Source organism: Saccharibacillus sp. WB 17, assembly GCF_008634075.2.
Classification (GTDB): Bacteria; Bacillota; Bacilli; order Paenibacillales; family Paenibacillaceae; genus Saccharibacillus; species Saccharibacillus brassicae.
Genome location: NZ_VPFK02000047.1, coordinates 115,344 through 230,686, shown reverse-complemented (window position 1 = coordinate 230,686; position 115,343 = coordinate 115,344). Strand labels below are relative to the sequence as shown.

The 115,343-nt window shown below is 59.0% G+C and carries 91 protein-coding genes and 1 other annotated feature (2 of these 92 cut by a window edge); of the genes, 74 read left to right on the top strand and 17 right to left on the bottom strand.

Annotated features, from left to right (window positions below):
* Positions 1-773, top strand: partial view of an aldo/keto reductase gene (locus tag FTE24_RS22865; protein ID WP_150228521.1) — the 3' portion only. Its footprint begins 130 nt before the window's first position; the window shows 773 of its 903 coding nt (coding positions 131-903); its start codon lies beyond the left edge, outside the window; its stop codon occupies positions 771-773.
* A gap of 191 nt (positions 774-964) precedes the next feature.
* Entirely contained in the window at positions 965-1,231 is a 267-nt protein-coding gene (locus FTE24_RS22860) for a hypothetical protein (RefSeq protein ID WP_202111974.1), read from the top strand.
* Positions 1,232-1,502: 271 nt separating this feature from the next.
* On the opposite strand, the gene FTE24_RS22855 is transcribed toward FTE24_RS22860, so the two are convergent.
* Positions 1,503-2,849 carry a hemolysin family protein gene (locus tag FTE24_RS22855; protein WP_150228522.1) on the bottom strand — a complete coding sequence of 449 codons (1,347 nt, stop codon included), beginning with the start codon at positions 2,847-2,849 and terminating at the stop codon, positions 1,503-1,505.
* A 27-nt stretch (positions 2,850-2,876) separates the two neighbouring features.
* A complete protein-coding gene (locus tag FTE24_RS22850) occupies positions 2,877-3,191 on the bottom strand; it encodes a hypothetical protein (RefSeq protein ID WP_150228524.1) in 315 nt (104 codons plus the stop codon).
* A 312-nt stretch (positions 3,192-3,503) separates the two neighbouring features.
* On the opposite strand from FTE24_RS22850, the gene FTE24_RS22845 reads away from it, so the two are divergent.
* The 11 genes from FTE24_RS22845 to pepF all read left to right on the top strand — a co-directional run bounded on the left by FTE24_RS22845 (position 3,504) and on the right by pepF (position 17,715).
* A complete protein-coding gene (locus FTE24_RS22845) occupies positions 3,504-4,418 on the top strand; it encodes an NAD(P)/FAD-dependent oxidoreductase (RefSeq protein WP_150228526.1) in 915 nt (304 codons plus the stop codon).
* Positions 4,419-4,536: 118 nt separating this feature from the next.
* Positions 4,537-4,887 (top strand): DUF3243 domain-containing protein, encoded by a 351-nt coding sequence (locus FTE24_RS22840; RefSeq protein ID WP_202111973.1) that lies wholly within the window; start codon positions 4,537-4,539, stop codon positions 4,885-4,887.
* Positions 4,888-5,119: 232 nt separating this feature from the next.
* A complete protein-coding gene (locus tag FTE24_RS22835) occupies positions 5,120-6,820 on the top strand; it encodes a molecular chaperone HscC (protein ID WP_150228528.1) in 1,701 nt (566 codons plus the stop codon).
* A 1-nt stretch (position 6,821) separates the two neighbouring features.
* Complete coding sequence (locus FTE24_RS22830) at positions 6,822-9,302, top strand: J domain-containing protein (protein ID WP_150228529.1); 2,481 nt, start codon at positions 6,822-6,824, stop codon at positions 9,300-9,302.
* Positions 9,303-9,321: 19 nt separating this feature from the next.
* A complete protein-coding gene (locus tag FTE24_RS22825) occupies positions 9,322-10,032 on the top strand; it encodes a DUF1266 domain-containing protein (RefSeq protein ID WP_150228531.1) in 711 nt (236 codons plus the stop codon).
* A gap of 86 nt (positions 10,033-10,118) precedes the next feature.
* Positions 10,119-10,721, top strand: a complete 603-nt coding sequence (locus FTE24_RS22820) for a nitroreductase family protein (RefSeq protein WP_141449522.1) — start codon at positions 10,119-10,121, stop codon at positions 10,719-10,721.
* 309 nt (positions 10,722-11,030) lie between these two features.
* Positions 11,031-11,597: a hypothetical protein gene (locus tag FTE24_RS22815; RefSeq protein ID WP_150228533.1), complete on the top strand. Its 567-nt coding sequence runs from the start codon at positions 11,031-11,033 to the stop codon at positions 11,595-11,597.
* A 174-nt stretch (positions 11,598-11,771) separates the two neighbouring features.
* On the top strand, positions 11,772-11,930 hold the full coding sequence (locus tag FTE24_RS22810; protein WP_160441871.1) for a hypothetical protein: 159 nt from the start codon (positions 11,772-11,774) through the stop codon (positions 11,928-11,930).
* 471 nt (positions 11,931-12,401) lie between these two features.
* Positions 12,402-13,628, top strand: a complete 1,227-nt coding sequence (locus tag FTE24_RS22805; protein WP_150228534.1) for an MFS transporter — start codon at positions 12,402-12,404, stop codon at positions 13,626-13,628.
* A 182-nt stretch (positions 13,629-13,810) separates the two neighbouring features.
* Positions 13,811-15,724 carry a cellulase family glycosylhydrolase gene (locus tag FTE24_RS23530; protein ID WP_150228536.1) on the top strand — a complete coding sequence of 638 codons (1,914 nt, stop codon included), beginning with the start codon at positions 13,811-13,813 and terminating at the stop codon, positions 15,722-15,724.
* Between the two features lie 173 nt (positions 15,725-15,897).
* Entirely contained in the window at positions 15,898-17,715 is a 1,818-nt protein-coding gene (gene pepF / locus FTE24_RS22795; RefSeq protein WP_150228538.1) for an oligoendopeptidase F, read from the top strand.
* Between the two features lie 169 nt (positions 17,716-17,884).
* On the opposite strand, the gene FTE24_RS22790 is transcribed toward pepF, so the two are convergent.
* From FTE24_RS22790 to FTE24_RS22780, 3 genes are all read right to left on the bottom strand, one after another.
* Positions 17,885-18,511, bottom strand: coding sequence for a nitroreductase family protein (locus FTE24_RS22790; RefSeq protein ID WP_150228540.1), 627 nt, complete (start codon positions 18,509-18,511; stop codon positions 17,885-17,887).
* Between the two features lie 619 nt (positions 18,512-19,130).
* Positions 19,131-19,721: a YjgB family protein gene (locus tag FTE24_RS22785; protein ID WP_150228542.1), complete on the bottom strand. Its 591-nt coding sequence runs from the start codon at positions 19,719-19,721 to the stop codon at positions 19,131-19,133.
* A gap of 145 nt (positions 19,722-19,866) precedes the next feature.
* Positions 19,867-22,173 (bottom strand): helix-turn-helix domain-containing protein, encoded by a 2,307-nt coding sequence (locus tag FTE24_RS22780; RefSeq protein ID WP_150228544.1) that lies wholly within the window; start codon positions 22,171-22,173, stop codon positions 19,867-19,869.
* Positions 22,174-22,720: 547 nt separating this feature from the next.
* Between FTE24_RS22780 and FTE24_RS22775 the strand changes: the two genes are divergently transcribed.
* The 16 genes from FTE24_RS22775 (at position 22,721) to FTE24_RS22700 (ending at position 47,554) form a co-directional block, all read left to right on the top strand.
* Positions 22,721-23,674, top strand: coding sequence for an ABC transporter permease (locus tag FTE24_RS22775; protein WP_150230597.1), 954 nt, complete (start codon positions 22,721-22,723; stop codon positions 23,672-23,674).
* Between the two features lie 29 nt (positions 23,675-23,703).
* On the top strand, positions 23,704-24,609 hold the full coding sequence (locus FTE24_RS22770) for a carbohydrate ABC transporter permease (RefSeq protein WP_150228546.1): 906 nt from the start codon (positions 23,704-23,706) through the stop codon (positions 24,607-24,609).
* A 63-nt stretch (positions 24,610-24,672) separates the two neighbouring features.
* Entirely contained in the window at positions 24,673-26,277 is a 1,605-nt protein-coding gene (locus FTE24_RS22765; protein ID WP_150228548.1) for an extracellular solute-binding protein, read from the top strand.
* Between the two features lie 174 nt (positions 26,278-26,451).
* The gene (locus FTE24_RS22760) at positions 26,452-27,858 is read left to right on the top strand and encodes an alpha-L-fucosidase (RefSeq protein WP_150228550.1); all 1,407 of its coding nucleotides are present in this window, start codon (positions 26,452-26,454) and stop codon (positions 27,856-27,858) included.
* 113 nt (positions 27,859-27,971) lie between these two features.
* Positions 27,972-29,024: a carbohydrate-binding family 9-like protein gene (locus FTE24_RS22755; protein ID WP_150228552.1), complete on the top strand. Its 1,053-nt coding sequence runs from the start codon at positions 27,972-27,974 to the stop codon at positions 29,022-29,024.
* A 6-nt stretch (positions 29,025-29,030) separates the two neighbouring features.
* Entirely contained in the window at positions 29,031-32,075 is a 3,045-nt protein-coding gene (locus FTE24_RS22750; RefSeq protein ID WP_237401897.1) for a transglutaminase-like domain-containing protein, read from the top strand.
* A gap of 89 nt (positions 32,076-32,164) precedes the next feature.
* Positions 32,165-33,301 (top strand): glycoside hydrolase family 18 protein, encoded by a 1,137-nt coding sequence (locus tag FTE24_RS22745; RefSeq protein ID WP_150228554.1) that lies wholly within the window; start codon positions 32,165-32,167, stop codon positions 33,299-33,301.
* 205 nt (positions 33,302-33,506) lie between these two features.
* The gene (locus FTE24_RS22740; RefSeq protein ID WP_237401896.1) at positions 33,507-34,286 is read left to right on the top strand and encodes a class I SAM-dependent methyltransferase; all 780 of its coding nucleotides are present in this window, start codon (positions 33,507-33,509) and stop codon (positions 34,284-34,286) included.
* A gap of 222 nt (positions 34,287-34,508) precedes the next feature.
* Positions 34,509-36,152, top strand: coding sequence for a M3 family oligoendopeptidase (locus FTE24_RS22735; RefSeq protein WP_415663168.1), 1,644 nt, complete (start codon positions 34,509-34,511; stop codon positions 36,150-36,152).
* A 216-nt stretch (positions 36,153-36,368) separates the two neighbouring features.
* A complete protein-coding gene (locus FTE24_RS22730) occupies positions 36,369-38,657 on the top strand; it encodes a hypothetical protein (RefSeq protein ID WP_202111972.1) in 2,289 nt (762 codons plus the stop codon).
* A gap of 161 nt (positions 38,658-38,818) precedes the next feature.
* A complete protein-coding gene (locus FTE24_RS23590; RefSeq protein ID WP_150228558.1) occupies positions 38,819-40,540 on the top strand; it encodes a histidine kinase in 1,722 nt (573 codons plus the stop codon).
* Positions 40,537-42,177: a response regulator transcription factor gene (locus FTE24_RS22720; RefSeq protein ID WP_150228560.1), complete on the top strand. Its 1,641-nt coding sequence runs from the start codon at positions 40,537-40,539 to the stop codon at positions 42,175-42,177. Before FTE24_RS23590 ends, FTE24_RS22720 begins: the two co-directional genes overlap by 4 nt.
* Before the next feature lie 116 nt (positions 42,178-42,293).
* The gene (locus FTE24_RS22715; protein ID WP_150228562.1) at positions 42,294-43,598 is read left to right on the top strand and encodes an ABC transporter substrate-binding protein; all 1,305 of its coding nucleotides are present in this window, start codon (positions 42,294-42,296) and stop codon (positions 43,596-43,598) included.
* A 78-nt stretch (positions 43,599-43,676) separates the two neighbouring features.
* Entirely contained in the window at positions 43,677-44,564 is an 888-nt protein-coding gene (locus FTE24_RS22710) for a carbohydrate ABC transporter permease (protein ID WP_237401895.1), read from the top strand.
* A 25-nt stretch (positions 44,565-44,589) separates the two neighbouring features.
* Positions 44,590-45,435: a carbohydrate ABC transporter permease gene (locus FTE24_RS22705; RefSeq protein ID WP_150228564.1), complete on the top strand. Its 846-nt coding sequence runs from the start codon at positions 44,590-44,592 to the stop codon at positions 45,433-45,435.
* 16 nt (positions 45,436-45,451) lie between these two features.
* Complete coding sequence (locus FTE24_RS22700; RefSeq protein WP_150228566.1) at positions 45,452-47,554, top strand: glycoside hydrolase family 36 protein; 2,103 nt, start codon at positions 45,452-45,454, stop codon at positions 47,552-47,554.
* 61 nt (positions 47,555-47,615) lie between these two features.
* On the opposite strand, the gene FTE24_RS22695 is transcribed toward FTE24_RS22700, so the two are convergent.
* On the bottom strand, positions 47,616-48,506 hold the full coding sequence (locus FTE24_RS22695) for an AraC family transcriptional regulator (RefSeq protein WP_150228568.1): 891 nt from the start codon (positions 48,504-48,506) through the stop codon (positions 47,616-47,618).
* Between the two features lie 135 nt (positions 48,507-48,641).
* Between FTE24_RS22695 and FTE24_RS22690 the strand changes: the two genes are divergently transcribed.
* Positions 48,642-49,052 (top strand): response regulator transcription factor, encoded by a 411-nt coding sequence (locus FTE24_RS22690; protein WP_150228569.1) that lies wholly within the window; start codon positions 48,642-48,644, stop codon positions 49,050-49,052.
* Positions 49,053-49,083: 31 nt separating this feature from the next.
* Here the strand turns inward: FTE24_RS22690 and FTE24_RS22685 are convergent, their stop codons facing one another.
* Positions 49,084-50,451: a voltage-gated chloride channel family protein gene (locus FTE24_RS22685; protein ID WP_150228571.1), complete on the bottom strand. Its 1,368-nt coding sequence runs from the start codon at positions 50,449-50,451 to the stop codon at positions 49,084-49,086.
* Positions 50,452-50,614: 163 nt separating this feature from the next.
* Here FTE24_RS22685 and FTE24_RS22680 point away from each other — a divergent pair, with 163 nt between their 5' ends.
* From FTE24_RS22680 to FTE24_RS22665, 4 genes are all read left to right on the top strand, one after another.
* Entirely contained in the window at positions 50,615-50,938 is a 324-nt protein-coding gene (locus FTE24_RS22680; RefSeq protein ID WP_150228573.1) for an ArsR/SmtB family transcription factor, read from the top strand.
* A gap of 147 nt (positions 50,939-51,085) precedes the next feature.
* The gene (locus tag FTE24_RS22675) at positions 51,086-52,381 is read left to right on the top strand and encodes an arsenic transporter (RefSeq protein WP_415663166.1); all 1,296 of its coding nucleotides are present in this window, start codon (positions 51,086-51,088) and stop codon (positions 52,379-52,381) included.
* A 73-nt stretch (positions 52,382-52,454) separates the two neighbouring features.
* Positions 52,455-52,874, top strand: coding sequence for an arsenate reductase (thioredoxin) (gene arsC / locus FTE24_RS22670; protein ID WP_150228575.1), 420 nt, complete (start codon positions 52,455-52,457; stop codon positions 52,872-52,874).
* Positions 52,875-52,894: 20 nt separating this feature from the next.
* Positions 52,895-53,422, top strand: coding sequence for an arsinothricin resistance N-acetyltransferase ArsN1 family A (locus FTE24_RS22665; RefSeq protein ID WP_150228577.1), 528 nt, complete (start codon positions 52,895-52,897; stop codon positions 53,420-53,422).
* Between the two features lie 313 nt (positions 53,423-53,735).
* On the opposite strand, the gene FTE24_RS22660 is transcribed toward FTE24_RS22665, so the two are convergent.
* Entirely contained in the window at positions 53,736-55,196 is a 1,461-nt protein-coding gene (locus FTE24_RS22660) for a SulP family inorganic anion transporter (RefSeq protein WP_150228579.1), read from the bottom strand.
* Between the two features lie 125 nt (positions 55,197-55,321).
* Between FTE24_RS22660 and FTE24_RS22655 the strand changes: the two genes are divergently transcribed.
* From FTE24_RS22655 to FTE24_RS22635, 5 genes are all read left to right on the top strand, one after another.
* Entirely contained in the window at positions 55,322-55,870 is a 549-nt protein-coding gene (locus FTE24_RS22655; protein WP_237401894.1) for a recombinase family protein, read from the top strand.
* 88 nt (positions 55,871-55,958) lie between these two features.
* On the top strand, positions 55,959-57,446 hold the full coding sequence (locus tag FTE24_RS22650) for an aminotransferase-like domain-containing protein (RefSeq protein ID WP_150228582.1): 1,488 nt from the start codon (positions 55,959-55,961) through the stop codon (positions 57,444-57,446).
* Position 57,447: 1 nt separating this feature from the next.
* Complete coding sequence (locus FTE24_RS22645; RefSeq protein WP_150228584.1) at positions 57,448-58,443, top strand: hypothetical protein; 996 nt, start codon at positions 57,448-57,450, stop codon at positions 58,441-58,443.
* A gap of 258 nt (positions 58,444-58,701) precedes the next feature.
* Complete coding sequence (locus FTE24_RS22640) at positions 58,702-58,977, top strand: HPr family phosphocarrier protein (protein WP_150228586.1); 276 nt, start codon at positions 58,702-58,704, stop codon at positions 58,975-58,977.
* A gap of 245 nt (positions 58,978-59,222) precedes the next feature.
* Positions 59,223-60,980: a sensor domain-containing diguanylate cyclase gene (locus tag FTE24_RS22635; RefSeq protein ID WP_150228588.1), complete on the top strand. Its 1,758-nt coding sequence runs from the start codon at positions 59,223-59,225 to the stop codon at positions 60,978-60,980.
* 148 nt (positions 60,981-61,128) lie between these two features.
* On the opposite strand, the gene FTE24_RS22630 is transcribed toward FTE24_RS22635, so the two are convergent.
* From FTE24_RS22630 to FTE24_RS22620, 3 genes are all read right to left on the bottom strand, one after another.
* The gene (locus FTE24_RS22630) at positions 61,129-61,716 is read right to left on the bottom strand and encodes a GNAT family N-acetyltransferase (RefSeq protein ID WP_150228590.1); all 588 of its coding nucleotides are present in this window, start codon (positions 61,714-61,716) and stop codon (positions 61,129-61,131) included.
* A 24-nt stretch (positions 61,717-61,740) separates the two neighbouring features.
* Positions 61,741-63,864, bottom strand: coding sequence for a methyl-accepting chemotaxis protein (locus FTE24_RS22625; protein WP_160441870.1), 2,124 nt, complete (start codon positions 63,862-63,864; stop codon positions 61,741-61,743).
* A 241-nt stretch (positions 63,865-64,105) separates the two neighbouring features.
* Positions 64,106-64,297, bottom strand: a complete 192-nt coding sequence (locus FTE24_RS22620; protein ID WP_150228594.1) for a hypothetical protein — start codon at positions 64,295-64,297, stop codon at positions 64,106-64,108.
* Positions 64,298-64,919: 622 nt separating this feature from the next.
* Here FTE24_RS22620 and FTE24_RS22615 point away from each other — a divergent pair.
* The 4 genes from FTE24_RS22615 to FTE24_RS22600 all read left to right on the top strand — a co-directional run bounded on the left by FTE24_RS22615 (position 64,920) and on the right by FTE24_RS22600 (position 68,924).
* A complete protein-coding gene (locus FTE24_RS22615) occupies positions 64,920-65,975 on the top strand; it encodes a FecCD family ABC transporter permease (protein ID WP_141449555.1) in 1,056 nt (351 codons plus the stop codon).
* Positions 65,975-67,006, top strand: a complete 1,032-nt coding sequence (locus FTE24_RS22610) for a FecCD family ABC transporter permease (protein WP_150228596.1) — start codon at positions 65,975-65,977, stop codon at positions 67,004-67,006. The genes FTE24_RS22615 and FTE24_RS22610 overlap by 1 nt, the downstream gene beginning before the upstream one ends.
* 204 nt (positions 67,007-67,210) lie before the next feature.
* Complete coding sequence (locus FTE24_RS22605; RefSeq protein ID WP_150228598.1) at positions 67,211-68,098, top strand: aldo/keto reductase; 888 nt, start codon at positions 67,211-67,213, stop codon at positions 68,096-68,098.
* 202 nt (positions 68,099-68,300) lie between these two features.
* Positions 68,301-68,924: a flavin reductase family protein gene (locus tag FTE24_RS22600; protein ID WP_150228600.1), complete on the top strand. Its 624-nt coding sequence runs from the start codon at positions 68,301-68,303 to the stop codon at positions 68,922-68,924.
* Between the two features lie 162 nt (positions 68,925-69,086).
* Here the strand turns inward: FTE24_RS22600 and cls are convergent, their stop codons facing one another.
* The gene (cls, locus tag FTE24_RS22595) at positions 69,087-70,529 is read right to left on the bottom strand and encodes a cardiolipin synthase (protein ID WP_141450562.1); all 1,443 of its coding nucleotides are present in this window, start codon (positions 70,527-70,529) and stop codon (positions 69,087-69,089) included.
* A gap of 261 nt (positions 70,530-70,790) precedes the next feature.
* On the opposite strand from cls, the gene FTE24_RS22590 reads away from it, so the two are divergent.
* The 11 genes from FTE24_RS22590 (at position 70,791) to FTE24_RS22540 (ending at position 84,538) form a co-directional block, all read left to right on the top strand.
* On the top strand, positions 70,791-71,759 hold the full coding sequence (locus tag FTE24_RS22590; RefSeq protein WP_150228602.1) for a sensor histidine kinase: 969 nt from the start codon (positions 70,791-70,793) through the stop codon (positions 71,757-71,759).
* Positions 71,756-72,421 (top strand): response regulator, encoded by a 666-nt coding sequence (locus tag FTE24_RS22585; protein ID WP_150228604.1) that lies wholly within the window; start codon positions 71,756-71,758, stop codon positions 72,419-72,421. The genes FTE24_RS22590 and FTE24_RS22585 overlap by 4 nt, the downstream gene beginning before the upstream one ends.
* Before the next feature lie 19 nt (positions 72,422-72,440).
* On the top strand, positions 72,441-74,120 hold the full coding sequence (locus tag FTE24_RS22580) for a copper resistance CopC/CopD family protein (protein WP_160441869.1): 1,680 nt from the start codon (positions 72,441-72,443) through the stop codon (positions 74,118-74,120).
* A gap of 53 nt (positions 74,121-74,173) precedes the next feature.
* Entirely contained in the window at positions 74,174-74,968 is a 795-nt protein-coding gene (locus tag FTE24_RS23635) for a YcnI family copper-binding membrane protein (RefSeq protein WP_415663165.1), read from the top strand.
* Between the two features lie 320 nt (positions 74,969-75,288).
* Positions 75,289-75,801, top strand: coding sequence for a hypothetical protein (locus FTE24_RS22570; protein WP_150228608.1), 513 nt, complete (start codon positions 75,289-75,291; stop codon positions 75,799-75,801).
* Positions 75,802-76,159: 358 nt separating this feature from the next.
* Positions 76,160-77,329: a GntR family transcriptional regulator gene (locus FTE24_RS22565; protein ID WP_150228610.1), complete on the top strand. Its 1,170-nt coding sequence runs from the start codon at positions 76,160-76,162 to the stop codon at positions 77,327-77,329.
* 268 nt (positions 77,330-77,597) lie between these two features.
* Positions 77,598-78,881, top strand: coding sequence for a glycoside hydrolase family 125 protein (locus tag FTE24_RS22560; RefSeq protein ID WP_150228612.1), 1,284 nt, complete (start codon positions 77,598-77,600; stop codon positions 78,879-78,881).
* 85 nt (positions 78,882-78,966) lie between these two features.
* Positions 78,967-80,223: an ABC transporter substrate-binding protein gene (locus FTE24_RS22555; protein ID WP_150230611.1), complete on the top strand. Its 1,257-nt coding sequence runs from the start codon at positions 78,967-78,969 to the stop codon at positions 80,221-80,223.
* 138 nt (positions 80,224-80,361) lie between these two features.
* Positions 80,362-81,279 (top strand): carbohydrate ABC transporter permease, encoded by a 918-nt coding sequence (locus tag FTE24_RS22550; RefSeq protein WP_150228614.1) that lies wholly within the window; start codon positions 80,362-80,364, stop codon positions 81,277-81,279.
* Positions 81,280-81,327: 48 nt separating this feature from the next.
* Positions 81,328-82,257 carry a carbohydrate ABC transporter permease gene (locus FTE24_RS22545; RefSeq protein WP_237401892.1) on the top strand — a complete coding sequence of 310 codons (930 nt, stop codon included), beginning with the start codon at positions 81,328-81,330 and terminating at the stop codon, positions 82,255-82,257.
* Between the two features lie 94 nt (positions 82,258-82,351).
* The gene (locus FTE24_RS22540; RefSeq protein ID WP_150228616.1) at positions 82,352-84,538 is read left to right on the top strand and encodes a glycoside hydrolase family 76 protein; all 2,187 of its coding nucleotides are present in this window, start codon (positions 82,352-82,354) and stop codon (positions 84,536-84,538) included.
* Positions 84,539-84,612: 74 nt separating this feature from the next.
* Here FTE24_RS22540 and FTE24_RS22535 read toward each other — a convergent pair whose 3' ends face one another.
* A complete protein-coding gene (locus tag FTE24_RS22535) occupies positions 84,613-85,485 on the bottom strand; it encodes an alpha/beta hydrolase family protein (RefSeq protein ID WP_150228618.1) in 873 nt (290 codons plus the stop codon).
* Positions 85,486-85,717: 232 nt separating this feature from the next.
* Here FTE24_RS22535 and FTE24_RS22530 point away from each other — a divergent pair, with 232 nt between their 5' ends.
* The 7 genes from FTE24_RS22530 (at position 85,718) to FTE24_RS22500 (ending at position 92,462) form a co-directional block, all read left to right on the top strand.
* Positions 85,718-86,245 carry a sigma-70 family RNA polymerase sigma factor gene (locus FTE24_RS22530; RefSeq protein ID WP_150228620.1) on the top strand — a complete coding sequence of 176 codons (528 nt, stop codon included), beginning with the start codon at positions 85,718-85,720 and terminating at the stop codon, positions 86,243-86,245.
* 78 nt (positions 86,246-86,323) lie between these two features.
* Positions 86,324-87,514, top strand: a complete 1,191-nt coding sequence (locus FTE24_RS22525) for a hypothetical protein (protein WP_150228622.1) — start codon at positions 86,324-86,326, stop codon at positions 87,512-87,514.
* On the top strand, positions 87,511-88,485 hold the full coding sequence (locus tag FTE24_RS22520; RefSeq protein WP_150230615.1) for an ABC transporter ATP-binding protein: 975 nt from the start codon (positions 87,511-87,513) through the stop codon (positions 88,483-88,485). Before FTE24_RS22525 ends, FTE24_RS22520 begins: the two co-directional genes overlap by 4 nt.
* The gene (locus tag FTE24_RS22515; RefSeq protein WP_150228624.1) at positions 88,482-89,318 is read left to right on the top strand and encodes an ABC transporter permease; all 837 of its coding nucleotides are present in this window, start codon (positions 88,482-88,484) and stop codon (positions 89,316-89,318) included. Before FTE24_RS22520 ends, FTE24_RS22515 begins: the two co-directional genes overlap by 4 nt.
* 77 nt (positions 89,319-89,395) lie before the next feature.
* Positions 89,396-89,998, top strand: coding sequence for a hypothetical protein (locus FTE24_RS22510; protein ID WP_150228626.1), 603 nt, complete (start codon positions 89,396-89,398; stop codon positions 89,996-89,998).
* 212 nt (positions 89,999-90,210) lie between these two features.
* Entirely contained in the window at positions 90,211-92,166 is a 1,956-nt protein-coding gene (locus tag FTE24_RS22505; protein WP_141449572.1) for an ATP-dependent DNA helicase, read from the top strand.
* Complete coding sequence (locus FTE24_RS22500; protein ID WP_141449573.1) at positions 92,166-92,462, top strand: DUF6509 family protein; 297 nt, start codon at positions 92,166-92,168, stop codon at positions 92,460-92,462. Before FTE24_RS22505 ends, FTE24_RS22500 begins: the two co-directional genes overlap by 1 nt.
* A gap of 130 nt (positions 92,463-92,592) precedes the next feature.
* Here FTE24_RS22500 and FTE24_RS22495 read toward each other — a convergent pair whose 3' ends face one another.
* Positions 92,593-93,282, bottom strand: coding sequence for a Na-translocating system protein MpsC family protein (locus tag FTE24_RS22495; RefSeq protein ID WP_150228628.1), 690 nt, complete (start codon positions 93,280-93,282; stop codon positions 92,593-92,595).
* A 198-nt stretch (positions 93,283-93,480) separates the two neighbouring features.
* Between FTE24_RS22495 and FTE24_RS22490 the strand changes: the two genes are divergently transcribed.
* The 8 genes from FTE24_RS22490 (at position 93,481) to FTE24_RS22455 (ending at position 103,225) form a co-directional block, all read left to right on the top strand.
* A complete protein-coding gene (locus tag FTE24_RS22490) occupies positions 93,481-94,542 on the top strand; it encodes a GGDEF domain-containing protein (protein WP_160441868.1) in 1,062 nt (353 codons plus the stop codon).
* A gap of 170 nt (positions 94,543-94,712) precedes the next feature.
* The gene (locus FTE24_RS22485; RefSeq protein WP_150228632.1) at positions 94,713-97,118 is read left to right on the top strand and encodes an ABC transporter ATP-binding protein/permease; all 2,406 of its coding nucleotides are present in this window, start codon (positions 94,713-94,715) and stop codon (positions 97,116-97,118) included.
* A 441-nt stretch (positions 97,119-97,559) separates the two neighbouring features.
* Positions 97,560-98,057, top strand: coding sequence for a MarR family winged helix-turn-helix transcriptional regulator (locus tag FTE24_RS22480; protein ID WP_150228634.1), 498 nt, complete (start codon positions 97,560-97,562; stop codon positions 98,055-98,057).
* Between the two features lie 125 nt (positions 98,058-98,182).
* Entirely contained in the window at positions 98,183-99,142 is a 960-nt protein-coding gene (locus FTE24_RS22475; protein WP_150228636.1) for a ring-cleaving dioxygenase, read from the top strand.
* Positions 99,143-99,206: 64 nt separating this feature from the next.
* Positions 99,207-99,818: an alpha/beta hydrolase gene (locus FTE24_RS22470; protein WP_141449579.1), complete on the top strand. Its 612-nt coding sequence runs from the start codon at positions 99,207-99,209 to the stop codon at positions 99,816-99,818.
* Between the two features lie 200 nt (positions 99,819-100,018).
* Positions 100,019-100,810 carry a sulfite exporter TauE/SafE family protein gene (locus FTE24_RS22465; protein ID WP_150228638.1) on the top strand — a complete coding sequence of 264 codons (792 nt, stop codon included), beginning with the start codon at positions 100,019-100,021 and terminating at the stop codon, positions 100,808-100,810.
* Positions 100,811-100,964: 154 nt separating this feature from the next.
* Entirely contained in the window at positions 100,965-102,170 is a 1,206-nt protein-coding gene (locus FTE24_RS22460) for a winged helix-turn-helix domain-containing protein (RefSeq protein ID WP_150228640.1), read from the top strand.
* A 98-nt stretch (positions 102,171-102,268) separates the two neighbouring features.
* The gene (locus tag FTE24_RS22455; RefSeq protein WP_150228642.1) at positions 102,269-103,225 is read left to right on the top strand and encodes an iron-hydroxamate ABC transporter substrate-binding protein; all 957 of its coding nucleotides are present in this window, start codon (positions 102,269-102,271) and stop codon (positions 103,223-103,225) included.
* A 157-nt stretch (positions 103,226-103,382) separates the two neighbouring features.
* On the opposite strand, the gene FTE24_RS22450 is transcribed toward FTE24_RS22455, so the two are convergent.
* Positions 103,383-104,105 (bottom strand): YoaK family protein, encoded by a 723-nt coding sequence (locus FTE24_RS22450; protein WP_150228644.1) that lies wholly within the window; start codon positions 104,103-104,105, stop codon positions 103,383-103,385.
* 420 nt (positions 104,106-104,525) lie between these two features.
* Between FTE24_RS22450 and FTE24_RS22445 the strand changes: the two genes are divergently transcribed.
* The 3 genes from FTE24_RS22445 (at position 104,526) to FTE24_RS22435 (ending at position 107,258) form a co-directional block, all read left to right on the top strand.
* Positions 104,526-105,104, top strand: a complete 579-nt coding sequence (locus tag FTE24_RS22445) for a class I SAM-dependent methyltransferase (RefSeq protein ID WP_150228645.1) — start codon at positions 104,526-104,528, stop codon at positions 105,102-105,104.
* Positions 105,105-105,211: 107 nt separating this feature from the next.
* Positions 105,212-106,192, top strand: a complete 981-nt coding sequence (locus FTE24_RS22440) for an aldo/keto reductase (RefSeq protein WP_150228647.1) — start codon at positions 105,212-105,214, stop codon at positions 106,190-106,192.
* A 724-nt stretch (positions 106,193-106,916) separates the two neighbouring features.
* On the top strand, positions 106,917-107,258 hold the full coding sequence (locus FTE24_RS22435) for an IS66 family transposase (RefSeq protein ID WP_150228649.1): 342 nt from the start codon (positions 106,917-106,919) through the stop codon (positions 107,256-107,258).
* Positions 107,259-107,566: 308 nt separating this feature from the next.
* On the opposite strand, the gene FTE24_RS22430 is transcribed toward FTE24_RS22435, so the two are convergent.
* Together FTE24_RS22430 and FTE24_RS22425 are read right to left on the bottom strand one after the other, a co-directional pair.
* Positions 107,567-108,265 (bottom strand): hypothetical protein, encoded by a 699-nt coding sequence (locus FTE24_RS22430; RefSeq protein ID WP_150228651.1) that lies wholly within the window; start codon positions 108,263-108,265, stop codon positions 107,567-107,569.
* A 334-nt stretch (positions 108,266-108,599) separates the two neighbouring features.
* Entirely contained in the window at positions 108,600-110,879 is a 2,280-nt protein-coding gene (locus FTE24_RS22425; protein ID WP_237401891.1) for a 5'-nucleotidase C-terminal domain-containing protein, read from the bottom strand.
* Positions 110,880-111,069: 190 nt separating this feature from the next.
* Positions 111,070-111,320 (top strand) — a binding site (T-box leader).
* 57 nt (positions 111,321-111,377) lie between these two features.
* Here FTE24_RS22425 and tyrS point away from each other — a divergent pair.
* On the top strand, positions 111,378-112,676 hold the full coding sequence (gene tyrS / locus FTE24_RS22420; RefSeq protein ID WP_150228653.1) for a tyrosine--tRNA ligase: 1,299 nt from the start codon (positions 111,378-111,380) through the stop codon (positions 112,674-112,676).
* Positions 112,677-113,090: 414 nt separating this feature from the next.
* Positions 113,091-115,343, top strand: partial view of a glycoside hydrolase family 2 TIM barrel-domain containing protein gene (locus FTE24_RS22415; protein WP_150228655.1) — the 5' portion only. Its footprint extends 867 nt past the window's final position; 2,253 of the gene's 3,120 nt are visible here — the first part of the coding sequence; the start codon lies at positions 113,091-113,093; its stop codon lies beyond the right edge, outside the window.

Genomic DNA, 115,343 nt, shown 5'->3' with positions numbered 1-115,343 from the left:
TGCTCGACACGGCGGATCTCTATGACTCCGGCCGTAACGAAGAACTCGTCGGCAAAGCGATCAAAGGCCGCCGCAGCGAAGTCGTGCTGGCGACCAAAGTCGGCAATCGCCGGGTACCCGGTCAGGAAAGTCTGGCCTGGGACGCTTCCAAAGCGTATATCCTGTCCGCCGTCAAAGACAGCCTGCGGCGGCTCGGTACCGATTATATCGACTTGTACCAGCTGCACGGCGGGACGCTCGACGATCCGATCGACGACACGATCGAAGCGTTCGAGCAGTTGAAGCGCGAAGGCGTCATCCGGTATTACGGCATTTCGTCGATCCGTCCGAACGTTATTCGCGAATACGTCTCGCGTTCGAACATCGTCAGCGTTATGAGCCAGTACAGCATCCTCGACCGGCGTCCGGAAGAAGACGTGCTGCCGCTGCTGCGCTCCAAAGGCATCAGCGTGCTGGCGCGCGGCCCGGTCGCAAGCGGCATGCTGGCCGACAGCGGCGACGGCAAGCTGTCCAAAGGCTATCTCGGCTACGGCGAAGAAGAACTGCGCCGTTTCCGCGCAGGGCTGCGCTCGGCGGTCGACCGGCCGCTGGCCGAGGCGGCGCTGCGCTATCCGCTGGCGGACGCGGCGGTCGGCTGCGTCCTCGCCGGAGCGAGCACGCCGGAGCAGCTGCGCGCGAACGTCGCGGCGATCGCGCAGGCGCCGCTGAGCGCGCAGGAGCTGGCGGGCATTCGTTCGGCCGTGCCGGCGAACGTCTACGCGCAGCACCGCTAAGAGGCGGGCCGGGCTGGGACGCTTGGCGTCCGCCGGCTGCGCCGTCAAGTCCGAAAGAAAGCTCCGGTTCGCAGCGCGAACCGGGGCTTTTTCTGTCTTTTTACGGAACAGATTCGCCTTTTTTCGTTTTGAGAGCTTTCACTTGCGGGTAAAGGGGAGAAGAAGCCGATAACAGGAGGTGTCACGTAATCATGGACAAGAAGCAGCATGAGATCAAAGACAACGAAGAAGTGGAATCGCAGCAGCAGAGTCAGCAGGATGACAACCGTCAAGGCAGCCACGATCATGCCGAGCAGTATCCGACGGGCAACGAAAGCCTGTTTGACATGCACGAGAGCGAGATGAACGTCGACTCGCTTCCGATGGAAGATATCGCCATGGAACAGCAGGAAGAGAAAAACAAAGACGCGACCAAGACCCGTTCTTCGAGCGACGATAAATATAAAAGCGGTTTCTAAACAACAGGAACGAGCGCGGCACGGCGAGCGGGTGCGTCGTATCCGATCCTTGATTCTGAGCGGCGCATTTGAAGCCTGATCCTGTGCAAAAAGGTATGCGAAAAAGCCTTTCCGGCAGGCCGGAAAGGCTTTTTGTCGCGTTTGTTTTCAAGCTTTTGTTTTCAAGCGTTTTTTTGAAACTTTTGTTTTGGGACGTTTCTTGCGGTGCGTCTCTTATTGGAAAACGTCTTGCAGCGCATTCCTTTTAAAAAACGTCTCGCCCCGCGAAGGGTTACACCTGTTCGTCCAGCGCGCTGCGTTCGATATTTTCGTCCGGCACGACGGGATGGCGCACGATATCCAGCTTGCGGTAGCGGCGCGGGCCGCGGCGCAGCACGGTGAATTCCAGATTCTCGTGCTGCCATTTCTGGCCGACCGTCAGATCCGGGCGCTGGCCGTACAGCCAGCCGCCGATCGTGTTCAGCTCCTCGTCGTCGAGGTCGGTCATCAGAATCTCGTTGATACGGTGAATGAACACTTTGCCGTCCACGATCAGGTGATCGTCCGAAGCCTGGACCAGTTCCGCTTCTTCGGCCGCGTCGAATTCGTCGCGAATATCGCCGACGATCTCTTCCAGAATATCTTCGATCGTGACCATGCCGGACGTCCCGCCGTATTCGTCGACGAGAATGGCCAGATGCGTGTTTTCTTTTTGCATCTTTTTGAGCAGGTCTTTGACCGCCATGCTTTCGGACACGGACATGACCGGCTGGACGAGCGACGACACGTCGATATCCGGATTTTCTTCAAGCGCGAGAAAATACTTTTTGGTGTTGATCATGCCGACGATATGGTCTTTGCTTGCATCGGCGACCGGAAAGCGCGTGTATTGTTCCTGCAAAATGATCCGGCGGTTCTCTTCGCGCGACTTGTCCAGATACAGGCAGGCCATATCGGTACGCGGCACCATAATCTCGGTCGCGAGCATTTCGTCGAAAGCGAAAATGCGGCTCACATACCCGTATTCGCTTTGGTTGATTTTGCCGCCTTCGTAGCTCTCGTTCAGAATCAGGCGCAGTTCTTCTTCAGAAAAAGCTTCGCCGTGCTCGCTGGCGGGCTGCATGCCGATCCAGCGGCCGATCTGGTTGGCGGAGCCGTTAAGCAGCCAGATGAACGGGTACATGATCTTGTAGAACATCAACAGCGAACCCGAGACGGCGAGCGTGACCGCTTCCGATTTTTGAATCGCGACCGTCTTCGGGAACAGTTCGCCGACGACGACATGCAAATACGTAATGATCGCAAAAGCGAGCACGTACGACGACAGCGAAGCGACCGCTTCCGGTATGGCCGGCACGGCTTCGAATACCGGATGCAGCAGCAGTTCCATCGTCGGTTCGCCGAGCGAGCCGAGTCCGAGGGCGGTAATCGTAATGCCGAGCTGGCAGGCGGACAGCGAGCCGTCGAGATTCGTAATGACCTTTTTGGCGTTGACCGCCCGTTTGTTGCCTTCCATGATCAGCTGGTCGATGCGGCTGCTTCTGACCCGGATAATGGCAAATTCGGTAATGACAAAGTAAGCGGTGGCGGCGATCAGCAGCGCGACCATCAGCAAATTAACGGCTATCGTAACTCCCATGGTGAATTGGGTCTCTCCCTTCGTAATTCAAGCGCTTTTTCGGAAAATGGGATAAAAAAGCGCTTGGCCCACGTAATTCGAGAGAAACTTCAGCGGCCTCAGCAGCAGGCGCTTCAGTCGGAGCAGCACGCTCCAACCGACCAGCAGCGAGGCCGCGTGCAGCGGGAAGAAAGGGTCGTACGGCGGCGACGGATCGTATTCCACCGGCGTTCCGCCCGGCACCCAGAGCATGGAAGGCAGACCGGAAGGCAGCGGTCCCACGCCGGTATCGGCACTATTGAGATTGTCCAGCGCTTCGTCGAGATCGATCGGATTTTCGTCTTTCAAAACGGAAGGGGACAAGCAGAACACAACGGTCAACAGTACAATAAAAAGAAATTTGCCCCCGCTGTTCACCCGGACGTGCGGGCGACGGGGCCATCGTATTCGGTTAGGGAAGGGAATCGGCCCCTTTCTGCGGTAAAATGTCCGGAATTGCCGAGACCGGTTTCGGCTTGCGCGAAAACCGGCATAACTAAACAAATTGTAGAGATCCCGATCGTCTCTGTCAAATGCGCGTTTAAAAAAAGCCGTTTGGTTTATATATTTTTGAAACCGACTGTACAAAAGCAAGCGAGGTCCGAAAAAGGGCCGACAACAGAGAGGAGCCTGTTCATGCTGTACGATTGCATCATCATCGGAGGAGGAATAGCGGGCACCCAGGCCGCGATCCAGCTGGGCCGCTACAGTACGCACCGCATTCTCGTCATCGACGCCGGCCACGGCCGTTCGTCGATCTGCCATACGTATCACAACATCATCGGTTGGCCCGAAGGGGTGACCGGCGAACATCTGCGCAAAGTCGGCCAGGAGCAGGCCGAATCGCTCGGCGCGGAATATATTCAGGACACGGTCATGGAAGCGGCGCGGGACGGCGAACGTTTCGTCGTGACGACCGGCACCGGCAAACGGTTTTCCGCCCATACGATTCTGCTGGCGACAGGCATGCTGGACCGGTACCCGGACATCCCCGGCCTGCAGCACGCGCTCGGCTACAGTGTCTACATTTGTCCGGACTGCGACGGTTACGAGATCATCGACCGCAAAACGGTGCTGATCGGTTCGGGCGAGCATGCTTCCGGCATGGCCGTACTGCTGGCCGAACGCACACCCCATTTGACGTACGTCAATCACGATCGGGAGCCGATCGAGGAGCGGCTGCTGCAGCATCTGCAAAAGATCGGCGTCGACTACGAAGAACAGCGCGTGACCGAAGTGCGGGCGGACGAGCATCGCGAGCTGGAAGCGATCGTGCTCGAAGACGGCCGCGTGCTCGAAGCGGAACGGGGATTTATCGCGTTCAGCGGCAAGCATGTGCGCACGGAACTCGCCGAGCAGCTTGGCGTCACGCTTGAGAGCAACCGGCACGTCAAGACCGATCCGCGCACCAAAATGACGGATGTGGAAGGCGTCTGGGCCGCCGGCGATATCGGTCTGCATTCCGAACTTTCGACCATCGCGATGGGAGAAGGGACGCAGGCGGCTATCTGGATTCACAAGAAATTGCGCAAAATTCATAAAAGCGAATAAAGACGGGTTCATATTTCTTGAATGGGTTAATAATAATGCAGCAGGTGCAATAGGCTTTGAAGAAATTCATGATTCGCTTCAAGTATTCCAGACCCCACAACTGAGAGGAGCCAGAAAAATGAGTGAAATCGAAGATCAGAAGCACGCGGTAACGAAAGACGGAGAGGTACACACCGATAAGATCGAGCAAACGATCGATCGTATCGGAGATGACAAAAAAGACAAAATTTTACAAGATTTTGACGAATTCAAACAGTATCTGCACAAACGTATCAAGATCGGCGAAAGCATCGGTCTTGGCGAAGAACAGCTTGCCAAAGTCGCCGAGAAGGTAGCCGATTATCTGGCCGCCAACGAAGCGCCGCGCAACAGCGAAGAAAAGCTGCTTCAGGAACTGTGGAAAGTCGGCGACAAAGAAGAACGCCACAAGTTGGCCCACCTTCTCGTGCGTCTGGCCCAATCGTCCTGATCGCGTCTTAAATAGAAGCAACGCACAACCGCAACGGCGTTAACGCGACGTCTGCCGGTCGGTCAGAACAAAAATCGGATTTGTACCCGCACGCAGCTTAATTCTCGCACCAGAGCCGTCTACCGATTTTGGGGGAACCTTCCGGAAAGCTAAGGAGGTTCCCTTTTTGCGTCTAACATAGAAAAATGGGATACAATGGAGAAAATAAAAGCCGGAGAGCGAGGTGAACGTTTTGCCGATTATCGGAATTGATTTGGGAACGACGAACAGCTTGGCCTCTTTTCGAACGGAGGAAGGCAGCACGCTTATTCCGAACGCGCTGGGTAATGTGCTGACACCGTCCGTCGTCGGCGTGGACGACAACGGGCAGATTCTGGTCGGGGAAATCGCGAGGGAACGTCTCGTTACCCATCCGGAGCGAACCGCCGCGATTTTCAAGCGATACATAGGAACAGATCGGCGGTACAAGCTGGGCGAGCACGAATTTTCGCCGGAAGACCTGTCGGCTTTTATTCTGCGTTCGCTGAAGCAGGACGCGGAAGCCTTTTTGGGCGAGCCGATCGAAGAAGCGGTCATCAGCGTACCCGCCTATTTTAACGATATTCAGCGCCGGGCGACGAAGCGGGCGGGAGAACTTGCCGGCCTGCGCGTCGAGCGGCTGATCAACGAGCCGACGGCGGCTGCCGTCGCCTACGGGCTGCATCTGGAGCAGGAAGAAAGCCAGTTTCTCGTCTTCGACCTCGGCGGAGGCACGTTCGACGTGTCGATCCTCGACATGTTCGAAGGCGTCATGGAAGTGAAATCGGTCGCCGGGGACGCTTTTCTCGGGGGCGAAGATTTTACGGACATGCTGATCGACCGTTTTCTCGAACATGTCCAACTGGACAAAGACCGTCTCGACAAACGCACGATGGCGGCGCTGCGCAAGCAGGCCGAGCAGGGCAAGCGCCTGCTGACGATGCAGCAGGACGCGAAGCTTGCCTGCACCGTCGACGGCGAAGCCTACGAATGGACGATCGACCGCAATTTGTTCGACCATCTGTCGAAGCCGCTGCTGAACCGCCTGCGCCACCCGGTGGAACGGGCGCTCAAAGACGCTTCGCTCAGCCCGCGCGAACTGAACGAGATCGTGCTGGTCGGCGGAGCGACGCGCATGCCCTTGATTTATTCGTTCGCCGCGCGCCTGTTCGGGCGCCTGCCGGCGGCCCGTATCCATCCCGACGAGACCGTCGCGATCGGGGCGGGCATCGTGGCCGCGATGAAAGAGCGCCGCGAAGAATTAAAAGAAGTCGTCTTGACCGACGTCTGCCCGTATACGCTCGGCACGATGGTCACGGTCAAAAACGGCGACGGCGGCTACGACAGCGGACATTTTTTCCCGATTATCGAACGCCATACGGTCATCCCGGCGAGCCGGGTCGAACGTTTCTATACGGTCACGGACGAACAGAAAACGATCCGGATCGAAATTTTCCAGGGCGAGAACCGCCTGACGCGCAACAACATCAAGCTCGGTCAGCTGGAAATTCCCGTACCGGGCGGCCGGGCGGGCGAACAGGCCGTCGATATCCGCTTCACCTATGATATCAACGGCATTCTGGAAGTGGAAGTGACGACGCTGTCCACGAGCGAGACGCATCGGCTGCTTATTCGCGAAGACGCGAGCGGCATGTCGATGGAAGAAGTCGAGACGCGGTTCCTGCAGCTGGAAGCGATCAAGATCCATCCGCGCGACAAATCCGAGAACCGGCTGCTGCTGGCCCGGGGAGACCGGATCTACGAAGAAGCGCTCGGCAGCGTGCGTACCCGGATCGCCGGCGCGCTCCGACGGTTCGAGACGGTGCTGACGCGGCAGGACGAACGGGAAATTCGCAAGGAAGCGGGCATGCTCAAAGAACTGCTGGAACTGGCGGAGAAGCAGCCGGAGGAATGATATGAACATTTGGGCGACGCTTGGAATCGAACCGACGACCGAAATCAAACGGATCAAACGGGCGTATGCCCGCAAATTGAAAGAATGCCATCCCGAAGAAAATCCGGACGGGTTCCAGCAGCTGCGCCAGTCTTACGAGGCCGCTCTGGACGAAGCGAAGCTGCTGGCCGAACCCGATGCCAAGCCCGATCTGAGCGAACGCGAACGGGAACGGCTGCGCAGCCCCGAACAGTCGGCGGCGCAGCCCGGACCGGAATCGCCGGTCACGCTGTTCATGCTGCGCTGCCAGAGCACGTACGCGGACATCGCCAAGCGGATCGAACCGGACATCTGGCAGGAACTGCTCGACGACGAGCTGTTCTGGCCGATCGAGACGCGCGAACGGATCGGGCAGGAACTGTTCGGCTTTTTGCTGGGTCATCCGTTCCTGCCCAAACAAGTGCTGCATCTGCTCGACGGGCATTTCGAATGGACGCTGAGCGAACGCCGGCTGCAGGATCAGTACGGCCAGACCGAAGTCTCGCTGCTGCTGGAGCGATTCAACACGTTCTGGGAACTGCGCTACGATCGTCTGGAGACGGACGAACCGTACGATTACGACGCTTTTCTGCGCTTTCGCGAACAGGCGCATTACGCGCTGGTGCTGAACGATCTGGAATTGGCGGAGAAAGCGCTCAAAGGCGCGGCGCAGCTGAACAACCGGGAGCCGGACTGCCTGCGCCTGATCGCGCTGTTCTACCTGCGGCAGGACCAGGCGGAATCGGCGCTGCAGGTGCTCGATCAATGGTTGAAGGAAGAACCGGACGAACCCGAAGTCCGGCTCATGCGCGGCGATGCGAGGCTGCGCCGGCAGGAATGGGCCGAAGCGCTGGCCGAATACGAAGCGCTGCTGGCACTGCTGCCCGGCAGCATCCATGCGCTGAGCGGAATCGCGGCCTGCCGCGAAGCGCTCGGACAGTCGTGGGCAGCCAAAAAAGCGTACGAAGAACTGTGTGCGCGCTATCCGGAAGACCTGGACGCCCAGATCCGGCTGCTGATGCTCAACGACAAGCTGGCCGGGGAAATGAAGACGGAAGACGGGGCCGAACTGCGCGGCCTGCATACGCTTGCCGAACTGTATCTCGATACCGGCAGGGAGCGGGAATGCGCCGAGCTGCTGCTTGAGACGGAACGCACCCAAGACCTCGGGGCGGACCTGAATTTCCTGCTCGGCAAAGCGCTCGGCAAGCTGGAGCGCTACCCCGAAAGCGAAGAACGATTGAACCGCGCCGTACACTCCACGGAAGACCAGCCGCTCAAGCAGGCGGACATCCTCAAGCTGCGCGGGCTGATCCGTATTGCGCTCGAACGGTTCGACGATGCCCGCTCGGATCTCAAGCGGGTACTCACGCTCAAGCCGTCCGATCCCGAAGCGCTGTACCGCTTCGGCGAGTCGCTGCGCATGCAGGGCCAGTACGAGGAAGCGCTGCAGCTGCTCAACCACGCGCTTGAACTGTCCGCCCAGTGGTATTACCATTCCGCCCGCGGCGACTGCTTCTATTCGCTGAAACGATACCCGGAAGCGCTGCTCGACTATTTGCGGGTCATCCAGTACGACCGGACGCTGACCGAAGCCTGGTTCCGCGCCGGTTACTGTTTCCTGCGGATCGGCGATTACGCCCATGCGCTCGAATACCTCGGCGAAGCCAAAGGCCGCGGATTCCCCGAAGCGATCGACCTGCTGATCGCCGAAGTGCATTTCCGGGCAGGCGATTTCGTTCGTGCTGCCTCGATCGTCGAACGGTATAACGACGAACGGCCGAACGATTATTACGGCCGGGTAATCGAAGGCGACCTGTATCGGGCCGAAGGCAAAAGCGAAGAAGCGTTGGAGCGGTATCTCGGGGCGGCCCGGATCGCACCGAGCGAATATTTGCCGATCCGGCTCGTGTCGGAGATGCTGCTGCGCCTGGACAGACCGGGCGATACGGAGAAAAGCCTGAAGCTGCTCGCGGAGCATTATCCGAAGCGCGGCTGGGCTTACCTTCAGTTGATTCGCCTGCTGGCCTTGCAGGAACGGTGGGAAGAAGCGGAGTCGGCGATCGTCCGCTATACCGACCGCGTCGACGCAAACGAGCAAGAACCGCTCGTTTTGCTGTACGGCGGATATATTCTGTTCCGGCTTGCGCAATACGAACAGGCGGCGGAATTTTTCGAAGCGGCCTGCAAAGTCGGGCTGCGGCGGGAAGCGGAAGAGTACCTGATTCGCTGCTGCGCGGCGCTCGGCCGTTACGAACAGGCGGAAGCGCTGATCGCCGAAGCGCTGGCCGCCGATCCCGACCGTCCGGAGCTGGCCGAGATCGGCCGGGTGCTGGAACGCCGCTCGGCGCGCAAATGGAAGCTGCTGCGCCGCTCAAGAGACCTCGAGCTGCCGGCTCCGACGAAGCCTCCCGTGCTGCCCGAGACATCGGGCGAACCGCTGCCGGACATTCACGGTTTTTGAAGAAAGGAAGTGGACAAGCATGGGAACGCTGCGCATACGGGAAAACGACGAACAGACCATGCGTGCGTTTGCGATGGGAGCCGTTCTGTTCCAGATGAACGGCCTGCTCGAACAGACCGGCTTCGCCTGGCCGGCAGCGCGCAAGGACGAACTGCGCAAACTGCTGGCGCATACGTGGTCCGTCAACGACGAAGAAACGCTGGAACGGCATTTGAACTGGCTGTGGGAAGAAGGCGGGCAGGCGTCCTACTCCAAAACGGAATCTTTTCTGGGCGCTCTGTCGTTTCGCGATCGGGAGAACTATTTCGAGCGCCTGAACGGCAACGCCGCTCTGTATAACCACGCCCGCCTGGTGCAGATGTACGCCGGCAGGCTTCCCCGCGCGGGTATCGCCGCCTGGGATCTGGGCCAATACGTCTTTATCTGCCGGACCGCCCATTCGGCCGGATGGCTTGAAGCGGAACGCGCGCTGGAACTGGCCGCTGCGGCCTCGCGCCGCGCGCAGGCTCTGTACGGCGATTGGACGCAATACGCGATCGCGTATTTGGCCGGCCGCCAGATCTGGACCAACCAGCCTTCGGCCGAAGCGGCCAAGCCTTATATCGACTGCGTGTCGAAGCTGCTGACGAATTCGCGCAGCCTGTGGCGGCGGCTGCCGTGGGACCTGCCGCTCGGCGAGCAAGCCGACGTGATGCGCAATCCGCTTGACGCCGCCGGAGCCTTGGAGTAAAACTTGACGCTTTCCTCGAACTATTATATATTATATTACGAAAAGTTATTAAAATATTTCGTGATTCGACGAGGAGGAGCTTTAACTTGGCAAAAGAATTTTTCGAGGCTTTGGAATCCAGACGCTCCATCTACGCGATCGGCAAAGACGTAACCGTCAGCGACCAGAAGATTCAGGAAATTGTAGAGGAAGCGGTCAAATATACGCCGACTTCGTTCAATTCCCAGACTTCCCGCGCGGTCGTCCTGTTCGGCGAACAGCATGACCGACTATGGGACATCACGCTCGGCGAATTGAAAAAGGTAGCCGTATCCGACGAAGCTTTCGCGGGCACGACCGACAAAATCAATTCGTTCAAAAACGGCTACGGCACGATCTTGTTCTTCGAAGACCAGGACATTGTGAAGAACCTGCAAAACCAGTTCGCGCTGTACGCGGACAACTTCCCGATCTGGTCCGACCAGTCGTCGGGCATGCTGCAGCTCGTCATCTGGACAGCGCTGAGCAACGAAGGCATCGGCGCGACGCTTCAGCATTACAACCCGCTGATCGACGCCGGCGTTCAGGAAGCCTGGAACCTGCCTGCGAGCTGGCTGCTGCGGGCGCAAATGCCTTTCGGCAATCCGCTGGCTCCGGCCGGCGAGAAGACGTTCCAGCCTGTCGAAGAGCGCGTGAAAGTGTTCAAATAAACCGACAGACATGCACAGGGCGATCGCCCTGTGCATGCCCGAAGCGAAACGGCTCTGCCGTTTCGCTTTTTTTGTGTCCGAAATTCGTTGGACAACTGCAAAAAGGAACGTTTTTCGCTGCATCCCCTTTCAAAGAAGTCGATTTTGTAAGAACTTCTTTATCGAATCGACACTCTTTGTTTATCACCAGGTCCTATAATGAACATATAAAGTAAATTTCCGAAAAAAGTTTGTGCAAGCTAGCTTTAGGGTAATAAGACTTACCGACAAGTTGCACAACAAGGGACCTCTGAAAGGGGAGAACAACTAATGAAAAAAACAACACTCGGCATGATCGGTACAGGTATCTTGGCCTTTATGATCGGATTCGGATACTTCCCGACTTCCAATGTCATTACTCCCGCTTCCGCCGCTCCGGCGCAGCAAACGACTGACACCAGCAGCGAAACCTCGAAGGAACAAACATATACGATTTTTATCAACTCGGTTGAGAAAGACGCAAACGGCGTCACCCAACTCGAGACCGACCGCATCGGCTGGTACACCGGCGAAGCGGCGGACAAGCTTTTCCTGCAGGAAAACCCGGATGCCGCTGAAGAAATCGGAGGCGCACCGGACGGTTACTACATCGCCAACAACGATCTGACCGAAGAGAAACTGCCGGTTGCCGCGGACGCCGAAGTGCTGATGCAGATCTACGATCACACCGGCAACTACGAAGACGTGGAGATCAACTGGAACGAATCGATCGGTCTGGACAAGTTCGATTCCCAGTACAACAACCCGCTCGGACTGCTTGACCTCAGCGGGTTCCCTTACCACGTCACCGTCAAAGACGGCGTTATCGTGAAGATCGTACAGCAGTACATTCCTTAAATCGAAGACAGCATATACTCCCGACTCCGGACAGGCTCGCGCCTGCCGGAGTTTTTTGCTGTTTTCCGAAGAAAACGTTCCCAAAAAGAAAAAATTTGATTTACTTCTTATGAAAATGCTTATATATTCAAAACAATAAGTATTTAGACCTTTACCAGGCTGGAGGATGGGACGATGTCACCAAAAATGAAAATCGCGGGCTGTGCGGCATTGATCGTATTGTTCGAAGCGGCAGGAGTACGTTCGTTTTTGTACCCGGATTATGTTCAGGGATTTTTGTATGCCGGAGCGGGGATCATGCTCGCGTCTTCGGTCGTACGCCGCAAAGTGTAGCCGTACAGCGCTTCGACCCGTTCGGAGCCGAAGGCAGGGCATGTTATGAGGGAAGAAGCGCTGTTACGAACCCGGCGGGGGCGGAGAGCGCTTTTTTTGCGTGTTTTGCGGCTTCCGAAGCAGGGGGAACATCGGCTTTGGCACGGGAAAAAAGAGCAGGTTCACGACGCTTGAGAGCTTACGGCAGGTTTGGCGTAATTTTTCTTTACATGCAGCTTCGGACAGGATAGACTATGAGGCAGACTCGAAAGAGATCCCGGCGCGCGCGGCGGGGAGAACGGGAGGACCGTTTTGCTGTTTTTTGAGCCGATTTTCACAAACTTCTGCGGTAGGGAAGTCGGAAAAGCGGCTTGACGGTGCAGCAGACGGTGCCCGCGATTCTCTTCGTCGCTAGTCCTGCGGCCGGCGCGTTCCTTCGGAACGACGCTGCTGCTGGGCCGCGCCCAACAAGAGGAAATGGGGAGAAAAAGAATGGGAAATGTTAAAACACTCAGCAAGCCGAAACGGAGAAGTCTGCTCGTAAGCGTGGGGATGAGCTGGTTGTTCGATGCGATGGACGTGGCGTTGATCTCGTTCGTCGCCGCCGCGCTTGCGCTCGAATGGTCGCTCGGCCCGCAGCAGTTGGGCGTGCTGACCGCGATCAACTCGGTCGGGATGGCGATAGGCGCCGCCTGTGCCGGCATTCTCGCGGACCGTTTCGGAAGAAAGTCGGTCCTGCTCTGGACGCTGTTGATTTTCTCGCTGGCGAGCGGATTGTCCGCCGTCGCGACCGGCTTCGTCATGCTGTGTATTCTGCGGTTTATTTCCGGGTTCGGCCTGGGCGGGGAACTGCCGGTCGCCTCGACGCTCGTATCGGAATCGGTTCCGGCGAACGAACGCGGACGGACCGTCGTCCTGCTGGAAAGTTTCTGGGCAGGAGGCTGGATTCTCGCCGCGCTGATCGCCTACTTCATCATTCCGAATTTTGAATCCGGATGGCGTATCGCTTTCGCGCTTGGCGCGCTGCCGGCTCTGTATGCGCTCTACCTGCGCCGCAAAATCGAAGATTCGCCAAGATTTCTCGCGCAAAAAAACAAGGTCGAGAAAATCAGCCTCAAACGTCGCTTCGCCCAGGTATGGGCGCCGGGATATCGCAAAACGTCGCTTATGCTCTGGATTTTGTGGTTCACGGTCGTCTTTTCCTACTACGGCATGTTTTTGTGGCTTCCGCAGGTCATGGTGTACAAAGACTACAGCCTGACCAAAAGTTTCGAGTACGTGCTGATCATGACGCTCGCGCAGCTGCCGGGCTACTTCACCGCCGCTTACTTTATCGAGAAGTTCGGCCGCAAATTCGTGCTGGTCGTCTACCTTGTACTGACGGCGGCGAGCGCGATCTGGTTCGGCATGGCCGATACGACCGCGACGCTGCTGGCGGCAGGCATCTGCCTTTCCTTTTTCAATCTCGGCGCGTGGGGCGGCCTGTACGCGTACACGCCCGAACATTATCCGACGAGCATTCGCACGACGGGAGCGGGACTTGCCGCTTCGTTCGGCCGGATCGGCGGCATTATCGCTCCGTTCCTCGTCGGCTGGCTGATCTCGCAGGGCGTCGAGATTTCCGTGATCTTCGGCATGTTCTGCGGAATGATCCTGATCGGCGCGGCCGCCGTAGCTTTTCTGGGCAAAGAAACCAAAGGCACGGAATTGGCGGAATAAGGCACACTTACAGGCTCGGCTTCCTTACGGAAACCGGGCCTTTTTGCTGTCTTTTTTTCATTTTGCGTTCTTTTGCCTCAAGTATCTTTTCCATTTATAAGGTAATTTAAAAGAGAAGGCCAACCAGCCCTACAAAATTTCAGCAAATCACTACATCCAAGAACAGCAATGGAGGGAAAAAGATGCCAAATCGCTCGTTTCGAAAAGGTTTGTGCCTGATGCTCGCCTGTCTGCTGGTCGCGGTAATCGCTGCCTGCGCCGGTGCGGGAGCTCCGGTCTCCGCCAAGGAATCGCAAAATCGGCCGCAAAAGCCCAAAGCGGAAACTTCCAACTCTCGCAAGCCCGCGCCCGTCGGCAAAACCGTGTCGGCTGCGGCGGCTTCTTTTGTCGGTACCCATGGCCAACTCGCGGTGCGCAGCGGCAAATTGACCGACGCCGCCGGCAGGTCCGTGCAGTTGAAAGGGATGAGTTCGCACGGCATTCAATGGTACGGCGATTACGTGAACGAATCCAGCATGAAATGGCTGCGCGACGACTGGGGATTGAACGTGTTCCGCGTCGCCATGTATACGGACTCGGGCGGGTACATCTCGAATCCGGCGCTGAAAAACAAAGTGAAAGAAGCGGTCGATGCCGCGGTCAAACTCGGTGTGTACGTGATCATCGATTGGCATATTTTGGCCGACGGCGATCCGAACCAATACAAGACGCAGTCCAAAGCTTTTTTCAAAGAAATGGCGCAGGCGTACGGCAACACGCCGAACGTGATCTACGAGATCGCGAACGAACCGAACGGGAACGTCAACTGGAAGACCCATATCAAGCCTTACGCCGAAGAAGTGGTCCGGGTCATCCGGGCGGAAGACCCGGACAATCCGATCATCGTCGGGACCGGCACGTGGAGCCAGGATATTCAGGACGCGGCGGCTTCGCCGCTTGCCGACGCGAATGTGCTGTACGCGGTGCATTTCTACGCAGGCACGCACGGAGCGTGGCTGCGCGACCGGATCGACGCGGCCATGAATAAGGGTCTGGCCGTGTTCGTCAGCGAATGGGGTACGAGCGACGCTTCGGGCAGCGGCGGACCTTATCTGACGGCGGCCAAGGAATGGACCGACTTCATGGCGGATCGGGGCATCGGCTGGGCCAACTGGTCGCTGGCGGACAAGCAGGAAGCTTCGGCCGCCCTCGCTCCGGGCGCGAGCGTTACCGGAGGCTGGACGCAGGCGCAGCTCAGCGCATCGGGCAAATTCGTCCGCGAAGAGATGCGCCGGGGAGCGTCTGTCGGGACGGGCGGAACGGCTCCGGCCGTTCAAGTGCCGGGGCCGGTCACCGGACTGCGGGCTTCGGCCGGCAGCAACCGGGTATCGTTGACGTGGACAGCCGTATCGGGCGCGGACACGTACCTCGTCAAGCGCGCCGAAGGCGGCGGCAGTTACGCGATCTTGCAAAAAGGGATCGCCGGCACGTCGTACGCCGATCCGGCCGCCGTCAACGGCAAAACGTACCGTTACAAAGTCGGCGCCGTCAACGCCAAAGGCGCGGGAGCCGATTCGGCGGAAGTATCCGCCAAGCCGGCCGCATCGGGCGGCAGTCCGTCCGTGCCGCCGCCGGTTACGCCGACGCCGCCTGCGGGCGGCGGAACGAAATCTCTGGTGCTGCTGCAGCGCAGCCTGGACGATAACCCGTCGGACAACGCGCTGCGTCCCGTATTCAATATCCGCAACGCCGGCTCGGCGGCCGTGCCGCTGAAAAATGTCAAAGTTCGTTACTATTATACGAACGAAGGCACAGGCGCGCAGCAGTATTTCTGCGACTGGGCACAGTTCGGCGCTTCGAACGTCAAAGCCGTCTTCGGCAAAACGCCGGGTGCTCCGGCGGGCGCTACCGATTACGTGGAACTCGGCTTTGTGTCCGGCACCCTTGCGGCCAAAGGCGAGACCGGGGAAATTCAGTCGCGTATTCATCGAAGCGACTGGGGCGCCTATAACGAACAGAACGATTATTCGTACAAAGCGGGATCTGCCGGGTTCGGCGAGTGGGACCGGACCGTCGTGTACGTGAACGGCAAAGCGGTCTACGGCATCGAGCCGTAAAGCGCACTCGGTCCAAAACTGACCGAACGTGGCATTTTGCAACGATCGGGCGTCCGCGTTAAAATAAACAGGCGGACTCCCGAACGGGAGCGATACCGGATTGGCGCGAGCGTCGGCGGAGCATGGTTATCCGCCGACGCTCGCGCCTTATTTTAGGCAGAGGAGTGAGCGTCATGAGTCATCAAGTATGGATGCGTTCGGAGGTTCCGGAGGAATCGACGTGGAATTTGGAGCATTTGTTTCTGAGCGAGGACGATTGGAACGAGGAACTTGAGCGGACCGCGCGCAGCGCGGAAGACGTCACCCGGTTCCGCGGACGACTCGGCGAAGGCGCCGCGGTGCTGCTGGAGTGCCTGACGGCGCACGAGACCGTTATGGAAAGAGCCCACAAAGTCGGGGCTTACGCGCATCTGCGCCAGACCGAAGACGGCACCGACGCGGACAATCAGGCCCGCTCGGCCAAGTCCGGCGATACGCTGACGAAGCTGTCGTCCGAATTCACGTTTATCGATTCCGAGCTGCTGGCACTCGAAGACGGCACGATCGAGCGCTATTTGGCGGAAGAACCCGGACTTGCCGATTTCGAACGCCGGCTGAAGCTGCTGCTGGCGCAAAAGCCGCACCGTCTGTCGCCCGAGACGGAGAAAGTGCTGGCTTCGCTGTCCGAAGTGCACGGCGCGCCGTACCGGACTTATCTGCGCGGCAAGCTTGCCGATATGACGTTTGCGGGCGTCGAGGTGGACGGCACGCGGTATCCGGTCTCTTTTGCCTCGTACGAAACCGATTACGAAATGCACCTGAATACCGAGCTGCGCCGCAGTTCGTTCGCTTCGTTCAGCCGCGGGCTGCACGCGTACCGCAATACGTTCGCGGAAGCGTACGCCGCCGAAGTGAAGCGTCAGGTGATCATGTCCCGTCTGCGGAACTACGACTCGGTCACGCAGATGCTGCTTGAACCGCAGCAGGTCACGGAAGAGATGTACGAAGCGATTCTCGATACGATCCAGACGGAGCTTGCGCCGCATATGCGCAAATACGCCGAGCTCAAGAAAAAGGTGCTCGGGCTGGATACGATGTATTATTGCGACCTTAAAGCGCCGCTCGACCCGGACTACAGTCCGTCGATCACGTACGAAGAAGCGTGCAAAACGGTACAGGACGCGCTGGGCGTACTCGGCGGCGAATACGGCGAGATCGTCGAAGCGGCGTTCACGCAGCGCTGGGTCGATCATGCGTCGAATGTCGGCAAATCGACCGGAGCGTTCTGCGCGTCGATCTACGGCTCGCATTCCTACATTCTGATGTCGTGGGCCGACAATATGCGCGGCGCGTTCACGCTGGCGCATGAAGTCGGCCACGCCGGCCATCTCATGCTGGGCGCCCGCTACCAGCGGATGGTCAACTCGCGTCCGTCGCTCTATTTCATCGAAGCGCCGTCGACGATGAACGAGCTGCTGCTCGCGGAGCATCTGCGCGCGCAGTCGGAAGACAAGCGGCTGCGCCGCTGGGTCATCATGCAGCTGCTCAATACGTATTACCATAACTTCGTCACCCACCTGCTGGAAGGCGAACTCCAGCGCCGGGTGTATGCCCGTGCCATGAACGACCAGGCGATCACGGCCAAAGTGCTGAGCGAACTCAAAGGCGACGTGCTGTCTTCGTTCTGGGGAGACACGCTGGAAATGACCGAAGACGCGAAGCTGACGTGGATGAGACAGCCCCATTACTATATGGGCCTGTATCCGTATACGTATTCGGCGGGGCTGACACTGTCCACCGCGATGATGCAGATCATCCGCGAAGAAGGACAGCCGGCGGTCGACCGCTGGCTGGACACGCTCAAAGCCGGCGGTTCGAAAACGCCGCTTGAGCTGGCCCGGATGGCGGGCGTCGACATGTCCGATAGCCGCACGATTCGCAGCGCGGTCGACTACGTCGGCTCGCTCGTGAGCGAATTGTGCGAACTGTTCGACGAAAAATCGGACCTGTAAGCCTGCGCGGCGAGTAAGCCGGGCAGCGGCGCTGAAATAGCGGCGCCCGAATAGCAGCGCAAAAAAAGACCGTTCCGCGGGAATCTTCGATTCCTGGCGGGACGGTCTTTTGGCTCTTGCGGATTCGGCGGCGACCGGATCAGAAGCGGTCAGAAGCGGTCAGAACCGGTCAGAACCGGTCGAAAGTCACGAACTCCGATACCGGCTTGCGGTAGCCGCGCGGGCGGCGTTTCGACGTGTCTTCCTGGCCGATCGCGATCAGCATGACAGGCGTCAGATTGTCCGGAGCGCCGACCGCTTCGCGTACGGCATCGGGATCGAAGCCGATCATCGGGCATGTGTCCCAGCCTTTGTCTTTGGCGATCAGCATGAACATCATGGCGGACAAGCTGGCGTTGCGGATCGCTTCGTCGCGTTGGAAAGTCTCGCCGCGCCGTTCGTAGAAGTCGGTCACGTCGCGGACGGTCGTGTCGAACTCGGCACGATCGATGATGCCGAGCGCCAGAAAGCCTTCGTACATGTCGGCGACATGGGTATGGGCCTGCGTGTCGCCGAATACGGCGATCACGGCCGAAGCGAGCTTGATTTTGTATTGGCCGCCGGAAGCCTGATATATGTTTTCTACGGTCTCTTCATCGGTCACGGCGGCATACCGGGCATGCTGAAGGTTAAAAGCCGAAGGCGCGAGCTTGACTCCTTCGAAGATCTCGGAAAGTTCCTGACGGGAAATCGGCGTATCGGGCATAAATTTGATGGCGGAATGGCGATTTCGGATAAGGGTGGTCAGATCCTGCATGATAGGCACCTGCGTTTCTATAAATTTGGATAACGACGGCAAAGTTGGAAAAGAGGTCGGCTGCTTGTGTATTTATAATAATAGCTATGTAAAAGTAAGTCAGCTCTCTTTTATCGGCTGCCGCCGCTTCAACGTATGCCGCTTCGAACGGGCATGGGACAGACAAGTCTAACGAATCCGCATCACGCTATTTGTCGGCCAAGTCCGCTTTTTGCTTTGTTAACGAATCGTCATCACGCTATAAGCTCCGAATCGGCCCAAATACGCCGAATTGCGGCCGATAAGGATAGGACGATTCGTTGGATGTGCAAAAAGGCGGAATACCGGCAAATAGCGGGATAAGGATTCGTTACCGGGCGGGCATGACAGGAAGGGCAGGAAGGGCAGGAAGGGCAGGAAGGGCAGGAAGGGCGGGCGCCATAAGCAAAGCGAGCGCAGCAGGTACGCCTGCTACGGCCGGCGAACCAAAAGACGCACCTTCCAAGCTGCGCCCGGACTTCCGGATCCGCCGCACTCAACACAAAAAGGCCGCCCTCAAAAGGGCGGCCTTTTCACGCGTCTATCGGTACCGTTACCGGCTCCGAGCCGGACGTTCCCGATTCGCCGGAATTCCCATCGATCATCCTTTGAGCAGGTTGATATGCGACAGCTCCAGCGAATTGTTGAAAATGAATTCGATCTTGTATTCGCCGCGTTTGTAAGTCAGCTTGGTCTGGATCGAAGTGCCGTTTTTGATCGTGGCGGTCGAAGTCGGCGCGTACCAGGATTTTTTGACCATGGCCATCGTCATGCCGCCGATATTCGTTTGGCGTTCGACGTTGGTGCCGAAATACCGGATTTCTTTGAGCACGCCGGACGCCGTGTAAGACATGGCGTAGCCGGGATTGCCCATAGTGGCGGTGTAGCTGTCGAAGCCGGCGACGGAAGTGCGGGTCACGTCGGGCGAACCGAAAGCGTCGATGACTTCGCTGCGCGTCGTTTTGCCGACAGCGAAGCCGGATGCGTTGCCCGGGAATTCGCCCCGGAGCGCCGGCTTGTAGAATGAAGCCAGCTTCTGCAGCGCCATGGCGCTGTCCGAAGCGGTCGGCGCCTGCTCCGCCGAAGCGGCAGGCAGCGGGAGCTGCGCGGCAGCTCCCGCGGAGCCGATCGCCACAACGCTTGCGGCGGATAACGCGATCAGCGTCTTGCGTGCTCGGGTCGTGATGTTCATGGAAATCTCCTCCTTGCGGAACCTTGAAACGTTCCAGCGCTTCGAGCCGCGTTGGAGCGGCCAGGATGATGGTCTTCTTCCCCCATCTTACCCGATTCGAAGGGGAGGAAACAAGCGAAGCCCCGAAGAGGCGGCTTCTTCCAGCCTACGCTTTTTCTTTTAGGCTGCCGTCCGCGTCGGAGAACAGCTTGCGGTATTGACCTGGCGTATGGCCGGTTTCTTTTTTGAATTTGCGAATAAAATTGGGCGCGTCCTGGTAGCCGATCCGCTGAATGATTTCCTTGAGCGGCTCGTCGGTCGTCGTCAGTTCGACGATCGCGGCGGCCATGCGCTTTTGCCAAATGTACTGGACGAAGTTGGTGCCGACTTTGTCCTTGAACGAACGGCTGAAGTACGACATGGAGATCGAATAATTGTGCGAGATCGTCTCCAGGCTCAGCGAATGGTCGGCGTAATGCTCGTCGATATAGGCGACGATCGTATCCATCAGCGTATGGGTCTCGCATTCTTCTTTTTCCTCGACCTGTTCGCACAGCTTGTCCACGAGCTTCAGGAAGCCTTGTTCCAGCTCGTCCGGCGAAGAGAACGCTTCGATCGACGGAATGCTGCCGGACAAATTGTCCACGCCGGCTTCGTCGGCGGTCTTGAGAATGGTATTGAGGATATCGAAGCCGATGCAGCGCATGTATTTGGCGGACAATCCCGGCGCGCGCAGCGTCTGGGCCGCTTCGGCGACCGAACGGGCGGCGACGTCGGCGCTGCCCTGCTTGAGGCTCTGCGCCAGTTTGAGCAGAACCGTTTTCGGTACCCAGGACGCTTCGCCGCTCTCCGCGGTCAGATCGCTGAAGTAAGCCAAGCTGCCTTCGGCGGTGCGGGTGCGCGATTCGAACGCGGAACACGCTTCGATAAACGATTGGCTGAGCCGTTCCGGGCCGTCCGCGCAGGTACCGATGCCGATCGACGGATTGAGGCGGCCGATCCCTTGCAGATGATCGTAGACGGCGCTCGCGATCCGGCCGATCTGCGAAGTCTCGTCCGCGTCTTCGATAAGGTCGAAGCCGACGATCAGCGCAATCTGATCCGGCTTCGGCAGCTCGACGCCGTAGAGGCGCGCTCCGAGTTCCGGGTATTCGGCTTCCGACAGCAGGGTGAGCATCAGCTGCCAGTCGCGCGCTTCTTCGGCTGTGCCGCCGGTATGTTCGCGGCCGATCAGCATGGCGAAATAGCGCGAGCGGTCGAATTGGAGGCCGAACGATTCCGGCAGCCCGAGCGAAGGACCCGAATCGTCCCCGTGGCGCAGCAGCATGAGCAGGAAATGGTTGCGCGCATACGGCTCCTGCAGGTCAGCGCGCGCGCTGTAAGCCTGGAGCGCCGAGCGGATACGTTCCAGCTCGCCCATCGGCGTATGAGGCGCCGGATCGGCCCCGGGACCCCGCGAGACGGGCTTTGATTCGGCGAATTCGGACAGTTGGAAAATAGGGCTGTACTGCCGGCGCGCGAGCAGCAGCGCGCCAATGCCCCCGAATACGACGACGATCGAGAACAGGGCCACGATAAACGCCCGGATATGCAGCACGCTGCTGAAGAACTGCGCGCTCGGCATCAGCGTGACGTATTCCCAGCCGTTCAATTCGGATTTGACGGAGACGACCGAATGCGGAACGCCGCCGATCTTCACGCTGTGCGTGCCGGTGGACAGCGAGACGAGCGATTGCAGCGACTGATCGCCGAGCGCTTCATCCTGATTGCTTTTGACCGCGAGAACCCGGCCTTCGGCATCGAAAATGTAAGACGAGCCTTCGTAACCGCCGAGAATCGAATCGATCAGGCCGGTGAGGCTGGATTCCTTGACGAAATACATCAACGTCCCGTGCGGATTCGGGCTGTTCGGCACCATCGGCACGAGGTAGACGAGCGTGGACTGCGCATAACCGGAAGCGCGCTCGACGCGGTCCGCCGGACGCATCGTCGTATACCGGACTTCGTTGAGATCGCGCTCGACCGCGTCGGCTGTCCAGTTCTTGAACCGGTATTTGTCCGCAAACACGTCCAGATCGTACATGCCGACGCTGGAATAGATGCGCGGATCGCCGCGGAAATACAAAAACATCTCGTCCACGATCGGGCTGGCCGCTTTGTAATTGCCGAGCGCGTCGATCGCTTCAAGGCTGTAATAGGCGTCATGGACGCGGTAGCGGCTGAGACTCGGATCGTACGCCGCGCGCGAAGCGATATCGTTCAACTGCTGCAGATGCGTGTCGACGATCGTCTCGGCCTGCGTCAGTTGATTGAGATGGGACTGCTCGATCTGCGCGCGAAGATTGGACGCCGTATTATGGTACAGAACGAAGGTCAGGCAGACGAGCGGAATCAGCAGAACGAACAAATAGGAAGAAATGTATTTCAGAAAAAGTCTGGATTTGAAATAGCTCGGTTTGACTGAGACTTTCATTCCGGTAGGCTCCTTTCGCTATCGCTCGATAAACGTGCAGGGGGTACCCAAAGTGTACGGGGCGGCCGATTGTCAGGCAATATGTGGATTTTGACCACTTTGCAAACGCTTTAATAGTGTATCCACGGCTTGTCGAATGTGTCGTTTTTTACTTTTCGCATTCGGCAAGAGGCCGCAGCAGCCGCATTGTGATGAAAATCGGAAGTGCTTTTCATGAAAAAACCTCAGGATCTGTAATGTATTCTAACACATTTTCCCGAACTTGCGATTGTCAAATTTACAGTCAGGACCAAAACCACATATTTACGCTTCGCTCCCCGTTCTGTAAACTCGCTGTAAACCCGAAACGACGAAAGCCGGAGTCAAGCCAATGGAAATGCTTACAAAAAAGTAGGCGCCTGCGTTTTCCGATCCGGAAGGTCGGTTGCGAAGGCGTTTCGGCGCACGGGAGGGAAGTGAGAGCAATCCGAAAGCCTGTCAGGTAACATGACTCACTAGTAACTTATACCTGATGCGCGAACATACTACCGAGGGAGTGAAGACGATGATGCAAGAAAGCGCAAAAGCGGTGCTCAACCCGCCTGCCCAACGAAAAAGCAAAAAGCTTCTAAAGAAAATCGTGCGCAACTGGCAGCTGTACATCTTCATGGCGCCCGCGCTGCTGACAGTCATTATTTTCAACTACGTGCCGATGTACGGAATCCAGATCGCGTTCAAAAACTATATTCCGGCTCTGGGCATGTCGGCCAGCAAATGGGTAGGCTTCGATCATTTTACCCGCTTCTTCGAATCCTACTATTTCTGGGACCTCATGTGGAACACGTTCAGCATCAGTCTGTACGGGCTGTTGATCGGATTCCCGCTGCCGATTCTGCTGGCGCTGGCCTTCAACGAACTGAAGAACGGCCCGTTCAAAAAAACCGTTCAAACCGTTACATACGCGCCGCATTTCATTTCGATGGTCGTTATGGCCGGCATGATCATCACGTTCCTGACGCCGTCGAGCGGCATGATCGTCAATCTGCTCGAAGCGATCGGGGTTACGCCGCCGAGCTTCCTGACTGATCCGCGCTGGTTCAAGACGATCTACGTCCTGTCCGACGTCTGGCAGGCGACCGGCTGGGGCACGATCATCTACCTCGCCGCGCTGACCGCTGTCGATCCCGGGCTACATGAAGCGGCGATTCTCGACGGAGCGTCGAGGCTGCAGCGTATCCGGCATATCAATTTCCCGGTGATCATCCCGACGATCACGATCCTGCTCATTTTGAACATGGGCGGCCTGCTCGGGGTCGGTTACGAGAAAATCCTGCTGCTGCAAAATCCGCTTAATATGGAAGCTTCCGACGTGATCGCTACTTCCGTATACCGGACCGGCCTGTTGGAAGCCCAGTACAGTTATTCGACCGCGGTCGGTTTGTTCAACTCGATCGTCAACGCGATTCTGCTGATCGTCGTCAACCAGGTCGTGCGGCGGACGAGCGAGAACAGCTTGTGGTAACAGCCAGGAACGAACAGGAGGGATGAAGCATGATCAGCTCGATCAAGGAAACGAAACAGGACAAAATTTTTCTCGCCTTCGTGTATTTGCTGCTGACGGCAGCGCTTATCGTCGTCGCTTACCCGCTGATCTACATTCTTAGCGCTTCGATCAGCAATCCGACCATCGTGGCCGCCGGAGAAATGTGGCTGCTGCCGAAAGACATCACGTTCGAAGGGTACCGGCGGGTATTCCAGGACCCCAGCATCTGGAACGGCTACCTGAACACGATCATCTACACCGTCGTCGGGACGCTGGTCAATCTGCTCGTGACGCTGCCGGCCGCCTATGCGCTCAGCCGCAGGGATTTCGTGGGCCGCAATCTGTTCATGATTCTGTTTATCGTCACGATGTTTTTCGGCGGCGGCCTCGTTCCGACTTATCTGGTCGTGCGCAATCTCGGCCTCGTCGACAGCATGTGGGCGTTGATTCTGCCGGGTGCGACTTCCGTCTGGAATCTGATCGTCTGCCGCACGTTTTTCCAGTCCTCGATCCCGAGGGAACTGCAGGAAGCGGCGGAAATCGACGGATGCAGCAATTTCCGCCTCTATTTCCGGATCGTTCTGCCGCTGTCGACCGCGCTCATCGCCGTCATGGCTCTCTTTTTCGGCGTCGGGCACTGGAACAATTACTTCTCCGCGATGATCTACCTCAACCAGCAGGAAAAATATCCGCTGCAGCTGGTGCTGCGCCAGATTCTCGTCCTGCAGCAGATGTCGGCGCAGGCCGGCACGATCGACGCCACGATGGCCACTTCGCTCAACAACAAAGCCGAAGTCGCCGCGCTCGTCAAATACGCTGTCATCATCGTCGCGACGCTGCCGATCATTGCCGTCTATCCGTTCCTGCAGCGCTATTTTGTGCAAGGTGTCATGATCGGTTCCGTCAAGGGCTGATCTTGCCATAGAGTACGGGACACCGTACAGTAGGGCCATTCAGAGAAAAGGGGAGGATTTTGTATGAAAACGGGTCGTAGAAAAGGGGCAGCCGCGCTGTCCGGGGTATTGTTGTTCTCGATGCTGGCATCCGCCTGCCAATCCGGCGGAACGACGGAAACGGCGTCGGAGAAGGGCGGAAGCGTAAGCAAGGACGGGTTCCCGATCGTGGAAGAACCGATTACGCTGAGCGTGTTCTCGCCGAGCGCCGATATGGCGCCGTGGGACACGATGCCGGTCATCCAGGAGATGGAGAAACTGTCCAACATCAAAGTCGAGTTCCAGACGGCGCCGATCGACAGCTTCCCGACGAAGAAAAATCTCGTGTTCGCAAGCGGCGATCTGCCCGACATGCTGTACGCCGCCGACATCACGCCGGCTGAGCAGGTCAGCTACGGCACGCAGGGGCAGCTTGTGCCGCTGGAAGATTTGATCGACAATTACGCGCCCAACCTCAAAAAAATCCTCGACGAAAACCCGAACGTGCGCAAATCGATCACGACGACGGACGGCCATATCTACGCGCTGCCGTTTATCGATACGACAGCGGTCTGGTACCGCGGCCCGATGTGGTACAACGGCGAATTCCTGGAAAAGCTGGGCGTCGAAGAACCGAAAACGACCGACGAACTGTACGCTTACCTGAAAAAAGTCAAAACGGAAGATCCGAACGGAAACGGCAAAGCCGATGAAATTCCGCTGACTTCGGTCAAGCTGGACGATCTGCGCATGTACTTCCTCGGCTTCTGGGGCATGTACAACGAAGTGTATTACGCGGACAAAGACGGCAAAGTGCATTACACGCCGCAGGAAGAAGGCTATAAAGGCTATCTGACGTTCCTGAACAAGCTGTGGAACGAAGATCTGCTGGACCACGAGACGTTCTCGCAAACGGACGAACAGAAAAAAGCCAAAGGCGCGAAAAACCAGCTGGCGCTGTTCAGCGATTACTACCCGTACTTCACGCTCGGCGGAACCGAAGAAACGATGCAGGACCCGATGATGACGCCGGTAGCGAGCGAAATCGCCGGTACGCCGGTCTACGGCAAACATCCGGGCATGTCGTCCAACGGCAACTTCGCCATTACGGTCACCAATCCGAATCCGGAAGCGAGCATGCGCTGGATCGATTACCAATACGGCTATGACGGCGCGACGCTGTGGACGCAAGGACCACGCGGCAAAATGTGGGACTACGTCGACGAAGCGACGCACGAGAAAAAATTCCTCGACGTGCCGGGCGGCGGCGACCGCGAAGAATACCGCGCGACGCTGACGCCGAACTACGGCATCGTAACGCCGGGCGTCAATATTCCCGAACTGACGAACGGCCTGCGCAGCGAAGTGGAAGACTGGGTCGTGAAGCAAAACGAACAGAAGTTGGTGCCGATCGCCAAAATTCCGTTCCCGAACGTGTATCTGACGAACGACGCGCAGACGGAAGTGTCCGCGCTGCTGTCCGACATGAATACGTATGTGGAGCAGATGGAAGCGAAATTCGTAACCGGACAGGAACCGATGAGCAACTGGGACAGCTATGTGGCGCAGCTCAAAAAGATGGGCAGCGACCGCATCGTGGAAATTTACCAGGAAGCGTACGACCAATGGAACAGCGAGAACGCGCAGTAAGCGGATAGACGGCGTCTCGTCCGGATCCTAAACGGCGGGGCGGAGAACGAAGCGGCTCGGGCCCTTCGTTCCCCGCCCCTTATTGGGGAACAAGCGGCAATAACCCGATCGACAACGACAGATCGAACGCCTGCCGCGAAGGCCGCGGACAGGAGATTCGAGAAGGAGGAGCAGATGACGGAAGCGAAAATGGCGGAAGAAGCACGGGAACCGGAACCGGTCGTGCATGAAGGCGTGCACAATTACAGCAGCGAAGACGAATGGGTGAAGCCGGAAGATCCGCTGCTGCTCGAACGCCTCGAATGGTTCAAAGACCAGAAGCTCGGCTTGATGATGCACTGGGGACCGTATTCGCAGCTCGGCGTGGTGGAATCCTGGGCGCTGAGCGACGGAGACGCGGACTGGGCGAGAGACTGTATCGACTGGGGCGTCGAAGGCGAAGAATTGAAGCGGGAATATTTCGACCTGAACCGAACGTTCAATCCGATCCGGTTCCAGCCGGAGCTGTGGGCCGATCTGGCCGCGGAAGGCGGATTCAAATATTTGACCTTCACGACCAAACATCACGACGGCTTCTGCATGTGGGACACGCATACGACGGATTACCGCATTACCGGACCGGATACGCCGTTCCATCGGCACAAGTACGCGGACATCTGCAAGAACCTGTTCGACGCTTTCCGCTCGCGGGGACTTGCGATCTCGGCCTATTTCTCCAAAGCCGACTGGCATACGCCGGATTACTGGGCGCCGGGCATGGAGCGGGGCGAGAAAATGTGGCGCGGCCCGTCGTACGATCCTGCGGCGTATCCGTGGCTGTGGGAAAAGTTCGTCAAGTTCACGCACGAGCAGATTACCGAACTGATGACCCGGTACGGCCGGATCGACATGCTGTGGCTCGACGCCGGTTGGGTGAACGCGGGCAGCGGACAGGATATCCGGCTCGGCGAACTGGTCGACGAGATTCGCCGGGAACACCAGCCCTGGCTGCTAAGCGCCGACCGGACCGTGGGCGGGCCGTACGAGAACCTGATCACGCCGGAGCAGACGCTGCCGGAACGGCCGCTAAACGTGCCGTGGGAGAGCTGTATCACGATGGGCACTTCTTTTTCCTTCAATTATGAAGACCGGTACAAAAGCGTGCGGGAGCTCGTGCACCTGCTTGTCGAGATCGTGGCCAAAGGCGGCAATCTGGCGCTCAACGTCGGCCCGCAGCCGGACGGCCGACTGCCGGCCGCGGCGATCCAAGGCATGAAAGGGCTCGGCGCCTGGCTTGCGGTCAACGGCGACGGCATCTACGGCACGCGGGTGTGCGAACCGTACGCGTCGGCGGACAAGAAGATCCGGTTTACGCGCAAAGGAAGCGACGTCTACGCGATCCGGCTCTATGCCGAAGGGGACACGGTGGAAAGCGAACTGGAAATTCCGGCGGTCGGCGAGTTCCGGGGGGCCGAACTGCTGGGAAGCGAAGAGGAACTTACGCTGCGCCAGACGGATGCGGGGATTGTTGTGGAGCTGCCGGAATCGGTCCGCGGAGGCGAGACGCCGATTGCGCTCGTTATCCGGTTAAGCGAGGCGTGAGCGAGAGGACGGACAGGCTTTGACAATCGCACAGCGGCGGGCGGCACCGGAAGCGGGAGCACCGCCGCTTTTTACGCAGGCAACAACGGAACGGAATCGGAGGAGGAAAAAAGATGAATCTTGGCGGAATGCCGGAACCGGCGATCCCGTTTGCGCCGCGTTCCTACGTGTGCGGGCGGGCCCCGGGCAAGCTTGAATTGGACGGGCGGCTCGACAAGCCGTTCTGGGCGAATGCGCCGTGGACGGACAGCTTCGTCGATATCGAAGGCGACGCCAAGCCCCGGCCGGGCAAATTGACGCGGGCGAAGATGCTGTGGGACGACGAATATTTCTATATCGGGGCGCAGCTTGAAGAAGACGAGATCTGGGCGACGCTCACCGAGCGCGAATCGGTCATCTTTTACGATAACGATTTTGAAATTTTTATCGATCCCGACGGAGACAGCCACCAGTATTACGAATTCGAGATCAACGCGCTGAACACGGTCTGGGATCTTATGCTGATCACCCCTTACCGGGATGGCGGGCCTCCGGTCAACGGTTGGGATATCCGCGGCCTGCGGACAGCGGTACATATCGACGGTACGCTGAACGATCCGGCCGCGGACAACCGGAGCTGGAGCGTGGAAGTCGCCATGCCGTGGAGCATTTTGCGCGAATGTGCCGAAGGGCAGAAGCCGCCGGAAGCCGGACAGTACTGGCGCGTCAATTTTTCCCGCGTGCAGTGGCAGGTGGACAAAGACAGCGGCGCATACCGCAAGCGGATCAACCCGGATAACGATCGTCCTTATCCGGAAGACAACTGGGTCTGGTCGCCGCAGGGCGTCGTCAATATGCACTACCCGGAAATGTGGGGCTTCGTACACTTTGCCGGAGAAGGCGAGGCGGAACCTGAACCGTTCGGGCTGCCGGCGGACGAGACGGTCAAATGGAAGCTGAGACGGTTGTATTACCGCCAGCGCAATCTGTACGAGCGGTCGGGAAGTTTCGCGTCCGAGCTGACTCCGCTGCTGGAAGACGGCGATGCAGACGGGGAACTGTCGGCTCTGGGCGGAGCGGGACTGTCGATCGAGACGACGACGCATTCGTTCCGTATGCGTCTGCCGTCGGCGGACGGCAGCGGGGCGTACTGGATACGCGAAGACGGCAAACTGTGGAAGGAGTGAGCGGACATGAGAACGGACGAGAGCAAGGCTGAACGGGAACCCGGACAAAAACAGGAACAAGAACAGGAACAACAGGCGAACGGTTTGATGATGGAATCGGCAAATCCGTCCTATCCGTTCTCGTTGGACGCGCCGCGCATGCAGGCAATCTCGGCCGCGTTCGAACAGCAGAGAAAGCTTGCGGCCGCGCGGGAAAAAGAATGCTTTGGCGTATTCGCCGGGCCGCTAAGCGAAGAAGAACGGTTGGCGCTCGAATTCCTGTATGCGCATATGCCGATCAACGATCTGGCGGATTACGACGGCGAGCTGTTTCTGACGCATGTGCGGCAGGCACTGCGCATGCGAACGGACATGCCGTGGGGATCTTCGGTGCCGGATGAGCTGTTTCTGCATTACGTGCTGCCGCCCCGGATCAACAATGAACGTATCGAAGATTATCGCGATGCGATCGCCGGGGAACTACGAGGCCGGGTACGCGGGTTGTCGATGTCCGACGCCGTGCTGGAGACCAATTACTGGTGTTATGAAAAAGCGACCTATACCGGCAGCGACGCCCGGACGATCTCGCCGCTTGGCATGATCCGCAGCGCCAAGGGACGCTGCGGCGAAGAATCGACGCTGGCGACAGCCGCGCTGCGCAGCATCGGCATTCCGGCGCGCCAATGCTATACGCCGCGCTGGGCGCATGTGGACGACAACCATGCCTGGGTCGAAGCGTGGGCGGACGGAGCGTGGCATTTTATCGGCGCCTGCGAGCCGGAACCTGCGCTTGACCGGGGCTGGTTCGACGGCCCGGCGCGCCGGGCCATGCTGGTGCATACGCGGGTGCCGGCGGGCTACGCCGGGCCGGAACCGGTGACGCACGGCGACGGCGTGCATACGGAGATCAATCTGTTGGCGAATTATGCGCCGGTACGGACGCTCGAAGTCCGCGTAACGGACGCGGACGGCCGCCCGGCGGCGGGCGCGGACGTGCAGTTCCAGCTCTACAATTATGCGGAGCTGCATCCGTTGTCTTCGATGGTGACCGGCATGGACGGTCGGCTGCGGTTCGTGACCGGCTACGGCGATCTGGTCGTGCGCGCCTCGCAGGGCGGCCTGTGGAGCGAGTGTATCGTATACGGAAGCCGGGCGGTTGCGCCGAATCACGGCGCCGGGCGGTCGGAAGATTCGTCTGCCGCGGAGACGGTGGAACTCGTGCTTGCGCATAGCGGCCAGCCTTCGGGCAGCGTCGATTTTGAACTGACGCCGCCGCCGGAACTTGCCGGCGCGGCCGAAGAGCCGCTGCCGGAAGAGCGGCTCGCCCGGCACCGGAGCCGCATCGCCGAAGGCGAGCGGATTCGCGCCGCTTTTGAAGCGGGCTTTGCCGGCGAGGCAGAATCGGCGGCTCTGGCCGATTCGCTTGGATTGGACGCGGCTCGCGTCTTCAAGGTACTGGGAGATGCCCGGGGCAATGCCGGGGAGATCGCGGCGTTTCTGCAACAGCACACGCCGCAGCGCGGCGAGTGGCCGCTGCGGCTGCTGGAGAGCCTGACGTCCAAAGACCTGATCGATACCGATCGGGTGACGCTGGACGACCATCTGCGCGGCGGGCTTGAAGCCGGGCGGGAAATCGGCATGCCTATCGGATGGGAAGCCGGAGCGGAATCCGAAGGGAAGACCGGCAAGGATGAAGGCTCCGGAACCGACCCTGCCGATGAGCGCTTCATCGCCTACGTGCTCTGCCCCCGCGTACGCTGGGAGAAGCTGTCGCCGTACCGCGCGCAGCTGCGCGGCGCGTTCACGGCCGAAGACGCCGAAGCTTACCGCGCCGATCCGCAGCGGCTGGCAAGAAAAGTCGCCGCGGACTGGAGCGTCCTGCCGCGCCGGACACCCGTGCCGGGCAAAGCGTCCCCGGCCGGGACGTTCGCGCTGCGGGCCGGCGACCGCGAATCGGTCGAGATCATGCTCGTCGCTCTCTGCCGCAGCTTCGGCATTGCGGCGCGCCTGCATCCGGCGGCGCAGCACCCGCAGGCGTGGGTCGACGCCGGCGAAGGCTCGGGCTGGATCGATCTGGAACGCCCGATCGAAGCCGGAGCCGGAATCGAGATCGGAACCAAAATCGGCAGCGGCGCCGACGCCGGAACCGGGGCCGAGCGCGGAACCGGAATCCGCGCCGCGGAAACCGCGGAAGCCGCCGAAGCGGCGCAAGGCCGCGCGGCCTACGGCACGCTGCGTCTGCGGCGCCCCGAACCGGCCGCCGAGCCGCGGGAAATTTCCGCGCCGGCCGTCGAAGCGTCCTACCGCGAGAACTTCACGCTTGCGCGGCTGGAACGCGGCTTCTATACGACGCTGAATTATCCGTTTCGACGTCAGGACGTCTACGACGTTCCGTTCGAACTGGAAGCCGGCGATTACCGCATGACGACCGGCATCCGGCTGCAAAACGGCCGCGTGCTCGGCCGCCTGTTCCATTTCGTGATCGAACCGGGCCGCGAAACGGAGCTTGAACCCGTTTTCCGCGAACCGGAACAATCGGTTCCGGTATTGGCCGCCGCGGAAGGTCATTCCCGCCTGACGCTGCCAAGCGGCGAAGCGCGGACGCTCGCCGAACTGTCCGGCGGCAAGGGCGCGCTCGTCGCCTGGATCGATTACCGGCTGGAACCGACGCGCCATCTGCTGCGCGAAGCCGGCGAGCTCAAAGAGACGCTCGAAGCCGCCGAAGTGCCGCTGCTCTTTATCGTCCACGCCGGCCTCGCCGCAAGCGAAGCCGGCGCTGCGGTACCGCCCGAAGCCGGCGGCGCTGCGGCCGACCGGCCTGCCGGAGCCGCCGAAGTGCCCGCCGCCGTGCGGCCGTTCGTGCCGAAGACGCTGCCGCCTGGCGCGGTCTTCGCTTACGACCGTTCCGGCGAAGCGTTCGCGGCGATGAACGCGAACTGCCCGCCGCCCGGCGCGGAATATCCGCATCTGTTCGTGCTCGACGCCGACCTGAACGTCCGCTACGCGGAGTCCGGCTACAAGCCGGGCAGCTGCGCCGAAGCGCTGCAGATTCTGCGCACCGTGCGCGGCTGATCCGGACGGATACACCTGACCTGACCTGACCTGAATTGACCTGAACTCCGCGTCAGCCGTCCCTATTTTACGAGAAAAGAGGAACCGACATGAACCGCGATTCTCACGACCAATCCGAACTTTTTGCTGCCGATTCGACGCCTGCCGCCGACTTCGCTCCGCGCGTAGTCGGCTATGTCGGCCATGCCGACCTGCCGGACCTCAAAACGGAAGACCTGCTCAAGCTGACGCATATCAATATCGCGTTCGGCCATGTGCAGGGCGATATGATCGTCACGGAACATTTGCGCAACATGCACGAACTGAATCGAATCAAAAAAGAACATCCCGGCGTCTCGATCCTGCTGTCGGTCGGAGGCTGGAGCGCGGGCGGATTTTCCGAAGCGGCGTCGACGGAGCGCGGCCGAAGTTCGATGGCGCAGTCGTCGCTTGACGTCATCGCCGAATACGGACTGGACGGCATCGACCTGGACTGGGAATATCCGTGCTACGCCGAAGCCGGCATTGCCGCAAGCCCGGACGACCGGGGCAACTTCACCCTACTGCTCCGCACGATTCGCGAAGCGCTGGATGAACGCGGCTCCGCGGACGGAAGGCATTATCTGCTCACGATTGCCGCCGGAGCGGATCAATATTATGTCGACGGAACGCAGATGGACGAAGCCCAGCGCTACCTCGATTATGTGCAGCTGATGACGTACGACATGCGCGGCGGGTTTCAGATCCTGACCGGCCACCATACGAATCTGCATACACCGACCGGCGACCTGTTCCGCATCAGCACCGAGTCGTCGGTCAATCTGTTTCTGAAGGCCGGCGTGCCCCGACACAAGATCGTGATCGGAGCCGCGTTCTATTCCCGAATGTGGACAGGCGTGCCGAACGTCAACAACGGCTTGCACCAGATGGCGGCGACGAGCGGAGGCTACGGACCGGAATTTACCGACCTGCATCGGGAGTATATCGACCGAGGCGGCTTCGTGCGCTATTGGGACGACGAAGCCAAAGCGCCTTATCTGTACGACGGCGGCCTCCATGACGGCGGCACGTTCATTACGTACGACGACGAACAATCGATCGCCTGCAAATGCCGGTATACGCTGGAGCAGCAGCTCGGCGGCGTCATGTTCTGGGAATACCGCTGCGACCGGACGGGATTGCTGCTCGAAGCGATTCGGGCCGGACTGGAGAAGGCGAAGCCGACCGCGAATCGTTCCCCGCATTGAAAGCGATCTGGCTTGCGCAGATAAGCTTGCAGCCGATACAATCGGTGTAACGGCGTACGCTTTGGGAAGCCCTCTTTTTCGAAAAAGAAGCTGGAAGAAGTCTCGCGTGTTTCGGCACGTGGGATTTTCCCGTTTCCGCAGCGCTTCCCGGGAAGCGAAAGCGTTACATCCGCCGACAGCTGACAATGAGGAGCACGAATATCCCATGATTCCAAATGATCCTGATATGCAAACTCGATTCGATAATGACGAAGAATATGCAGATCCGCAGCGTTATGACAGGGAAAATGAAGATTGGAAACCGGATCTGCCGCTGCTGTTGAAGCTTGCGGGGGAGGCGTTCGGCCATTCCGTGCTGGAGATCGGCTGCGGCACCGGACGAACGGCCATTCCACTTGCCGAAGCCGGTTACCCGGTCGTCGGGGTCGATCTGCACGAAGGTATGCTGGACCTGGCCCGAAGCAAAGCGGAGGTGTGCGGAGTCGCGGTCGATTGGCGGGCCGGAGACATCGCGAACTTGACACTGGCCGATCCGGCGGGCTTCGTTTACATGACGGGCAACGGTTTTCAGCACTTTTTGACGAACGAACATCAAAATAGCCTGCTGCAAGCCGTGAAGCGAAATTTGATCGTCGGCGGGACTTTCGTGTTCGACACACGTTTTCCCGGTCCGGAAGAATTGATGCAGCCCGAGACGGAGCAATTTTGGCGTTCGACGACGGAACCGGACGGCCTTCGAACCGACTTATACACGATCGCTCGTTACGATGCGCTGACGCAAATCCAGCATTACACGACGATCCGCAGGCAAGAAGCCGGGAGCGAACAACGCTCGCGCATCGCTCTGCGCTACACGTATCCGCAAGAGCTGCTTCGTCTGGTGGAGCAAGCGGGTTTCGCGGTCGAAGGGCTGTACAGCGATTGGAATTTGTCTCCGCTTGCGCCGGATGCTTATTCAATGATCTGCGTGTGCCGCAAAAAATAAACGAAGCCTGCCATCGTGTGCTTAACGTAAACCGTTCACCCGTATTCGGTTTCCGTTATGTCAACTAACCTGCCGCGAAAAGCGAAAAAATTTACGTTTTCTGTGGCGATCAAGCGGCGAATTCCGTATACTGGGGAAAGAGTCTGCCACATCAGAGGAGGAAAAGCATTGACGACTTTTCAGCAGTTCGAATACGTACGACCAAATATTGACCAGTTGAAGATTAATTTCAAGGAATGTATCACCCGTTTCGAAGCCGCCGCGACGATCGGCGAGCAGGAGTCCGTCATGCACGAGATCAACGCGCTGCGCAACAGCTTCGACACGCAGCACCAGCTCGTCAGCATCCGCCATTCGATCGATACGACCGACGAATTCTACAAAGCCGAGCAGGAATTTATGGACGAAGTGGGCCCGGTCGTGCAGGAGTACATCTCCGACTACTACCGCGCGCTGACCACGTCGAAATTCCGCGGCGAACTGGAAGCCAAATGGGGCAAGCAGCTGTTTGCTCTGGCCGAGAGCGCGATCCGCACGTTCAGCCCGGACATCATCGAAGATCTCCAACTGGAGAACAAGCTGTCCACCGAATACGACCAACTGATCGCGTCCGCGAAAATCCCGTTCGAAGGCGAAGAGCGCACGCTGCCGCAGCTGCTGCCGTTCGAGCTGTCGACCGACCGCGATATGCGCAAGAAAGCGTCGGAAGCCAGATTCGGTTTTCTGAACGAACAAGAACCGGAACTTGACCGCCTGTACGACGAGCTGGTCAAGGTGCGTACCAAAATGGCGCACAAACTCGGCTACCCGAGCTTCGTCGAGATGGGTTACGACCGGATGATGCGCACCGACTACAACGCCGACATGGTCGCGAATTTCCGCAAGCAGGTGCTGGAAGAAATCGTGCCGGCCGCCACGCGTCTGCGCAAGCGCCAGGAAGCGCGGATCGACGTCGATACGCTGCGTTATTACGATAACGGCTTCAGCTTCAAGAGCGGCAACCCGACGCCCAAAGGCGATCCGGAATGGATCGTGAAGAACGGCGAAGACATGTACCAAGAGCTGTCGCCGGAGACGAACGAATTTTTCGCATTCATGCAGGAGAACGAATTGATGGACCTCGTCAGCAAAAAAGGCAAAGCGGGCGGCGGTTACTGCACGTATCTGCCGGACTACAAAGCGCCGTTCATCTTCTCGAACTTCAACGGAACGTCCGGCGATATCGACGTGCTGACGCACGAAGCCGGCCACGCGTTCCAGGTGTATTCCAGCCGCGGACACGAAGTGCCGGAATATCTCTGGCCGACGTACGAATCCGCCGAGATCCATTCCATGAGCATGGAGTTCTTCACCTGGCCGTGGATGGAGAAGTTCTTCGAAGGCGATACGGAAAAATACCGCTTCGATCATCTCGCTTCCGGCCTGCTGTTTATCCCGTACGGCGTGTCGGTCGACGAATTCCAGCATTTCGTCTACGCCAATCCGGACGCGACGCCGGATGAGCGCAAAGCCGCCTGGAGAGACATCGAGAAAAAATATTTGCCGCACCTGAACTACGAAGGCAACGATTATCTGGAACGCGGCGGCTTCTGGCAGAAGCAGGGCCATATTTTCGGCGCGCCGTTCTATTACATCGACTACACGCTGGCGCAAATCTGCGCGTTCCAGTTCTGGAAACGCTCCAGAGAAGATTTCGCCGCTGCGTGGAAAGATTACGTGCATCTGTGCGGTCTCGGCGGCACGCAGTCGTTCACCGGTCTCGTGCGCGAAGCCGGTCTGATCTCGCCGTTTGAAGACGGCTGCGTCTCGTCCGTCATCGGCACGATCGAAGACTGGCTGAACGGCGTGGACGACAAAGCGCTGTAACGCTCCAAAGCTTCTCCATACGACGCGCATGCAAAAAGCGATTCGGTCAGTCCTTCAATGGACGCGGATCGCTTTTTTGCGTAGGGCGGGCAACATCTGAATATTGTCCCACTCCGTTCTGATTATTGTCTGACACAGGTTGGCCGTTAGAACTGGTAAGTTAATAACGTTCCAAATGTAATCGCTTTCTTATTTGACGAAAAGGGGAGTTGCAGAATGGGGAAAATGAAAAAAGGATGGTTGTCGGGCATGGTTGCGGTCTCGGTTCTGGCCGTATCGGCGTTTCCGGGCTCTTCGATCCACGCGCAAACGGTTCCGGCAAATCCGCTGGTCGTCGATTTGTCCGAAAATACGGGCGATCTTCATTACGGCGCGTCGGGCTTTTTGTACGGCCTCGGCAGCGAAGGTCTTCCGACGTCCAACGTGCTGGCCCCGCTGAGACCGCAGGCGATCGCGCAAAAAGCGCCTGACGGCCTGCAGCATCCGAACGGCGATGCGCTCAAAGTCGCTCCAGAATTTATAGCGGCGGGAGGGCGCGAAGTTCAAATCTACATGCAGGACGTGTACGTGAACTGGCCGTACGAAAATTTGGGCATCGCCGATTATTTGCAAAAGATCGACGTTATGATGGCCAAAGTGATGCAGCATCCCAATCGTTCCGCGTTCGTGTACGTGCCGTTCAACGAGCCGGACGGCAACTGGTACGGAGGCATGGTCGTGCACAACGATCCTGCGAAGTACGACGAAGCCGGCCGGGCCAAGACGCGGCAGCGCTTTTTCGAAGATTGGAAAACGGTATATCAACATATGAAAAAGATCGACCCGAACGCCAGGATTGCGGGGCCCAACCTGTCTTTTTATAGCGAGCGGCTGCACGAAGACTTTTTCAAATACGCCCAAGCGAACAACGTGCTGCCCGACGTGATGACGTGGCATGAACTGGGCAACGATTTCTTCACGGACTGGTACAAGCATTATGATCATTATCGCAAAGTCGAACGCGACCTTCGTATCACGGAACGCCCGATCTCTATCAATGAATACGGCAGACCCGAATGGGCCGGCGCCGATCTGGGCAATCCGGGCCAACTGATCCAATGGATGACCCGTCTGGAAAACAGCAAAGTGGACGGTATGCTCGCTTACTGGACCGCGGCGGGAACTTTAAACGATCTTATTACGACTAATAATCAGGCGACCGGCGGCTGGTGGCTGTACAAATGGTACGGCGAATTGACCGGGCATACCGTCAAAGTGACTCCGCCGTCGCTGACCGGGCCTTTGCAAGGACTGGCCGCGCTGGACGAGGACAAACAGCAGGCACGCATTTTGTTCGGAGGCTCCTGGCCGGCCACAACGTACGCGACGAGCGTCGAGGTGAAGGGCTTCGACGAAGCCGACTATTTCGGGGACCGCGTGCACGTCTCGGTCTGGGGCACGGACGATAGCGGTACCAACCGTGCAAGCGGAGCGCCGTACGTCGTTCACGAAGGCGACTACGACGTGACGAACGGACAGATTCAAGTGCCGCTGAACAATCTGATCGATTTGTCCGCGTACCAAATGGTCATCACGCCGGACACGGATGCGTCGTCGCTTGCGGCGGGCAATCGCTACGAAGCCGAATACGCCAAGATCGACGGCAATGTCTCGGTCGAATACGGCGACGGACAAGCCGGATATACGGGTACCGGCTACGCAATCGGGTACGACGGTCCGGATTCCGGGCTGACCGAGTTCGTCGTGGATGTCCCGGCAGACGGATATTACAAGCTGAATCTTCGGTACGCCCTTGCGGGCGGCGCAGCCGAATCTTCATCGCTGGCGCTGCAGGTGGACGGTCTGTACGTGAAGGACGTGCCGCTGCCCGCGGCGGCAGAATGGAGTACCGTTTCCACGACCGTGTTCCTTATGAACGGCATCAACCGTGTTCAATTCGCGAATCCGCAGCAGGCGGAACTTGCGGAAGCCGTTCTGCTCGATTCGCTGGAAATCGCGGAAAGCGATCGGCAGATGGATACGTATGAGGCCGAAAGTCCGCTTAACCGGCTGAGCGGAGCCGCCAAAGTCGAAAACGGCCCGGCGGCATCCGGCGGCCAATACGTGGGCTGGATCGGGAACGGCTCCAGCAATACGTTGACGTTCAACGAAGTGACCGTGCCGCAGGCCGGCCGTTACCGAATGGTCGTATCTTTTGGCAACGGCGAACGCCGATCCGACCGCCAGCATGTGTACAATGCGGGATTCGTAGACCGGCGGGCGGATATCGAAGTGAACGGAAACGCGGCGCAGACGCGCTACTTCTACAATACGATCGACTGGAGCCAATTCCGCACGATCGTATTCGAGGTCGAGCTTCGTGAAGGATCGAATTCGATCACCTTCTCCAATCCGACCCTGCAGGACCCGGCGAAACGGACTTACGGGTTCGCCCCGAATATCGATCGGATTCAGATCGCGGCTCCGGCAATCGATACGCCGGAACCGCAAGCGCCGCCGCAGTAAGGCGTTCATTCGGCGATCCGCCGGTGATTCGCGCCAGGTCGCCCGGCAGCTCTAATCGGGCGGTTCATTCGAACCGAAGAAATGGATGCGTCCTGAAATAGGCGCATCCATTTGCTGTTCGGTTTTTGCTCGCCATACGTGCACGGGTTGGGGGGATCGAAGTGAAATTCAAAAAAATACGTACCAAGATCGTAACCGCGATGCTGCTCACGACGCTGTTCCCGTTGGTTTTGACGTCTTCGATTATTTTGTATCAAGTCTCCCAGAGCACCCGCCAGGATTACACGATCGCGCAGACGCGTATCGAACAGGATCTCAAGTTTCAAATCCGGCAGTACCTGGATGATCTCGGCGAGTCGGCGTATCCGATCTATTACGATTACGAGCTGCTGAGAAATTTATTTCGCAACGTGAACGAACGCAGCGGCAAAATCGCGGATTACCAAACGCGCCAGCGCATGAAGCAGTTCTTTTTGAACACGTACGGCCGTTTTGAATCCAGCGACGTCAAAGGCATGTACGTTATCGATTTGGAAGGCAATCCGTATTCGGTCTTTTTCCCGAACTATTATTTGAACCTGAACCGGACGTATACGAAGTCGGTACTCCGGGCCCTCACATTTCCTTACGAAAATCCCGCTTTTGCCATAGACGACCGCAGCTTGTACGACGAGCCTGTGGTGCGCTACCTGTATCCGCTCAAAATGCTCGGCACGCCTTTTGCGGTGCTCGTCATCGACTTGCGGCAGCAGTCGTTCGAGTCTTTGCTGGAGCGGTACAACACGTTCGAGCAGGGCAGAATCGTCATAGTGAACCGCGATAACCGGATCATCTACCATTCCGACCATGCGCTGATCGGCCGCATGTACGAAAAAGACCGCGATCGCCGCACCCAGATCGTGCAGACACGGCTGGACGGCGGCGGGGAAACGTTGATCTACGAATTCCGCGTTTCTTCGCAGCTGATTTTCTATCGCGATTTCGCCGTGGGCATCATCATCTTTTCCCTGCTGATCAGCGCCCTGCTTTCGTTCGGGCTCAGCTACAATCTCACGCTTCCGGTGCTCAAGCTGCATGCCAAAATGCGGGCGCTCCGCGACGGCAATTACGAAGCCCGGGTCGAGATCACGACGTCCGACGAAATCGCGTTTTTGGGCATGCGGTTCAACGAAATGGCCCACCGCATTCAATGGCATATCGATCACGAGCTGAATTTGCGCCTGCAAACGCAGGAAGCGCAGATCAAAGCGCTGCAATCGCAAATCTCGCCGCATTTTCTGTTCAATACCCTTCAGTTGATCTCGAATATTGCTTCCGTGAACCGGGTGCCGGAGATGCGTTCGATTTGTTTGGCCTTGAGCCATATGTATCGGTACAACATGGAGATCCGCAAAGAATGGGTCCAAGTCAAAGACGAAATTTCCCATGTACGCAATTATTTGCTCATCATTAACAAACGTCTACCGGAAGGCATCCATATTCGCATATCCGCAAGTCCCGAAGTACGCGAGCTCAAGATGCCCAAGCTGATGCTGCAGCCGATCGTCGAGAACGCGGTGGAGCACGGCTTGATTCCTTTGATGCAGGGTCAGAAAAAAATGCGGATCAGCGTGTGCGTCGATGTTCCGGGCGAGCGGCTGATTGTGCGGCTGGCGGACAACGGAGTCGGCATTCCGGCATCCGAACTGGAACGGCTGCGCACGGTGCTGGACGACCCGGACGTGTTCCCGGGTTCGCCGTCCGCCTCGATCGGGATGCCCAATATCCAGACGCGGATCAAGCTGATCTGCGGCGAAGACTACGGAATCAAGATGTTGAGCAGGCCGGGGCAGGGGACGCTGATCGTGTTGCATTTACCATTGAAGGAGGTTCATTCGGCATGAAAATTCTAATCGTCGACGACGAAATCATGGTACATCGCCAATTGGAGCAGGTCATCCAATGGGAACGCTACGGCTGGGAAATCGTCGGACATGCGTACAGCGGAAGCGAAGCTTGCCGGCTGATCGAGGAGCAGCGTCCCGACGTGGTTGTCACCGATATCCGCATGCCCGGGATGGACGGGCTCGAACTGCTGAAATGGATGCAGGACTCTTCGTTCAAGGCGAAAATGATCGTCCTGAGCGGGTACGGCGATTACGGGTATTCCCGCAGCGCTTTTCTGCTGCAGGCGGTCGATTATTTGCTCAAACCGGTCAACGAAGCGGAACTGCTGAGCCTGCTGGGCCGGGTCGAGAACGACATCATCCAGGAATCCCGGGATCAGAGCGAGGTCCGGCGCCAGCGGGCGACGCTGCACCAAGGACTTCAGTTGATGCAGGACGAATGGGTCAGCTTTTTGCTGGAATCGCAGGACCGCGACGAGAACGAAATCATCGTCGAATCGGAGCAGCTGCAAATTTCGCTGCCCGAGCAGCCTTTTCGTATCGTCGTTGTCAAGCTGATCGACCTTGGCTCCAGCATGACGAACCGTTACGAAGGCGACACATCGGCGGTCCATTTCGCTTCGCGCAACGTGATCCAAGAAAATCTTGCCGTTTACTGCGGCGGGATCGACGTGTTTCGCAACCTGAACGGCGTGAACGAATTCGTCCTGTTTTTCCCCGAAGATCGCGCTCAGGGATACTCGCTGGAATATATCGGCAGCCATATCCAGAAAACGTTGGCTTTATGTATGCGAATGGAGATCAAGATCGGCATCAGCAGCTGCAAGACCCGGATCGGCGCCGCGAGATCGGCCCATATGGAAGCGCTGCGGGCGATCGAGGAACTGAAGCTGTCCGAAACGGACAACGTCGCGTTCTATCTGGCCAAAAAGCCCGACTCGGCCGGCAACGAACGGGACGAGTGGGGCGAAGTGCACGTGCTGCTGCGCTTTTTTCTCGATACCGGGGCGCAGCAGAGCGGCATGCATTTTATGGCCAAGCTGGAACGCGAATTGAGCCGGGAACGATTGAACCGGACCAGCTCCCGTAAAATCCATGCCGAACTGGAACAAATGCTGTACAAGTTCGAAGCTTCGGTCCGGGAAGAGCAGGCTTCGATGCGGTTGGCGGAAATCAAGCGGGGCGTCCAGAAGATGGATATTGAACAGATCAAATCCGGATTCAGGCAGATCACGGACGATTACGCGGCAGGCATGTCGGCGCAAAACCGGTCCAAATCGGGCAAGCACCTGATCGAAGCGATCAAAGTGTACGCGGTCGAACATCACGACACGGTCACGCTCGATCAGATCTCCCGGCAGTTTTTTCTGAACAAAAACTACTTCTGCACTCTGTTCAAAGAATCGACGGGCGAAAACTTTACGGAGTTTCTCAAAAGCGTTCGTATCGAACAAGCCAAAAAGCTGCTGAGCGGCACGAACCTCAAAACGTACGAAGTCGCGCTCAAAGTCGGGTATGCCGATGCGCGTTATTTTAGCCAACTGTTCAAAAAAGCGACCGGTATTCAACCGAGCCATTACAAGGAAGCAACCCGAATCGAAGCGACCGGCCAAGCCGACGAAAAAGTCGAGTAATTTCAACATTCGCCTGAATTTCGCCGCATAGGCAGTTGTCCCCGGCGCCTTTACAATAAAAGCAGGCACCAAACAAGCTGCTCGCAACATCAGACCGAATAAAGGGGGATCACGGGATGACAAGATCAAAAACATGGGGCGCGCTGCTGGCGGCGACCTTGGCGATCACGCTGCTGTCAGGCTGCGGAGGCGGCGGGTCCGCCGCTCCGGCGACGAACGGGGACGCACCGAAAGCAAGCGAAACGGTGACGCTCGACTTCTGGTCGGCGCTGGATCCCAGCACGGCCCAAGGCAAAGAAATTCAGGCGCAGGTCAAAACGTTCAACGAACAAAACAAAGACGTTCAGGTCAAGATGCAGGTTATCTCGTACGACGCCATGCACCAGAAGCTGATTGCCGCCGTGGCGGCGGGCGATGCGCCGGATCTCACCTGGGGCTTGAGCGAATGGTTTGGCGAACTCGATCAAATGGATGCGCTTCCGGATTTGACGTCGTACGTTGACCAATGGGCAGACAAGGACAAGCTCTATCCGAACGTGCTGAAAGGGCTTGAAATCGACGGAAAAATTAAGGCGCTTCCTAACTATATCGGTATTCGGGCCCTGCTGTACCACGAGAAGATGCTCAAGGAAGCAGGCTATGACGCTCCTCCGAAAACGTGGGACGAGCTGATCGAGATGGGACCGGCCATCAAAGCGAAATCGGGCAAAGACGCGTTCGGCATCGCCGGATCGGGCGTTCGCGCTCCGCAGGAACTGATGATGTATCTGGCGCAAAACGGCGTTACCCTGGCAGAAGACCAGGGAGGCGGCAAATACAAAAACACGTGGGAACAAAATCCCGAGCAGTTGAAAAAAGCGGCCGAAGTGTTCCAATTTTACAAAGACCTGAACGAGCAGGGCGTTATCAATGCCAATGCCAAAACATGGGGATGGGAAGAAGAAGACCAGGGCTTCGTGCTTTCCCAGTATGCGATGGTCGTCAACGGATCATGGATCGAAGGACGTACGTCCGAAAATCCGGAAGGCATGCAGGACGTCAAGATTGCCGCTCCTCCCTATAAGGAGACGCCGGCGACGTTTATGGAAATCGCGCCGCTGTACCTGTTCAATTCCGAGCACCTCGACAGCACCTGGAAATTCGCTTCGTTCCTGATGAGCAAAGACTACCAGTCCAAAGTCAATCCGTCTTCCGCTCCGCGCAGCGACGCGATCAGCGGCGCATGGGGCGAACAGTTCATGGCGCTGACTTCGCAGGGCGTCAATTTCCCTCCGGTATCGCTCGGCGGAATCACGCGGGCCATGGAAGATTCGTTGGCGCGTCTCATGCTCAAAGGCGACTCCACCGAAGCGACCGCCGTCTGGTTATCGCAATCCATCAACGAAGCTTTGAAAGCAAGCGGACAGCTTAGCGAGTCGTAACACGGCAAAACGGGCGAACGACGATCCAAATCGCCCGTTTTGTTTGTTCTTAATCCAATCGTAAAAGTGGTGAACACATTGACATTACGTGAGAAAAGATTGCGCCGGATCGCTTTATATTTTATCATTCCCGCCTCTTTGTTCTTCGTGGCGATGAACGCTTATCCGCTGCTCACCGTCATTCGGGACAGCTTTTATTTTAACAATATGCTCAATGCAAGCATGCAGGGATTCGCGGGCTTGCAAAACTATGCCTCCGTGCTCCAAAACGAAAACTTTCAAGCCGCGCTTCGCAACACCGTCGTGTGGACGCTGCTGTCGGTAGCCGGCGAGTACGTGCTCGGCCTGATCTCGGCGTTGGCCTTGAATCAAAATATTCGTTTCAGAGCCGTGTTCCGCGGCATCGTTATCATCCCCTGGGTCGTGCCGATCGTGGTTGCCGGCATGACATGGAGCTGGATGCTGGACCCGGACTTCGGCATCATCAACTATCTGCTCGTCAAAGTCGGCCTGCTGGAGCAATCGTATTACTGGCTCGGCGAGATGGATACGGCGCTGCTGACCGTCATCTTCGTCAATATTTGGCGCAGCTTCCCTTTCTTTACGATTAGCTTGCTTGCCGGCTTGCAGTCGGTATCGCGCGATACGCTGGAAGCGGCGGCAATCGACGGAGCGGGCGTGCGCAGACGCTTTTTCAGCATCGTGCTGCCGCAGCTCAAGACCGTATCGGTCACCATCGTGTTTATTCACCTGATCTGGACAGCGATCAACTTCGATTTCATCTGGGTCATGACCGAAGGCGGCCCGCTGTACGCGACGGAGACGCTTCCGATCCAGATTTACCGCTATGCCATGCAGGACTACAATTTCGGCCAGGCGTCCGCTTTGGCTTCCATGATGCTTGGATTTATGATGATCGTGTTCCTGATTAACTTCATGAATACTTCCCGCAAAACGAAACGCTGAACCGCAGGAAAGGAGAGGCCGCGCCATGTTGATGGGTAAGAGCAAAAAAATTTTTTTTCAAATCGTGACTTATGTCGTTCTGCTCGGGTTTGCTTTTTACAGCTTGTTTCCGTTTCTGTGGATGGTCTCCACTTCGTTCAAACCGGCGGCGGAGATCCGTTCGGTCACTCCAAGCTTTGTCGTCTCGCATCCGACGCTGGACCATTTCGTCAACGTGCTGACGCAGTCGAGCTTTTTGACTTTTTTCAAAAATAGCGTGTACGTGGCGGTCGCGGTGACGCTGCTGTCGCTATTGATTTCGGTGTTCGCCGGATACGCTCTGAGCCGGTTCACGCGGTTTCGTCTCGTCAAATCGTTCGGCGTGGCGATGCTGCTGTCGCAGATGATTCCGGGGGTGCTGCTGCTCATTCCGCTGTACCTGATCATGCAGCGCGTCGATTTGATCAACACGTATTCTTCGTTGATTCTGGCGTACACGACGTTTACGGTGCCGCTGTGCACGTTCATGCTGAAAGGGTTTTTCGATTCCGTACCGCTGGAAATGGAAGAATCGGCCGAACTGGACGGCTGCTCGCGGGTCGGCCTCATCTTCCGGATCTTGCTGCCGGTCTCGCTGCCGAGTCTGGTAGCGGCCGCGATGTTCGCTTTTCTCAATGCGTGGAACGAATTCATGTTCGGCTTCGTGTTCATCAACGACGAAGCGCATCGGACGCTGACGCCCGGAATCAACTTGTTCAAAGGGCTGTACCAGACCGATTGGGGCAGCCTGATGGCGTCGTCGGTGCTGAGCGTCATTCCGGTCGTGCTCATGTTCTTGTTTATGCAGCGGTTCCTCGTGGAAGGAATGACGGCCGGTTCGGTCAAAGGCTGATCTCAAGGAGGCACACATGACAACGCAATCTTCATGGATCGAAATCGAAGAAAACGGACTGCACGTGCTGTTGGAAGTGACGGAGAGCGGGGACGTGCGCCTGCTGCATATGGGGCTCGACCGTGCCGAAGCAGCCCAATCGTGGCCCGAGAAGAAACGGTCCAAGTTCAGGCTGACGGAAATTCAGGCGAGCGGAGAAAATCACGACGATCATCACGGGTCGAAGCATACCGGCACGCTGCCCGCCAAACGGCTGACGTTCGGCCGGTTGGCCGATCGGCGGCATGCGCAGGGACGGCGGTTGACCGTGGAGCTGTCCGATCCGCTCACGCGGCTCGAAGTCCGCTGCCATCTTCAATTTTTCGACGGCCTGCCCGCGGTTCGCTGCTGGACCGAAGTGTTCAACGCAAGCGATACGGAGATCGGGCTGGAATATGTGTCTTCGTTTGCCTGCACGGGAGTGTTGGACGACGATTCGGGCCGGCGCGACGAGAAGTTCCGGCTGTCGATTCCGCACAATACGTGGTACGGCGAAGCCCAGTGGAAGCACGATACGCTCGGGGAACTCGGGCTGCATCATGTCAACGAATTTTCGATGAAAAGAATCGCCATACAGTCCACAGGCACATGGTCGACTTCGCAGTATTTGCCGATGGCTTATTTGGAAAATACGGTAACGGGGCGCGGTATGGTCTGGCAGATCGAACATCAAGGGTCGTGGCAGTGGGAGCTGAGCGATATCGCCGACGTGCTCTACGTGCAAGCGGGCGGTCCGACCGAGCAGGAGCATCAATGGTGGAAAAACCTCAAGCCCGGCGAACATTTCGTCACCGTGCCGGTCAGCGTCGCTTTCGTGAGCGGCGGACTGGAATCGGCGCTCGGCGTCATGACAGACTACCGGCGCCGGATTCGACGACCGAACGAAGACAACGAACAGCTGCCGGTCATTTTCAACGATTACATGAACTGCCTGTTCGGCGAACCGACGACCGAAGCGCTGATTCCGCTGATCGACGCGGCGGCCAAAGCGGGCTGCGAATATTACTGCATCGACTGCGGCTGGTATTCGGACGGGTATTGGTGGGACGGGGTCGGCGAATGGCTGCCTTCTCCGGCCCGGTTCCCCGGCGGCATCGAAGAAGTGTTGAACCATATTCGTTCCCGCGGCATGGTGCCCGGGTTATGGCTCGAACTCGAAGTGATGGGCACGGCATGTATGCTCGCGGATCAAGTACCGCAGGAATGGTTCTTCGTTCGCCACGGCAAACGGGTCATCGACCATTCGCGTTACCAGCTCGATTTCCGCCATCCCGGCGTCATCGAGCATGCCGATCGGGTCGTCCAACGGCTGGTCGAAGATTACGGCGTCGGCTATATCAAAATGGACTACAATATCAACGCCGGAGTCGGCACCGAATGGCAGGCGGACAGTTTCGGCGACGGGCTGCTCCAGCATAACGCCGCTTACCTCAAATGGCTGGACCGCGTCTTCGTCACGTACCCGGACCTCGTGATCGAGAACTGCGGCAGCGGCGGGCTGCGTATGGATTACGCGCTGCTCAGCCGACACAGTATTCAATCGACCAGCGACCAGACCGATTATTTGAAAAACGCGGTCATCGCCGCCGCGTCCGCTTCGGCCGTCACGCCCGAGCAGGCCGCGGTATGGTCGTATCCGCTTCGAACCGGCAGCCGCGAAGAAGTGGTCATGAATATGGTGAATACGCTGCTGCTTCGTATTCATCAAAGCGGCCATCTGGCGGAAATTTCGGACGACCGCTTCGAACTGATCCGCGAAGCGATCGCGTATTACAAAACGATCCGGCAAGATCTCAAACGGTGCCGTCCGTTCTGGCCGCTGGGTCTGCCGACGTTCGGCGACGGCTGGATGGCTTTCGGCATGCAGGGCGCCGAACGTACATATCTGGCCGTGTGGCGAATGGGCGGAGCCGAGAGCATCGGCATTCCGCTGGAACACTTCGGCGACAACGAGGTGAAGTTCCGGCAGGCGTATCCGAACGAGGCGGACAGCGCGGTAGAGTGGGACGCGGCCCTTCGGGAGCTGCGTGTCACGCTGACTCATCCGGTCTCGGCCCGGTTATACGAACTGGATCTCTAAATAGGCAGCCCAAAAAGAAGCCTCATCCCTATGCAGGCTTCTTTTTGGGCTGCCACGCTCGTCAGGCCGGCAACGCCGGCGCCTGCTTGCGGTAATCCTGCGGCGTCTGCCCGATCTGTTTGCGGAACACGTGCGAGAAATAGCTGGAAGTCTGGAAGCCGCACGCCAGCGAGATTTCGGAGACGGGCCGGCTTGTCTCCTTGAGCATCTCGCAGCTTTTCCGGATGCGGTACCGGGTCAAGTAATGGTTCGGCGTCAGATGGACATGCCGTTTGAACAGCTCGCAGCAGCGGCTGCGGCATACGGAACCGGCGGCCGCGATCTCGTCGATCGTAAGCTTGGATTCGTAGCGCTGGTGGATATAATCGGTCATGCGATGAATGATCGCCAACTGGTCGGCTTCGACCGGTTCGACAGAGTTTTCCCGAATCCGATCGGCTGTGCAGGCGCACAGGGAGACGGCCTGCGCCAGCAGATGCAGCAGATTGTCCGGAGCGCCAAGCATCGACTCGTGCATGCCGCCGAGCAGGTTCAGCACGTTCTGCTGCCAAGGCACGCCCGAAGAGAGGAACAGGAAATCTTCCGCCGTATGGCCGAATTTTTGGTCGAGATAGACTTTGCCCGCGAACGTGTTCTCGCCGAGCAGCATCGGATGGACGGTCACGACGATGTACACGCAGTGTTCGCTGCCGGTCGAAGATCCGCGGTGCAGGCGTTTGCTGTTGACGAAGATGCCGTCTCCGCGGCCCAGATGGATCTTCTGCCCATTCACGACATAGTCCATCGATCCTTCGAGAATCCACACGAATTCCAGATCCGCATGCCAATGGTAAGCGAAAGCGTTCGTATCGAAAAAGCGCAGCGAGCCCCGATAGACGCAGATCGGAAAATCGGGCACATTGTATTTCAGCCGTTCGGACAAATCGGAAAACAGCTCAAGGGCTCCATACATAAGGTCACTCTCCAAACTTTATACGATATTGATAGTATCATACCCGATTTTCGGAGCAAAAGAGAGCGTAATCTTATACAATTTTGATACCTTACATTTTAGAACTGCCCATATCCCCTTAGGAGTGTGACCGAGATGAACGTTCTGATCATCGCCGACGATCCTTATGTCAACGGGGCCATCGAAAAAGGAGTCCATCAATTCGATGCGGCGTGTACCATTTTTGAAGTGTCTTCGCCGCAGGAAGCGTTGAATCTGATGCGTGCGGTGCCGATACATATCGTCTTTTCGGAAATCGACATGCGCGAAATGAACGGTTTGACGTTTATCGAGCGGCACGGCAATTTTTCTTCGAAAGCGAGCTGGGTCGTCATATCGGCCTGCAAAAATTTTCGCGATATTCAAAAAGCGATTCGACTCGGCGCGGAAGACTATCTGCTCAAGCCGCTCGACGAGTCGGGCATTTACGATTTGCTCAAACACCGGTTGATCCACAAAGCAAATGCGTATGCGCACAGCGTCCATCCTTGCGCGTCTTGTACGTAGGCGCAAGGAATGGCCGGCGCCGTGGTCCGTTCTAGCGCTTCGCCGGCCGGGACGGTGTTTCTTCTTCTTCTTTGGCCGCCTCCTGGCGGTCTTTTTGCCGACTGCTCCGCGCGGATTCCAACGTCGTGCCCGGCGGAAAAGACAGGCCGCGGAACTTGGACACGCCGATACGCTGCGAAGGATAGATGCCGCCGTGTCCGGAAAAGGCGTAGCTGACGATGCAGGCGACAAACAGATAGATCGCCGCGTCTGCGCCGAACAGTTCGATGCCCATCAAGAAGCAGGCGATCGGCGTGTTCGTCGCTCCGCAGAAGACGGCGATAAAGCCGAGCGCCGCGAGAAACGGCGCATAGAGCTGAAGCAGTCCCGCCAGCGTATGCCCGAGCGTCGCGCCGATCGCGAACAAGGGCGTCACTTCGCCTCCCTGGAAGCCGGCGCCGAGACTGAGTGCCGTGAACACGAATTTGCCGAGAAAAGCAAGCGGGGACACGTCGCCGTGATCGGCAAGCGAAGCCTGGATCAGCGGCAGGCCCAGTCCCAGATACTCGCGCGTGCCGAGCGCGTAGACGAGCCCGATCACGACCGTCCCGCCGACGGCGCTGCGCAGAACGGGGTTCTTCAGCAGGCGGGCAAAGCCTCGCTTGAGCGCATGCGTGACTTCGCCGAACGCCCGGCCAATCAGGCCGAATACGATAGACGCCGCGACGACTTTTAGCAGTACGGAAGCGGACAGGGCGGGCACGGCGCCAAGCGAATAATGCGCATGCGTGACGCCCCACAGCGAGACGGTGACCAGATGGCCGGCGAAGCTGGCGACAAAAGCCGGCACGAGCGCTTCGTGGCGGATCAGTCCGATCGCAAGCACCTCCAGCCCAAACAGCGTCCCGGCCAGCGGCGTGCCGAAGATCGAACCGAAGCCGCCGCTGATTCCGCAGATCAGCAGGAGGGTGCGGTCGGCGGGGCCGACCCGGAACAGCCGGCCGACCGCTTCGGCCAGGCTGCCGCCCATCTGCACCGCCGTTCCTTCCCGGCCGACGGACGCGCCGAGAAGATGCGAGAGCAGCGTGCCGAACAAGACGAGCGGCGCCATGCGCAGCGGAATCGGATCGGGTCCGTTATCGTGGATACGATCCAGAATCAGGTTGTTGCCTCTGCCGCTGTCGCGGCCGTATTTCAGGTAGAGCCAGCTGACCAGCGCGCCGCCCGCAGGCAGCAGGAACAGCAGCCACGGATGGCCGAGCCGCAGTTCGGTCACCCAATCGAGGCTGGCGAGGAAAAAGGCGGACGCGCTGCCCGTCAACAGCCCGACCGCGCTGCCCAGCACGATCCATTTCAATAAATCGGCCAGGCTGACGCCGAATCCGGTTCGGTTCGTACATTTTTTTTGCCGGGAATTCATATGTGCTGCGTCCTTTCGTCTCGATCTTGTACCGCGTTAGTGTACGGCGGAGGGGGGAGGCTGTCAATGACGCCAAGCCTGGAACTCGCCAAAGCCGGCCGGTTCGGGTAAAATGGCGGTAGAGAAACGCAAACGGCAAGCGACGGCGAAAGGAAGGATCGACATGTGGGTAGAAGAGATGGCGGAGAAATTGAAAGTGATGGGAGACAAGACCCGGCTGACTATTCTGATCCTGCTCCAGGAGCGGGAATGGTGCGTCTGCGACCTGGTCGACGTGCTGGAGATGAGCCAGCCCGCTGTCAGCCAGCATATGCGCAAGCTCAAGCTGCACGGCCTGGTGAGCGAAGCGCGGCGCGGGCAGTGGGTGCATTATTCGTTGAATGTGGCCGACAAGCCGTACGTGCAGAGCGTGCTGGATCAGGTGCCGGATACGGCCGAACTGCTGGCTGCTTTGCAAAAAGATCCATTGAAGTCGTGCTGCGACTAACAGGGGCATCCTCGATAAGGGAATGCCTGCTCGGTCATTCTTTGTTGCGTATATAAGCATATGCTTATATACTAATGTCGCACCACTTGAATAGACTGAAGCAAACAGGACTGCGCCTTTTTGGGCGGATAACGGAGGGGAACCGATTTGTTTTTGACGATTGCGGCGAGTCTGATTTTTCTGGTGACGTTAACGCTGGTGATCTGGCAGCCAAAAGGGCTGTCGATCGGGTGGCCGGCCTGCGGCGGAGCGCTTGCAGCCTTGCTGCTCGGCGTTGTTGATTTTCAGGATGTCCGGGACGTTACCCAGATCGTCTGGAACGCGACGCTAGCCTTTGTGGCGATTATTCTGATCTCCCTGATTCTCGACCGCATCGGATTTTTCGAATGGGCTGCGCTTCATATGGCGCGCGCCGCAGGCGGTAACGGGCTCCGAATGTTTATCTATATCAGCGTACTCGGTGCGCTGGTCGCCGCATTCTTCGCCAACGACGGTGCCGCGTTGATCTTGACCCCAATCGTACTCGCGATGGTAAGAGCGTTAAATCTGAACGAGAAGCAGATCTTCCCGTTTATTATCGCCAGCGGATTTATCGCCGATACGACGTCGCTTCCGCTCGTGGTCAGCAACCTGGTGAATATCGTTTCGGCCGACTACTTTGGGATTACATTTCTGGAGTACGCGCAGCATATGGTCGTGCCGAACTTCTTCGCTTTGGCGGCCAGTATCCTTGTGTTGTATCTGTTTTTCCGTAAAAGCATTCCAAGAACGTTCGATGCGAAGCAGCTCAAACGTCCGAGTGAAGCGGTTCTCGATCCGAGAATGTTCAAGTGGTCGTGGCTGGTACTTGCTCTTCTGCTGATCGGCTACTTCGTCTGCGAGTTTTTCGAAATTCCGGTCTCGGTCGTGGCAGGCATCATTGCGTTTTTTTTCCTGCTGCTGGCTATGAAAAGTCCGGTCGTGCCGGTTCCGCAGGTGGTCAAAGGCGCGCCGTGGTCAATCGTCTTTTTCTCCATCGGGATGTACGTGGTCGTCTACGGACTGCGTAACGCCGGACTTACGGATACGCTCGCCGGAGTCATTCAGGTGCTGGCCGACGAAGGGCTGTTTATCGCCACGATCGGGATGGGCTTCCTGGCCGCCGTATTGTCTTCCGTCATGAACAATATGCCGACGGTGCTGATCGATGCGCTGGCGATCGACGCCACGACGACTTCGGATCGTATCCGGGAAGCGCTGATCTACGCCAACGTCATCGGAGCCGATCTGGGTCCTAAGATTACGCCGATCGGGTCGCTCGCGACGCTGCTGTGGCTGCATGTACTGAGTACCAAAGGGATCAAAATTCCGTGGGGCGTGTACTTTAAGACCGGTATCATCCTTACGGTACCGACGCTGTTTATTACGCTGGTCGGTCTGTATTTGTGGCTGTTGGTCGTATAATCGCAGGTAGCTAATCGGCGTGGCATTCTAACAATCAGATCCGGCATGGACCGGAAAAAGGAGAGACTTACTCATGACTCAAAAAACACTTTATTTTCTCTGTACCGGCAATTCTTGCAGAAGTCAGATGGCAGAAGCTTGGGGCAAAAAATACCTGGGCGAAGAATGGAACGTACTCAGCGCGGGTATTGAAGCCCACGGCCTGAACCCGAACGCGGTCAAAGCGATGAGCGAAGTGGGTCTTGATATTTCCGATCAGAAGTCCGACGTGATCGATCCGCAAATTTTGAACAACGCCGATTTTATCGTCACGCTGTGCGGAGATGCTGCCGACAAATGTCCGATTACGCCGCCTCATATCCGCCGCGAACATTGGGGGTTCGATGATCCGGCCAAAGCGCAAGGTACCGACGAAGAGAAATGGGCCGTTTTCCAACACGTCCGCGACCAGATCGGCGAGCGGATTCATACTTTTGCCCGCACCGGGCAGTAAAAGAAAGGGGAAAACGGCTTATGACTTCTTCTTCCGCTTGGCCAGCCGCGATTCGTCTCGTTCGGCCAGAAGACCTGCAAGGCGTGCTGCGCATCTATAATGAAGGCATCGAAGATCGGCTCGCGACGCTGGAGACGGAGCCCAAAGATTTTGCGTATATCGAAGAATGGTTTGCGGCGCATCAGAAGCGGTACAAAGCGCTCGCGGCCGAGCGCTCCGGGGAAGTGGTCGGCTGGGCGGCGCTCAATCCGTATTCGCCGCGCAGCGCCTACGACGGCGTAGCCGATCTGTCGATCTATATCGGGCGCGCGCATCGGGGAACCGGCGTCGGCACGCAGCTGCTTGCCGCTGTGGAACAACAGGCGCGCCGGGAATCTTTCCGCAAAATCGTGCTGGCGACGTTCCCGTTCAATACGGCCGGCCAGCGGCTGTACCGCAAATCGGGCTATCGGACCGTTGGGACGTTCGAGAAGCAGGGCATTCTGGACGGCCGGGAGATCGACGTGACGATTATGGAAAAGCTGCTGGGATCAAGCGGGAATGCGTGATGCTGATCAGTCTAAGTCTGTTTCTTGTTCCGTTTTGATGTAAGAACAGGTCCTGTCCATAAAAGGGCTACGGCTACAAGACCACTCAAAAGCATCATCCAACTTGCACTTCCTCTTGAGCTAAAAAAGTACATGATCAGAATAAAAAGAGTGAACAAGCTTAAAAGGATAGACAGGGTTCTCAAACTTGGAAGTCTTTTTAAAAACAAATAATTGATACCTACGAATAAAATCAAACTCCCTACAGCTAGAAAAACAAGATGAATCATCGAGAAATTATTCAATTCTTTTCCCTCCATTCATGTTCATGCGATCAATGCGACTTCAACGAGGCCGTGGCGTCCCGATAGACGGCCAGCCTGCGCAGTATCTTCTCACTGGACGGGTTCAGGCCCCAGACTTCGACCGCATGGCCGCACGCCCGATAGCGGATCATGACTTTGTCGAGCGCGCCTACGCCGGAATCGTCCCAGATCTGGGCTTCCGAGAAGTCCAGCACGATCTGTGTGTCCGCAAGTTCGAAATCGAAAGCGTCGACGAAAGAGGCCGCGGAAGCGAAAAACAGCTGGCCTCGGACGGCGTACACGGTCGTGCCGCCGGATACGTGCTGCGCGACCTGAATACGGGAGATTTGGGCCGCGAACAAGATCGCGCTGAGCAGGACGCCCGCCAGCACGCCGAGTGCCAGATTGTCGGTCAGCACGACGATCGTCACCGTGACGAGCATGACCGAGACGTCGCTTTTCGGAGCTTTGCGCATATACGAGAACGAGCCCCAGTCGAACGTGCCGATCGACACCATGATCATGATTCCGGCGAGCACGGGCATCGGGATGCGTACGACGACTCCGCCGAGGACGAGAATCAGGAACATGAGGAACACGCCGGCCACGAGCGTGGACAACCGGCCGCGTCCGCCCGACTTGACGTTGATGACGGATTGTCCGATCATCGCGCAGCCGGCCATGCCGCCGAAAAATCCGGTAACGAAGTTGGCGATGCCCTGTCCGCGGGCTTCTTTGTTTTTGCTGCTGCCCGTTCCGGTCATGTCGTCCACGATCGAAGCGGTCAGCAGCGACTCGACCAGGCCGACGATCGCAAGCGAGACCGAGACCGGCAGGATGATCATCAGCGTCACCAGATTAAACGGAACGTCCGGAATGAGAAACGAAGGAAGCGACTGCGTGATCAGACCGAGATCGCCGACCGTGCCGATCTGCGCATGACCGAAGATCGCGACCGCGGTCAGCAAGGCGATAGCGACGAGCGGCGAAGGCACGGCTTTGAAAAAACGCGGCAGTCCGTATACGATAAGAAGGGTGACCGCGACGAATACATAGGTTAAGGTAGAGATACCGAAGAAATGCGGAACCTGCGCCATGAAGATCAGGATGGCCAACGCGTTGACGAAGCCGATCATGACGGCTCTGGGGATAAATTTCATCAGCCTGGCGATCTTCAGTACCCCAAGCAGGTACTGGATAACGCCGGTCAGCAGCGTAGCGGCCAGCAGGTACTGCACGCCGTGGTCGCGAACGAGCGGAACCATGAGCAGCGCCATCGCGCCGGTAGCGGCGGAGATCATACCCGGTCTTCCGCCGATGAAGGCGGTAATAACCGCGATGCAGAACGAGGCGTACAGCCCGACCATCGGATCGACTCCGGCGATGATCGAGAACGCGATCGCTTCGGGAATCAGAGCCAGCGCGACGACGATGCCCGCCAGCACGTCGCCTCTGACATTGGAAAACCATTCGGTTTTGAGTGTAGACATGGGATTGAGGCCCTCCTTTTTGCCTTGATCGTAGCATGGAATGTCCCAAAATGGAACCTTTTTGGTTCTTGTTTGAGTGCATTTATTTTTTGGGTATGGAATTTCGGATAGGGAGCAAGGAGAGAATGAGAATGAAAACAGGCTATATCCGACCTTATTCGGACGACGAATCGGGTACGCGTCAGCGCGAGCTTCTGGACTCCGAAGGCTGCGATATTATAGTGGCGGAAGAACATGCTTCGGCCAAGCGCAGGATCGAATTGGACAAGGTGCTGGACGGTTTGCGCGAAGAAGACGTGCTCGTCGTGGCCCGGCTGTTCGCGCTTGCGGACTCTACCCGGCATCTGGTCGAAGTGCTGGATGCGCTGAATGACAAAAAAGCCCGGTTGGTCGCGCTGCACGAACGGATCGATACGCGCGAGGCGGCCGGCGAGGCGTTTCGCGCCCATGCGCACGCGCTGCTGGAGCTGCAAACGGACGTGGTCAGCGAACATACGAAGCGGGGCATGTACGAAGCGAAGCAAAAAGGCATCAAATCGGGCCGGCCGCGCAAACTGGACGACAATGTGAGAAAAGCGATCCAGATGTACGAAAGCCGGCAGCATACTCTGGCGCAGATCAAGGAAGAGACCGGCATCAGCAAGTCGACGCTGTACCGTTACCTGGAAAATTGAACGTCCACCTTCGCCGCAAACGTCGGGTTTCGCGGTTCTTTTCTTTGCGCGCCATCTATGGAATGATAGAAGGCGAGGAGTTGAGCGAATGTTTAACGATTTCAGAACGGACGGCGACAGCCCCGCTTATATGCAGTTAAAAGGATATATCGAAACGCTGATCGCGCAAGGCTTGATGCCGCTGCATCACAAGCTGCCTTCCACGCGCGAATTGGCCGGCCAGCTTGGCGTCAGCCGCACGACGGTCATCAGCGCGTACGAAGCGTTGGAGCGCACCGGCTGGATCGAAGCGGTTAAGGGACGAGGCAACTTTGTCTCGCGCGCCGCGCTGCATCCGGCCGAGCCGCCGGGCTTGATCCGCTGGCGCGACCGGCTCAGCCCGCAAGCTTTTTTGTCGGAAGAAATGGACTTGATGAAGCACGGCATCCGCTGGGAAAAAGGGATGATCGCGTTCACGAGCATCGCGCCCGACGAGCGTCTGTTCGACGTAAACGGGTTCAAGCGCGCTTTTCTCGACCGGATGGCGCTCGAAGGGGATGTGCTGCTGAATTACGGCTATGCGCAGGGGTATCGGCCGCTGATTCAATATTTGACGGCTTATATGGGCAGCAAAGGGGTCGAGACCGAAGGCAAAGACCTTTTAATCACGAACGGATTCACCGAAGGATTCGACCTGATGCTGACCGCGATCGGCCGGCGCAGCGGGCGAATCCTGTGCGAGAATCCGACGCACCAGACGGCGATCAAGCTGATGAAGCTGCACGGCTTCGAGCCGGTCGGCGTAACGCTCGAGCCGGACGGAATGGACATGGACGAGCTGGAACGGACGCTCGGCGAAGGCGGCTTCGATCTCGCCTATCTCACGCCGTCCTACCACAATCCGACCGGAATCGTCACTTCGCCGGAGAAACGGATGGAACTGCTGCGCCTGCTCGGCGAGCACGAAGTGCCGATCGTCGAAGACGGGTTCAACGAGGAACTGCGCTACTCCGGCGCGCATGCCGCTCCGCTGATCGCCTGCGCGGGCGTCGGCAATTCCGTCGCGTATATCGGGAGCTTCTCCAAGATTCTGTTCCCCGGCATTCGGGTCGGCTGGATCGTGGCGGACCGCGAGCTGATCGGCTATCTGGAAAGCCTCAAGCGAGCCCGGACCATTCATACGTCGACGCTCGACCAGGCGCTGTTGTTCCAATATTTGCACAACGGCAATTTCGAACGGTACCTGAAGCGGGCACGCACCGAATACAAGCGCAAATACGAGTTGGCCGTGCAGGGCTGCCGGGAGCATATTCCGATGAAAAGCATGAGCGGCGAAGGCGGCCTGCATGTGTTCGTCGAACTCGACGAACGGCTGAATGCCCGCGAAGTGCTGGCGGCCTGCCAGGTTCGCGGCGTGGTGTTTACGCCCGGCGATATTTTTTTTACCGACGGCAAAGGGCACAATACGATGCGGATCGGCTTTTCGCGCGTGCCGGAAGAACGGATCGGGGAAGGGCTTCGAACGATCGGAGACGTGGTAAAAGAACAGATGGAGCGATGGAGCCGCGAAGCAAAGCGCGGGGAAGGAGGAGTATGAGATGAAGAAACAGGCCAACGTGGCGGCATCGAACAGACATTCACAGGCGCAGGTCGCGCCGCCGGCCGCAGCAGATGCCGCCCTGCGTCTGCGGGCGTTGAAGCCGTGGGCGGCCGGCGCCGCGCTGTGTACGGTGCTGCTGCTCGGAGGCTGTATCCGGTTCGGGCCGCAGGCGGACGAAATGGAGCAAACGGCCAGCCGGCAGGCGGAGCAGCAGGCGCAGGAGGAATCGGCAGCCGTGGGCGAAGACGAACAAGCGGCCGGTGCAGGCGAGGCCGGGTCGGAGTCTTCGGCGGAAGACGCCGAGCAGAGCCCATCTTCCGATCCAGCTTCCGAAGAAATGTCCAATGAAGTTTCCGACGAAACTTCCGGGCAGGCCGACGGTACCGAGCCCAGCGCCGCCGGCAGCGGCGAAGCGGCGGAAACGGACGGGGAATCGTCCGATGACGCTTCGCCGGGCGATTCGAATAACGGCGCGGACGCCGATCCGATCGAAGTGAGCATCACGCGGACCGACTCGGAGCGGACGGTGCGCTTCGACCTGCTGCGGCTGCCGTCCGGCTATTCGCTCTCCAGCCTGACGTGGGAGCCGGATGCCGAAGGCGATGCAGCCGGCACCGGGCCTGTCGTCTCCGGCGTGCCGGCCGCGGGCGGACTGTCCGGCGGATCGGCCGCGTCGCAGGGCGAAGCGGGCGCGGCAGGGACCGCGTCGGGTTCGACTTCCGGCAGCGAGGCTGCCCCGGCGGTCGACACGGACCGCGTCACGTCGACTTATCACGATGCGGTTCTGGCCGGCGAATCGGGCACGAACGGATTTTTCGTCGATATGGACGGACAGCGCATCGGGTATCGCTACGGGGAAGAACAGACGGGCCGCACCGGAGCGGTCCGGCTTGATTTTCGCGACGGCGAAGGAGGCTCGACCAGCTGGGAATCGAGAGTGACGCTCGGCCTGGCGAGCACGCAAAATCCGGCCGGGGCGGAAGCCGCAGAGTAAGGACGACGCAGTCGGAAGCCCACCGCTTCCGGCTGCGTTTTCGTCGTTTCAAGCCGCGTCAAAGTGGATAAAGATTCAGTACGAGCCGGCATTGATGGCTCTTGCGCACGCCAGGCGGGAAACGGCCGCCAACCGTTCACGATTCGGTAAGCCAAACCGATATAAATAGATGGGGTACCGCTTACCGCCAAAGAAGATGTAGGCATCCCAATAAATGGAAGCGGTATCAAGCGATTACACAAAAGAGGAGAGTCACCTATGAGAGTACATGAATTCAAGATCGAGGGCGACTTCGATCGTGACGAACTGCTCCGAATTTCATCGCAGGCTTCGCAGTTCGCTTCGGACATCAAGCTCGCGTTCGGAGACGAGAACAACCAGCGGATCGTGGACGTGAAAAGTCTGCTCGGCATGATGCTGCTGCCGATCCATGACGGCAGTATGGTCCGAATCAGCGCGCGCGGCAAAGACGAACTTGAAGCGCTCGAATATATGTGCGGCCTGTTCCAGCACCACGGCTGCGCTCCCCATTAGGCGCAGGCCGGACAAAACGCGCAGGCTCGCGGCGGATTCGGGCGAAGCGGACTTCGGCTTCGGCCGAACATACCGGATGAAGCGAAGAACCGGGGCTCCGTAGGGAGACCCGGTTTTTCGCGTGCGTATCTTCGCCCATGTTACCCGTCAGGGATTGCGATTTGTACGTGAAATACCGATATTAGAGGAGGCATATCGGCCGTGAGTATCACAAAACGGTCCGATTCGGAGGGGGTTTGGTCATCATGTTTCAAACGTTGTTCGATTTCGCCGGAATGGAACAATTCCGCGCTTGCTTGAAAGATCCCGAACTGCTGGCGCATGCGCGGCGCAGCCGTTCGGTCCTGATCCAATTTTTCGCCTCTGCCCTCGATCCGGAAGTATCGGAGCCGCTGCATACGGAAATTTGCCGCAGTTTTCCGGGCGCGATCGTCACGGGCACGACGACGTCGGGAGAGATTTACGAAGGCCAGTTCGTGTTTCATCGCACGATCGTCGTCTTTTCTTTTTTCGAAACGTCGGAACTGCATCTTTTTTCCGAGCCGTGCCGCAAAGGGGAAGAAGAGGAAGCGGGACGCCGCCTCGGGCGGGCCATATCGGAACGGGTCGGGAGTTCGTCCGTCAAAGGGCTGCTGCTCTATGCGACGTCGCAGCGCATGGACGGCGCGGAGCTGCTGGGCGGCATGCGTGGAAGCCTTGGCAGCGTGCCGGTGTTCGGCGCCGGCGCCGCCTCGTATGACAATAACGGGGAGTCCTGGGTCATTGCCGGCGGGCGGACTTACCGGGACGGAGCGGCGGTCGTGGCGTTCTCGGGCGACGAACTGGAGATCAAGGTCCGCGATTATATGGGCTGGGAGCCGCTCAGCCGCAAGATGACGGTGACGGAGATCGTAGATCCCAAATGGATCAAAACGCTGGACGGCATTCCGGCGGCGGAAGTGTACGAGAAGTATTTGGGCATCCGCAACGACGAGTATTTTTTCCAGCACATGCTGGAGTTTCCTTTGATCCTGCAGCGCGGGGACAAGCTGATTGCCAGGGTGCCGGTCGCCCGGGGAGAAAACGGTTCCCTGCATCTGGCGGCGGACGTGCACGTGGGCGAACAGGTGCGGCTCGGTTACGGAACGCCCAGTCATATCATGCTGACTCCGGAAGACATCCGGAAAGATCTGGGCGAATTCGAGCCGCAGGGCATTTTGTTGTTCTCCTGCTACTGCCGCCAGGTGTATCTGCAGGAAGCGGTAAATCTGGAAACGGAATCTTTCCAGCAGTTTGCGCCCGCCGCGGGGATGTATACGTACGGCGAGTTTTACGGGCAGGGTGAAGACGTACAGCTGCACAACGCGAGCCTGGTCGCCGTGGCGATGCGCGAAGGGCGTCCGGCCAAGTCTTCGGCTGCGCTGCCGGAATCTTCGGACCGGCCGGCCGGAACGAAACAGATGGAAATGACGAGCCGGCTGGCCAAGTTCGTCGGCGTCGTGGTCGGGGAGCTGGAGCAGGCCAACCAGGAGATGCAGCAGCTGATGCAGACCGACCGGCTGACCGGGCTGCACAACCGCGGCAAAATGGAAGATCTGCTGAGCGGAGCGATGCAGCGCGCGGAGAGCGGTGAAGAAGCGTTTGCGCTTATTCTGCTCGATATCGACCGGTTCAAAGGCATCAACGATACGCATGGCCATCTGAGCGGGGATGCGGTGCTGCGCCGTACCGCGCAGCTGCTGCAAGGCCATGTGGGCGGCAACGTCGCCGCCGGCCGCTGGGGCGGCGAAGAATTTTTGATTCTGATCCGCGCTGCCGCCGCACAGGAGGCGGGGCGCTTGGCCGAACGGATTCGGGCCGAGCTGGAGCAGACCGATTTCCGCGAAGCCGGCACGGTGACCGCAAGCTTCGGCGCGGCCGCCGCAGCCGCGGGCGAGCCGGTGCGGCAGCTGTTCAAGCGCGTCGACGACGCGCTCTACGCTGCCAAGCGCGGCGGGCGCAACCGCGTCGTGGTCGCGGAATGAGCGCTGCCGGCGCTGCCGCGCCAAACCGTATTCCGGCACACGCTCCGTGCTCGCGACCAGCAGCCGGCAGGCCGTGCCCCGCACGTGCCTCGCACCTGCGTGCATACGTCAAAAAAGACTTCCGGCGCAAGCGGCCGGAAGTCTTTTTCTAACGTGCAAAACTCGATTGATGAAACGCTTCGATGTAAGCGAACAGAGTCCGGCCGTCTCTCGGCAGCCGGTCCGCCGGCGGAACGTCCGCGCCCTGCAGATCAAGCAGCATGGCCCGGTACCGCTCCGGCACCCATACGTAATGGTGCACGTATTCTGTCGAGACGAAGCCGCAGTTTTCCCAGAAGCGCACGCGGCCGCGGCCTTCTTCGCTGTCGTCCGCTTCGGCTTCGATCAGCAGGCCGTGCACGCCGTGCGTCTCTTGGGCCCACTGCGCCAGCGCTTCGACCATGTGCCGGCCGATACCGCTCTCGCGCCGATCCGGCGACACCGCGAGGTAATCGACGATCAGCAGCCGCCGGTCGGCGCTGAGTCCGGTAAGCGCCATCGCACACGGAACGCCGCCCAGACTGCCTTCGTGCAAGAAAGCGTCCATGCGCTCCAGCATGCGGCGGACGATCCGTTCCGGCTTGCGAATATGCTCGGGAAAAGAAGCTTCGTAAACGGGACGGACTTGCGTCCAAAGTTCTTCGTTCCACGACTGCGCAGTGCGCAGCCGCAAGGAAGGGGAGGGAGAATCGGGCATGCGGACTACCTTCTTTCCGATCGGTTATTGGGCGGCCGACAGCTTGAAGAATCCAAGGTCTTCCTGCAGCCCGGCGGCCATATCGCTCAATTCGCCGGCCGCGCTGCCGATCTCTTCCAGAGCGGCCAACTGCTGCTGCGTGGCGGCCGCCATCGTCTGCGATTCTTCCGACGAATGCTGCGCGACGCGGGCCACTTCCGACACCGAAGCCGTGACCTGTTCCACGCCGGCGGAGATTTGCTGGGAAGCCGCGGAAATTTCCTGCACCTGGTCGTTCACGACCCGGGCCGACTGGCCGATCTGGCCAATCGCGCTGCTGGCGCGGTCGATAAACGTCAGCCCTTCGGCCGTCTCGGCGTCGGTCCGCTGCATCAGCTGGACCGTCTCGCCGATCAGGCCGCGAATATCGCCGATGCGCAGCGAGATCGTCTCGACCGAACCGCGGGTCTGCTCCGCGAGCTTGCCGACTTCGGACGCGACGACGGCGAAGCCCCGGCCGTGCTCGCCGGCCCGGGCCGCTTCGATATTGGCGTTCAGCGACAGCAGCTGCGTCTGCCGGGCGATCGTCTTGATCGACTCGACGATGTCGTCGATCTGCTGCGAATGCGCGTCGAGACGCGAGACGCTGCCGGTCGACAGGCTGACCGATTCGCGAATGCTGCGCATCTGCCCGACGGCGGCCGCAAGTTCCCGGTCGCCGGCATCGGCGCGCTGCGACGTCTCGGCGGCCGACTCGGCGACCGCGGCGGACGATTCCGCGATCCGGGCGATGCCCGTCGCCATCTCGCTCATGGCGAGCGCCGTGTCTTCGGTCATGCGCCGCTGATTCTCGGACCCTTCGGCGACGGCCTGAACGGCCGAAGCGACCTGGCGCATGGCCAGGGACGACTCGCGCGATACTTCGCTCAGCTGCTCCGAAGAAGCGGCGGACTGTTCGGAAGCTTCCTGGCTGCCGCGCAGCGTCTTGTTCAGCGCTTCGATCATCCGGTTGAACGAGTCGCCGACCTGGCCCAGCTCGTCGCGGGTGCCGATCGCGATCCGCTGCGACAAGTCGCCACTGGCCATATCGGCGGAATGTTCGCGCAGCAGGCGAACGGTCGAGCTTACGCTGAGGTAGAACGCGGCGTAGAACAGCAGCACGAGCAGCAGGGCCAGCGCGATGATGGCAACGACGAGATTGCGCTGCGTCTCCAGGCGGTCGATCCGCTGATCGAACAGCAAGTCGAGCGTCGCGGTCGACTGCCCGAACAGCGCGTGCGCTTCGTCGATCGTCGAAGTTCCCGCCGAGAAGAAGGCAGCCGGGTCCGAAGACAAGGTCGGATCGTCGAACAGTTGGCTCTGCGCCAACGACAGGAACGAATCGATCGAAGCGGCCGTCGTCTGCGCCGCAGCTTCGATCTGTGCTTCCGCTTCGGGGTTCAACGTCGCGAACTTCGCGAGCGCCGCGTTCAACTGCTTGAGTTCGGCAGCCGCCTGGGCCTTCTTGACGGCCGTATCGGTCCGCGCTTCCGGCGAAGCCTGGCGCTTGGTCAGTATGCCGTTCCCGCTGCCGCGGATTTGGGCGGTCCCTTCGATCAGAGTCGGCAGCCGTTTGACGACGATGTCCATCAGATAGAACGAATCGATTTCCGTATCGAGCGACAAGCCGGATTCGTCGGCGCTTTTGATCATGAAGTCGAGCAGCTGCCCGACCAGTTCGCTGTGGCGGGCGAAGCTGTCCGCGGCAGACAGAGAAGCGGTCTCGGCTTCGAGCGCCGTCCACTCGCCGGAGAGCCGCTGCCATTCGGCGGCCGAGCCGGGCAGGCCCGATTGTCCTTCGGCCTGCGTGACAAGCGCGGCGTTGGCGTCGGTCTGGGCGGAGATTTCGTCCAGCTTGCGCTGGCTGTCGGCTCCGCCTCCGCTGAGCAGCGCATTGGCCTGGCCGCGGTGCTGCTGGATCGACAGCATGAACGGCAGAGCGGCTTCGATCTGCGTCAGTCCTTTTTTCTCCAGTTCGGTCGCCTGGATTTTGGACTGGGTAGCGCTGAACCAGAGAGCAAACAGCAGCGCGAGCGGAACAGCGAACAGCACGCTGATCAGCACGAACTTCTGGGCATATTTCAATCGGGACAGCACGGACGTGAACGGGTACAGCACTTTCGACAACATAAGCATCCTCCTCGGACGTTCCGTTTCAGGCAGGAAACGCAAACGGCATACATTTGTAGGTTATGACTGTTATATCGGAAAAAAACCTGCAAATGATATGTGTCCGTGAAAAACAAATAAACTTAAATAAACGACGCATAAAGACCCCGCCGGCGCAGGATGCGTCGACGGAGTCCGGAATGATCGAATCGAGTGTGTGGCATGAGGCCAAGCATGAAAGATTTATTTAAAATCGAAAGAGTCAGTGCAGACGTTCGAAACGTTTGACCGCCCAGTAAGGAAGCGAGAAAGTTTTCTCGGAAGTACTTATTTTGAAAAAGCTGTTGTTGGTCAAATCGGGATAACACGGCCCCGTATAAAATTCTCCGCTAATCAGATGCAGACGAAGGACCTCTTCCTTGAATACGGCCTTTTTAATTTCATGTCCTGCCATGATGCCGGCCCCCTTGCTGCTTATTCTTTATACCTTATACTTATATTATTGAGATTATAGGTTACATTACCCCAACATGGACGTCTCCAATCAGATGACAGACAATATTATTAAACAATGGAAAAAGAATTTGAAACCTGACGCCGCTGCGTGACAAGGCGTTTTTTTTGTACCTGTTCCGTGACCATTTTGTGCTCTTTCCATGCCCGTTTTGCGTCCGCTGACCGTCCGTTTCGGCTCCGAATGTGCAGGGGAATCGGCCCGCCGGCGGCATCCGGTTTCCCTTTTTTATAGACGCGAAATTTTTGGCCTGCTATACTGTTGATAACGAATCTCATTTAGGTGGGCAATTGGGTTGGGTCCGGGCAAAGGCGGGAAGCCGAAATCCGCATGAAGGCATACATAACCGGCTGCCGCGCGACTGCCGGACCGGAAGCTCGCCGCCCGCCTGAAGATCAAGCAAGAATGTCCGTACGGCCCGTCGAACAGGCGTTGGCGTGCATTCGGAAAAGGGTGATGTCGTGAACCATATGCAAAACGCAACAACCGCGCGGCCGCAAAACCAAACAGACGGCGGCCGACGCTTCGAGCGCAGCCTGCGCAGCGGGGAGGGCGAACCGCGATGAGACCGTCCGCTTTGCCCGAAACGCCGCAGAAAGCCGTAGAGAAAGTCAAAGTCCGTTCGCGGCCGTGGGCCGCTTCGCTGATTTTGGTCGGCGGGGTCATCCTGCTTCTTCTCGGCATGGCGGTCGCGATCGCGATCGGAGCCAAAGATATCGCGCTGCCCGACGTCTGGAACGCGCTGTTTCATTTTAATCCGGAATTGACGGAGCACCAGATCATCCGGGAACTGCGTATGCCGCGCGTCATCGGCGCGGCGATCGTCGGCGCGGCGTTCGCCGTCGCCGGCGCGATCATGCAGGGCATGACGCGCAATCCGCTCGCGGATACCGGCCTGCTCGGGCTGAACGCCGGAGCCAGCTTTGCGCTGGCTTTATGTTTCGCATTTTCCCCGGGACTGTCGTTTCTCGGCCTTATGCTGTATTCGTTCGTGGGCGCCGGAGCCGGCGTCGGGATCGTGTACGGCATCGGTTCGCGGTCCAAAGGCGGCCTGACGCCGATCCGCCTCGTGCTGGCGGGAGCGGCGGTGAGCGCGTTGTTCACCGCGCTCAGCGAAGGCGTGGCGCTCTACTTCAAGATCGGCCAGGATTTGGCGTTCTGGTATGCCGGCGGCGTCGCCGGCACGCAGTGGCTGCAAATCCAGATCATTCTTCCGGTCGTCGCGGCCGCGCTGCTCGGCGCGATCGCGCTGTCGCGTTCGATTACGCTGCTCAGCCTGGGCGACGATATCGCGACCGGCCTCGGCCAGCGCACCGGCCTCGTCCGGCTGCTGGGCGTGCTGATCGTGCTCGTGCTGGCCGGCACGGCCGTCTCGGTCGTCGGATCGGTCGGCTTCGTCGGCCTGATCATTCCGCATTTGACGCGTAAACTCGTCGGCGTCGATTACCGCTGGATCATTCCGTGTTCCGCGGTGCTCGGCAGTCTGCTGATCGTATTCGCGGATCTGGCCGCGCGCATGATCAATCCGCCGCAGGAGACGCCGATCGGCGCGCTTGTCGCGCTGATCGGCGTGCCGTTCTTCCTGTATCTCGCGGTCAAAGAAAGGAGGAGCCTGTAATGGAATCGATGATTCACCAGGCCGAGCGCCGCAAGCGCAGCCGGGGGCTCCTGGTTATCGTAATTTTTATCGTGTTGATCATTGCCGCGTTTATCGTCAGCATGAACACCGGCTTTATCCGGCTGTCGCCGATGGACGTCATGCGGACGCTGTTCGGCCAGGGCACGGATCAGCAGCATCTGATCCTGTTCGAGTTCCGGCTGCCGCGCATTGTCATATCGATCCTGATCGGGGCGGGGCTGGCCGTATCGGGCTGCGTCATGCAGGGATTGTCGCGCAACGCGCTGGCCGATCCCGGCATTCTCGGCGTCAACGCCGGGGCGGGCCTCATGGTCATGCTATACGTCTCGTTCTTCTCGTCGACGGTCAGCGGCTCCGTGTTCCTGCTGCCGGTGCTCGCCCTGATCGGCGCGGGCGCTGCGGCGGTGCTGATCTACGTGCTGTCTTACAAAAAAGGCGAAGGTCTCGTGCCGACGCGGATGCTGCTCGTGGGCATCGGAGTCGCGGCGGGCATCAGCGCGGCGATGATCGTGCTGACGCTGCGCCTCAATCCGGAAGAGTATCAGTTCGTCGCTTCGTGGCTGGCCGGACGGATCTGGGGCACGAGCTGGAAGTTCGTCGTGGCGCTGCTGCCGTGGCTGATCCTGTTCCTGCCGTTCGTATTCTACAAAGCCAAAGTGATGAACGTGCTCAACATGGGCGATCAAACGGCGACGGGACTCGGCACGGCGATCGAGCGCGAACGGCTGCTGCTGCTCGCCGCGGCGGTCGGCCTGGCCGGCGCCTGCGTCGCGGTCAGCGGCGGCATCGGCTTCGTCGGCCTGATCGGCCCGCATCTGGGCCGCCGGCTCGTCGGGCCCAAGCACCAGATTCTGCTGCCCGTATCGGCTCTGGCCGGCGCGCTGCTCGTCCTCGTGGCCGATACGCTCGGACGCTGGATTTTGCAGCCGACCGATATTCCGACCGGCGTCGTCGTCGCCGTGATCGGCGCGCCTTATTTCCTCTATTTGCTGGCCAAGACCAAAGTGTGAAGCTGCATCCGTTCACGTTCTGCCCAAACAGCCGTCTTCCTGCGGGAAGACGGCTGTTTGACGTTTTTTGCACCGAACGAACGGAAAGGGATTGAAAAAAGTCCGGCGATCCCCTATCATGGAAGCGCTATCCGGAAAAGGTCATCCATACCGGCTGCGCGGGACGCCCGGCGTCCCGAAAACATCATGAAGAGGTGAGCGGAAGTGAAATACAGAAGATTGGGCAGTACCGAATTGAACGTATCCGTCGTAGGCGTAGGCACGTGGCAGTTCGGAGGCGATTGGGGTCAGGATTACAAGCAGCACGACGTCGATGCCATTTTGAACCGGGCGCAGGAGCTGGGCATCAACCTGATCGACACGGCCGAGTGCTACGGACCGCATCATCTCTCGGAAAGCCTGATCGGCGATTATCTGTCGCGAGGCAAGCGGGAAGACTGGATCGTCGCCAGCAAATTCGGCCATCAATGGCATGACCACTGGACGAACGCCTGGGATACGAACCAGATCCGTCTCCAGCTGGAAGAATCGCTCAAATCGCTGCGCACCGATTATATCGACCTGTACCAATTCCATTCCGGTTCGGACGAAGTATTCGACAACGACGAGCTGTGGACGATGCTGGACAAGCAGATGCAGGCCGGCAAGATCCGCAATCTGGGCATCTCGATCGGCAGCAACGACAATCTGTACCAGACCGACAAAGCGACCCAGGTGAACGCCAAAGCGATTCAGGTCGTCTACAACCGGATCGACCGCGTGCCGGAAGAACGCGTCTTCCCGTCCTGCGAACGCCAGGATCTCGGCGTGCTGGCGCGCGTGCCGCTGGCAAGCGGTTTCCTGAGCGGCAAATACAAGCCGGGCGCCGTGTTCGAAGACAATGTGCGCAAAGGGCGCGAACGCGCGGAAGTCGACGAGAAATTGAAGCAGGTCGAAGAGATTCGCCGCGGCGAAGTGCCGGAAGGCGTAGGCATGGCGGAATGGGCGCTGGCCTGGTGCCTGAAGAACCCGGCCGTTAGCTGCGTCATCCCGGGCTGCAAAAGCGTGGAGCAGGTCGAATCGAACGCCCGCGCGGCCGAGATCGAGCTGTAAACAGGTTCCGCGTAAAAGCTGCATGACTTTTTCGCAGTAGTGGTGTAAAGTGTATGCAGGACGGTTCCCGCGATGAGTTGAGGCGCGGGGGCCGTTTTTATGTGAAAAAAAGCGAGCAGCAGACGCCGGATCGGACGCCCAAGCTTCGCGGCGCCCGACGGTCGGCGTTATTTGACGTGCTTTTTACGAGAGGAGTTTTCCCATGCCCAATCTCGATCCGCAGCAATTGGACAGCAAGCTTGTGTATAAACTGATGACCGGCACCATCGTGCCGCGTCCGATCGCCTGGGTGACGTCGCTGTCGAGCGAGACCGGCATCGTCAACGCGGCGCCGTTCAGCTATTTCAACATGGTGAGCTCGGACCCGCCGCTCGTCGCGTTCTCCGTCGCCCGCCGCCCGGACGGCGGCATGAAGGACACGGCGCGCAACGTAACGGACACGCGCGAACTGGTCGTGCATATTTGCGACGAGAGTCTCGTCGAAGAGATGAACAAGACCGCGGCGCTGCTGCCGCCCGGCGAGAGCGAGATCGACCTGACGCGCCTGACGCTCGTCGACAGCGACGCCGTGGCGGTGCCGGGCATCGCCGAAGCGAAAGTGCGGCTGGAATGCCGCCTGGAATCGCATCTGCCGCTCAAGGCGGACGACGGCCGCGTGACGCACGATCTGCTGATCGCGCGCATCCTGCGCTTCCGGCTCGACGAGTCGATCTACGATGAAGAGCGCGGCTACGTGCGGACCGAGCAGCTGCGTCCGGTCGCCCGCCTGGCCGGCAGCGAATACGCGGAGCTCGGCCGACTGTTCAAGATCGACCGGCCGACCTGACTGCGATCCGCTTACGTTCTGCGCTGGGCGAATGTGCGGCGGCCGGGGCCGCCGCACATTCGATGCCGCCTACACGCACGAAAAATCCGCTGCAATCGCCGGAGTGGCGAGAACAGCGGATTTTTTTGACGGATAAAAAGGCTTGGAACGACGGAGCGTCCCTTACAGAATCGGCGACAGCAGCCGCGTGAACGACTCCAGCGCTTTGCGCACCAGCGGACGCAGCTTGTACTGCTCCACGGTCAGAATCTCGCTGTCTTCCATGTCGGCGCGGAACAGTCTCTCCAGCTCGCCGGCTTTGCCGGAATCGTACAGGATCGCGTTGACTTCGAAATTCAGCTTGTAGCTGCGAATGTCCATGTTGGCGGTGCCGACCGACGCGAGGCGGCCGTCGACGACCATCGTTTTGGCGTGCAGGAATCCTTTTTTGTACAGATAGCAGTTGACGCCGAGATCGAGCAGTTCGCCGAGGTACGAATACGACGCCCAGTAGACCATTTTGTGATCGGGCACTTTGGGAATCATCAGATGCACTTCGACGCCGGACAGAATCGCCATCTTCAGCGCGGTCATCATGCTCTCGTCCGGAATAAAATACGGCGTCTGGATCATGATCGTCTCGCGCGCTTCGTCCATCATCTTGATGTAGGACAGCTTGATCGTCTCCCGGCTCTGGTCGGGGCCGCTGGAGATGATCTGCGCGCCGACTTTGCCTTCGAACGGACGGGTGACGGACAGGAACACATTCTCGGGCAGCTTCTGGCGGACGGACAAGCTCCAGTCGTGCAGGAAGATCGCGTGCATCTGGATCAGCGCCGTGCCTTCGATCCGCAGATGCGTATCGCGCCAGTAGCCGAACTTTTTCACCTCGCCGAGGTATTCGTCCCCGACGTTGAACCCGCCGATGTACCCGCACGAGCCGTCGATGATGACCAGCTTGCGGTGGTTGCGGTAATTCATCTTGAAGTTGATAAACGGAATGCGCGACGGGAAAAAGGGAGCCGCCATGCCGCCCGCTTCGCGGAAGTCGTGCAGGAAGCGGCGTCCGATCTTTTTGCTGCCCCATGCATCGTACAGCACGCGGACTTCGACGCCCTGCTTCGCTTTTTCGGTCAGCGCGTCGATCAGGCGGCGTCCGAGCTTGTCGTTCTGCCAGATGTAATACTGGACATGGATATACGTCTGCGCGCCGGCGATGTCCGCGAGCAGCGCGTCGAATTTCTCGGTGCCGTCCGCGTAGACGGTCACGTCGTTATCCTGCGTATACAGGGAAAAGTCGCCGACCATGTTCATATGCAGCAGCTCGCGGTAGCGCGCCGTGCGCGGATCGTTGAAATGCAGTTCTTCGTCGAGCAGCTGCTGACGCTGGACAGAGATGCCGGGCAGCAAAATCTTTTCCTGTTCCCGGAATTGATAACGTTTGACCCGGCTCAGGTTCTGTCCGAAGAACAGATACAGGATGAACCCGGCGATCGGCAGGAAAAAGAGGACCATCAGCCAGGCCCAGGTCACGCCGATGTCGCGCCGCTCGAGGAAAACGACGGTGAGCGCCAACAATAAATTCAGAACGAGCAAAAACCAGGGGGCTTGACCGAACCAATACAATTCCAATTGCTGCAACCTCCGCTTTCGATTAAAAGTGCATTAAAGGGATTCCACGGATGGAACCATATTCATATAGGACAATAGAAGCACTTTAGCCAGTTTACCCGATTGTGATCAATAAGTGAACAATTCAAGGCTGCCGGGACGCGAAAAAGTCAAAAAAGCGTCAAACGTAGCCCGAACGGGCCATTTGAAGCCGAGCGGTTTTGGTTAAAATTTAAGAAGAAAGCCATGCCGTCAAAACGGAAGGCAGGAGGACGCATGAGTTATACGCAAATCAAATGGCTGATTTTGTTCGTGCCGACGATCGTCGTCGGCTTGTGGGAATATGTCCGGCATCAATTTCTGATGCCGGTCTTGTCCATGGACGCCGGCAACGTGCTGACGCCCATACTGTTGTTTCTCGTCAGCGTGACGCTGCTGCGCCGGCTGTTCGCCCTGCTGGAGCGCATGCAGCTTGAGCTGACGCAGGCGCGCGGCATGAAAGCGAGCCTCGAAGCGCGCGAAGAACTGGCGCGCGAACTGCACGACGGGATCGCGCAGTCGCTGTTCCTGCTGTCGGTCAAGCTTGACCGGATGGAGCGGGGCGCCGATGAAGCGGGACTCGGCGACCAGCTCGGCGCGGTGCGCCGCACGGTCCACGAAGTCGACCGGTACGTTCGCCAGGCGCTGGCGAACCTCAAAGAGACGGCGCGTGCCGGCACGCCGCAGACGGCGGTCGCCGGGGGAGCGCCGGCGCCTGGCGCGGGCGCAGAAGCGGCGAAGCAAGAAGCGCCGCCCAAGCGCGGCGCGAAACAGCCGGGCGAAGCCGCGGCCGCAGGCGTGCCCGGCTCGGCCTACGCGGCCGAGGAATCGATGGCCGCGCGCGTCGGGCGGCTGGCGGTCGAGGCGATGATCGACGTGAGTGTCGATTGGAGCCTGCCCGACGAAGCGCTGGCGACGCGCGAGAAGGCGGAGCTGCTCGCCTGCATCCGCGAAGCGGTCATCAACGTGCGCAAGCATGCGCATGCGACGCGCACGGAAGTGACCGGCCGGGGCTCGGCTGCCGGCTGGACGGTCGAGATCGCGGATGACGGACGCGGGTTTCAGGGAGATCCGCTGGCGGCGCCCGGCCGCTACGGACTCAAGATCATGGCCGACCGGGCCGCCGAAATGGGCTGGACGTTCGAGCTGGACGACAAGCCGGGGCGGACTTCGGTGCGTCTGGGCAAAGGGGAGGCGAGCGTATGAACCGGTGCCGCGTATTGGTCGTGGACGACCACAAGCATGCGCAGGAAGCGATCTGCGACATTTTGTCGCTCGATCCGTCGTTTGAAGTGGTCGGCGTCGTCTCGGACGGCGCGGCAGCGATCTCTTTTACCGAACAATGGATGCCCGACCTCATACTTATGGATATCCGCATGAGCGGCATGGGCGGGCTGGAAGCGACAGGGCGGATCAAAATGTCTTATCCGTACGTCAAAATCGTCATCATTACCGTATCCGACGATATTGCCTACCTGCTGGAAGCGCTGAAGCAGGGCGCGCAGGGATATCTGCTCAAAAATCTCGCTCCGTCGACCTGGATCGAATATTTGCGGGCGATCGTCAGCGAAGAAGCGCCGCTCAGCCGTGAACTCGCTTTTCAGATTCTGAAGGAATTTTCGGCGCCGGCCGCCGAACCCGAAAGCGGCGATACGCTGACCGGCAGGGAACGCGAAATTTTGCGGCAGGTCGCTTCCGGGCTGACCAACCGCGAAGCGGCCGAAGTGCTCGGCATTTCCGAACATACGGTGAAAAATCATCTCAAAAATATTTTGCAAAAGCTGCAGCTGCAAAATCGCGTCCAGCTGACCCGCTACGCGATAGAAAAAGGCTGGGTCGGCCGTGACGGATTCGGCGGCGAGCGCTGAACGGAAAGGAAGGCCTACTTTGAATTTATGGCTTAGCAGATGGAAAAGGCTGCCGCTTATATTGCTTGCGGCACTGATCGCGGCGGGCGTCGCATTGCCGGGCCTCGCCTCGGCGCATGCCACCTTGCTGTCGTCAAATCCCGGCGACCAGACTTCGGTGGCGAACATGCCCGGCAGCCTTGAACTGAATTTCAACGAGACGATCCAGGGCGAATTCCTGTCGATCGGAGTAACGAACACCAAAGGCGACGAGATGCCGATCGGCGAAGCCGCCGTATCGCCGGAAGATTCGCATCTCGTCACGGCAAGCGTCGAAGGCGAATTCCCCGACGGCATCTACACGATGAAATGGCGCGTCGTCTCGGCCGACGGCCATCCGATCCGCGGCACGGTCCGCTTCGGCGTCGGTTCGGACGGCGTGCTGACCGACGCCGGCGTCTCCGGCGGCGAAGACAATTATACGCCGTCGGCCGACACGGTCATCCAGCGCGCGGCGCTGTACACGCTGCTGTCGCTGACGGCGGGCAGCATGCTGTACCTCGCGTTTCTGCTGCCGGCCGACCTGCGGAGCGTCAAGCGGGCGACGCGGCCGGCCCGGATCGTGTTCTGGGCTTCGCAGGCGGGACTGCTGCTGGTCATCCTGATCGGGCTGCCGCTGCAGGCGAAACTGTTCGCGGACGTGCCGTGGAGCGAAGCGTTCGGCCGCGAAATTTTGGCCCAGACGCTCGAAGGCACGTCTTCGGGACGGATGTTCCTGCTGCAAATTCTGCTGCTCATGCTGATCGCGGGAGCGGTCGTCGTCAACGACGTCATGGGCTGGGGCAAAAGAGGCGGCCATTGGACGATCGTCATCGTCGGCTTTGCCCTGCTGCTCGTCACCAAAGCGCTGACCGGGCATGCGGCCGGTTCGCCGAACGTGTTCGGCCAGGTGATCGCGGACACGCTGCATCTGCTCGGCGCTTCGGTCTGGGTCGGCGGCATGCTCATGCTGCTGCTGGCGCTGCCGGCCGCGGCGGGCGAAGGCCCTCCGTTCTGGCAAAAAGCGTTCCGCCGCTTCACGCCGTGGGCATTCGCTTCGGTAGTCGCGCTCGTGCTGAGCGGGGTCGTCATGAGCCTCGCGCACGTGCCGGCATGGTCGGATCTGCTGACGAGTCTGTACGGCCGGCTGATTCTGGTCAAAGTCGCGCTGCTGCTCCTCATGCTGGGACTCGGGTTCGTGCATTTCCGGCGCGCCCGGCGTGAAGGAGATCGGCGCGGCACCGCTTCGCTGGCCGCTGAAATGGCCATCGGCATCGTCGTGCTGGTCGTGGCGGGGCTGCTGACGAACGTATCGACGCCGCAGCCTGTCGCGGCCGCTCCGGCGAACTTTGCGGCGACGCAGCCGTCCGAAGACGCGGAGAACGCGGTCATTACGCTTGAAGTCGTTCCGCTTCGGGTCGGAACGTCGATCTTCACGGTCCGTTTTGCCGATGCGCAGGGGAAGCCGCGTACCGATTGGCAGCAGGTGACGCTAAACGTCGCGCCGCAGGCTTCGCCGGGCGACGGAACAGAGATGATCGCCGAAGCGCAGCCGGACGGCAGTTATCAAGTGTCCGGATTGTATTTCGGCAGTGCGGGAGCGTGGAACGTCGAGGTGCACGGGCTGTCCGAGAAGTTCGAGCAGGCCGACCGGACGTTTACGATGGACGTGCAGGACTAAATCCAGACTGCAAAGCCGAACAATATAACAAAACAAAAGGCGGGATACAAGAAATGACAAACGCAACCGAAACGAAGATGAACCGAACGTGGAAAAAACTGCTGGCTTTGGCGGCTCCGGCTTCCGCGGCGCTGCTGATGTTCACGGCGGTAGCCAGCGCGCACGTCACGGTCATGCCGAAAGAGTCCGGTACGGGAGCCTGGGAAACGTACACGATGAAAGTCCCGGTCGAAAAAGACGTCAATACGAACAAAGTCGTGCTCAAAATGCCGGAAGGCGCCGAGTTCCAGCAGTACGAGCCGATTCCGGGCTGGACGACCGCGGTCGACGAGACAGCCGGCACGGTGACGTGGGAAGCGGAAGGAGACGGCATCGCGGCCGGTCAATTCCAACGCTTTACGTTCGTCGTCAAAAACCCGGAACAGGCGGGCGATATTGCCTGGGACGCGTTCCAGTATTACGCGGACGGCAGCATCGTGGAATGGACAGGCGATGAAGACGCCGCCACGCCGCATTCGATGACGACGATCGGCGCGGAAGCCGGCGAGACGGCCGCGAACGCGCACGGCCAGGCTGCGGCCGCGGGCGAAGCGACGCCTCCGGCCGAAGCGGCCGAGGCGGTTGAAGGCGAAGCGGCGGTGAGCGATCCGGCGGCTGCGCCGGCCGACGGCGCCGCAGCGGAGACTCCGGCCGACACGACCGGGACCGCGGATACGCAGGAAGCATCCGCCGTGTCCGATGCGCCGGCCGCGCAGCCGAACAATACGCTGCTGTACGTGACGCTCGCCCTGTCGATCGTGGCGATCGGCTTGTCCGGCGCTGCGCTGGCGGCTCGCAAACGCAAGTAAAACGTCCGATTTCGGATCAACGGAACTAAACGGAACGCAAACCAGCCGAATCCGATAGATAAGATTCAACCCAAACGTGCGGCCGAACAGGAATCCTGTTCGGCCGCATTTTTTGATTTGTGTCTTTTTCCAACTTCGTATTCGTTTTGGCTTGGAACTTTATTGCGAACTTTACTTCAAAGTTACACTTTTCCCGAACGGCGCTGATGTTCAAGCCGTAAGATGACGGATAATGTACGGCAGGAAGGCAGGAACAACAGCCGGGAACGCGCGGTGTATCGACGAATCCGCCGCGTTTTGAAGAGAAGGAGCTGGAGAAGATGACGTTAACCCATGAAGGAAACAGTCGCCGCGTCGGCGTGAACAGCGGCGAGGCTCACCATACGATCGACCCGAAGATCGACCGGAACACACAAGCAGGAAGCGTCGCTACACCGGACCGGCACGCCGCGGGGGCGGCCGGATTGTCCGTAGTCTCCGCCGCCGTACTGCCGGCTTCCGCGACCTGCGGCGTGATGCAGGCGCTGCTGCTGGAACGGCCGCAGGAAGCGTGCGTCGTCGTATGCGACAGCCGCCTGCGCCCTTCCGGCATGCTCATGAGCGAGACGTTCTATATGCAGACGACCGCCGAGTACGAGCCGGACCATTTCCGCGATTTGGCGATCGGCCGCATCATGAATCCCGATCCGCTGATCGTCGACTTCGACACCCCGATCGATCTCGTGCGCGAGCGGGCGAAGAACCGTTCTTCGCGTACACGTCGGGACGCCGTCATCGTCACCCGCGACGGCCGATTTTTCGGCGTGCTGCAGATGGAACAGTTGGCGGAGTGAAGCCGCGAAGCGGCCCGGTGCCCGGTTACCGAACAAATGGCGGCAGGGAAGAACTTTTCGTCCTCCGTGCCGAGCGCAGCTTGCCTACAAATTGCTTGAAAACCCGACTCCCTAGACGGAGGGTCGGGTTTTTGGCGTATTTCAGGAACCGAAAAGGGATAGTCCCGATAACGGAAGCGAGAAAAGGCGGAGCAAAGAGTTAACCGGACGTCTGGAGGACGGCCGAGAATTGTAACGGATACGATTCGTTAGCCAAGCCAAGCCAAGCCGGAAGCGCAGAAGTCCAAGGCATGGACAGCCTGCTACATAACATGATATATTGTTATATAAACGTTAAGCAGAAGCGGAGGAAAGCCTTTTGAAAGAGTTATCTTCTTCGATTCCCATGTACGAGAAAATATTCAACGAAACGCGCAGCTTGATCGAGACCGGCGTGTACCGCAGCGGCGACAAGATCCCGTCGGAGAAAGAACTGGCCGACGCCTACAACGTCAGTCGGATCACGAGCAAAAAAGCGCTTGATCTGCTGGCCGCCGAAGGCGCGATCGTCCGTATGCCGGGACGGGGCTCTTTTGTCAGCTCGGATTCGCCCGACGGACCGCGGCCGGGGCGGGCTGCTTCGGCGCAGACTGCCGACCGTACCGTCCCTGCGGCAAAAGAAAAAATGATCGGGCTGGTGCTGACCGACTTTTCCGCCAGTTACGGCACGCGCCTGCTCTACAGCATGGAAGAGTTCACCCGGAAAAACGACAGCTTTTTGGTGCTGAGACGCACGTTCGGCGATCAGGCCAGCGAAGAATCGGCTATCCAGAAAATGCGCGGCCTCGGCGTGGACGGGCTGATCGTTTTTCCGGCGCAGGGCGAATATTTCAATGCGGAGATTCTGAAGCTCGTGATCGCCGAGTTCCCGCTCGTGCTGATCGACCGCAAACTCAAAGGCTTGGCCGCCGCGTCGATCAGCACCGACAACGCGGAAGCCGCGGCGCTTGCCGTCAACCATTTGTTCGAGCTCGGCCACCGCAATATTGCGCTGCTCTCGCCTCCGCCCCGCGATACGACGGCGATCGAGGAGCGGATCGAAGGCTTCGTGCGCGCCCATGCCGACTGCGGCATCGCGGCCGACCGCGGGCTGTGGATGAACGACATCACGGCGACGCTGCCCGATGCTTTTTACGCGAGCAATATCGAACAAGAGATTCAGCGTATCGCGGAGCATCTGGAGAGCCATCCGGACATCACCGCTTTTTTCGCGATCGAATATTATATTGCGCTGCTCGCCAAAGCCGCCGCGGAACGGTTGGGCAAAAAAGTGCCGCAGGACCTTTCGATCGTCTGCTTCGACAGCCCGACGCTCAATGTGGGCGAAGGTTATCTGTTTACGCATATTCGTCAAAAAGAAGAAGAGATGGGCCGCCTGGCGATCGAGACCGTACTCGGTATCCTCGCCGGCACACAGCCTGCCGCCGAAGTAAGATTGCCTGCCGAACTCGTTCCCGGTTCTTCGACGGCCGCCGTCAGAAAGAGCTGAATCAGCCGGTACAAAAGGCGACAAGCGACCGTCACGCATTTTTTCACGATTCTTTTTACAGCGATTATCGATTGTGTACAGATTGGACTTTTTGTGAAACTTGAGGACTTCGCCCCCGGCGAAGTCCTCTTTTGCTACATATACCAACATAGCGCAAAATTTTAAATAATATATTGACATTAATATGTTATGCCAATATACTCGATTTTGAGAGCGGTTACATAAAGGGGCTGGACAATGTGAGTCCCGGAAAAGAGGAGCGACAACGATGCCAAACACGCAGGAAATCCCGTCGGCGCTGAAGCGTTTGACCGCGCAAGTGCAGGCCAGGCAGGGAACGGAAGTAGCCGAGCGGTTTGAACGCTGCCTGGCCAATACGTGGAACACGACGCTCAAGAAGCAGGAAGACGGCACGACGTTCGTCATTACCGGCGATATCCCCGCCATGTGGCTGAGAGATTCGGCCGCGCAGGTCCGACCGTTTCTGACGGCAAGCGAAGACCCGGAGATCGGCGACCTGATCGAAGGAGTGGTACGCCGGCAGTTCCGGTACGTGCTGCTTGATCCTTACGCCAACGCGTTCAACGAAAGCGCCAACGGACACGGGCATCAAGGCGACGAGACCGAGTCCGGGCCATGGATCTGGGAACGGAAATACGAGATCGATTCGCTCTGTTACCCGATTCAACTGGCGTACCTGCTCTGGAGAAACGCGGGCCGCGTCTCGCAGTTCGATGACACTTTCCGGCAGGGCGTCAGAGTCATCATCGACACGTGGCGGACAGAGCAGCATCACGAGCGCGATTCAAGCTACCGCTTCGTGCGTACGAGCGGTGCGCCGACCGATACGCTGGAGCGAAACGGGCTCGGTATGAAGACCGGATATACCGGCATGACGTGGTCGGGTTTCCGGCCGAGCGACGACGCCTGCCGATACGGCTATCTGGTGCCGTCGAACGCTTTTGCCGTCGTGGCGCTCGGGTATGCCGCGGAGATCGCCCGGGACGTGCTCGGCGATGCCGAGCTCGCGGAAGCTGCGCAAGCGCTGGCCGGGGAACTCAGGGCAGGAATCGAACAGAGCGGCGTGACGGAGCATCCGGAATTCGGCCGGTTGTACGCGTACGAAGCGGACGGGCTCGGTGCGTTCAACCTGATGGACGACGCCAATGTGCCGAGCCTGCTGTCGCTGCCGTATCTCGGCTACTGCGGCGCCGACGATCCGCTGTACCAAGCGACGCGGTCGTTCGTGCTCAGCGCGGACAATCCTTATTTTTACGCCGGGCAAGCCGCTTCCGGAATCGGCAGTCCGCATACGCCGCCGAATTATATCTGGCCCATCGCGCTGGCGATGCAGGGCATGACGGCCGGGCACGAAGCGGAGCGCGAGCGCATGCTGGAACTGCTCATGACGACGGACGGAGGGACGGGGTACATGCACGAAGGGTTCCACGCGGACGAGCCCGAACAGTTCACGCGTCCGTGGTTCTCCTGGGCGAACATGATGTTCTGCGAACTGGCGCTGATGTGCAGCGGAATCGTCGTCAGGAAGTAACGGGAAGACGCGCGCCGGCGGGTCCGGCCGCGAAGCTTGCATTCGAAACGAGGAGGCGGGGAATTTGAGAAAAGTCATTGCGGCCATGGCCGCGGCGGTGCTGATGATCGGTCTGCTGGCGGGCTGCGGAGGAAGCGGCGGAGCGGCGGACGGGCAAAGCGCCAGCGGCAAAAAGACGCTGACGCTGTGGGGCGACTGGGGCGGGGACGGGCAGGAGCAGATCCAGACGATGGTCAAGGCGTTTAACGCCTCGCAGGACAAGATCGAAGTGAAATACGTGCTGCAGCAGGACGTGATCACGAAGTTTCTGACGGCGGCGACGAACGGCGGCACGCCGGACATCGTCTTCTGGGACCGCTGGCGGACGTCGCTGTACGCGCCCAAAAACGTGCTGCACCCGGTCGACGAATACGTCGAGCGCGACGGTCTGGACCGGGCCGATTTTTACGAAGAAGCGCTGAAGGAATTGACGTACCAGGACCAACTGTACGGCCTTCCGCTGACCGTCGATACCCGCGCTCTTTTTTACAACAAAAAGATGCTGGACGAAGCCGGGCTGCAGCCGCCCAAGACGTGGGACGACCTGGCGAACGTCGCCAAAACGCTCACCAAATGGGACGGCAATAAACTGAACGTGGCGGGCATGTCGCTCGGCGACCCCGGATTGTTCAGCATGTATATCCGCCAGGCCGGCGGCAGCGTCATGACCGAAGACGGCAAAGTGAACGTCAATACCGAAGCCGGCAAGCAGGTACTTGATCTGTGGGGCCGGATGATGAACGAAGACAAAGTGTACAAAGTCGGCTTCGAAGAAGGGCTCGGCGAAGGCGCGGACGCGTTCGTGACCGGCAAAGTCGCCATGCTGTACACGGGCCCGTGGATGCTGAGCACGTACGACAAATACGGCAAAGACCTGGAATACGGCATCGTGCCGCCCGTGGCCGGTCCGGCCGGCGACACCGGAGGCAATATGGGCGGATTCGGCCTCGTCATTCCGCAGGGATCGAAAAATCCGGACGAAGCGTGGGAGTTTATCAAATGGTGGACCGCCAACAAAGACAATGCGCTGCTGTGGGCCAAAACGAGCCAGAACATTCCCGGGTTCCGTCCCGCGGTCGAAGATCCGTATTTCTCGGAAGACGAGCGCTGGAAGCCGTTCCTCGAAGCGCTGGAATACGCCAAAGTCCGTCCGACCCATCCCGGTTATTCGGTCATGGAAGAAAACGCCCTGATCCCGAACCTGGAACTGTTCCTGCAAAACAAGCAGAGCGCCGAAGACACGCTGCAAAAAGCGCAAACGGACGGCGATCGCCTGCTTCAGGAAAACGCGGTCGTGCAGTAAACAAGGCAGTATAGCCGTACGGCAATAAGGCGGCATCGGTAAAAAAGCGCGGACCGGACCCGGTGACAGATCCGGCCCGCCACATAAAACGCGTACCTCGCCGGAGAGTCCGACAGGCGCGCACGGAGGGACAAGCGCATGATATCAGCCGGAAAATTGGAAAAATCGCGTTCGTCGGCCGCCAGACTCGGCCGGCACCAGGCGCGAATGGGCTATCTGTTCATTCTGCCGACCATGCTGCTGTTCGCGATCTTCATGATCATTCCCGTCGGCATGGCGCTGTATCTCAGCTTCACGAATTACGACGTGCTGAGCAAAAACGACTGGATCGGACTGGCCAACTACAGCCGTCTGCTGCAGGACAATCTGTACTGGAAAACGTTCGTCAACGTCGGCTTCTACGCGATCGTGTTCGTGCCGTTCAATCTGTTGATCTCGCTGCTGCTGGCAGTGCTGCTCAACCGCGCCGCCCGGGGCGTCAAAGTGCTGCGGACATTCTATTACCTGCCGACGCTGACGTCGGCGGTTGCCGCGGCGACGGTCTGGCTGTGGCTGCTGCACCCCGAATACGGGATGGTCAACGGCATTCTGTCCGGCTTCGGCATCGTCGGGCCCGCCTGGACGTCGCAGACCGAGACAGCGATGATCGCGATCATCATGATGACGCTGTGGCAGAGCGTAGGCTCGAACATGATCATCTACCTCGCCGGGCTGCAGGGCATTCCGGACTATCTGTACGAGTCGGCGCGGCTCGACGGCGCTTCGCGCTTCGACTGCCTGCGCTACATTACATGGCCGCAGCTGCGCCCGACGACGTTCCTCGTCAGCACGATGGCGATCATCGGCGCGCTGCAGCTGTTCGACCAGGCGTTCGTCCTCACGCAGGGCGGACCGGCCAACGCGACCAAAACGCCGGTCTACCTGATCTATCAGCAGGGATTCAACCAGCTGCAAATGGGCTATGCTTCGGCGCAGGCGTTCGTGCTGGCGATGGCGATTCTCGTCTTCTCGCTGATCAGCATGCGCCTGAACAAATCGGAGGAGCCGATTCTGTAGCGCAAACCGGCTGCGGATCGGGCTTTCACCCAAGGAGGGGAATCATCAATGGGGACCGCGATAGGGCAAGGTGCGGGTTCAAGCAAGCGCAAGTCGGATGTGATCAGTCCGCGGGCGCGGCGCAGATGGAACGGAGTCGCTTTCTACGTCGTCGGCATCCTGATCGCGATCGTCATGTTCCTGCCGTTCTACTGGAGCGTCATGACGTCGTTCAAGCCGGACGAAGACATGTTCAGCATGCCGATCCAATGGATTCCGACGTCGTTCACGCTCGATCATTACCGCAAAGCGTTCACGACCGTGCCGTTCGGGCTGTATTTCTGGAATTCGTTTTTCCTCGCGACGACCGGGGTCGTGCTGAATCTGTTCTTCGGCTCGCTCAGCGGCTACGCGTTCGCCAAGCTGAAGTTCAAAGGCAATTCCGGCATGTTCCGCCTGCTGCTGGCGGCGATGATGGTGCCGGGCATCGTGACGATGATTCCGAGCGTGTACGTGCTGCGCAACTTTCCGCTCATGGGCGGCAACGATTTGTTCGGGGACGGCGGCATGGGACTGATGAACTCGTTCTGGGGCATTATTCTGCCGGGCGCTTCCGGCACGTTCGCCGTGTTCTTCATGCGGCAGTTTTTCCTCGCGCTGCCGTCGGACATGATGGAGATGGCGAGAATCGAAGGCTGCGGCGAGTTCCGCATCTTCTGGCGCATCTATCTGCCGCTGACCAAGCCGGCGCTTGCGACGCTCGGCATCTTCACCTTCCAGGCGGGCTGGAACAGCTTCCTGTGGCCGATGATCGTATTGAACGATCCCGACAAAGCGACGATCCAAATGGGATTGCAGGCATTCTCGTTCAACTTCCAGACCGATTACGGACCGATGATGGCCGGGGCGCTGGTCGCGATCCTGCCGATCCTGATTCTGTTCCTGGCGCTGCAGCGCTATTTCATTCAAGGGATCGCGTTCAGCGGCATCAAAGGCTAGGGCATTAAGGCGGCTCGGCTTGGAAAAAGAAAACCCGTAACAGGGAAACGAGAACGCCGCTTTTCCGGAAAAAGAAGGAGAGAGGAGCGCGATCATGACGGAAACAGGCGGAATCTGGGCAGGGCGGGCCGACGAGGCGCAGCGCGTGCTGGAACAACGGTTCTGGAACGAAGGCTTGTCCATGTACGATATCGAGACGCCCTGCCCCGGCGGGACCTGCAACACGATCTTTCATTACTGGTGGATGGCGCACGCGGCCGACGTGCTGATCGACGCTTACGAGCGGACGGGCGAACCGTTCTACGCAAGCCGGCTAGGCAATTTGTACGAAGGGGTGCTGGCGCGCAACGGCGGCGCCTGGCCGAACGAGCTGTACGACGACATGGAATGGATGGCGCTGGCGTGGCTGCGCGCCTACGAAGCGACAGGCGAAGAACGGTACCGCCACGCCGTATTACAACTATGGGCGGATATTCGCACCGGCTGGAACGAAGAGATGCGCGGAGGCATCGCCTGGCACAAAAACCAGCCCGGCTACAAAAATACGCCGGCCAACGCGCCCGCCGTCATTCTCGCGGCGAGGCTGTACCGGGCTTTCGGCAGCGAAGACGATCTGCACTGGGCGCGCCGCATCTATGTGTGGCTGCAAGAGCACCTCGTGAATCCCGAGACCGGATTCGTCTGGGACGGGATGAACCGTGCCGGCGACGGAGCCATCGACTACGACTGGCAGTTCACGTACTGCCAGGGCGTGTTCGTCGGGGCGGCGGTCGAGCTGTACCGCTGCACGGGCGACCGCGCGTATGCCGCGGACGCCGCGCGCACGCTTGCTGCGGCGCGCGGGGAACTGGCCGGCGAAGACGGCGTGCTGCCTGCGGAAGGCGGAGGCGATGCCGGACTGTTCAAAGGCATCCTTGCGCGCTATGCGGCGGAGGCAGCCCTGTTCGCGGGCGAAGCGGCGGACGGTCTGCGCGAAGCCGCGACGTGGATCGGGCACAATGCGCGCGTGCTTTGGGCGCAGGGCCGCCGGGGCGAAGCGGCGCTGTTCGGCCCGGACTGGCGGCAGGGGCCGCAGGATCCGGTCGTGCAGCTGTGCACGCAGCTCAGCGGCGTTATGCTGTTCGAAAGCGCGGCGAGGCTGGAATCGCGGTTCGGAGCGGACACGTTCGCGCGGGATAGCGGCGGCGCCGAACAGAAACATCGGCCGTCTGCGGATCGTTGGGGCAGTCGGGCGGACGAGTTTCAGGAGAGGCTGTATGCCCGTTATCGCAGCGGGGAGACCGGCATTTTGAACCAATGGTTTCCGGCAGGCGCCGGTCCCGCGAACGAGAACTTCTATTATTGGTGGCAGGCGCACGTCATCGACACGTTCGTCGACGCGCTGGAGCGGACAGGCGACGCGCGGTACGCGCGCCGGATCTCGGACTTGAGCCGGAATCTGCGCCGGGCGAACGGCGGTACGTTCCTGCACCAGTATTACGACGACATGGAATGGTTGGCGCTGGCGCTGCTGCGCGCTTATTCAGTCACGGGCGAGGACAGCTACAAGGCGGACGCGCTGGAACTGTGGGCGGATATCCGCACGGCGTGGAACGATTTCTGCGGCGGCGGGATGGCTTGGAAAAAAGACCAGTTGGACTATAAAAACACGCCGGCCAACGCGCCGGCCGCCATTTTGGCGGCGCGGCTGTACCGGTTGAGCGGCGACGAAGGCGATCTGGAATGGGCCGAAGAGACCTACGCCTGGAACCGCGACCATCTGGTCGACCCGGAGACGGGCTTCGTCTGGGACGGAATGAACCGGCTCGGCGACGGGGCGATCGACTACGACTGGAAGTTCACGTACTGTCAGGGCGTCATGATCGGCGCGGGCGTCGAACTGTACCGCTGCACGGGCGAGCCGCGCTATCTGGAAGACGCGCTGCGCACAGCCGAAGCGTGCATCGACCAGCTGTGCGAGCCGGAGACGCTCAAGCTGCCGGACGAAGGCATCGACGATACGGGATTGTTCAAAGGCATCCTGATCCGCTACCTGGTGCTGCTGTTGGAAGAGCGGCCTGATCTTGACCGGGTGCGCCGCGTTATTAGTAACAACGCGGAGCTGCTGTGGCGGCAGGGCCTCGACGCGGATACCGGATTGTGCGGTCCGGACTGGGCGGAAGTCCCTGCCGGGCCTGTGCAGCTCGCCGTGCAGCTCAGCGGCGTCATGCTGACGGAAGCCGCGGCGCGGATTGCGAACGCCGCGTCGCCGCGAACGCTGCTGCCGCAGCGCGGGCATTAAGGGAGCGGAGCCGATTGAAGCGGCCGACACAAAAAGGAACGGGAGCCCGGAGCTTCCGTTCCTTTTTGTGTCGTTCACTTGCCGTTCATGCTGCTGCGATCCAGCCACGCGAACATTTTCGCCAGCACGTCCATGCGTACCGGCTGCGGCATATGATGGCCGAGTCCGTCCAGCGTAATCAAATCGGCCGGTTTGCCGAGCCGCTGAAGTTCTTCGTACATCCGCCGGGCATGGCCGTAATCGACCTGTTGGTCTTCGGTACCGTGCACGATCAGCACCGGGCATGCAATCCGGCTCGCCATATGGATCGGCGAACGTTCCGCGTACGTTTCGGGGATTTTGTAGACGGAGCCCTGCAGCACCCTTTTCAGCATCCGGCGCAGGTCGATCCGTTCTTCGTAAGTCCGGCCGAGGTCGGACAATCCGCCCCACAGGATCAGGTGCGAAGCTCCTTCATGAATCGCGGCGTCCGTGCCGTTGATCGAGCCGCGGGAGAAGCCCATGACCGCGATCTGCGCCGGATCGGCGAACGGAATCGCCTGCGCCAGCCGGACGGCGACGCGGGAATCTTCCAGATCGACGCCGCCGAAACGGTCGTGGCCGACGCCGCTCTCGCCGCCCCGGTAGCACGGGGCGACGACGATCCGGCCGAACGAAGCGAACTCGGCCAGCCAGTCGAGCCGTACCCGGCCCACGCTGCCGATCCCGCCGCGGCAGTACACGAATACCGGATACCGGCGCTCCGGTTCAATACTTTTCGCCGATTCGGCCGATTCGGCCGCGCTTGGCAGCACGCAGGCGACGGCCTGCGCCGTCAGTTCGTCGTCTCCGCATTCCCTGCGCAGGAAAGCCTGGATCTGCTGGGCGGTCACCTGCAATTCCGGCGGCAGGGCGACGTAGCCCGCCACTCGAAGGCCGTCGGACAAATAAGTCACGCGATAAATCATGGACAAGCTCCTTTCGCGCCGATGCGCGCCGTTGTATAGTCGGAAGATAAGTTATATTTTACCGCGAACGCCGGACAAATTCGAATTTTCGGCGAATTTCCCGTGTTTTCCAGATAGAATTGCGTCCGTTTTCTTTTTTTTGCCGCGCGCTGATACATAATCCGTTCCTGCCCTGTCTTTCCAGTGTATATACGGCGATGAAGAGCGGCCGCACTTCGAAGGAGGTTCATCGATGGACAATTTAGCACCGGAATCCGAAGCGTTTCGCGCGGTATTCCTTGAATATTACCCCGGCGTACGCCGGAAGCTGATCGCGCTCGTCAAAGATGAGGCGACGGCGGAAGATTTGGCGCAGGAAGTGTTTTTGCGGCTGTACCGCAATCCGCCGGACGATCCGAGAGTGATCGGCGCCTGGCTGCACCGGGTATTGACCCGGATTGCGTACGACAATACGGACCGGCTCGTCCGGCAGCGCAAACTGCAGGAAAAAGAAGAACAATACTTCGACCGTCAACGCACCTGGGAAAGCGGCGAAGAAGCGCTCGTGCGCAGCGAAGAACGGGAGCAGATCAACGAGCTGCTCGGCGAACTGCCCGAGCGCGACCGGCAGGTGCTTATGCTGCGCTACTCCGGTTACAGCTACGCGGAGATCGCCGAAGAAGTGCGGGTGAGCCCGCCGAGAGTCGGCTCGCTGCTGAGCCGCGCGGCCGACAAGCTGCGCAAGCGCGCCGCCGGCAAAAGCAGCGGATGGGAATGGTGAAGGCGCGGGCATCGCGCATTACGGATAGCAGGTATACAATCATGAACGATCATTTGAACTTTCGGGAGGAAACGAAACATGAACAAGCTTAACTCCGGCGAACGCGAAAACGAACGGAATCTGGCGAATGAAGCCTGGATGAAAATGGAAGAATCGCTGCGGCACGAACCGGTCAATCCGGCCTGGGCGACCTGGACGGAACGGGCCGCTCAAGCTTCGGCCCCGAATGGCGCGGCGCCAACCGACGACAATCGATCCCTGCACGGGCAGTCCGCGAACGATCCGGACGCGAAGCGGGTTCCATCCCTGCTTGCGGCATCCGAAGCGCCAAACGGCGCGCAGCCGCACACGTCCGGCTCCGACGCATCGACCGACGCCGCGCGTCCGGTACCTTCTCCGGCAGACCGCAGACGCCGCAAGCTTGTGGTCCGCTTCGCGGCCGCAGCCGCCGCGGCAGCCGTGATCGTCACGGCCGTCACGCCGGCGGGCAATCAGGCGCTGGCCGGCATTTTGAACAAATTCACGATGCAGGACGTCGTGCTGGTGCAGGAATCGGATCTGGAGAACATGGTGCAAATGGTGTACGGAACGGGCGAAAACCGCGAGTCTGTCAACAAGTACGGCAGCTTCGTCAGTACGGCGCTGGAAAATGGCTTTGACCCCGATGCCTCGGCGGAAGAGATCCGGGCGGGTCTTGGCTACGCGCCGATTACGGCGGTACAGGGCCGGACCGGCTCGTTGAACGCTTCCCTCGGCAGCAAGACCGAAATGAAGCTGCATGTGGCGGAAGTAAACGAGACTTTGAAACGACTCGGCGCGGAGCATCTGTTCCCGCAGGAAGCGGACGGCAAAGCGATTACGCTGACTTATCCGTCTTCGGTCATGTATAACTTCGGAACGGCCGACGGATGGGCCCAACTGACTCAATCCGAAATGCCTACCGTCCAATTCGATCCTTCTTTCCCGGTCGAAGAAACGATGGATGCCGTCATCAATTTCCCTTATCTGCCTGGAGAGCTGAGAGAAAGCTTGCAGCAGGCGGCCGTATTGGACGGACGTCTGCCGCTGCCGATGTACGCGGACGGACAAGCGCAGAGCCTCGATTTTTCGGGTGTGGAAGTTACGTATGCCCAGAGCGAATCCGGAAGATCGCGGACCGCTTTCTGGGTGAAAAACGGACAGCTGTTCGAATTTAACGCGCATGATTCGTTCCCGGGCGGCGAAGAGGGATTCCTCGACTTCGTGAAAGGACTGACTGCCCAGTGGTGACCCCGGACCTTCCTGCTATTCAAACCCAGGATTTGAGCAAACTTTACGATAACGGACGCGGCTGCAGGAATATCACGTTGAGTATCGGACAAGGGGAAGCCTTCGGCTTCCTCGGTCCCAACGGAGCCGGCAAAAGCACATTCGTCAAAACGCTTGTCGGATTGGTCCGCGCAAGCGGCGGAGCAGGCACGCTGCTGGGGAGTCCGATCGGCTCGCTTGAAGCCAGGCGCCATATCGGCTATCTGCCGGAGCTGTACCGGTATCCCGAATGGCTGAGCGGCGAAGAAGTGATGAAGATGCATGCCGGACTGCTCGGTCTGCGGGGCGAGGAAGCGCGCAAGCGGATCAGAGCCGGGCTGGATGAAGTCGGAATCGGCAAACGCGGATCGGACCGGGTCAAGCAGTACTCCAAAGGGATGCAGCAGCGGCTCGGACTTGCGTGTGCGCTGCTCGGCGATCCGCAGATCCTGTTTCTCGACGAACCTTCGTCCGCGATGGACCCGGTCGGCCGGCGCGAAGTGCGCGAACTGCTGCTGGAATTGAAAAAAAGAGGCAAAACGCTGTTCCTTAACTCCCACTTGATGGAAGATGTCGAAACGGTATGCGACCGGATGGCGCTCATGCTGAACGGCGACATGATCCGCGGTGGCACGGTTGCGGACATGCTGAAGGTGAAGATCCGCTGGCGATTCAAAGTCGGCGGATTTTCGCCCGTCCTGCTGGATTGGCTGCGCGAGGAGAGCCGCCTGAACGTCGGAATGGCGCAGCCGCAAGACGCCGCCCCGACTTCGTGGGAAGCGCCGGTCTGGCTGGAAGCGGAACTGGACGGGGAAGAGCAGGCCGGCCTGCTGAACCTGCTGATCGTGGAACAGGGCATGACGCTGTACGAATCCGCGATGCACCGGGAGAAGCTGGAGGACTGGTTCCTTGAAGCGGTAGCGGGACGGGACCAGAGGGGGGAACAACGATGAATACGATCATCAAGGCGACGTGGCAGGAGATGCTGCGCCGCAAAATGCTGCTCATTACGCTGGTGTTGACCGCGCTGTTTCTCGGCGTGTTCTGGTTTATCGCGGATACGGTAGCGCTCGATAGCCGCAGCGGCGGCGATCTGCTCAGCCAGTTCGCCCGCCGCAGCGCGATTTTGTCGCTGGGCTTCTTTTTCGGCGGCTTCGTCGTCGCTTTTCTGGCCATTTTCAGTTCGTTTTCGGTCATCTCGGGCGAAGCGGAGCAGGGCGTGCTTCAATCGGTGCTGACCCGGCCGATTCCGCGCTGGAAGTGGTACGTCGGCCGCTGGATCGGCTACGTGTCGCTGATCGGAGGCTATGCGCTGCTGCTGTTTGCCGCCATGGTGCTGATCACGACCTTCCATGCCGGTATGACGCGCGATTACGGCGATATTTTCACGTCGCTGCTGCTGTTCGTAGGCACCGTGCCGACGCTCGTCAGTTTGTCGATGCTCGGATCGAGCCTGTTCTCCGGCATCGGCAACGGCGTGTTCATGACGATGCTGTACGGCGCGGGCTGGCTCGGGGGCATGGTGGAGAAAGTGCGCGGCTTCCTGCCGGTCGAGCCGCATGTGGAACAGACGCTGTCGCGCACCGGGGCGCTGCTGTCGCTGCTTATGCCGGCCGACGGCCTGAACCGCCGGATGCAGTACGTGCTGACGCAGGGCGCCGGGGAGACGATTCCTTTTCTGACCGGGGGCAGTCCGCCTTCGCAAACGTTCGTGATCTATTCGGTTTTTTTCGCCCTGTTTGCGTTTGGCATCGGATTATGGTTATTTAAAAGAAAGGACTTTTAAACTTTTTTCCGAGACTGTTCTGCGTTCCGAGACTACCCTGCGTTTCCTGACTGTCCATATGAAGGGAGTGCCTGTCCATGGGTCGACAAACGTATCAAATTCCGTTCGGAGCCGAGCCTGTCCGGCAAGCGGTCAAGGGCACGCTGCTGTTCTACGATTCGTTCGAGACGATTACCGATGAGGAGCTGGAACGGGCCGCCGAAGTCGCGCTTGCCCGTTCGTTCGCGCAGTTGGTTCTGTATCCGCTGCACGAAGCGACGGTCAAGCGGCTTACCGGCGAAGCCGTCAGCGCTTTTTACAAACGAGGCGACCGGCTGCACGAATGGCGGCGCGATCAGCAGATCCTGCGCAGCGTCACGGTGGAGAACTGGGACGGCAAACGCAAAAAGTATACGCCGCTCGAAGCGGCGCTGCGTTTCGCGGAGGAGAAATATCCGTCGCCGCTGTTTCTGTACCTGACCGCCGACACCGCCAACCGCTTCGCGTCGTTCGCCACGTTCGAACAATGGATCGTGCGGATCCGCCTCGTGCTGGACGAAGCGCCGGATCGCCCGCATCCGAGGCTGGCCCGATTCCGGCATCGCTGGGATACGGTCGACGAGCTGCTCGCGAAGCAGGCGCCGGCCGACGCGGAGAGCAAGCGTATCGCCAAACATTCGGGCCAGGGCGATTTCCGTTAAGACCGCGGTCGTCCGATTTCCGGACCCACCCACCGTTTCCCCGATCGCGGAGAAACGGTTTTTGCCGTTTGTTTGCTTATTTGCGTATTTTCATGTTTTTTCAAAAAAAATCAAAGCAGGCCTCGCCAACAGACGTTTTTCCGGTTATAATGAAGGGTGGCCCTGTTCTATTGTAATCCGAGCAGCAAATTTCGGCCAAATCCGTCAGTTCAATGGAGGCTATTACCGCTTTGACGACTACTTATCCGTTTGCGTTCGACCCCGCGGCTCCGTTTTTGGAACAAGCTTCCGATTGGATCGCGGACGTCTTTTACGATATTTTGCCCGAAGCCGGTTTTGAGACGCGCGATGAACAGATCTTCATGGCGTTCCAGCTGGAGCGTGCCTATAAAGAAAAAAGAACGATTTTCGCCGAAGCGGGCGTCGGAACGGGCAAGACGCTCGTCTACCTGCTGTACGCCGCGCTGCATGCCCGGTATACGCGCAAGCCGGCCGTCATCGCCTGCGCCGACGAATCACTGATCGAGCAGCTTGTGAAGCCGGAAGGCGATATCGCCAAGATCGCCCGGTACCTCGATCTCAACATCGACGTGCGGCTCGGCAAATCGCAGGATCAATACCTGTGCCTCAACAAGCTCGAAGAAGTGCGCGGAGCGGGCGAGGAGGAGCAGGTGTTCCAGGAGATTTACGAAGAACTGCCGCCGTTCGTCCATTTCCCCGATACGCTGCAGGCGTTCTATCCGTACGGCAGCCGCAAAGACTATCCCGAGCTTGACGACAAGCAGTGGGACCGGGTCGGCTGGGACGTGTTCCAGGACTGCCTGATCTGCCCGCGCCGCCACCGCTGCGGCCAGACGCTGTCGCGCGACCATTACCGCAAAGCGACCGACCTGATCGTCTGCTCGCACGACTTCTACATGGAGCACGTATGGACGTTCGAAGCGCGCAAGCGCGAAGGCCAGCTGCCGCTGCTGCCCGAGCACAGCTCCGTCGTGTTCGACGAAGGCCATCTGCTGGAGACGGCCGCCCAGAGCGCGCTGACGTACAAGCTCAAGCATTCGGCATTCGAGTCGATCGTCGTCCGGCTGCTCGAAGGCGAAGTGCGCGAGTCGCTGGCGCTTGCGGTCGAACGTTCGATCGAGCGCAGCGACGACCTGTTCGAGCTGCTCGCCCGTTACAGCACGCCCGTTCCGGCTTCGGAACGGAGCGAACTTCGACTGGCCGACGATCTGATGGCCGGCGTGGACCGGTTCCGCGCCGCCGTCGACGCGATCGAGGAAGAGATCGTGTTCGAGAGCGGCATGTTCAGCCTGGACGAATACCAGCTGCGCATCGTCGAGGAACATCTGGAAATGATGCAGACGGCGCTTGCGCTGTTCCGCAATCCGCAGCAGCTGATCTGCTGGACGCAGGACGACAGCGGCGACCTGACGCTCGTCCTGATGCCGAAGAAGGTGAAGGAGATTCTGAACGAGCGCGTCTTTTCCAAAAAGATGCCGATCATCTTCTCCTCGGCCACGTTGTCGGCGGAGCAGTCGTTCGACTATATCGCGGACAGCCTCGGCGTGAGCGACTATCTGTCGTTCTCCGTCGCTTCGCCGTACGATTACGAGCGCAGCATGAACGCTTCGCTGCATACGGAGACTTCCGTCGCGGCCAAGACCGATTACGTGCTCGAAGCGCTCCGACGCCGGGAAGGCGGCTCGCTGCTGCTGTTCCCGTCGCGGGAAGAGCTGGACATTTTCCGCGCGGAAGCCGACTCCCGCGCGGAGTTCGCCGAATTCCCGATGCTGTACGAAGGCGATGCGGAGATCAGCCGCCTGATCTCCGAGTTCCAGAACGGAACGTACGTCAACTTGTGCGCGGTCACGCTGTGGGAAGGCCTCGACGTGCCGGGCGATTCGCTGAATCACGTCATCGTCTGGGAACTTCCGTTTCCTCCGAACGATCCGGTGTTCGCGGCCAAGCGCCGCGAATCCGCCGATCCGTTCGGCGAAGTGGACATGCCGCACATGCTGCTCCGGCTTCGCCAGGGCATCGGCCGCCTGATCCGCACGAGCGGGGACAGCGGACGCGTCAGCATTTTCGGGCAAGCGATCCAACAACAGAACGTGCGCGAAAGAATCGGCAGCCTGCTGCCGGTCAGCGCCGCAAAGGAGAATGAATAATGGAATTTACGGAGTATACGGTTGAGAAGATCAGAGACGCTTTCGGAATCGTGCAGGGGGAACGTTACGAGTTCCTGATGGAGATGGAAGTGGACGAAGAAGACGAATTGTATACGCCGCAGGGTCTCCGGCTGCGCGTGCTGTACGGCGTGAACGGCGAAGAGAGACGGATCATCAAGCACGAGATCATCGAGCGCGGCACGCAAAAAGTGCTGGAATTCGATCTTGAAGACGACGAGTTGGAAGAGACGAAAGCTTTCTGCGCGGCGCATTACATGGAAGCCGAGAAGCAGTAATTCGCTGCGGCTTCCAGCGGTCCCGGCGGACGCTTGAGGCCGGCGTTCCGGCGAAAAGCCCCGATGTTTCCCTTGCGGGAAGCATCGGGGCTTTTTGTCGTGTCCGAAGATTCGGACTATTGGCGAAAGACTATAGAACGTCCCCGTCGAGCTCCAGCATCAGCAGGCTGATATCGTCTTCGAACGCCCAGTCGAGATACGCCGCTTTGAGTTTGCGGTTCAGCAGCTTCTCGATCGGCAGCTGTTCGAGGAAGCTGTCGAGTTCCACTTCCCGCTTCGTCACGCGCAGCTGGTTGTTGAAGCCTTTTTTGACCAGACGCTTTTCGAGGCTGATCATCAATCCGTAACGGAGAATCATGACGAAGCGTCCGTCCATGCGAAAAGATTCGATGCCGAGCGGAGGTTTTTGCACGCTGCTCGTCACCAGGTCCACCTGCTGATGCAGGTCGGCTTTGCCGGCGTACAAATCTTCGGGCACCGCTTCGATGACCGGATGGAAAAAGATAGCGATCATGGCCGTGTTCGTGCCGGATTTCCAGTCGATGAACGTATTGGACACCTTTTTGTCCGAAGACGCTTCGATTTTGGGCTTGAGCGACGGGTAGATGAACTGGTCCAGCAGGATATGGATATGCGTGTACCGTTCATCCGGGTCATCGGGCAGCCGGCTGTCGTGCACGTCGATCAATCCATGCAGGAGGAACACGACGCAGCGTCCGTTCGAATAAATTTCCGTAGACTCGGGAGGTTTACCGAATTGGCTTTTGCACAGCAGGTCGGAATACGTCTCCAGCGAAGTAAACGATTCGGTTTCGGGCATGGTAAAGACTCCTTTCGCGGAAAAAGTCAGGGAACATGGGCGGGCCAAAAAAACCCTTACACGCAAATTAACCGAAAATCCGGACGATTTAACCGCTCGGCGTCTATTTTTGGCGAAATACCGTTTAGAATCGGGCAAATGATTCCGATATGTAAGAAAGAAGCCCAAATCCAGGCGGCGCAAAGAGAGGGAACAACCATGATTCGCGACTTATTCATCAACTTTTGCCTGCTGTCCACCTTTTTGTTTTTCGGGGATATGGCATACGGCAGGCTGCGCACGCTGTTGAAGCCCAAGCCGTGGCTGCTCAACGTCATGTACGGCATAGGCTTGGGCTTTTTCGGCGTCCTGCAGCTGATCTTTACTTTCGAGATGCCCAACGGCATGCTGCTCGATTTTCGCCAGCTGTCGATCATGGTCGCGGCGAGCGTGGGCGGACCGTGGGCGGCCGTCATCGCGGCGGCGCTGATCGGTACGGGCCGCGTCCTGATCGCGGGGGGATTCACACCGGCTTCGATTCTCGGCCTCGTTGCCACGCTGCTGACGGTCGGGCTCGTGCTGCCGGCGTTTCTGGTCCGGGGATCGTTCCGCTTCCAGTGGACGCTCGCTTCCGTATTCACGACGCTGCTTGCGGCCGGGCTGCTGCTGTTCCGGCTGGGCGATTCGGCCCTGCCTCTTATCGCGCTGCTCGGCGCCCTGCAGACAGCCAGCTGCGTGTTCACGTATCAGATGATCGTTCATCTGCGCAGCACGCGCCGTATGCAGGATACGCTCAAGCAGGATATCGAGCACGATTTCCTGACCGGGCTGTACAATTCGCGCGGATTCGAATCGAGATACCGGCTGGCACTCGCTTCCAAAAGCCCGTTTGCGCTGCTGCTGCTCGATATCGACCATTTCAAAAAAGTGAACGACACGTACGGCCACCCGGCCGGCGATGCAGTGCTCGAACAGCTCGGCAAGCTGATCCGCGAGCATGTACGCAAGATCGGCTGCGCTTCGCGCAAAGGGGGCGAAGAATTCGCGGTCATCCTCCGCCCGTGCGACGCGAAGCGGGCGATCGACCAGGCCGACAAGCTGCGCAGGCAGATCGAGCAGACGCCGTTCCTGCTGCCCGACGGACGCCTGATTGCGATTACGATCTCGATCGGCATCGGCCTGTATCCGCGCTTCGCGGAAGGCGAATTGATCGAATGCACCGACCGGGCGCTGTATCAGGCCAAGCAGGAAGGACGGAACCGCGGCGTGTTGGCGGGATAGGAGGTTCGAGTCCGGCCGAACCGAATCGTTGTATAGAGAGAAGCCTTGCGAAAGGCTTCTTTTTCGTTCGGATTTGTCCGAATGGTGTCCAAAGATGCCCGCCGCTTGCGGACATGCTACGATACAGGTACGCACAAAGCCGGCACAGCGCCGGAGAAGGAAGGTCGACCATGCTTGAGCTTCAGCACATTTTCAAAACCTACACGACCGGCGACTTCACGCAGACCGCTCTCGACGACGTCAGTCTTTCTTTTCGCGCCAATGAATTCGTAGCCATTCTCGGACCGAGCGGTTCGGGCAAAACAACCTGCCTCAACCTGATCGGAGGGCTCGACCGGTACGACGAAGGCGATCTGCGTATCAACGGCATGTCCACGCGGCAGTTCAAAGACCGAGATTGGGACGCTTACCGCAACAACAGCGTCGGATTCGTGTTCCAGAACTATAATCTGATCTCGCATATGAGTGTGATCGGCAACGTCGAAATGGGCATGACGCTCAGCGGAATCGAGCCGTCCGTCCGTCGGCGCAAAGCCGAAGAAGTGCTCGAACGCGTAGGCTTGCGCGACCATATGCACAAAAAGCCGGGGCAGCTCTCGGGCGGGCAGATGCAGCGCGTCGCGATCGCCCGGGCGCTCGCGAACGACCCGGACATCATTCTGGCCGACGAGCCGACGGGCGCGCTTGATACGACGACAAGCGGACAGATCATGGATCTGATCCGCGAGATCGCCGGCGACAAGCTCGTCGTCATGGTGACGCACAACCCGGAACTCGCCGAACGTTACGCCGACCGGATCGTGCAGTTCCGCGACGGGCAGGTCGTCTCGGACAGCAATCCGCCCGAAGACGAGTCTGCCGCGTCCGATTACAGCCTCAAAAAAACGGCCATGAGCTATCTCACCGCGCTCAAGCTGTCCGGCCGCAACATCGCGACCAAAAAATGGCGCACCGCGCTGACCGCGTTCGCGTCGAGCATCGGAATCATCGGCATCGCGCTGATTCTGTCGCTCTCCAACGGCTTCGACCGGCAGATCAGCAAGTACGAATCGGGTGCGCTCTCGAACTTCCCCGTGACGATCAGCCGCACGGCGGCGAATATCGATTTCACCCAGCCGCCGCCGGGCACGCCGGGCGGCGACGATGTGGCGCTGCCGGAGTTCCCGCAGGAAGCGCAGGTGTATCCGTACGATCCGACGCTCAATACGGTGCTGCACCGCAACAACATCTCGGAATCCTATCTGGATTATCTCGACGGGATCGATCCGAAGCTGCTGGACGCGATCTCGCTGTCCCGCGAAGCGAATCTCAACGTGCTCAAGCGGCCGGATGGCGCGGAAGCGTCGAACGTCGATTTGGGCGAAGCCGCGTTTACGACTTACCCGTCGAAGCCGGCAGGCGTATCCGGCCCCAGTTACGTGGAGCAGGTGTACGACGTCCTTGCCGGAGAGTACCCGACCCGGCCGACCGATCTCGTCCTGGTCGTCGATGCGTACAACCGCGTCGAGACGTCGACGCTCGAAGCGCTCGGCTTCGATTACGAAGCGTCGGCCGTCGATTTCGGGCAGATCGTCGGTTCGACGTTCAAACTGATTCCGAACGACCAATTTTATACCCGCCAAACGGGCGGACTGTTTGTGCCGGCCGCCGCTTCGCGCTTGAATGCCCTGTACGACGATCCGGAAGCGACGACGCTGACGATCGCGGGCATCGTGCGGGAGCGGCAGGATTCGCCGATGTCCACGATGGACCCCGGTATCGCCTACTCGGACGAACTTGCCGAACAATTTATCGCGAGCGCCCAATCTTCCGCCGTCGCCATTGCCCAGGAGAACAACCAGGCGGTCAACATCGTCAGCGGCAGGCCGTTCAGCCGCGCGGGAGCGTTCTCCGAGTTCGGCGGCATGAATTTCGGTCCTCCCGGCATGGGCGGCGGATCGGCTTCGTCAGCCGTCGATCCGGCCGACGCGACGACGCCGCAGCAGGCGCTGGCCGCGCTCGGGGCATCCGGCCAGCCGGCTTCCGTCTCGCTCTACCCGAAAGATTTTAACGCCAAAGAAGGCATTGTCGCCTATCTTGACGCCTGGAACGTTGGCAAAGAGTCCGACGAACAGGTCGTCTACACCGATCTGGCCGCGACGGTGACGAGTCTGTCGAGCGGCATCATGAACGGTATCACGATCGTGCTGATCGCGTTCGCTTCGATCTCCCTGTTCGTGTCGCTGATCATGATCGGCATCATCACGTACATTTCCGTGCTGGAGCGAACCAAAGAAATCGGCGTACTGCGGGCGCTCGGCGCTCGCAAAAAAGACATCACCCGCGTGTTCAACGCCGAGACGTTTATTATCGGAGCGGCGTCCGGCCTGCTCGGCATCGGCATCGCGTACCTGTTGACGCTGCCGGTCAATGCCGTGCTGAAGTCGATGACCGACCTGTCGGGCGTCGCGGTGCTCGATCCGCTGCATGCGCTGCTGCTCGTCGTGCTCAGCGTGGCGTTGACGATGCTTGGCGGATTTATCCCGGCCAAGTTCGCGTCGCGCAAAGATCCGGTGGCTGCGCTGCGCAGCGAATAATCGGGAACAAGCGTCGAATAAGCAGCTCCCGGCGATTTTGCCGGAGTCGGCGTGGGAAATAAAGGAAGTCGCTCAACTGTTTCGCCGCTGGACCGTTTGGGGAAAAAAGCAGTAGAGCAAGCCGGTCCCGACCGGCTTCACTTTCCCGACGAGGAGGAGATCCATCATGAAAAAACTTCTGCGTACGGTCGGAACGATCGTTACCGTCGTCACGACTGCCAAACAAGTCATCAATCTGGTTCAAGGCATGCGCAAAAAGCGCTAAGATCCTGACCGGCAAAGCCCCTGGATAGGGGCTTTTTTATTTGGGCAAATCGAGGGGACCTGTTTTGAAAAGAAAGGTTGACAGCAGATCGATTTTATATTATCTTTAATTCAAGAGATATGAATTAAAAGAAATACGCCGAGAAAAATCAACTACATTCAAGGAGGTGAATTCAAATGACGGAGAACCGAACCGAAGCCGAACAGGCGCATACATCGCCGGAATCGCCGCATAACGCTTCCGCCGACCGGGCAGCCGCGCTGAAGCTGTTCGTGATCCTGTCCAAAGCGTACAAGAACGTTATGGACCTGGCGGTGAAGGATATGAAGAAGCACGGCTTGTCGCCGTCGGAATTCACCATCCTCGAAGTGCTGTATCATAAAGGGCGCTTCCCGCTGCAGCAGATCGGAGAGAAAATTCTGATCACGAGCGGCAGCGTTACGTACAACATCGACAAGCTGGAGAAGCGGGAGCTGCTGCGGCGGGTGCCGAGCCCGGACGATCGCCGCGTCATCTATGCGGAGATTACGGATCAGGGCCGGGAATTGTTCGACCGGATCTTCCCCGAGCACGCGGACGAAGTGGGGCGGATCATGGGCGGATTGACCGCGGCCGAGACGGAAGCGGCGGCCGAGCTGCTGAAGAAGCTGGGCAAAGGGACGCAGCGCGGATAGCGCTCGTTCCTTCACCCGCAGGAAGATCGGTTTCGTCGGTGTAATACTTTGAAATAAAGAAATTCAAAAACAAAATAAAAATAAAGCGTAAAAATACGGTAAACATACAAAAGGAGCGATTACTCATGACTTTGCAAACGGCAGGCATCCACCATATTACGGCTTTTGCGGGCGATCCGCAGGCCAACGTCGACTTTTACGCGGGCGTGCTCGGACTTCGAATGGTCAAAAAAACGATCAATTTCGATGCGCCCGACGTCTATCACCTCTACTTCGGCAACGAAGAAGGGTCCCCCGGCACGATCATTACGTTCTTCCCGTTCCCCGGAGCCCGCAGAGGGCGGATCGGCGGCGGACAGGTCGGCTTCACGACTTACGTCATTCCGGAAGGGGCGATGGCGTTCTGGAGAGAGCGGCTGCACGGCCTCGGCATTTCGGTGACGGAAGCGGAGCGGTTCGGCGAACATTACTTGCAGTTCCGCGATAACGAAGGGCTGCAGTTGGAACTGGTCGAGCGTGCCGCGGGCGCGGCATCGACCTGGTCGTTCGGCGGCGTGCCGGCGGACAAAGCGATCAAAGGGTTCGGCGGCGCCGTGCTGTACAGCATCGAGCCGGAACGCACGGCCTACGTGCTGGAACAGGTGCTGGGGATGGAAAAAATCGGCGAGTTTGCCGGGTTTGGACGCTTCCGGGCGACGGGCGATCTGGGCAACCTGATCGACCTGCCGATGAAAGCCGTTCCGCGCGGAGCGGGCGGTGCCGGCACGGTGCACCATATCGCCTGGCGCGCCAAAGACTTCGAAGAACACGAAGCATGGCGCGGCGTCGTGAACGGAGGCGGCTTCCAGCCGACGCCGGTCATCGACCGCCAATACTTCCATGCGGTCTATTTCCGGGAAGAAGGCGGCATCCTGTTCGAGATCGCGACCGATCCGCCGGGATTCGCGGTGGACGAAGCGCAGGAGAACCTGGGCGAAGTGCTTATGCTGCCGGCCTGGTACGAAGACAAACGGACGCAGATCGAAGACGGCCTGCTGCCGATCAAGGTGCGGACTGTGAGCGCCGACACGAAGCGCGATAACTGAGCAGACTGAGCGGACGATAGGAAAAGCACGACCCATACGGGCATAACGAGAGGAGAGTTACGATATGAAACATATTTTCCAAAAAGGGACGAATGAAACTCTGCCGACGGTAGTCGTTTTTCACGGAACAGGCGGCACCGAGCAAGATCTGATTCCGCTTGCGGAAATGGTCGCGCCGGGCGCGTCGATCCTGTCGATCAAAGGCAATGTGTCGGAGAACGGCATGGCGCGCTTTTTCCGCCGGCTGGCGGAAGGCGTGTTCGACGAGGAAGACCTCGTCTTCCGCACGAACGAGATCCGCGACTTTTTGGGCGAAGCGGCGGAGCGTTACGGCTTCGACGTCTCGAATCTCGTCGCGCTCGGCTACTCGAACGGAGCGAACATCGCGGCGAGCCTGATGTTCCATTTCGACGGCGCTTTCCGGGGCGCACTGCTGCACCATCCGATGGTGCCGATGCGCGGCCTCGCGCTGCCGGACATGAACGACGTGAGCGTCTTCGTCGGCGCGGGCCGCAACGACGGCATGGTGCCGGCCGCCAATACCGAGGAGCTGATCGGACTACTGGAAGGCGCGGGCGCTTCGGTCAAGACGAACTGGGAGCATGCCGGGCATCAGCTGACCCGCACGGAAGCCGAAAGCGCGCGCCGCTGGTTCGCGGAACATTTCGCGGGCTGACAGGCTGCGCATTGACCGTCTTCATATAAGAGAAGCAGGCAAGCCAAGCAAAGTAGAGCAGAGAAGAGTCCGGGAACCCGTCAACCGACGGGTTTTTGGCATGTCTTGCCGGACGGCGCCCGAACGCGCTACACTGGACGAAGCCGACCGGAGCCAACCGCTTCCGGGGCTTACTCTATCAGTCGCGAAAGGATGCACCCATGGAAATCATACTGCTTATCGCGGTCGGCATGTTCGCTTCGATCTGCGGCGCCGTGGCCGGACTCGGCGGAGGCTTCATCATCGTGCCGATTTTGGCGTTCACGTATATCGTGCCGGTATCGGACATTTCGGGCACGTCGATGGCCGTTCTGTTCGTCAGCGCCATCTCCAGCACGCTCGCTTACGCCGCGCAGAAAAAGGTCGATTACCGCAGCGGCCTCGCTTTTGCCGTCGCCATGATTCCGGGCTCGATTCTGGGCGCCTGGACAACGGGCATCGTCGAAAACAATGTGTTTTTCGTCTCGCTCGGCATTTTTCTCGTGCTCATGTCGATCTCGATCAATTTCAAGCCGACCCGAAGCCGCGGCGGCTTCCTGAAGCCGAACGTCAGCCGCAGCCTGCTCGACGCGTCGGGTATGAGACACGAATATTCGTTCAATATGACGTTTGCGGTCAGCGTCGCTTTTTTCGTCGGATTTCTGTCCAGCCTGTTCGGGATCGGAGGCGGTTCCGTCATGGTGCCGACGATGATTCTGTTCCTCGCTTTCCCGCCGCATATCGCGACCGCGACATCGATGTTTTCGATTCTGCTCTCGTCTTTTGTCGGCACGATCTCGCATGCGGCTCTCGGTCACGTCATGTGGGACAAATTCATCTGGCTGGCGCTCGGAGCGCTTGCGGGCGGCCAGATCGGCGCCCGGATCGCGTCGAAGATTCCGGCCAAGACCGTCGTCCGCGTCTTGTCCGTCTGCCTGCTGCTGGCCGCCGTGCGCCTGATGTTCAAAGGCTGAAGGTGAGCGCAAACCTGCCGCACCGCGCCGCCACGAAATTTTGCGCTGGGCCTCTGACCCGGACAGGAAGCTGTCCGGGTTATTCGTGTACAATGGAACGGACGAACGCCCGGCGCAAGCCGCGCAAATCTACCGCAAAAGGAGGGGCAAGCGTATGCAACCCACGACAAAAACGCTGACCCGCGAAGAAGCCCGGCGATTTTTGCTTGATTATCACGGATTGTCGCCCGCTGTCGATGCTTCCGGCAAAGCCGGCATTATGGATTATGTCCGCCGCGTCGGCTGTATCCAGTTCGATCCGCTGAACGTGGTCGGAACGAACCCGGAACTGGTACTGCAGTCGCGCATTTCCGATTTCGAGCGCGGCATGCTGGAAGAACTGCTGTACGAAGACCGCAAACTGATCGACTATTGGGATAAAAACATGGCCATTTTCGCGATCGAAGACTGGCCGTATTTCGAGCGGTACCGGCAGCGTCATCAAGCGTGGCTCAAAGCGAACCCGACCGCGGCAGCAGCCGTGCTGGAAGAGATCGAGCGGCGCGGGTCGCTCTGCTCGGCGGATCTGGCGTATGACGAGAAAGTGGACTGGGCCTGGGGACCGACCCGCCTGGCCCGCGCCGCGCTGGAAGGGTCGTATTTTGCCGGCCGCCTCGTCGTGCACCGCAAAAAAGCGGGCCGCAAATATTACGATTTGGCCGAGCGTATCCTGCCCGCGGAACTGTACGGCCAACCCGACCCGTTTGCAAGCGACGAAGCGTACAACGAATGGGCGCTTCTGCGCCGGATCGGCAGCGTCGGCCTGCTCTGGAACCGGCCGAGCGACGCGCTGCTCATGACGCACCTCAAAGCGCCGCAGCGGCTCGCCGCGTTCGAGGCGCTGCTTGCTCGGGGCGAGATCCGGCCGGTGGAGGTGGACGGAATCGACCGTCCGCTGTATATTCGTTCGACCGATTACAGCCTGCTGGAACGGTCGCTTGCGCAAGGATCTCCCGGGCCAACGGCGATGCGGGCCTGCATTCTGGCTCCGCTCGACAATCTGCTGTGGGACCGCAGGCTGATCCTCGATTTGTTCGATTTCGATTATCGCTGGGAAGTGTACAAGCCGGCCGCGGAGCGCAAATACGGCTATTACGTGCTGCCCGTCGTGGCGGACGGCCGATTCGTCGCCCGGTTCGAGCCGGAGAAGCAGCGCAAGACCGCGCCGCTCGTGATTAAGCAGTGGTGGTGGGAAGCCGGCGAAGGGGCAGAAGCGGAAGTGCGGCAGAGCGTGGAGCGGGCGCTGCACCGGTTTGCGCGCTCGCTGGGGACGACGTTCGAGGGAGCGCTGCCGGAAGCCGAAGGTTCCGCCGCGTATTGACTTTAATCGTCCGGCGGTCTAAACTTCTGTAGGGACTGATAACCGTTATCAGAAGTTGAACGACACCCAGACATTCATTCAAGGGGGATCATGTTTTGATGAACAAACAGAAATCGTTTTTGGCGGCGTTCCTGCTGCTGTTCGTACTCGTGCTGAGCGCCTGCGGCAATGCGGCTCCGGCCAAGGAAGCCGCGCCGGCTGCGCCTGCGACAGAGGAGACGGCTGAAGCGCCGGCATCGGGCACGGTCACGTATCAATCCGAGACCGGCCCGGTCGACATTCCGGCCAATCCGCAGCGGATCGTCGCTCTGACCTACGCGCCGAACATTTTGTCGATGGACGTTACGCCGGTCGGCGTCGATCAATGGACGGGCGCGAATCCGCTCTTCACCGACAAATTGAAAGACGTGGCCGTCGTCTCCGAAGAAGATCCGGAAAGCGTCGCCGCGCAGGCGCCCGACCTGATCATCGCCGGCGCCAACATGAAGAACCTGGACCAGCTGAGCAAAATCGCGCCTACGGTCGTGTTCACGTGGGGCAAGCTGGACTATCTGGAGCAGCAGGTCGAAATCGGCAAGCTGCTGGGCAAGCAGGATGAAGCCCAAGCCTGGGTAGACGATTTCACGCAAAGAACGGCGGATATCGGCGGCAAGATCAAAGCGAAATACGGCGACGACGTCACGGTCACGGCGATCGAAGTCGACGACAAAAACGCTTACGTCATGGGCGACAGCTGGGCTCGCGGCACGGAAATTCTGTATCAGGCGATGGGCCTGAAGATGCCGGACAAAGTCAAGGAAGCCGTCGCGGCCGAAGGGTATTATTCGTTGTCGCTCGAAGTGCTGCCGGAATACATGGGCGATTTCGTTGCAGTCAGCCGCAGGCTCGATGCCAGCAGCGAAATTATGGATTCTGCCGTATGGAAGCAAATTCCGGCCGTGCAGGAAGGCCATGTGATCGAGTTCGAATCGAGAGCTTCTTCGTACAGCGATCCGACGACGCTTGAGAACCTGCTCGGCATTTTCGAAAAAGGGTTCCTCGGCGAGTCGAAGTAAAGCAATCGGCGGCGGTTCGGAGAGAGCACGCAGCCTTGCGGATTTGCGCGGGAATCGCGTATCCGAACGCAGCCCGAAAAGCCCGGAAAACGGTATCCGCTATGATCGGATACGCCGTTTTCCGGGCTTTTTTGCATGCCGGGAAGCTTATGGATCATTAGGAAAGCTTGCGCTCGCCGTCGCTGTCCAGGCCGCGGAACAGCGTGAAGACGACGATCAGGATCAACAGCGTGAGCAGAATCGGAATCCAGATGGCGCTGAATGCAAGCTGGACTTCCGCGATCCCGGCGATCAGCGCGCCGAAGCAGTAGATCAGTACGGCGCCGAAGCGCAGCCACGTCTCGCCGCCGATTCCGGCGCGCGTTTCAGCCTTGCGGGCGAAGGCCGTACGGCAAAAAGCGATAAAGTCTTCGATCACGCTCGCCAGGTTGTTGGTCAGCACGGTGGTCGAGATGCCGGCGATGCCGAGCTTGCGCGCGGCGGTCGTCTGCATGCCCATCGCGCTGCTGAGCAGCAGAATCAGCACATGCAGCAGCGTCTCGCTCATGATAGGCCCGGCCAGCGCCGCGAACAAGCCGTAGAACAGCAGCTCGATGCACAGGATCAGCGTAATTCGGGCCGGCCAGAAGCCTGTGGCCTTGCTGCCGCTGAGCAGGAAGGCCGCCGCCGCGTTGCCCGCGATAAAGCCGAGGCAGGCCAGTCCCGCGCGGAGAAAAGACAGCTCGGTGACATGTGCGAACGACATGCCGAGAATGACGATGTTGCCGGTCATATTGGCGGTGAAGACGCGGCCGAGGTGAATATAGCCGATTACGTCGACGATGCCGGCCGACAGGCACAGCAGCAGAAGAATTCCGCTGCGCCACGTTTTGACGTGCAAAGCATTCATTCCTTTCCGTTTGACGGCGCGCTTCGGCGATCCGGGTCCGCAAACGGCGGAACCGGGCCGCGGAAGTGTGCCGGATCAAGATTGAAGATTGAAGATTAAAAATCAAAGAGCCGTTCGGATAGCCCACCGTTTGATTTTCGCAAGAAAATGGATCGATTTCAAGAAAATACGGAAAAGAAAATGAAAAACGCTCACGATCGGCTTCTTATCAACGTGAACGCGGCGCCCGCCGACAAAAAGCAGGACAAAACGGGGCATTTTCCTGAAAAAGGGTTATGATTGAAAAGAGAGCACAACCCGGCTTCGGCGCGGCGGATGCCGTTCGGCATTTGAGTAAACAAACGAGCGAACGAATGAGCGAACAAACGAATATTCGTGCCGGCGCCGCCGGCGTGAGAGAGGAGGGCCGCCATGCCCGAAGCCACTTTGATAATAAGCGGCGCGCTGGCAGCGATCGTGCTGCTGCTCGTCGTACTGATCGTCGCCGCGAGCGTCCGCAACGGCATTACGCCGATGCCGACGAGCCCGTCGGTCCGGCGCGTCGTCATGCAGCAGATCGGCCGCCCGGCGGCCGACAGCGAGATCGTGGACGCCGGAGCCGGCTTCGGCACGCTTGCGCTGCAGCTGGCGCGGCGATTTCCGGCGTGCCGGGTAACCGGCATCGAGAATTCGATCGTGCCGCTGCTTGCGGCCCGGCTGCTCGGCCGGGCGAACCGGATGCCGCGAACCCGGCTCGTGTATCGGCGCGGCGATCTGTTTCGGTATCCGTACGAGTCGGCGGACGTGATCGTCTGCTATTTGCACCCGGCGGGCATGCGCCGGCTGGGACCGGTTTTGCGGGAGCGGGCGCGCGAAGGGACGAAGATCGTGAGCGTATTTTTTGCTTTTGACGATTGGGAACCGGACTCGGCCCTCGTCTGTTCCGATCTGTACCGGACCAAAGTGTACGTCTACCGGGTGCGCAGGCATCCGCTCGATATTCGGGTATAACGTGTACAGGAAGCTGCGGCAGCGCCGCGTCTCCCGGCGCCGACGTTTCGTACAGACGCAGCGCTGCCGCATTCTCGTTATTTTCAACCAAAAGGAGCGAATGTAAAATGGACACCGTCAAACTGGGTCGAACAGGATTGGACGTATCGAGGTTGTGCCTGGGCTGTATGAGTTACGGCATCCCCGATCGGGGCGCGCACGCGTGGACGATGGGCGAAGAAGAGAGCCGGCCGTTTATCCGCCAGGCGCTTGAGCTTGGGATCAACTTTTTCGATACGGCCAACGTATATTCCGACGGCACGAGTGAAGAGATTGTCGGCCGAGCGCTGCGCGATTTTGCCAATCGGGACGAGATCGTGCTCGCGACCAAAGTCCACGGTACGATGCGCAAAGGGCCGAACGGCGGCGGATTGTCGCGCAAAGTCATCCTCAGCGAGATCGATCACAGCCTGCGCCGGCTCGGTACCGATTACGTCGACCTGTACCAGATTCACCGCTGGGACCCGCACACGCCGATCGAAGAAACGATGGAGGCGCTGCACGATGTCGTCAAAGCGGGCAAAGCCCGGTATATCGGCGCGTCCTCGATGTACGCCTGGCAGTTCCTCAAGGCGCAGCATACGGCGGAACGCGGCGGTTGGACGAAGTTCGTAAGCATGCAAAATTACGTCAACCTGCTCTACCGCGAAGAAGAACGCGAGATGCTGCCGCTGTGCGAAGCGGAAGGCGTCGGCGTCATTCCGTGGAGCCCGCTTGCGCGCGGCCGTCTGACCCGCGATTGGGAAGAGACGAGCAAGCGCTCGGAGAACGACGCGTTCGGCCGTACGCTGTACGACAAGACGGCGGAAGCCGACCGCCGCGTCGTCGAAGCCGTCGCCGAAGTCGCCCGGGAACGCGGCGTTCCGCGGGCGCAGATCGCGCTGGCCTGGGTGCTGCAAAAGCGCCCCGTCACCGCCCCGATCGTCGGCGCAACCAAGCCGCACCATCTGGAAGACGCCGCTGCCGCGCTGTCGATCAAGCTGAGCGACGAGGAAATCCGCCGCCTGGAAGAGCCTTACGTGCCGCATGCGGTGATCGGGCACGCTTGAGTTTGAAGCGGTCCGCTTGGCGGTGCGGAGCGGCGGGGCGTGGGAGTGAAGCCGGAGGGAAAGCGGAAAGAAGCGTAGGAGAGAGCGTAAGGAAGCGTAGGAGAAAGCGCAAGCAAATGCAACAGCAGTATTGAAAGCGGGCCGCGTTCGAGCGGGCCGCTTTTTGCGGTTCGCTGGAGCGGAAAATCCACCGACCGATCCAATCAGATGACGATCCGATCAAGCGATCCACCAATCGATCAATAAAGTAATACCAATAAATAAGGGGGTGGGAATATATTCATAATTTGATCGATTTTCTATTCAATTATTTATAATTTATTCCGACTATAAAATAGGTGGAGGAGGTGATTAGCATTTTAAGGGTTCTTTTACTTATTGGAGTTTCCATATTAAGTATTTGCGGCGGTCTAATGTTTTTGAGCTTGTTCATTACACTTTTATTAACTATGGGAAAGGGTTTTATTTTTTATTATGGGCCACCAAAGAGCCAAACGATTCTGTTTATGTTGTTAACTCTGCTACCGTTTATTGTCGTTGTATACTTTCTACACAGGAAGGATGACTATGTACTAATCAATACGATCCTGTATTCCTTTACTTCCGCATTCTTTATTGGCTTTATTTGGGTAACTTTATAAATTGATTTTTTCATCCCTCTACCGCTTTGAACAGGCGCTGTTTGGAGTTCACTTGCTTCGCGAATGCCAAAGCATTGTCGAGCATGACAAGCACGAACGGGCAAAGAAGATGTATACATATTTGTAAGAAGACTGCGAAGCCTCCCAAAGCGAGCAATCTCGGCAAACGAATGCAGGCGCAAAAATCGGCGATTCTCCAATTTCTTTTCGATGCCCGGGTTCCGTTTGACAACAACCAGGCCGAACGGGATATTCGCATGACCAAAGTGAACCACAAAGTCTCGGGCTGCTTCCGTACCGAGCAGGGCGCGAAGCGATTTGCCCGGCTGTGCTCCGTGATTTCGGCGCTCATCAAACAGGGCAAATCGCTCCTCGATTCACTAACCTGCGCGTTACGCTACCGCACCTCGCTGGTGGGGTCCTAATTAGTAACCGCCAATCCATCTAATTCGCCCAAAAAGACGCCTTTTACACGAGTAACTGCGATAATCCAACTAATCCGCTGCATTTCATGCTTTTCTTGAGATTAGTTTGAAAATAGATGGATCTGTGCAGCTATTTGCGATTTCCGGGATCAAGCGTCGAAAATAGCTGGATTCACGCAGTTAATATCACTCGTGGCAGTATTTTGAGCGATAAAGTTAACGCCGAAACGGTTTTCACGGTTCTCAACGGGCACTTAGTTGTTAATGCTGCGTCAGTTTGCCTGTTCTGTCCATTCCACCATTTCTCCTCACAAAAATTTCACCGCCGCCGGCTGCAGCACATAGCGGACGAGACGGCGGTTTTGCGGGCCGGTGTGCGGTTCGAACAGGTTTTTTTGGCAAAGGGACCGCAGCAGGTTGACCGCCGTGCGATGATCGATACGCAGATGGCTGCGCACGTCGATCGGGCGGAGAGGGCGTTCCAGCGTGCAGGCCAGGCGGATCACTTCCCGGTGCCGATAAGACAGCGTTCGATTTGTGTCGCTCGGACTTTGGCTTTCCAGTCCCGCATCGCTACGCCCTTCATGTCGTCCCAGCACCATACGCAGCAGCGTGAGACTTAATTCCGGATGGTGGAGAACGTCGTCTTCGGAAAAACAAATCATCTCGAAACCCATTGCTTTGAGAAACGTTTCCCGGTTCAGCTGTCGGCAAAAGCCGCGGCGGTCCATGTTCGAGACGTGCGAGCCGAAGCTTTTGAGTTCGATCAGGAGATAAGTCGGAGGGACGATCCAGGCAAAATCGTAAAAATGGGACGCGCCGAGCCGGTCGGTCACTTCGTATTCGGGATGCAATCCGTCGAAGCCGCCCCGAAGCGGCCACCAGACGTTTTGGCAAAAAGCTTTTTCGGCGTCCCCTTGTTCGCGCAGCAGCCGGTCCCGGCGTTGTGCTGTCCGCTGCTGCGCGTGCATGTCCATAAAGCGGCCATAAGCCGATTCAACATCCATAAGTTTTCCCTCCGCAGTCAGGAATGGGGCATAAGACGATGAATCCGCGCAAGAAAAGTCCCGACCTGCGTTCCCGCGAAGGGAACCGGTCGGGACGTGCTTCGTCTCCGGTCGATCAGCTTATGCTCTTGCCGACCATTATAAAACGGCGCACGCTCTTTGTGCAAGCCCCACCGCCCGCGTCAAAAAGCTCCGGGGCCACAAGCAGGCCCACCGTACCGGCCGCCTGTCGCCCGCCACCCGCAAAACCCCGCACCCGCCAAAAAAAGCCCCTCCGCAAGGGAGGGGCTTTCGTGTCGGACAGCCAAGGATTCGGCTCGGTCCGATCAGCGGATCAAGAAGCCGAAGCGGCCGTAACGGCTTCGAGGATCGATTTCATCTCGGCCGGCAGAACGGTGTTTTTCGGCAGGAAGCTGCCGGGTTCGCCGGGGCTCAAGATGCCGGCATGGACGAGCTGGGCAACCGCCATACGCGCGTAAGGAGCTACGTTCGAAGCGTCTGCGAACTGGCTCAGGACATACTTTTCGGTCACTGTCGGAAGCTTTTGCTTCAGTGCGGCAGCGAGAATCGTCGCCATTTCTTCGCGGGTGATGGAGCGGTCCGGATTGAACTTGCCTGCGCCTGCGCCTTTGATCAGGTTAGCTTTGAATGCCTGGGCGATCGCATCGGCGTAAGGCGCGTTTTTGTTCACGTCGGTGAACGCGGCGCCGCTTGCGGCAGCGTTGTTCAGGCCGAGCGCTTTAACCAGCTCGGACACGAAGCTTGCACGCGACACGAAGTCGTTCGACGGCACCGGTACAGGTGTCGGCGTTGGCGTAGGTGTAGGTGTCGGTACAGGCGTAGGTACCGGTGTCGGCGTCGGAGCAGGCGTTGGCGCCGGTGTCGGAACAGGCGTCGGTACCGGTGTAGGTACAGGTACCGGCGTCGGTGACGGAGCCGTTACCGGACCGTCGGAGTCGGGAACTTCCACGCCTTTGGCCGGGATGTTCACGATGCGGCCTTCGACTTTGGCTGTGATCGTTTTGCCGGCAAAAGTGTCGACAACGTACTTGTAGAACACGTCGAGGTCGATCGGACCCGCGAGCGAAGCGCTGGCTTTGGTCAGCACTTTATAGTTGTCGCCGCCGCCCGCCATGAAGTTGTTCACGACTGCCGTGTAGGACTTGGCCGGATCGATCGGCGTGCCGTCTGTCAGCTGCAGGTCGCTTACGCGCTCGGCAACCGGCTTGTTGAGGTCGGCTTTGTATTTCAGGCCGGAAATTTGCAGCGTTTTAGTGTTCGGCGAACCGTCGGCGTTCGTGCCCCACTGCTGCTGCAGCAGTTCCTGCACCTGCGCGCCGGTCAGCGTCAGCTTCACGAGCGTGTTGCCGAAAGGCTGGATTTTCGCCAGATCGGCGAATGTAACGTCGCCTTTTGGCAGGTCGGCGCGGATGCCGCCCGGATTCATGAACGCGAAGTCGGCTGCCGCGGCGCTGTCGCCGAAGTTTGCCGTACGCATCGAGTCGGCAATCAGGTTGCCCAGCGCCGCTTCGTTGTTGTAAGCGTCCGTACGGGTTACGGAACCGTCGGTAACGCCGACCGGCTTGGTCAGCTCCGGATGTTTGTCCAGATATTTTTGAAGCAGGGCTACAGAGTTCGCGTCCGGTGTCACGCCGGCTTGGAACGTCGTCGTAACGGTAGCGGATTTCTGCGTCACGTCGCCCGTTTGCGCGTCGATCATCAGCTTGATGTCTTCAAAAGCGGTACCGTACGAGTAAGCCTGCACGATCAGCTTGCCATTGACTTCGCCGTTGGCCAGCGCGTGGTTGTCGCCGGCGACGATGACGTCGATCGGGGAGTTGGCCGGCAGCGCTTTTGCCAGATCGGCCGCTTCGCCGGTCGTTACGCCTTCTTTGGTGGAAGCCGGATCGTGGGCGAGCACGATGATCGTCTCTACGCCTTGATCCTGAAGTTCTTTGGCGTATTTGTTGACCGCCGCGACTTCTTCTTCGACGCTCAGGAAGCGTACGCCCGCCGTGCCGGCAGGAGAGACTTTGGCCGGCGTCGATTTGGTGACGAGACCGATAAAGCCGATTTTCACGCCGCCGACTTCCTTGATGACGTAAGGGTCGATCAGCGGTTTGCCGGTCGATTCTTCGATCACGTTCGCGTTCACGTACTTGAAGTCCGAGCCTTTGTGCATCACGATGCCGTCTTTCGGATCGAGTCCGCCGTTGAGCTGCGCTTTGAGCGCCGCGATGCCCTGGTCGAATTCATGGTTGCCGAGCGAGCCGACGTCGAATTTCATCATGTTCATCCATTCGATGGTCGGTTCGTCGCGTTCCAGCGAAGAGATCGGAGCGGAAGCGCCGACGGAGTCGCCGTTATGGAACAGGAGCGTGTTCGCGTATTTGGCACGCGCTTCGTTCAAATATGTAGCGAGAATCGGCGCGGTTCCGGCCGGTTTGTCGGCAACCGTGGAAGTGGTATCCAACTGTCCGTGCAGATCGTTGATGCCCAGCAGATGGACTTCCACTTCGCCCGGCGCCGCCGAAGCGATATTTGCCGTACCCAGCACTTGAGCGGACAGCAGCGCTGCGGCCGCAAACCCGACACTCGTCTTTTTCCAATTCATTACGTTGTATTCCCCCTAGAAGTATGATCGATCCTGAGCCATTGTATCACACGGGATTTTTTTAAATCAAAGGGTATGTAAACTCTATGTTAAATATATTTAAAATCGTTTTCGAAAAAAAGGAATTTGACACGGCTTCTTCGGCCATGTTATAAAGTGAATCAGCAAGTCTCCGGCCTGCGGAGCGTCATAACAAGCTTTGAAGGGAATCCAGTAGCGTTCGAACCCGTACTTTCAGAGAATCGGCGGTTGGTGCGAGCCGATAGACGAACGAACGTCAATTACGTCCCGGAGCTTCCCGTTACCGAACCCGCGATCTGCGGAAGGAACAGGACGGACTCGTCCCCGTTATCGGACTTTATGAGAGGGAGACGCGCTTGCGGTATATATGCAGGCGCCTTTCCAATCAGGGTGGTACCGCGATTAAGACTCGTCCCTGCAGAAATGCAGCAGGCCGGGTCTTTTTTATTTTTTCCCATTTTGAAGGAGGATACGATCATGAGCACCGAACACACCCCGATCGAGAATAACGCCCTGTTGGACGACCTGGAATACAGAGGCTTGATCTACCAGGTGACGCACCGCGAGGAACTTCAGCAGAAGCTGAGCAGCGAAAGCGTCACGCTCTACAACGGATTCGACCCGACGGCGGACAGCCTGCATATCGGGCATCTGCTGCCGGTCCTGACGATGCGCCGCTTCCAGCAGGCCGGACACCGTCCGATCGCCCTCGTGGGCGGCGGCACTGGCATGATCGGCGATCCGAGCGGCCGTTCGACCGAACGTTCGCTCAATACGGCCGACACGGTCGCCGAATGGACGCTGAAGCTGCAAAACCAGCTGTCGCGCTTCCTCGACTTCGGCGACGGCGGAGCCGAAGTGCCGGCGAAGATGGTCAGCAACTACGACTGGCTCGGCCCGATCGGCATGATCGACTTCCTGCGCGACGTCGGCAAGAACTTTACCGTCAACTACATGCTGGCCAAAGACTCCGTCGATTCCCGCCTGCAGCACGGCATCTCGTTCACCGAATTTTCGTACATGATACTTCAGGCGTACGATTTCCAGCGCCTGTTCGAAGACGAAGGCTGCTCGCTGCAGCTCGGCGGAAGCGACCAGTGGGGCAACATCACCGCGGGTCTGGACTTGATCGGCAAAACGGGCGGCGAAGGCGCGTTCGGCATGACAATGCCCCTCGTAACCAAAAGCGACGGCAAAAAGTTCGGCAAGTCCGAATCCGGCGCGATCTGGCTCGACCGCAGCAAGACGAGCGCGTACGCGTTTTACCAGTTCTGGATCAACACGGACGACGCGGACGTAATCAAGTTCCTCAAATACTTCACGTTCCTGAGCCGCGCAGAGATCGAAGCGCTTGAGAGCGAACATCTCAAGGCGCCGGAGAGACGCGAAGCGCAGCGTGAGCTGGCCCGCCGCGTGACGACGCTCGTGCACGGCGAAGAAGCCGTCGCAAGCGCCGAGAAGATTACGGCCGCCCTGTTCTCCGGCAGCTTTGCCGAGCTCAGCGAATCCGACCTGGCCGAAGCGCTGGCGGACATGCCGACGACGACCGTCGACGCTTCGTCCGAACCGCTGCTGATCGACCTGCTGGTCGAAGCGGGTGCAGCACCGTCCAAAGGACAAGCGCGCAAAGACATCCAAAGCGGAGCGGTATCCGTCAACGGGGAAAAGCGCACGTCGATCGAGACGGTCATCGGCGCCGAAGACCGCCTGCACGGCAAGACGCTCGTGCTGCGCCGCGGCAAAAAGAATTACTTCGTGGTCCGGTTCGAAGGCTGAGCCGCTAGAACCGATCGTTTCCAAGAGTCACCCAAGTCTCACCTATGAAGCGGGCAGGGCGCCTAGGCGTCCGCCCGCTTTTTTTTGCACCCAAAAGCCTTAATCCGGTCCGCAAAAGAACGAAACGCAAGCTTGCGAACGTAAAACATATAAAAAAAATACCGAAATCTATATTTTATACAATTCAGACTATGTTTATTCTACAGGGATTGACCATTATTTTTTATTTAACGTATAAGAATAAGGAATTATAATCTCTTTTTAGATATTCCGATTACGTTTTCGATCAAAAAGAAAGACGCGCACTTTCGAAGCAGGCTTTTCTTTTCCCCCGGCAACAGTGTACACTGAATCGTGAGAGAACGGTTTCAAAAGCAGAAAAGGTTTTCATTATGCAGGCGAGGTGAAGAGAATATGTTTAAAAAGTATAAATATACCGCTCCCGAAAACGGGTATCCGGAATGGAATAACAATCCTGAAATTTTCCAACTGAATCGTCTGGACGCTCACGCGAGCCTGACTCCGTACGCATCGGCCGAAGAAGCGCTGAATGCCGTAAGCGGTTCCAGCCGCGTGCAATCGCTGAACGGAACGTGGAAGTTCCATCATGTGGACAAACCGGCCGACCGGCCGCAGACTTTTTATGAAACCGGTTACGATACGTCGGACTGGAACGATATTCCGGTGCCTGCCCATTGGCAGCTGCACGGGTACGATTATCCGCATTACACGAACGTCCGCTACCCGTGGGAAGAGCGCGAGAAGATCCAGCCTCCGTTCGCACCGACCGAGTTCAATCCTGTCGGTTCCTACGTCCGCACGTTTACCGTGCCGGAGAACTGGGAAGAAGATCCGGTCTACATCAGCTTCCAGGGCGTAGAGGCCTGCTTCTACGTCTGGGTCAACGGCGATCTGGTCGGTTACAGCGAAGACACGTTCACGCCGGCCGACTTCCTGCTCACTCCCTATTTGCAAAAAGGCGAAAACAAACTGGCTGTGCAGGTGTACCACTGGTGCGACGCAAGCTGGCTGGAAGACCAGGATTTCTGGCGCATGAGCGGTATTTTCCGCGACGTGTTCCTGTACAGCAAGCCGAAAGTCCAAATCGCGGACGTGCTGACGACGGCGGAATTGGACGAGAACTTCGAGCACGGACATCTGAAAGTGGGTGTTCAGATCGGCAATCCGCTCGGCAAAAAAGCGGGCGTCTACCGCCTCGAAGCGCGTCTGCTCGACGCGTCGGGACGCGAAGTGACGGCGCGCATGACGAGTGAAGTCGAGATTCTGAAGGACACGCTGTACGCCGCCGACTTGTCGGCCGCGGTCACGAAGCCTGCGCAGTGGTCCGCCGAAGCGCCGAACCTGTACACGCTCGTGCTGTCGTTGTCCGACGAACAGGGCGAAGTCGAAGCCGTTACGCTGCGCGTCGGATTCCGCCATTTTGCGATCCACGACGGCGTGATGAAGATCAACGGCAAACGCATCGTGTTCAAAGGCGTCAACCGCCACGAGTTCAGCGCCGATAAAGGCCGCGCGGTCACGGAAGAAGAGATGGTCGCCGACATCAAGCTGATGAAAGCCTACAATATCAACGCGGTCCGCACGTCCCATTATCCGAACCAGACGCGCTGGTACGAACTGTGCGACGAACACGGCCTGTACGTGATCGACGAGACGAATCTGGAGACGCACGGCAGCTGGGAATACGGCCAGCTCGATGAAGCCGAGCATACGGTACCGGGCAGCAAGCCGCACTGGCGCGCCAACGTGCTCGACCGGGCCAACTCGATGTATCAGCGGGACAAAAATCACGCGTCGATCATCATCTGGTCGCTCGGCAACGAATCGTGGGGCGGCGACAACTTCGTGCATATGGCGAATTTCTTCCGCGCGGTCGACAAGACCCGCCTGGTGCATTATGAAGGCACGTTCCATGCGCGCAAATGGGAAGAAGCGACCGATATCGAAAGCCATATGTACACGACGCCGCAAAACGTGGAGAAATACGCCCAGGAAGATCCGAAAAAGCCGTTCATCCTGTGCGAATACAGCCACGCGATGGGCAATTCCTGCGGAAACCTGTTCAAATATACGGACCTGACGTACAAATATCCGGTGCTGCAGGGCGGATTTATCTGGGACTGGATCGACCAGGCTATCCGTACCCGCACGGCCGACGGCGTCGAATACCTCGCCTACGGCGGAGACTTCGGCGAATCGCCGCACGACGGCACGTTCTGCGGCGACGGCCTGATCTTCGCGGATCGGACCGTATCGCCCAAATTGGACGAGATCAAAGGCTGCTACCAGAACGTACGCTTCGAAGCGGCCGATCTGGCGCAGGGCAAAGTTCGTATCACGAACGATTTCCTGTTCACCGACCTGAACCGTTACAAGCTCGCCTGGGAAACGGCGCGCGGCGGCGAAGTCGTCGAACGCGGCACGCTGCCGCTGCAGCTCGCGGCGGGCGAATCCACGGAGATCGAAGTGCCGTTCACGCTGCCGACGCAGCAGGGCGAATACACGCTGACGCTGACGTTCGTCGAACAGGAAGACCGGTTCTGGGCGGACAAAGGGCATGAAGTCGCTTTCGGACAATTCGTGCTTCCGGCGCAGGCTGGCGCAGAAGCGCCGTCCGTAGAAGCTGCGGGCACGTTCGCGGGAACG

Excerpts from the sequence above, each read along its gene's own strand:
- FTE24_RS22475 (WP_150228636.1), top strand. The coding sequence starts at position 98,183 with ATGACTTTGCAAACGGCAGGCATCCACCATATTACGGCTTTTGCGGGC.
- FTE24_RS22490 (WP_160441868.1), top strand. The coding sequence starts at position 93,481 with ATGATTCGCGACTTATTCATCAACTTTTGCCTGCTGTCCACCTTTTTG.
- FTE24_RS22435 (WP_150228649.1), top strand. The coding sequence starts at position 106,917 with ATGACAAGCACGAACGGGCAAAGAAGATGTATACATATTTGTAAGAAG.
- FTE24_RS22515 (WP_150228624.1), top strand. The coding sequence starts at position 88,482 with ATGAATACGATCATCAAGGCGACGTGGCAGGAGATGCTGCGCCGCAAA.
- FTE24_RS22510 (WP_150228626.1), top strand. The coding sequence starts at position 89,396 with ATGGGTCGACAAACGTATCAAATTCCGTTCGGAGCCGAGCCTGTCCGG.
- FTE24_RS22705 (WP_150228564.1), top strand. The coding sequence starts at position 44,590 with ATGTTGATGGGTAAGAGCAAAAAAATTTTTTTTCAAATCGTGACTTAT.
- tyrS (WP_150228653.1), top strand. The coding sequence starts at position 111,378 with ATGAGCACCGAACACACCCCGATCGAGAATAACGCCCTGTTGGACGAC.
- pepF (WP_150228538.1), top strand. The coding sequence starts at position 15,898 with ATGAGTCATCAAGTATGGATGCGTTCGGAGGTTCCGGAGGAATCGACG.
- FTE24_RS22535 (WP_150228618.1), bottom strand. The coding sequence starts at position 85,485 with ATGATTTATCGCGTGACTTATTTGTCCGACGGCCTTCGAGTGGCGGGC.
- FTE24_RS22440 (WP_150228647.1), top strand. The coding sequence starts at position 105,212 with ATGGACACCGTCAAACTGGGTCGAACAGGATTGGACGTATCGAGGTTG.
- FTE24_RS22600 (WP_150228600.1), top strand. The coding sequence starts at position 68,301 with ATGCCCAATCTCGATCCGCAGCAATTGGACAGCAAGCTTGTGTATAAA.
- FTE24_RS22830 (WP_150228529.1), top strand. The coding sequence starts at position 6,822 with ATGAACATTTGGGCGACGCTTGGAATCGAACCGACGACCGAAATCAAA.
- FTE24_RS22845 (WP_150228526.1), top strand. The coding sequence starts at position 3,504 with ATGCTGTACGATTGCATCATCATCGGAGGAGGAATAGCGGGCACCCAG.
- FTE24_RS22460 (WP_150228640.1), top strand. The coding sequence starts at position 100,965 with ATGCAACCCACGACAAAAACGCTGACCCGCGAAGAAGCCCGGCGATTT.
- FTE24_RS22775 (WP_150230597.1), top strand. The coding sequence starts at position 22,721 with ATGCAAGAAAGCGCAAAAGCGGTGCTCAACCCGCCTGCCCAACGAAAA.
- FTE24_RS22810 (WP_160441871.1), top strand. The coding sequence starts at position 11,772 with ATGTCACCAAAAATGAAAATCGCGGGCTGTGCGGCATTGATCGTATTG.
- FTE24_RS22555 (WP_150230611.1), top strand. The coding sequence starts at position 78,967 with ATGGCCGCGGCGGTGCTGATGATCGGTCTGCTGGCGGGCTGCGGAGGA.
- FTE24_RS22545 (WP_237401892.1), top strand. The coding sequence starts at position 81,328 with ATGGGGACCGCGATAGGGCAAGGTGCGGGTTCAAGCAAGCGCAAGTCG.
- FTE24_RS22470 (WP_141449579.1), top strand. The coding sequence starts at position 99,207 with ATGAAACATATTTTCCAAAAAGGGACGAATGAAACTCTGCCGACGGTA.
- FTE24_RS22465 (WP_150228638.1), top strand. The coding sequence starts at position 100,019 with ATGGAAATCATACTGCTTATCGCGGTCGGCATGTTCGCTTCGATCTGC.
- FTE24_RS22530 (WP_150228620.1), top strand. The coding sequence starts at position 85,718 with ATGGACAATTTAGCACCGGAATCCGAAGCGTTTCGCGCGGTATTCCTT.
- FTE24_RS22715 (WP_150228562.1), top strand. The coding sequence starts at position 42,294 with ATGACAAGATCAAAAACATGGGGCGCGCTGCTGGCGGCGACCTTGGCG.
- FTE24_RS22560 (WP_150228612.1), top strand. The coding sequence starts at position 77,598 with ATGCCAAACACGCAGGAAATCCCGTCGGCGCTGAAGCGTTTGACCGCG.
- FTE24_RS22485 (WP_150228632.1), top strand. The coding sequence starts at position 94,713 with ATGCTTGAGCTTCAGCACATTTTCAAAACCTACACGACCGGCGACTTC.
- FTE24_RS22815 (WP_150228533.1), top strand. The coding sequence starts at position 11,031 with ATGAAAAAAACAACACTCGGCATGATCGGTACAGGTATCTTGGCCTTT.
- FTE24_RS22740 (WP_237401896.1), top strand. The coding sequence starts at position 33,507 with ATGATTCCAAATGATCCTGATATGCAAACTCGATTCGATAATGACGAA.
- FTE24_RS22430 (WP_150228651.1), bottom strand. The coding sequence starts at position 108,265 with ATGGATGTTGAATCGGCTTATGGCCGCTTTATGGACATGCACGCGCAG.
- FTE24_RS22860 (WP_202111974.1), top strand. The coding sequence starts at position 965 with ATGGACAAGAAGCAGCATGAGATCAAAGACAACGAAGAAGTGGAATCG.
- FTE24_RS22635 (WP_150228588.1), top strand. The coding sequence starts at position 59,223 with ATGTTTCAAACGTTGTTCGATTTCGCCGGAATGGAACAATTCCGCGCT.
- FTE24_RS22685 (WP_150228571.1), bottom strand. The coding sequence starts at position 50,451 with ATGAATTCCCGGCAAAAAAAATGTACGAACCGAACCGGATTCGGCGTC.
- FTE24_RS22695 (WP_150228568.1), bottom strand. The coding sequence starts at position 48,506 with ATGTATGGAGCCCTTGAGCTGTTTTCCGATTTGTCCGAACGGCTGAAA.
- FTE24_RS22585 (WP_150228604.1), top strand. The coding sequence starts at position 71,756 with ATGAACCGGTGCCGCGTATTGGTCGTGGACGACCACAAGCATGCGCAG.
- FTE24_RS22855 (WP_150228522.1), bottom strand. The coding sequence starts at position 2,849 with ATGGGAGTTACGATAGCCGTTAATTTGCTGATGGTCGCGCTGCTGATC.
- FTE24_RS22805 (WP_150228534.1), top strand. The coding sequence starts at position 12,402 with ATGGGAAATGTTAAAACACTCAGCAAGCCGAAACGGAGAAGTCTGCTC.
- FTE24_RS22645 (WP_150228584.1), top strand. The coding sequence starts at position 57,448 with ATGAAGAAACAGGCCAACGTGGCGGCATCGAACAGACATTCACAGGCG.
- FTE24_RS22730 (WP_202111972.1), top strand. The coding sequence starts at position 36,369 with ATGGGGAAAATGAAAAAAGGATGGTTGTCGGGCATGGTTGCGGTCTCG.
- FTE24_RS22550 (WP_150228614.1), top strand. The coding sequence starts at position 80,362 with ATGATATCAGCCGGAAAATTGGAAAAATCGCGTTCGTCGGCCGCCAGA.
- FTE24_RS22425 (WP_237401891.1), bottom strand. The coding sequence starts at position 110,879 with ATGAATTGGAAAAAGACGAGTGTCGGGTTTGCGGCCGCAGCGCTGCTG.
- FTE24_RS22700 (WP_150228566.1), top strand. The coding sequence starts at position 45,452 with ATGACAACGCAATCTTCATGGATCGAAATCGAAGAAAACGGACTGCAC.
- FTE24_RS22680 (WP_150228573.1), top strand. The coding sequence starts at position 50,615 with ATGTGGGTAGAAGAGATGGCGGAGAAATTGAAAGTGATGGGAGACAAG.
- FTE24_RS23530 (WP_150228536.1), top strand. The coding sequence starts at position 13,811 with ATGCCAAATCGCTCGTTTCGAAAAGGTTTGTGCCTGATGCTCGCCTGT.
- FTE24_RS22840 (WP_202111973.1), top strand. The coding sequence starts at position 4,537 with ATGAGTGAAATCGAAGATCAGAAGCACGCGGTAACGAAAGACGGAGAG.
- FTE24_RS22525 (WP_150228622.1), top strand. The coding sequence starts at position 86,324 with ATGAACAAGCTTAACTCCGGCGAACGCGAAAACGAACGGAATCTGGCG.
- FTE24_RS22590 (WP_150228602.1), top strand. The coding sequence starts at position 70,791 with ATGAGTTATACGCAAATCAAATGGCTGATTTTGTTCGTGCCGACGATC.
- FTE24_RS22615 (WP_141449555.1), top strand. The coding sequence starts at position 64,920 with ATGAGACCGTCCGCTTTGCCCGAAACGCCGCAGAAAGCCGTAGAGAAA.
- FTE24_RS22505 (WP_141449572.1), top strand. The coding sequence starts at position 90,211 with ATGGAGGCTATTACCGCTTTGACGACTACTTATCCGTTTGCGTTCGAC.
- FTE24_RS22750 (WP_237401897.1), top strand. The coding sequence starts at position 29,031 with ATGAGAACGGACGAGAGCAAGGCTGAACGGGAACCCGGACAAAAACAG.
- FTE24_RS22760 (WP_150228550.1), top strand. The coding sequence starts at position 26,452 with ATGACGGAAGCGAAAATGGCGGAAGAAGCACGGGAACCGGAACCGGTC.
- FTE24_RS22455 (WP_150228642.1), top strand. The coding sequence starts at position 102,269 with ATGAACAAACAGAAATCGTTTTTGGCGGCGTTCCTGCTGCTGTTCGTA.
- FTE24_RS22655 (WP_237401894.1), top strand. The coding sequence starts at position 55,322 with ATGAGAATGAAAACAGGCTATATCCGACCTTATTCGGACGACGAATCG.
- FTE24_RS22540 (WP_150228616.1), top strand. The coding sequence starts at position 82,352 with ATGACGGAAACAGGCGGAATCTGGGCAGGGCGGGCCGACGAGGCGCAG.
- FTE24_RS22610 (WP_150228596.1), top strand. The coding sequence starts at position 65,975 with ATGGAATCGATGATTCACCAGGCCGAGCGCCGCAAGCGCAGCCGGGGG.
- FTE24_RS22625 (WP_160441870.1), bottom strand. The coding sequence starts at position 63,864 with ATGTTGTCGAAAGTGCTGTACCCGTTCACGTCCGTGCTGTCCCGATTG.
- FTE24_RS22620 (WP_150228594.1), bottom strand. The coding sequence starts at position 64,297 with ATGGCAGGACATGAAATTAAAAAGGCCGTATTCAAGGAAGAGGTCCTT.
- FTE24_RS22665 (WP_150228577.1), top strand. The coding sequence starts at position 52,895 with ATGACTTCTTCTTCCGCTTGGCCAGCCGCGATTCGTCTCGTTCGGCCA.
- FTE24_RS22630 (WP_150228590.1), bottom strand. The coding sequence starts at position 61,716 with ATGCCCGATTCTCCCTCCCCTTCCTTGCGGCTGCGCACTGCGCAGTCG.
- FTE24_RS22785 (WP_150228542.1), bottom strand. The coding sequence starts at position 19,721 with ATGAACATCACGACCCGAGCACGCAAGACGCTGATCGCGTTATCCGCC.
- FTE24_RS22480 (WP_150228634.1), top strand. The coding sequence starts at position 97,560 with ATGACGGAGAACCGAACCGAAGCCGAACAGGCGCATACATCGCCGGAA.
- FTE24_RS22660 (WP_150228579.1), bottom strand. The coding sequence starts at position 55,196 with ATGTCTACACTCAAAACCGAATGGTTTTCCAATGTCAGAGGCGACGTG.
- FTE24_RS22770 (WP_150228546.1), top strand. The coding sequence starts at position 23,704 with ATGATCAGCTCGATCAAGGAAACGAAACAGGACAAAATTTTTCTCGCC.
- FTE24_RS22690 (WP_150228569.1), top strand. The coding sequence starts at position 48,642 with ATGAACGTTCTGATCATCGCCGACGATCCTTATGTCAACGGGGCCATC.
- FTE24_RS22790 (WP_150228540.1), bottom strand. The coding sequence starts at position 18,511 with ATGCAGGATCTGACCACCCTTATCCGAAATCGCCATTCCGCCATCAAA.
- FTE24_RS22780 (WP_150228544.1), bottom strand. The coding sequence starts at position 22,173 with ATGAAAGTCTCAGTCAAACCGAGCTATTTCAAATCCAGACTTTTTCTG.
- FTE24_RS22445 (WP_150228645.1), top strand. The coding sequence starts at position 104,526 with ATGCCCGAAGCCACTTTGATAATAAGCGGCGCGCTGGCAGCGATCGTG.
- FTE24_RS22500 (WP_141449573.1), top strand. The coding sequence starts at position 92,166 with ATGGAATTTACGGAGTATACGGTTGAGAAGATCAGAGACGCTTTCGGA.
- FTE24_RS22745 (WP_150228554.1), top strand. The coding sequence starts at position 32,165 with ATGAACCGCGATTCTCACGACCAATCCGAACTTTTTGCTGCCGATTCG.
- FTE24_RS22720 (WP_150228560.1), top strand. The coding sequence starts at position 40,537 with ATGAAAATTCTAATCGTCGACGACGAAATCATGGTACATCGCCAATTG.
- FTE24_RS22640 (WP_150228586.1), top strand. The coding sequence starts at position 58,702 with ATGAGAGTACATGAATTCAAGATCGAGGGCGACTTCGATCGTGACGAA.
- FTE24_RS23635 (WP_415663165.1), top strand. The coding sequence starts at position 74,174 with ATGACAAACGCAACCGAAACGAAGATGAACCGAACGTGGAAAAAACTG.
- arsC (WP_150228575.1), top strand. The coding sequence starts at position 52,455 with ATGACTCAAAAAACACTTTATTTTCTCTGTACCGGCAATTCTTGCAGA.
- FTE24_RS22765 (WP_150228548.1), top strand. The coding sequence starts at position 24,673 with ATGAAAACGGGTCGTAGAAAAGGGGCAGCCGCGCTGTCCGGGGTATTG.
- FTE24_RS22755 (WP_150228552.1), top strand. The coding sequence starts at position 27,972 with ATGAATCTTGGCGGAATGCCGGAACCGGCGATCCCGTTTGCGCCGCGT.
- FTE24_RS22650 (WP_150228582.1), top strand. The coding sequence starts at position 55,959 with ATGTTTAACGATTTCAGAACGGACGGCGACAGCCCCGCTTATATGCAG.
- FTE24_RS22825 (WP_150228531.1), top strand. The coding sequence starts at position 9,322 with ATGGGAACGCTGCGCATACGGGAAAACGACGAACAGACCATGCGTGCG.
- FTE24_RS22570 (WP_150228608.1), top strand. The coding sequence starts at position 75,289 with ATGACGTTAACCCATGAAGGAAACAGTCGCCGCGTCGGCGTGAACAGC.
- FTE24_RS22495 (WP_150228628.1), bottom strand. The coding sequence starts at position 93,282 with ATGCCCGAAACCGAATCGTTTACTTCGCTGGAGACGTATTCCGACCTG.